Origin of the sequence: Streptomyces sp. NPDC059785 (genome assembly GCF_042732375.1) — a bacterium.
In the GTDB taxonomy this organism is placed as follows: Bacteria; Actinomycetota; Actinomycetes; order Streptomycetales; family Streptomycetaceae; genus Streptomyces.
Genome location: NZ_JBHWHV010000027.1, coordinates 1 through 111418, shown reverse-complemented (window position 1 = coordinate 111418; position 111418 = coordinate 1). Strand labels below are relative to the sequence as shown.

General features: G+C 71.7%; 108 protein-coding genes and 1 pseudogene (1 of these 109 cut by a window edge). 46 read left to right on the top strand and 63 right to left on the bottom strand.

Annotated elements, in window-relative coordinates; all coding sequences use genetic code 11:
• On the bottom strand, positions 1-1024 hold the 5' portion of the coding sequence (locus ACFV6E_RS21555; protein ID WP_385463658.1) for a peptide ABC transporter substrate-binding protein. 791 nt of this gene lie to the left of the window's left edge; 1024 of the gene's 1815 nt are visible here — the first part of the coding sequence; the start codon lies at positions 1022-1024; its stop codon lies off the left edge, out of view.
• 240 nt (positions 1025-1264) lie between these two features.
• On the opposite strand from ACFV6E_RS21555, the gene ACFV6E_RS21550 reads away from it, so the two are divergent.
• The 3 genes from ACFV6E_RS21550 (at position 1265) to ACFV6E_RS21540 (ending at position 5054) form a co-directional block, all read left to right on the top strand.
• The gene (locus ACFV6E_RS21550) at positions 1265-2497 is read left to right on the top strand and encodes an ROK family protein (protein ID WP_385175277.1); all 1233 of its coding nucleotides are present in this window, start codon (positions 1265-1267) and stop codon (positions 2495-2497) included.
• A gap of 194 nt (positions 2498-2691) precedes the next feature.
• Positions 2692-4215, top strand: a complete 1524-nt coding sequence (locus tag ACFV6E_RS21545; RefSeq protein ID WP_385463656.1) for a M81 family metallopeptidase — start codon at positions 2692-2694, stop codon at positions 4213-4215.
• On the top strand, positions 4212-5054 hold the full coding sequence (locus tag ACFV6E_RS21540) for a copper homeostasis protein CutC (RefSeq protein WP_385463653.1): 843 nt from the start codon (positions 4212-4214) through the stop codon (positions 5052-5054). Before ACFV6E_RS21545 ends, ACFV6E_RS21540 begins: the two co-directional genes overlap by 4 nt.
• 21 nt (positions 5055-5075) lie before the next feature.
• Here the strand turns inward: ACFV6E_RS21540 and ACFV6E_RS21535 are convergent, their stop codons facing one another.
• The gene (locus ACFV6E_RS21535; RefSeq protein WP_385164295.1) at positions 5076-5666 is read right to left on the bottom strand and encodes a TetR/AcrR family transcriptional regulator; all 591 of its coding nucleotides are present in this window, start codon (positions 5664-5666) and stop codon (positions 5076-5078) included.
• A 329-nt stretch (positions 5667-5995) separates the two neighbouring features.
• On the opposite strand from ACFV6E_RS21535, the gene ACFV6E_RS21530 reads away from it, so the two are divergent.
• From ACFV6E_RS21530 to ACFV6E_RS21515, 4 genes are all read left to right on the top strand, one after another.
• Positions 5996-6667 carry a phosphotransferase gene (locus ACFV6E_RS21530; RefSeq protein WP_385164467.1) on the top strand — a complete coding sequence of 224 codons (672 nt, stop codon included), beginning with the start codon at positions 5996-5998 and terminating at the stop codon, positions 6665-6667.
• A gap of 196 nt (positions 6668-6863) precedes the next feature.
• Positions 6864-9650, top strand: coding sequence for a GNAT family N-acetyltransferase (locus tag ACFV6E_RS21525; RefSeq protein ID WP_385463650.1), 2787 nt, complete (start codon positions 6864-6866; stop codon positions 9648-9650).
• Between the two features lie 13 nt (positions 9651-9663).
• Positions 9664-10395, top strand: coding sequence for a CBS domain-containing protein (locus tag ACFV6E_RS21520; protein WP_385463647.1), 732 nt, complete (start codon positions 9664-9666; stop codon positions 10393-10395).
• A 16-nt stretch (positions 10396-10411) separates the two neighbouring features.
• Complete coding sequence (locus ACFV6E_RS21515) at positions 10412-10936, top strand: flavodoxin domain-containing protein (RefSeq protein WP_385463644.1); 525 nt, start codon at positions 10412-10414, stop codon at positions 10934-10936.
• A 69-nt stretch (positions 10937-11005) separates the two neighbouring features.
• Here ACFV6E_RS21515 and ACFV6E_RS21510 read toward each other — a convergent pair whose 3' ends face one another.
• The 5 genes from ACFV6E_RS21510 to ACFV6E_RS21490 all read right to left on the bottom strand — a co-directional run bounded on the left by ACFV6E_RS21510 (position 11006) and on the right by ACFV6E_RS21490 (position 16016).
• The gene (locus ACFV6E_RS21510) at positions 11006-11836 is read right to left on the bottom strand and encodes a phosphotransferase (RefSeq protein WP_385164305.1); all 831 of its coding nucleotides are present in this window, start codon (positions 11834-11836) and stop codon (positions 11006-11008) included.
• Between the two features lie 67 nt (positions 11837-11903).
• Positions 11904-12173, bottom strand: coding sequence for a HypC/HybG/HupF family hydrogenase formation chaperone (locus ACFV6E_RS21505; RefSeq protein ID WP_385164308.1), 270 nt, complete (start codon positions 12171-12173; stop codon positions 11904-11906).
• A gap of 4 nt (positions 12174-12177) precedes the next feature.
• Positions 12178-14484, bottom strand: a complete 2307-nt coding sequence (gene hypF, locus ACFV6E_RS21500; protein WP_385463688.1) for a carbamoyltransferase HypF — start codon at positions 14482-14484, stop codon at positions 12178-12180.
• Positions 14481-14993 (bottom strand): hydrogenase maturation protease, encoded by a 513-nt coding sequence (locus tag ACFV6E_RS21495; RefSeq protein ID WP_385463641.1) that lies wholly within the window; start codon positions 14991-14993, stop codon positions 14481-14483. The genes hypF and ACFV6E_RS21495 overlap by 4 nt, the downstream gene beginning before the upstream one ends.
• Before the next feature lie 9 nt (positions 14994-15002).
• A complete protein-coding gene (locus ACFV6E_RS21490) occupies positions 15003-16016 on the bottom strand; it encodes an Acg family FMN-binding oxidoreductase (RefSeq protein ID WP_385164314.1) in 1014 nt (337 codons plus the stop codon).
• 315 nt (positions 16017-16331) lie between these two features.
• Between ACFV6E_RS21490 and ACFV6E_RS21485 the strand changes: the two genes are divergently transcribed.
• On the top strand, positions 16332-16598 hold the full coding sequence (locus ACFV6E_RS21485; protein WP_385164317.1) for an SHOCT domain-containing protein: 267 nt from the start codon (positions 16332-16334) through the stop codon (positions 16596-16598).
• A gap of 86 nt (positions 16599-16684) precedes the next feature.
• On the opposite strand, the gene ACFV6E_RS21480 is transcribed toward ACFV6E_RS21485, so the two are convergent.
• Entirely contained in the window at positions 16685-17182 is a 498-nt protein-coding gene (locus ACFV6E_RS21480) for a hypothetical protein (protein ID WP_385164320.1), read from the bottom strand.
• Between the two features lie 161 nt (positions 17183-17343).
• The gene (locus tag ACFV6E_RS21475; protein ID WP_385164323.1) at positions 17344-17928 is read right to left on the bottom strand and encodes a hypothetical protein; all 585 of its coding nucleotides are present in this window, start codon (positions 17926-17928) and stop codon (positions 17344-17346) included.
• A 297-nt stretch (positions 17929-18225) separates the two neighbouring features.
• Here ACFV6E_RS21475 and ACFV6E_RS21470 point away from each other — a divergent pair, with 297 nt between their 5' ends.
• Positions 18226-18726 carry an NAD(P)(+) transhydrogenase (Re/Si-specific) subunit beta gene (locus tag ACFV6E_RS21470; protein ID WP_385463638.1) on the top strand — a complete coding sequence of 167 codons (501 nt, stop codon included), beginning with the start codon at positions 18226-18228 and terminating at the stop codon, positions 18724-18726.
• A gap of 64 nt (positions 18727-18790) precedes the next feature.
• The gene (locus ACFV6E_RS21465; protein ID WP_385463635.1) at positions 18791-19084 is read left to right on the top strand and encodes a hypothetical protein; all 294 of its coding nucleotides are present in this window, start codon (positions 18791-18793) and stop codon (positions 19082-19084) included.
• Positions 19085-19890: 806 nt separating this feature from the next.
• Here the strand turns inward: ACFV6E_RS21465 and hypE are convergent.
• The 10 genes from hypE to ACFV6E_RS21415 all read right to left on the bottom strand — a co-directional run bounded on the left by hypE (position 19891) and on the right by ACFV6E_RS21415 (position 28789).
• On the bottom strand, positions 19891-20925 hold the full coding sequence (gene hypE, locus ACFV6E_RS21460) for a hydrogenase expression/formation protein HypE (RefSeq protein WP_385164333.1): 1035 nt from the start codon (positions 20923-20925) through the stop codon (positions 19891-19893).
• A complete protein-coding gene (hypD, locus tag ACFV6E_RS21455; RefSeq protein ID WP_385164336.1) occupies positions 20922-22034 on the bottom strand; it encodes a hydrogenase formation protein HypD in 1113 nt (370 codons plus the stop codon). The genes hypE and hypD overlap by 4 nt, the downstream gene beginning before the upstream one ends.
• Entirely contained in the window at positions 22031-22696 is a 666-nt protein-coding gene (locus ACFV6E_RS21450) for a CBS domain-containing protein (protein ID WP_385164339.1), read from the bottom strand. Before ACFV6E_RS21450 ends, hypD begins: the two co-directional genes overlap by 4 nt.
• A 61-nt stretch (positions 22697-22757) precedes the next feature.
• Complete coding sequence (locus ACFV6E_RS21445) at positions 22758-24089, bottom strand: Ni/Fe hydrogenase subunit alpha (RefSeq protein ID WP_385164341.1); 1332 nt, start codon at positions 24087-24089, stop codon at positions 22758-22760.
• The gene (locus tag ACFV6E_RS21440; RefSeq protein WP_385463633.1) at positions 24086-24841 is read right to left on the bottom strand and encodes an oxidoreductase; all 756 of its coding nucleotides are present in this window, start codon (positions 24839-24841) and stop codon (positions 24086-24088) included. Before ACFV6E_RS21440 ends, ACFV6E_RS21445 begins: the two co-directional genes overlap by 4 nt.
• 1 nt (position 24842) lies before the next feature.
• Positions 24843-25661 carry an FAD/NAD(P)-binding protein gene (locus ACFV6E_RS21435; protein WP_385463631.1) on the bottom strand — a complete coding sequence of 273 codons (819 nt, stop codon included), beginning with the start codon at positions 25659-25661 and terminating at the stop codon, positions 24843-24845.
• Positions 25658-26113, bottom strand: coding sequence for a cyclic nucleotide-binding domain-containing protein (locus tag ACFV6E_RS21430; protein WP_385164349.1), 456 nt, complete (start codon positions 26111-26113; stop codon positions 25658-25660). Before ACFV6E_RS21430 ends, ACFV6E_RS21435 begins: the two co-directional genes overlap by 4 nt.
• Positions 26110-27291, bottom strand: a complete 1182-nt coding sequence (locus ACFV6E_RS21425; protein ID WP_385463629.1) for a 4Fe-4S dicluster domain-containing protein — start codon at positions 27289-27291, stop codon at positions 26110-26112. The genes ACFV6E_RS21430 and ACFV6E_RS21425 overlap by 4 nt, the downstream gene beginning before the upstream one ends.
• Positions 27292-27566: 275 nt before the next feature.
• Positions 27567-28016 carry an OsmC family protein gene (locus tag ACFV6E_RS21420; protein ID WP_385463626.1) on the bottom strand — a complete coding sequence of 150 codons (450 nt, stop codon included), beginning with the start codon at positions 28014-28016 and terminating at the stop codon, positions 27567-27569.
• A complete protein-coding gene (locus tag ACFV6E_RS21415; protein ID WP_385463624.1) occupies positions 28013-28789 on the bottom strand; it encodes a hypothetical protein in 777 nt (258 codons plus the stop codon). Before ACFV6E_RS21415 ends, ACFV6E_RS21420 begins: the two co-directional genes overlap by 4 nt.
• A 344-nt stretch (positions 28790-29133) precedes the next feature.
• On the opposite strand from ACFV6E_RS21415, the gene ACFV6E_RS21410 reads away from it, so the two are divergent.
• Positions 29134-30033, top strand: a complete 900-nt coding sequence (locus tag ACFV6E_RS21410) for a universal stress protein (protein WP_385463622.1) — start codon at positions 29134-29136, stop codon at positions 30031-30033.
• 85 nt (positions 30034-30118) lie between these two features.
• Positions 30119-31015: a universal stress protein gene (locus ACFV6E_RS21405; protein WP_385463619.1), complete on the top strand. Its 897-nt coding sequence runs from the start codon at positions 30119-30121 to the stop codon at positions 31013-31015.
• Positions 31016-31129: 114 nt separating this feature from the next.
• Here the strand turns inward: ACFV6E_RS21405 and ACFV6E_RS21400 are convergent, their stop codons facing one another.
• Positions 31130-31831 (bottom strand): response regulator, encoded by a 702-nt coding sequence (locus tag ACFV6E_RS21400; RefSeq protein WP_385463616.1) that lies wholly within the window; start codon positions 31829-31831, stop codon positions 31130-31132.
• Between the two features lie 266 nt (positions 31832-32097).
• Here ACFV6E_RS21400 and ACFV6E_RS21395 point away from each other — a divergent pair, with 266 nt between their 5' ends.
• The 4 genes from ACFV6E_RS21395 to ACFV6E_RS21380 all read left to right on the top strand — a co-directional run bounded on the left by ACFV6E_RS21395 (position 32098) and on the right by ACFV6E_RS21380 (position 35709).
• Positions 32098-32727, top strand: coding sequence for a hypothetical protein (locus ACFV6E_RS21395; RefSeq protein WP_385463613.1), 630 nt, complete (start codon positions 32098-32100; stop codon positions 32725-32727).
• Positions 32728-32881: 154 nt separating this feature from the next.
• Positions 32882-33787: a universal stress protein gene (locus ACFV6E_RS21390; protein WP_385463610.1), complete on the top strand. Its 906-nt coding sequence runs from the start codon at positions 32882-32884 to the stop codon at positions 33785-33787.
• 21 nt (positions 33788-33808) lie between these two features.
• Positions 33809-34831: a zinc-dependent alcohol dehydrogenase gene (locus ACFV6E_RS21385; protein WP_385463607.1), complete on the top strand. Its 1023-nt coding sequence runs from the start codon at positions 33809-33811 to the stop codon at positions 34829-34831.
• A 5-nt stretch (positions 34832-34836) separates the two neighbouring features.
• Entirely contained in the window at positions 34837-35709 is an 873-nt protein-coding gene (locus tag ACFV6E_RS21380) for a universal stress protein (RefSeq protein ID WP_385164377.1), read from the top strand.
• A gap of 44 nt (positions 35710-35753) precedes the next feature.
• On the opposite strand, the gene ppk2 is transcribed toward ACFV6E_RS21380, so the two are convergent.
• Positions 35754-36557 (bottom strand): polyphosphate kinase 2, encoded by an 804-nt coding sequence (gene ppk2, locus ACFV6E_RS21375; RefSeq protein WP_385164379.1) that lies wholly within the window; start codon positions 36555-36557, stop codon positions 35754-35756.
• 53 nt (positions 36558-36610) lie between these two features.
• Here ppk2 and ACFV6E_RS21370 point away from each other — a divergent pair, with 53 nt between their 5' ends.
• Positions 36611-38992: a phosphoketolase gene (locus ACFV6E_RS21370; RefSeq protein ID WP_385463604.1), complete on the top strand. Its 2382-nt coding sequence runs from the start codon at positions 36611-36613 to the stop codon at positions 38990-38992.
• A 61-nt stretch (positions 38993-39053) separates the two neighbouring features.
• On the opposite strand, the gene ACFV6E_RS21365 is transcribed toward ACFV6E_RS21370, so the two are convergent.
• From ACFV6E_RS21365 to ppdK, 3 genes are all read right to left on the bottom strand, one after another.
• A complete protein-coding gene (locus tag ACFV6E_RS21365) occupies positions 39054-39752 on the bottom strand; it encodes a universal stress protein (protein ID WP_385463601.1) in 699 nt (232 codons plus the stop codon).
• Between the two features lie 215 nt (positions 39753-39967).
• Positions 39968-41017: a hypothetical protein gene (locus ACFV6E_RS21360; protein WP_385463599.1), complete on the bottom strand. Its 1050-nt coding sequence runs from the start codon at positions 41015-41017 to the stop codon at positions 39968-39970.
• Positions 41018-41116: 99 nt separating this feature from the next.
• Positions 41117-43855: a pyruvate, phosphate dikinase gene (ppdK, locus tag ACFV6E_RS21355; protein ID WP_385463596.1), complete on the bottom strand. Its 2739-nt coding sequence runs from the start codon at positions 43853-43855 to the stop codon at positions 41117-41119.
• A gap of 232 nt (positions 43856-44087) precedes the next feature.
• On the opposite strand from ppdK, the gene ACFV6E_RS21350 reads away from it, so the two are divergent.
• A complete protein-coding gene (locus ACFV6E_RS21350) occupies positions 44088-45023 on the top strand; it encodes a universal stress protein (RefSeq protein ID WP_385463593.1) in 936 nt (311 codons plus the stop codon).
• Between the two features lie 331 nt (positions 45024-45354).
• Here ACFV6E_RS21350 and ACFV6E_RS21345 read toward each other — a convergent pair whose 3' ends face one another.
• Positions 45355-45888, bottom strand: a complete 534-nt coding sequence (locus ACFV6E_RS21345; protein ID WP_385463590.1) for a DUF2231 domain-containing protein — start codon at positions 45886-45888, stop codon at positions 45355-45357.
• A 470-nt stretch (positions 45889-46358) separates the two neighbouring features.
• Positions 46359-46514 (bottom strand): annotated as a pseudogene (locus ACFV6E_RS21340) (DNA-binding response regulator); the annotation flags it as partial.
• A 382-nt stretch (positions 46515-46896) separates the two neighbouring features.
• Here ACFV6E_RS21340 and ACFV6E_RS21335 point away from each other — a divergent pair.
• From ACFV6E_RS21335 to ACFV6E_RS21320, 4 genes are all read left to right on the top strand, one after another.
• The gene (locus ACFV6E_RS21335) at positions 46897-47700 is read left to right on the top strand and encodes an N-acyl homoserine lactonase family protein (protein ID WP_385164399.1); all 804 of its coding nucleotides are present in this window, start codon (positions 46897-46899) and stop codon (positions 47698-47700) included.
• Positions 47679-48272 (top strand): YdeI family protein, encoded by a 594-nt coding sequence (locus ACFV6E_RS21330; protein WP_385463587.1) that lies wholly within the window; start codon positions 47679-47681, stop codon positions 48270-48272. Before ACFV6E_RS21335 ends, ACFV6E_RS21330 begins: the two co-directional genes overlap by 22 nt.
• A gap of 66 nt (positions 48273-48338) precedes the next feature.
• On the top strand, positions 48339-49274 hold the full coding sequence (locus ACFV6E_RS21325; RefSeq protein WP_385463584.1) for a hypothetical protein: 936 nt from the start codon (positions 48339-48341) through the stop codon (positions 49272-49274).
• Between the two features lie 300 nt (positions 49275-49574).
• Entirely contained in the window at positions 49575-50786 is a 1212-nt protein-coding gene (locus ACFV6E_RS21320) for an MFS transporter (RefSeq protein WP_385164408.1), read from the top strand.
• 21 nt (positions 50787-50807) lie between these two features.
• Here the strand turns inward: ACFV6E_RS21320 and ACFV6E_RS21315 are convergent, their stop codons facing one another.
• Positions 50808-51650, bottom strand: coding sequence for an SDR family NAD(P)-dependent oxidoreductase (locus ACFV6E_RS21315; RefSeq protein WP_385463581.1), 843 nt, complete (start codon positions 51648-51650; stop codon positions 50808-50810).
• Positions 51651-51769: 119 nt separating this feature from the next.
• Between ACFV6E_RS21315 and ACFV6E_RS21310 the strand changes: the two genes are divergently transcribed.
• The 4 genes from ACFV6E_RS21310 (at position 51770) to ACFV6E_RS21295 (ending at position 54966) form a co-directional block, all read left to right on the top strand.
• Positions 51770-52273, top strand: coding sequence for a winged helix-turn-helix transcriptional regulator (locus ACFV6E_RS21310; protein ID WP_385164413.1), 504 nt, complete (start codon positions 51770-51772; stop codon positions 52271-52273).
• A 194-nt stretch (positions 52274-52467) separates the two neighbouring features.
• Entirely contained in the window at positions 52468-54009 is a 1542-nt protein-coding gene (locus tag ACFV6E_RS21305; RefSeq protein ID WP_385463579.1) for a serine/threonine-protein kinase, read from the top strand.
• Between the two features lie 44 nt (positions 54010-54053).
• Entirely contained in the window at positions 54054-54227 is a 174-nt protein-coding gene (locus tag ACFV6E_RS21300) for a hypothetical protein (RefSeq protein WP_385463576.1), read from the top strand.
• Positions 54228-54438: 211 nt separating this feature from the next.
• Positions 54439-54966 carry a sigma-70 family RNA polymerase sigma factor gene (locus ACFV6E_RS21295; protein WP_385164422.1) on the top strand — a complete coding sequence of 176 codons (528 nt, stop codon included), beginning with the start codon at positions 54439-54441 and terminating at the stop codon, positions 54964-54966.
• A gap of 101 nt (positions 54967-55067) precedes the next feature.
• On the opposite strand, the gene ACFV6E_RS21290 is transcribed toward ACFV6E_RS21295, so the two are convergent.
• Genes ACFV6E_RS21290 through ACFV6E_RS21280 form a run of 3 tightly spaced genes read right to left on the bottom strand, consistent with a single transcriptional unit; the run spans position 55068 to position 59562 of the window.
• Positions 55068-57941: a BTAD domain-containing putative transcriptional regulator gene (locus tag ACFV6E_RS21290; protein WP_385463573.1), complete on the bottom strand. Its 2874-nt coding sequence runs from the start codon at positions 57939-57941 to the stop codon at positions 55068-55070.
• Positions 57938-58861 (bottom strand): NAD(P)-dependent oxidoreductase, encoded by a 924-nt coding sequence (locus ACFV6E_RS21285; protein ID WP_385164428.1) that lies wholly within the window; start codon positions 58859-58861, stop codon positions 57938-57940. Before ACFV6E_RS21285 ends, ACFV6E_RS21290 begins: the two co-directional genes overlap by 4 nt.
• Complete coding sequence (locus ACFV6E_RS21280; protein ID WP_385164430.1) at positions 58858-59562, bottom strand: SDR family oxidoreductase; 705 nt, start codon at positions 59560-59562, stop codon at positions 58858-58860. The genes ACFV6E_RS21285 and ACFV6E_RS21280 overlap by 4 nt, the downstream gene beginning before the upstream one ends.
• 117 nt (positions 59563-59679) lie before the next feature.
• Here ACFV6E_RS21280 and ACFV6E_RS21275 point away from each other — a divergent pair, with 117 nt between their 5' ends.
• The 4 genes from ACFV6E_RS21275 (at position 59680) to ACFV6E_RS21260 (ending at position 64057) form a co-directional block, all read left to right on the top strand.
• Positions 59680-60579, top strand: coding sequence for a LysR family transcriptional regulator (locus ACFV6E_RS21275; protein WP_385164432.1), 900 nt, complete (start codon positions 59680-59682; stop codon positions 60577-60579).
• Between the two features lie 161 nt (positions 60580-60740).
• Positions 60741-61499, top strand: coding sequence for an SDR family NAD(P)-dependent oxidoreductase (locus tag ACFV6E_RS21270; RefSeq protein WP_385463570.1), 759 nt, complete (start codon positions 60741-60743; stop codon positions 61497-61499).
• 116 nt (positions 61500-61615) lie between these two features.
• Entirely contained in the window at positions 61616-62518 is a 903-nt protein-coding gene (locus ACFV6E_RS21265) for an AraC family transcriptional regulator N-terminal domain-containing protein (RefSeq protein WP_385164438.1), read from the top strand.
• A gap of 90 nt (positions 62519-62608) precedes the next feature.
• On the top strand, positions 62609-64057 hold the full coding sequence (locus ACFV6E_RS21260) for an FAD-binding oxidoreductase (RefSeq protein ID WP_385164441.1): 1449 nt from the start codon (positions 62609-62611) through the stop codon (positions 64055-64057).
• Positions 64058-64213: 156 nt separating this feature from the next.
• Here ACFV6E_RS21260 and ACFV6E_RS21255 read toward each other — a convergent pair whose 3' ends face one another.
• Both ACFV6E_RS21255 and ACFV6E_RS21250 read right to left on the bottom strand, forming a co-directional pair.
• Positions 64214-65269, bottom strand: coding sequence for a trypsin-like serine peptidase (locus ACFV6E_RS21255; RefSeq protein WP_385463568.1), 1056 nt, complete (start codon positions 65267-65269; stop codon positions 64214-64216).
• Between the two features lie 164 nt (positions 65270-65433).
• Positions 65434-66327 carry a hypothetical protein gene (locus ACFV6E_RS21250; RefSeq protein ID WP_385164447.1) on the bottom strand — a complete coding sequence of 298 codons (894 nt, stop codon included), beginning with the start codon at positions 66325-66327 and terminating at the stop codon, positions 65434-65436.
• 330 nt (positions 66328-66657) lie between these two features.
• Here ACFV6E_RS21250 and ACFV6E_RS21245 point away from each other — a divergent pair, with 330 nt between their 5' ends.
• The gene (locus ACFV6E_RS21245) at positions 66658-67254 is read left to right on the top strand and encodes a TetR/AcrR family transcriptional regulator (RefSeq protein WP_385164450.1); all 597 of its coding nucleotides are present in this window, start codon (positions 66658-66660) and stop codon (positions 67252-67254) included.
• Positions 67255-67336: 82 nt separating this feature from the next.
• On the top strand, positions 67337-68389 hold the full coding sequence (locus ACFV6E_RS21240) for an SDR family oxidoreductase (protein WP_385463565.1): 1053 nt from the start codon (positions 67337-67339) through the stop codon (positions 68387-68389).
• 21 nt (positions 68390-68410) lie between these two features.
• Here ACFV6E_RS21240 and ACFV6E_RS21235 read toward each other — a convergent pair whose 3' ends face one another.
• Positions 68411-68953, bottom strand: a complete 543-nt coding sequence (locus ACFV6E_RS21235; RefSeq protein ID WP_385463562.1) for a GNAT family N-acetyltransferase — start codon at positions 68951-68953, stop codon at positions 68411-68413.
• 150 nt (positions 68954-69103) lie between these two features.
• Between ACFV6E_RS21235 and ACFV6E_RS21230 the strand changes: the two genes are divergently transcribed.
• The 3 genes from ACFV6E_RS21230 (at position 69104) to ACFV6E_RS21220 (ending at position 71616) form a co-directional block, all read left to right on the top strand.
• Positions 69104-69952, top strand: a complete 849-nt coding sequence (locus tag ACFV6E_RS21230; protein WP_385463559.1) for an intradiol ring-cleavage dioxygenase — start codon at positions 69104-69106, stop codon at positions 69950-69952.
• A gap of 214 nt (positions 69953-70166) precedes the next feature.
• Positions 70167-70772, top strand: a complete 606-nt coding sequence (locus tag ACFV6E_RS21225) for a sulfite oxidase-like oxidoreductase (RefSeq protein ID WP_385463556.1) — start codon at positions 70167-70169, stop codon at positions 70770-70772.
• Between the two features lie 67 nt (positions 70773-70839).
• Positions 70840-71616: a ferredoxin reductase gene (locus ACFV6E_RS21220; protein WP_385463685.1), complete on the top strand. Its 777-nt coding sequence runs from the start codon at positions 70840-70842 to the stop codon at positions 71614-71616.
• Between the two features lie 69 nt (positions 71617-71685).
• Here ACFV6E_RS21220 and ACFV6E_RS21215 read toward each other — a convergent pair whose 3' ends face one another.
• From ACFV6E_RS21215 to ACFV6E_RS21190, 6 genes are all read right to left on the bottom strand, one after another.
• Positions 71686-72987: an amidohydrolase gene (locus ACFV6E_RS21215; RefSeq protein ID WP_385463682.1), complete on the bottom strand. Its 1302-nt coding sequence runs from the start codon at positions 72985-72987 to the stop codon at positions 71686-71688.
• 2 nt (positions 72988-72989) lie between these two features.
• On the bottom strand, positions 72990-73742 hold the full coding sequence (locus tag ACFV6E_RS21210) for a nucleoside phosphorylase (protein WP_385463679.1): 753 nt from the start codon (positions 73740-73742) through the stop codon (positions 72990-72992).
• Complete coding sequence (locus ACFV6E_RS21205) at positions 73739-74437, bottom strand: ABC transporter permease (protein ID WP_385463553.1); 699 nt, start codon at positions 74435-74437, stop codon at positions 73739-73741. The genes ACFV6E_RS21210 and ACFV6E_RS21205 overlap by 4 nt, the downstream gene beginning before the upstream one ends.
• A gap of 260 nt (positions 74438-74697) precedes the next feature.
• A complete protein-coding gene (locus ACFV6E_RS21200) occupies positions 74698-75051 on the bottom strand; it encodes an antibiotic biosynthesis monooxygenase family protein (RefSeq protein ID WP_385463550.1) in 354 nt (117 codons plus the stop codon).
• A 236-nt stretch (positions 75052-75287) separates the two neighbouring features.
• A complete protein-coding gene (locus tag ACFV6E_RS21195) occupies positions 75288-77318 on the bottom strand; it encodes a hypothetical protein (RefSeq protein ID WP_385463547.1) in 2031 nt (676 codons plus the stop codon).
• Positions 77293-77772, bottom strand: a complete 480-nt coding sequence (locus ACFV6E_RS21190) for a LysR substrate-binding domain-containing protein (protein ID WP_385463544.1) — start codon at positions 77770-77772, stop codon at positions 77293-77295. The genes ACFV6E_RS21195 and ACFV6E_RS21190 overlap by 26 nt, the downstream gene beginning before the upstream one ends.
• Before the next feature lie 454 nt (positions 77773-78226).
• On the opposite strand from ACFV6E_RS21190, the gene ACFV6E_RS21185 reads away from it, so the two are divergent.
• Complete coding sequence (locus tag ACFV6E_RS21185; protein ID WP_385463541.1) at positions 78227-78622, top strand: hypothetical protein; 396 nt, start codon at positions 78227-78229, stop codon at positions 78620-78622.
• A 47-nt stretch (positions 78623-78669) separates the two neighbouring features.
• Here the strand turns inward: ACFV6E_RS21185 and ACFV6E_RS21180 are convergent, their stop codons facing one another.
• Together ACFV6E_RS21180 and ACFV6E_RS21175 are read right to left on the bottom strand one after the other, a co-directional pair.
• The gene (locus ACFV6E_RS21180) at positions 78670-79581 is read right to left on the bottom strand and encodes a hypothetical protein (protein WP_385463538.1); all 912 of its coding nucleotides are present in this window, start codon (positions 79579-79581) and stop codon (positions 78670-78672) included.
• Positions 79582-79612: 31 nt separating this feature from the next.
• Positions 79613-80155, bottom strand: coding sequence for a YbhB/YbcL family Raf kinase inhibitor-like protein (locus tag ACFV6E_RS21175; protein ID WP_385463676.1), 543 nt, complete (start codon positions 80153-80155; stop codon positions 79613-79615).
• Between the two features lie 222 nt (positions 80156-80377).
• Here ACFV6E_RS21175 and ACFV6E_RS21170 point away from each other — a divergent pair, with 222 nt between their 5' ends.
• Entirely contained in the window at positions 80378-81070 is a 693-nt protein-coding gene (locus ACFV6E_RS21170; RefSeq protein ID WP_385463535.1) for a GntR family transcriptional regulator, read from the top strand.
• A gap of 98 nt (positions 81071-81168) precedes the next feature.
• Here ACFV6E_RS21170 and ACFV6E_RS21165 read toward each other — a convergent pair whose 3' ends face one another.
• A complete protein-coding gene (locus tag ACFV6E_RS21165) occupies positions 81169-81801 on the bottom strand; it encodes a TetR/AcrR family transcriptional regulator (protein ID WP_385463532.1) in 633 nt (210 codons plus the stop codon).
• A gap of 69 nt (positions 81802-81870) precedes the next feature.
• Here ACFV6E_RS21165 and ACFV6E_RS21160 point away from each other — a divergent pair, with 69 nt between their 5' ends.
• The 3 genes from ACFV6E_RS21160 (at position 81871) to ACFV6E_RS21150 (ending at position 85114) form a co-directional block, all read left to right on the top strand.
• On the top strand, positions 81871-82740 hold the full coding sequence (locus ACFV6E_RS21160; protein WP_385463529.1) for a ketopantoate reductase family protein: 870 nt from the start codon (positions 81871-81873) through the stop codon (positions 82738-82740).
• A 27-nt stretch (positions 82741-82767) separates the two neighbouring features.
• Positions 82768-83571, top strand: a complete 804-nt coding sequence (locus tag ACFV6E_RS21155; RefSeq protein WP_385175263.1) for an aminoglycoside adenylyltransferase domain-containing protein — start codon at positions 82768-82770, stop codon at positions 83569-83571.
• Positions 83572-83833: 262 nt separating this feature from the next.
• Positions 83834-85114, top strand: a complete 1281-nt coding sequence (locus ACFV6E_RS21150) for a prolyl oligopeptidase family serine peptidase (RefSeq protein WP_385463526.1) — start codon at positions 83834-83836, stop codon at positions 85112-85114.
• A 49-nt stretch (positions 85115-85163) separates the two neighbouring features.
• Here the strand turns inward: ACFV6E_RS21150 and ACFV6E_RS21145 are convergent, their stop codons facing one another.
• From ACFV6E_RS21145 to hisD, 6 genes are read right to left on the bottom strand one after another with little or no spacing between them, the layout of a single operon-like run.
• Entirely contained in the window at positions 85164-86855 is a 1692-nt protein-coding gene (locus tag ACFV6E_RS21145; protein WP_385463523.1) for a glycoside hydrolase family 13 protein, read from the bottom strand.
• Positions 86852-87742 (bottom strand): nitrilase-related carbon-nitrogen hydrolase, encoded by an 891-nt coding sequence (locus ACFV6E_RS21140; RefSeq protein ID WP_385463520.1) that lies wholly within the window; start codon positions 87740-87742, stop codon positions 86852-86854. Before ACFV6E_RS21140 ends, ACFV6E_RS21145 begins: the two co-directional genes overlap by 4 nt.
• Positions 87739-88548: a carbohydrate ABC transporter permease gene (locus tag ACFV6E_RS21135; RefSeq protein ID WP_385463517.1), complete on the bottom strand. Its 810-nt coding sequence runs from the start codon at positions 88546-88548 to the stop codon at positions 87739-87741. Before ACFV6E_RS21135 ends, ACFV6E_RS21140 begins: the two co-directional genes overlap by 4 nt.
• On the bottom strand, positions 88545-89543 hold the full coding sequence (locus tag ACFV6E_RS21130; RefSeq protein ID WP_385463515.1) for a carbohydrate ABC transporter permease: 999 nt from the start codon (positions 89541-89543) through the stop codon (positions 88545-88547). Before ACFV6E_RS21130 ends, ACFV6E_RS21135 begins: the two co-directional genes overlap by 4 nt.
• A complete protein-coding gene (locus tag ACFV6E_RS21125) occupies positions 89540-90919 on the bottom strand; it encodes an ABC transporter substrate-binding protein (protein WP_385463512.1) in 1380 nt (459 codons plus the stop codon). The genes ACFV6E_RS21130 and ACFV6E_RS21125 overlap by 4 nt, the downstream gene beginning before the upstream one ends.
• 29 nt (positions 90920-90948) lie before the next feature.
• Positions 90949-92268: a histidinol dehydrogenase gene (hisD, locus tag ACFV6E_RS21120; RefSeq protein ID WP_385463509.1), complete on the bottom strand. Its 1320-nt coding sequence runs from the start codon at positions 92266-92268 to the stop codon at positions 90949-90951.
• A gap of 111 nt (positions 92269-92379) precedes the next feature.
• On the opposite strand from hisD, the gene ACFV6E_RS21115 reads away from it, so the two are divergent.
• On the top strand, positions 92380-93297 hold the full coding sequence (locus tag ACFV6E_RS21115; protein ID WP_385175241.1) for a LysR family transcriptional regulator: 918 nt from the start codon (positions 92380-92382) through the stop codon (positions 93295-93297).
• A gap of 102 nt (positions 93298-93399) precedes the next feature.
• Here the strand turns inward: ACFV6E_RS21115 and ACFV6E_RS21110 are convergent, their stop codons facing one another.
• Positions 93400-94851, bottom strand: a complete 1452-nt coding sequence (locus ACFV6E_RS21110; protein ID WP_385463506.1) for an amidase — start codon at positions 94849-94851, stop codon at positions 93400-93402.
• A gap of 118 nt (positions 94852-94969) precedes the next feature.
• On the opposite strand from ACFV6E_RS21110, the gene ACFV6E_RS21105 reads away from it, so the two are divergent.
• Entirely contained in the window at positions 94970-95593 is a 624-nt protein-coding gene (locus ACFV6E_RS21105; RefSeq protein ID WP_385463503.1) for a TetR/AcrR family transcriptional regulator, read from the top strand.
• A 30-nt stretch (positions 95594-95623) separates the two neighbouring features.
• On the opposite strand, the gene ACFV6E_RS21100 is transcribed toward ACFV6E_RS21105, so the two are convergent.
• Positions 95624-96325: a class I SAM-dependent methyltransferase gene (locus tag ACFV6E_RS21100; protein WP_385463674.1), complete on the bottom strand. Its 702-nt coding sequence runs from the start codon at positions 96323-96325 to the stop codon at positions 95624-95626.
• A gap of 86 nt (positions 96326-96411) precedes the next feature.
• Between ACFV6E_RS21100 and ACFV6E_RS21095 the strand changes: the two genes are divergently transcribed.
• Positions 96412-96636 carry a hypothetical protein gene (locus ACFV6E_RS21095; RefSeq protein WP_385463500.1) on the top strand — a complete coding sequence of 75 codons (225 nt, stop codon included), beginning with the start codon at positions 96412-96414 and terminating at the stop codon, positions 96634-96636.
• A 37-nt stretch (positions 96637-96673) separates the two neighbouring features.
• Here the strand turns inward: ACFV6E_RS21095 and ACFV6E_RS21090 are convergent, their stop codons facing one another.
• Complete coding sequence (locus ACFV6E_RS21090) at positions 96674-98671, bottom strand: WD40 repeat domain-containing protein (protein WP_385463497.1); 1998 nt, start codon at positions 98669-98671, stop codon at positions 96674-96676.
• A gap of 92 nt (positions 98672-98763) precedes the next feature.
• Complete coding sequence (locus ACFV6E_RS21085) at positions 98764-99147, bottom strand: MerR family transcriptional regulator (protein WP_385177301.1); 384 nt, start codon at positions 99145-99147, stop codon at positions 98764-98766.
• A gap of 62 nt (positions 99148-99209) precedes the next feature.
• On the opposite strand from ACFV6E_RS21085, the gene ACFV6E_RS21080 reads away from it, so the two are divergent.
• Together ACFV6E_RS21080 and ACFV6E_RS21075 are read left to right on the top strand one after the other, a co-directional pair.
• Positions 99210-99998: an SDR family NAD(P)-dependent oxidoreductase gene (locus tag ACFV6E_RS21080; RefSeq protein ID WP_385177299.1), complete on the top strand. Its 789-nt coding sequence runs from the start codon at positions 99210-99212 to the stop codon at positions 99996-99998.
• Between the two features lie 176 nt (positions 99999-100174).
• The gene (locus tag ACFV6E_RS21075; protein ID WP_385463494.1) at positions 100175-100534 is read left to right on the top strand and encodes a hypothetical protein; all 360 of its coding nucleotides are present in this window, start codon (positions 100175-100177) and stop codon (positions 100532-100534) included.
• Positions 100535-100587: 53 nt separating this feature from the next.
• Here the strand turns inward: ACFV6E_RS21075 and ACFV6E_RS21070 are convergent, their stop codons facing one another.
• The 9 genes from ACFV6E_RS21070 to ACFV6E_RS21030 all read right to left on the bottom strand — a co-directional run bounded on the left by ACFV6E_RS21070 (position 100588) and on the right by ACFV6E_RS21030 (position 108414).
• The gene (locus ACFV6E_RS21070; RefSeq protein WP_385177296.1) at positions 100588-100962 is read right to left on the bottom strand and encodes a hypothetical protein; all 375 of its coding nucleotides are present in this window, start codon (positions 100960-100962) and stop codon (positions 100588-100590) included.
• Positions 100963-101170: 208 nt separating this feature from the next.
• Positions 101171-102181 carry an ArsR/SmtB family transcription factor gene (locus ACFV6E_RS21065; RefSeq protein WP_385463491.1) on the bottom strand — a complete coding sequence of 337 codons (1011 nt, stop codon included), beginning with the start codon at positions 102179-102181 and terminating at the stop codon, positions 101171-101173.
• 389 nt (positions 102182-102570) lie between these two features.
• The gene (locus tag ACFV6E_RS21060) at positions 102571-103071 is read right to left on the bottom strand and encodes a GNAT family N-acetyltransferase (protein ID WP_385463488.1); all 501 of its coding nucleotides are present in this window, start codon (positions 103069-103071) and stop codon (positions 102571-102573) included.
• A gap of 128 nt (positions 103072-103199) precedes the next feature.
• Positions 103200-103898 carry a response regulator gene (locus tag ACFV6E_RS21055; protein ID WP_385177290.1) on the bottom strand — a complete coding sequence of 233 codons (699 nt, stop codon included), beginning with the start codon at positions 103896-103898 and terminating at the stop codon, positions 103200-103202.
• Positions 103895-105016, bottom strand: a complete 1122-nt coding sequence (locus ACFV6E_RS21050; protein WP_385463485.1) for a sensor histidine kinase — start codon at positions 105014-105016, stop codon at positions 103895-103897. The genes ACFV6E_RS21055 and ACFV6E_RS21050 overlap by 4 nt, the downstream gene beginning before the upstream one ends.
• 86 nt (positions 105017-105102) lie before the next feature.
• Positions 105103-105651 carry a hypothetical protein gene (locus ACFV6E_RS21045; protein ID WP_385463482.1) on the bottom strand — a complete coding sequence of 183 codons (549 nt, stop codon included), beginning with the start codon at positions 105649-105651 and terminating at the stop codon, positions 105103-105105.
• Positions 105652-105806: 155 nt separating this feature from the next.
• Positions 105807-106565 (bottom strand): ABC transporter permease, encoded by a 759-nt coding sequence (locus ACFV6E_RS21040; protein WP_385171331.1) that lies wholly within the window; start codon positions 106563-106565, stop codon positions 105807-105809.
• Complete coding sequence (locus ACFV6E_RS21035) at positions 106550-107374, bottom strand: class I SAM-dependent methyltransferase (protein ID WP_385463479.1); 825 nt, start codon at positions 107372-107374, stop codon at positions 106550-106552. The genes ACFV6E_RS21040 and ACFV6E_RS21035 overlap by 16 nt, the downstream gene beginning before the upstream one ends.
• Before the next feature lie 5 nt (positions 107375-107379).
• Positions 107380-108414: an ABC transporter substrate-binding protein gene (locus ACFV6E_RS21030; protein ID WP_385171337.1), complete on the bottom strand. Its 1035-nt coding sequence runs from the start codon at positions 108412-108414 to the stop codon at positions 107380-107382.
• 101 nt (positions 108415-108515) lie between these two features.
• Between ACFV6E_RS21030 and ACFV6E_RS21025 the strand changes: the two genes are divergently transcribed.
• Positions 108516-109256: an ABC transporter ATP-binding protein gene (locus ACFV6E_RS21025; protein WP_385171340.1), complete on the top strand. Its 741-nt coding sequence runs from the start codon at positions 108516-108518 to the stop codon at positions 109254-109256.
• A 271-nt stretch (positions 109257-109527) separates the two neighbouring features.
• On the opposite strand, the gene ACFV6E_RS21020 is transcribed toward ACFV6E_RS21025, so the two are convergent.
• Both ACFV6E_RS21020 and ACFV6E_RS21015 read right to left on the bottom strand, forming a co-directional pair.
• Positions 109528-110376, bottom strand: a complete 849-nt coding sequence (locus ACFV6E_RS21020; protein ID WP_385463476.1) for a helix-turn-helix domain-containing protein — start codon at positions 110374-110376, stop codon at positions 109528-109530.
• A gap of 9 nt (positions 110377-110385) precedes the next feature.
• The gene (locus ACFV6E_RS21015) at positions 110386-111234 is read right to left on the bottom strand and encodes an alpha/beta fold hydrolase (protein ID WP_385463473.1); all 849 of its coding nucleotides are present in this window, start codon (positions 111232-111234) and stop codon (positions 110386-110388) included.
• Positions 111235-111418: the final 184 nt, after the last annotated feature.

Sequence of the window (111418 nt, the reverse complement as noted above, 5' to 3'; positions counted from 1 at the left end):
CCATGGCGGGGTTGTTGAAGTTGTACGGCATGTAGGTGATGGCCCAGCCGGCCCACGGCTTCACCGAGTAGCCCTTGGCCTTGAAGGACGCCTCCTGGCTCAGGTCGGTGGCGTTGATGTAGCCGTAGTCGACGGTGCCGGCGCGCAGCGCGTTCGCCTCGGCGTCGGCCGTGGTGAACGGCAGCAGATTGACGTTCTTGATGTTGGCCTTGCCGCCGCCGTCGTACTTCGCGTTGGCGGTCAGCTCGACCTTGCCCGCGGTGGAGAACGACTTGATGGTGTACGGGCCGCTGATCGTCTCCCACAGCGGGTCGCTCGCGTAGCCCGAGATCTTCTTGGCCGCGCCGTTGAGGTACGTCCAGACCTTCTTGGCGCCGGCGGCGGTGCGGTCCAGGTCGGAGACGGTGCCGGAGGCGCTGGTCTTGTCCCAGGCGTGCTGCGGCATCGGGCGGATCATGCTCAGCTCGTTGGCGAGCATCCACTCCTGGTTGTACGCCTTGTCGAAGGTGATCGTGAAGTGCGTGTCGTCGACCGTCTTGAAGGAGGTCCAGTTGTCCGGCGCCTTGCCCGGGCTGTAGCTCGCCCAGTCCGCCTTGTCGGCCTTGACCAGGTTGAACCAGAACTCCACGTCGCGTGAGGTGATCGGCTTGCCGTCGCTCCAGTGACGGTCCCCGAGGGTGATCGTCACGCTCTTGCTGTCCGCGGCGAACTTCGCGTCGGTGGCCAGCGAGTTGTCCTTGTTCCAGCCGACCTCGCCGGTGGAGCCGTCGTACGCGATCAGCGGCTCCCAGACGGCCTGGGATATGGAGGAGTTGTTGGTGTTCAGGTGCGAGGCGGTGCCGACCGGGAGGATCCAGTTCGGCGTGAAGTTCGCCGGGAGGGCGTAGTTGATGGTGTCCGACGACGCCGAGCCGGAGGCCGGTGAACCGCCGCCGGTACAGCCGGTGAGCAGCGCGCCGGTGGTGACGGCGGCACCCGCGACGAGGGCCCAGCGACGGCCGGCCGCTCTGTGAGCAGGGAACATGACTCTCCTCAGAGTGAGAGGACCCGCATACGTCCGTGCGGACCGGGTCCGGCGCCGCGGGGTCGGCGCTGCGTACGGCGACAGTCAACGACGGACGCGCCAAACAAACAAACAAGAATTAGTAAAAAGTAAGTTTCTGCATCCTCGAAGCATCCCGCCAGCGTCCACGATCTGTTCCCAGCCCTCCTTGACGGGCGTACTCTCTCCAGCACACTCACCCTTGCGGAAGTTACTTCGTACATGTCTGAAATAAGTCCACGGAACCGCAGGACGACCAAGGGCACGACCACTCTCGCCACGCGGGTCCTCGAACTCGTCGCCTCGGGCCAGGCCTCGTCCCGCGCCGAACTCGCCGAACTCCTCGGCACGGCCGCCTCCACCATCTCCCTCACCGTGGCTCAGCTCGTCGAGCGCGGGCTCATCGCCGAGGAGGGCACCCAGTCCTCCACCGGCGGCCGCCCCCGCAGGGTCCTCAGGGCGGGCAGCAACGACGAGTACGCCGTCGCCGCCGACGTCGGGGGCCGCCACGCCCGGATCGGTGTGGTGCTCCCGGGCGGCGGTGTCCGTGACGTCGCCAACGTCCCCTTCGAGGTCGCCGACGGTCCCGAGGCCGCCCTGCCGCTGCTCGTCGAGCAGCTGGAGTCCCTCGCCGAGCGGCGCGGACGCGACCGGCTCCGGGGCGTCGGGCTCTCCCTGCCCGGACCGGTGGACGTCGACGCCGGCGCCGTCGTCCTGCCGTCCCGGATGCTCGGCTGGAACCGCTTTCCGGTCGCCGCCTGGCTGGAGGAGCGCTTCGGGGTCCCGGCCGCCGTCGACAACGACGCCAACTGCATGGCGGTCGGCGAGCAGAGCGTCAGACCCGCCGAGCACCGGCAGTCGATCATGGTGAAGATCGGCTCGGCGATCGGCGCCGGCGTCATCGCCGACGGCCGCCTCTACCGGGGTGCCACCGGAGCCGCCGGCGACATCACCCACATCCGCATCGACGGCGGCGCCGACATCCCCTGCTCCTGTGGCAACACCGGCTGCCTGGAGACGGTGGCGTCCGGCGCCGCGCTCGTCCGCATCCTGCGCGAACGCGGCCTCGACGTATCCAGTCCCGAGGACGTCGTACGGCTCGCCACCGACGCCGACCCGGAAGCCACCCGCGCAGTCCGCAGGGCCGGGGACCACCTCGGCCAGGTGCTCGCCGCCAACGTCAACTTCTTCAACCCGGACGCCGTCTACCTCGGCGGCATCCTCTCCACCCTCGAACCGTTCGTCGCCGCGGTGCGCAGCAAGCTCTACGAGAGCTGCCACCCGCTGGTGACCCAGCACCTCACCATCGAGCGGGCCGGTCTCGGCGCCGACGCCGGTCTGGTCGGCGCCGGACTCTTCGCCCTCCAGCACGCCCTGACCCGCGCCCTCGGCGACATCGGCCTGTCCGCCCCCGGGGCCGGCCGGCAGCACACCGCCGCGGGCGGAAGGACCTGACGCCGCTGCAAAAAGCCCGCTGTCCGCGGAAATTACTCCGCGGACGGCGATGAACCGCCCCGAGCCCGGGGGCCTTGTCCACCAGGGGCCACTCCTGAAAGGCCCCACACCCACCCAGACACCGGAGTCCGCGGCACGCCCCCTGTGGCGGGCCGCGGAACGACTCCCACGCACCGCACCCCGTCCGAGGAGCCATGACGCACACCCGTACCCCCGCCGCCCGCCCGGTCATCGCCGTCGCCGGGCTCGGCATCGAGTCCTCCACCTTCTCCCCGGCCCGCACCGAAGCCCCCGCCTTCCATCCCGCGCGCGGCGCCGAGATCTTCGACCGGTACCCCTTCCTCGCCCCCGGCGAGGAACTGCGTGAGGCCGCCGAATGGCACGGCGCCCTGGTCGGCAAGTCGCTGCCCGGCGGCACCGTCACCGCCGCCGCCTGGACCGCGCTCACCGGCGAACTCATCGAGCGCCTCGCCGCGCTGCCCCGCCTCGACGGCCTCTGGTACGACATCCACGGCGCCATGACCGTGGAGGGCATCGACGACGCCGAGGCCGTGCTGCTGGAGCGGATCCGCGCCACCGTCGGCCCCGACGTGATCGTCTCCACCTCGATGGACCTGCACGGCAACGTCTCCCGCGAACTCGCCCACCGCAGCGACCTGATCACCTGCTACCGGATGGCCCCGCACGAGGACCACTTGGAGACCAAGGAGCGTGCCGTCCGCAACCTGGTCGACCTGCTGGCGTCCGGCGCTCCCCGCCCGGTCAAGGCCTGGGTGCCGGTCCCGGTGCTGCTCGCCGGCGAGCAGACCTCCACCCGGACAGAACCCGCGAAGAGCGTGTACGCGGCGGTCGACGAGGTCGAGGCCACCGACGGTGTGACCGACGCCGCGATCTGGGTCGGCTACGCCTGGGCCGACGAACCCCGCAACCGCGCCGTAGTGGTCGTCACCGGCGACGACACGGCGGCGGTCTCGGCGGGTGCCGAACGCCTCGCCCGGGGCTTCTGGAACGCCCGCCACGACTTCGACTTCGTCGCTCCGACCGGCACCTACGACGAACTCCTCGACGAGGCCCTCGCCTCCGGCCGGCGGCCGTACTTCATCAGCGACACGGGCGACAACCCCACCGCGGGCGGCGCCGGTGACGTCACCTGGGGCCTGACCCGGCTCCTCGAGCGCCCCGAGTTCCAGAAGGAGGACGGGCCGACCGTCATCTACGCCTCCGTACCCGGCCCCGCCGCGATCGAGACAGCCGTCGCCGCCGGGGTCGGCGCCACCGTCACGGTCAGCGCCGGCGCCGAGGTCGACGACCGGCACGCCGGCCCCGTCACCCTCACCGGCGTGGTCCACGCGATCCGGCACGGCGACCGGGACGCCGGGACCGAGGTCGTCGTCCGGGCCGGCAGCGTGTACGCGATCCTCACCAGGCTGCGCAAGCCGTACCACCACGAGCACGACTTCACCGGCCTCGACCTCGACCCGCGCTCCGCCGACATCGTGATCGTCAAGATCGGCTACCTGGAGCCCGAGCTGTTCGACATGTCGGTCGGCTGGAAGATGGCACTCACGCCCGGAGGCGTCGACCAGGACCTGATACGCCTCGGTCACCGCCGCATCCGCCGCCCGATGTTCCCCTTCGACCGCGACATGGCCGACCCGGACCTGACGGCCCGTATCATCCCGGCCTCCGACCGGCCGCTCACCGGGGACGACGCATGACCGACCGCGCCACCCGGCCCCTTCGCGCGCCCCGGGCTCTCGTACCGGTGGCCGCAACGGCCGACGAGGCCGTTCCGGCCCCCGGGCGGCCCGCGCTGGAGATCGCCGTCACCTCACCGGCCGGTGCCCGGGTCGCCCTCGACCACGGAGCCGATCGGGTCGAACTCTGCACCGGCCTGGAACTGGGCGGTCTGACCCCGTCGGCCGCCCTGGTCGAGGCGGTCGCCGCCGTCGGCCTGCCGGTGCAGGTCCTGGTCCGCTGCCGGCCGGGCGACTTCGTCCACGACGCCGAGGAGATCGCCCTGATGGCCGCCGAGGTGCGGTCCGTGATCGCCTCCGGCGCCGCCGGTGTGGTCGTCGGCGCCCTCACCGCCGACGGCGCCCTCGACACCGCCGCCGTCGCCCGCCTCGCCGCGGCGGCCCACGACGCGGGCCGCCCCGTCGAGGTGACCCTGCACCGCGCGATCGACCTGTCCGCGGACCCGGTCGCCGCCGCCGCGCTGCTGCCCGCCCTGGGGCTCACCCGGGTGCTCACCTCCGGCGGCGCCCCGGCCGCCGGAGAGGGACTCGCCGCCCTCGCCGCCATGGTCGAGGCCGCGCCCGGCGTGCAGGTGATGGCGGGCGGCGGGGTGCGCCCCGCCGACATCCCGGCCCTGACCGCCGCCGGCGTCGCCGCCGTCCACCTCTCCGCGAAGCGCCGCGCCGAACCCCGGCGCGGGGGTACGTGGATCCCCCTCGGAGCCTCCGGCGCGTCCGCCGAGCAGGACACGTACTTCGTCACCGACCCGGTGGTGGTCGCCGAAGCCAGGAAGGCACTGGAGGCAGGGGCAACCGGCTGACCGGCCGTGCGCCCCCTTCGGTCAACTGTCCGCTGAGCGGGCCCGGAGAATTCCCTCGATCCCGTCGAGGAAGGTCTCGGAGACGAGCGCGGGGTCGGACAGGCAGCCGGAGGCCATGGCGCCGTCCCGCAGCATGACGAGATGCCGGCCGGCGGGTTCGGCGGGGGTGTCGCCGGTCTGGGCCAGCAGACCCGTGACGGTGTCCAGGAACCACTGCCGGTGGGCCAGGACGGCGCGGTGGACCGGGTGGTCCGCGTCCGGGTATTCCGCCGCCGCGTTGAGGAAGGCGCAGCCCCGGAAACCCGGGGACTGGATACCGGCGGTGATGGCCCGGCAGACGGCCCGGATCTTGTCGGCTGCCGACTGCTCACCCGCCTGAGCGGCCTCGGCCTGCGTCCGCAGCTCCCGGTCGGCCTGGTCGAGGTAGGCGAGGACGAGGTCTTCCTTGCCCTTGAAGTGGCGGTACAGCGTGGCACGGGTGACCTGCGCCTCCGCGATGATCCGGTCCACGCCGACGGAATGGATCCCCTCCGCGTAGAAGATCCTGGTCGCCGTGGAGAGCAGCCGCGCACGCGCTTCCGACGTGCCGCTTCCTCTTGTGCTCTGGTTCATGCGACCAGGTTAGCGAAGAGTGAGGGAGAACGATCGGTATCGGGGAATGGTTCGCCCCACACCAGGTCTGCGACCCGGGCGCGCATGCGCTTCTCCGTCACTCGGCCGGCTCGCAACGCAGCTCGGACCAGACCGTCTTGCCCCAGATGCGGATGTCCGCGCCCCAGCGGTCCGACAGGGCATCCACCAGGACGAGCCCACGGCCGTGGACCTGATCTCCGTCGGAGTCCCGCTTCGCCACCGGGGTCTGTCGGGACGGGACCGCAGATGGCGCGTGGGCGGTGCGTAAGTCGGTAGCCGGACAGTTCCCTGTGTCCGATGATCGGCGGATGCGTCCGTTGAAGCACGGCTACACGAATCACACCGTCGGCGGCGGCGCTGTCGTAGAGAAAACCTACGACGGCCCCGATGCTGGATGCAGGCTCCGCCGAGAGCACGCGCTGTTGCTCCGGCTGCGGGGCCGACTGCCTGTGCCACCCGTGCGGAAGGCGACTGAGCACACGCTGACTCTTGGCTTCATGGCCGGTGCGCACGGCCAGGAACTCCTGGCCGCCGGTCACCCAGAAGCCGTGCTGGCGAGTTGTGGGCAGTTGCTGCGCCGAATCCACGACATCGCGCCGAGCGTGCTGCCGGAAGACGGGTCCGGAGCGGACAAGGTGCTCGTGCACGGTGACTTCGGCCCCAACAACGTGCTGCTCGATCCCGGCAGCTTCGAGGTCACCGCCGTGGTCGACTGGGAGTTCGCCCACCTCGGGGATCCGGTCGAGGATCTGGCCTGGTGCGAGTGGATCGTGCGAACGCACCACTCCGATCACAGTCATGCACTCGGCCACTTCTTCCGCGCCTACGGCAGAGAGGTACCGGCCTGGCCTGTCCGCAGAGCCGCCATGCTCACCCGGTGCGAGGAACTGCGACGGTTCTGCGACCGATGGGACCCGAACGGCCTGGGCGTGAGGGTGTGGCAGAGGCGCGCCGCGGCTACAGCGGGTTGGCGTGAGTAGCCCGCGTTCCGGGGCTTGGGCTCGACCTCGGTTCCACGAGCCATCGTGAAAGCCGCATCGGCCTGAACGCGAGGACGGGTGTTCGCCGGCCGGACTTCAGGGCCGACCGGCCCACGCGGCGCCCCCGAACAGCCCATGGGGCGGCCCGGCGAACCGCTGGAAGCTCGAAGCGTCCCGAGCCCTGAGGAGAACCGTGATGACGGACGAAACAACGAGCCGAGCCATGGTCCACGCCCTGCTCGCGGACGGCACCACCGTGTGCATCCGCCCCGTGGTACGCGGTGATCACGCGCAAGTGCAGGGGCTCTTCGAGGAGATGTCCGCGGACAATCTGCGGCTGCGCTTCTTCTCGGTGAGCCGCCGCTCCGCCGTCCTCGCCGCGGACCGCGCCTGCGCGCCGCCGCGCCCCGGCTACCGGGCACTGCTGGCCGAGACGAAGGGGCAGTTGATCGGGCTGGCCGAGTACGACACCGGGGAGAGCCGGAATCAAGGCGAGGGCGAGGGCGAGGGCGAGGGCGAAGGCGGGGGCGGGGGCGGCGACACGGCCGAGATCTCCGTCGCCGTCGCCGACGGACTGCACCACCGGGGCATCGGCACCCTGCTCGTCGAGCACCTGGTCTCCGCCGCCCGCGCGGAGGGCGTCCGCACCTTCACGGCCGACGCGCTCAGCGAGAATCGCGAGATCCTCCAGCTCTTCGCCGATCTGGGGCTGCGCACGGCACGCCGCTTCGAGGGGCCCGAGGTGCGCTGCACCATCGCGCTCGACGAGGACGACGCCTACCTGACGGCGGTGGAGGCCCGTGGGCGCGCCGCCGACGTGACCAGTCTGGTGCCTCTGCTGCAACCGCACGCCGTGGCCGTCGTCGGCGCCGGACGCAAGGCGGGATCGGTGGGGCGTGCCATCCTGCGCCACCTGCACACCGGTGATTTCACCCGGCGGCTGTTCGCCGTGAACCCGTCGGCCACCTCGATCCTCGGTGTGCCGTCCTACCCTTCGGTCACCGCGCTGCCCCTGACGCCCGATCTGGTCGTCGTCGCGGCGCCGGCCGCGGCGGTCCCGGCGGTCGCGGAGGAGTGCGGCAAGACCGGCGTACGCGCCCTGCTCGTCGTCTCCGCCGGTCTCGACTCCGCTCAGGCGCAGGCGTTGATGACATCGTGCCGCGCGTACGGCATGCGGCTCGTCGGACCCAACTGTCTCGGCATCTCCAACACCGAGCCCGAGCTGTGCCTCGACGCCACCTTCGCCGCCGACCATCCGCGCCCCGGGACGGCGGGTGTCGCCGTGCAGTCCGGCGGTGTGGGCATCGCCCTGCTGAGCGGGCTGTCCCGGCTGGGCATCGGAGTGTCCTCCTTCGTCTCCCTGGGCGACAAGTACGACGTCAGCGGCAACGACATGCTCCAGTGGTGGGAGAGCGACGGCCGCACCGATCTCGCCCTGCTGCACCTGGAGTCGTTCGGCAATCCGCGGATCTTCTCCCGGACGGCCCGGCGGGTCACCCGGCGCATGCCCGTGCTCACCGTCGACGCCGGCCGTACCGTCGAGGGCCGCCGTGCCGCTGCCTCGCACACCGCGGCGGCCGCCACCCGGACCATGACCAGGCAGGCCCTGTTCACCCAGGCGGGGATCACGGCGACCCGCTCCGTGAGCGAACTGCTCGAAGCCGCCGCCCTGATGCATGCCCAGCCGCTGCCCGCCGGGCCCCGGGTCGCGATCGTCACCAACGCGGGCGGGGCGGGCGTCCTCGCGGCCGACGCCTGCGCGGAGGCCGGACTCGACCTGCCGCAGTTCACCGCGGAGACGACCGGTGAACTGCGTGCGCTGCTGCCGGAGGGCGCCACCGTCGGCAACCCCGTCGACGCCACGGCCGCCGTCACCGAGGAACAACTGCGCGACTGCGTACGGCGGATCACCCGCTGCCCCGGCATCGACGCCGTCCTGCTGACCCTCGTGCCCACGGCGGTGGCCGCGGCCACCGGCGACGACCTCGTCCGGGCCCTCACCCGTACACGCGGCACGCGACCCCCGAAGCCGGGCGGCACGGGGGAATCCGCCCTGGGAGCACGGCCGGTCGTCGCGGTGCGACTCGAACAGGACCTCCCGGTCACCCTGCTGTCCGCCGACGACGGCGGCAGCGTCCCGTCCTACGCCGAACCCCAGAGCGCGGCACGGGCGCTGGCCCACGCCGTGCACCGGGCGGCCTGGCTGGGCCGGCCCGCCGGCACGGTCCCGGAGCTGCGCGCGGTCGACACACGACGCGCCCACGAGGTCGCGGGGGCCTACCTCGTCGCGCACCCCGACGGCGGCTGGCTCGACCCCCGCACCTGTGCCGAACTCCTCGCCTGCTATGGCATCCCGCAGCTCGCGTGGGCCTGGGCCGAGACCGAGAACGACGCCGTGCTCGCCGCCGAGCGGCTGCGCGGCCCCGACGGCCGGGTGGTGATGAAGGCGCACTGGCCGGGCCTGCTGCACAAGAGCGAGCAGCACGCCGTGCACCTCGACCTCCAGGGGGACTCCCAGGTACGCGCCGCGTTCCGGGACCTGGAAACACGGTTCGCCGGTCTGCTCACAGGGGTGGTCCTGCAACCGCTCGCCGCCCGCGGCACCGAACTCTTCGCGGGCGTCGTCCAGGATCAGGTCTTCGGACCGCTGGTCCTGTTCGGCCTGGGAGGAACCGCGACCGAAGTACTGGCCGACCACGCCGCACGGCTCGCCCCGCTGACCGACCTCGACGTGCACGACCTGATCACGGCCCCGCGCTGCGCGCCGCTGCTGTTCGGAGCGGGCGGCGGCGGGCCGGTCGACCTCGAGGGCCTCGAACAGGTGCTGCTGCGCCTGTCCCGGATGGCGAGCGACCTGCCGCAGCTCGCCGAGGCCGACTTCAACCCCGTCCTGGCCACACCGGGCGAGATCCGTGTGCTCGACGCCCGCGTACGCCTGCTGCCACGCAGGCCGCAGGACCCCTACCTGCGCCGGCTCCGCTGAGGAGGAAATCACTATGAAGCACAACAAAGTCGGCTCCGTGATGAAGACGGACGTCGTCCGGGCCCAGTACGGCACACCGTTCAAGGAGGTGGCACGCCTCCTCGCCGGCCACCGCATCAGCGGACTGCCGGTCGTCGACGAGGACGACAAAGTCATCGGAGTGATCTCCGAGACCGACCTGATGGTCCGGCAGGCACAGATCCCCGACCCCTGCGAGCCGAAGCGTCGCTCCCGGCTGGCGGAACTGACCCGCGGTGCCAAGAAGCAGGCCGCGAAGGGGAAGGCGCGGACCGCGGGGCAGCTGATGACCGAACCGCCGGTCACCGTGCACGCCGACAACACCATCGTCGAGGCGGCCCGTGTCATGGCCCGGCGACGGGTGGAAAGGCTGCCCGTGCTCGACGAGGAGGACCGGCTCGTCGGTATCGTCACCCGGCGCGACCTGCTCCAGGTCTTCCTGCGGCCGGACTCGGAGATCCGTACCGAAGTGATCGACGAGGTGCTGGTACGGACACTGTGGCTGCCGCCCCGCACGATCGACGTGTCCGTGACCGAAGGCGTCGTCACGCTCGCCGGCCACATGGAACGCAAGAGCGAGACGGAGATCGCCGTCACCATGACGCGCCAGATCGACGGCGTGGTCGCGGTCGTCGACAAGCTCGATCACCGCCTCGACGACTCGCACCTCAAGCCCGACGACCAGACGCTGCACGGCGTCGCCGACGACTGGCTGCGCAAGCTCTGAGAGGGGACGGCCCGTCATGCCGAGCAACGTGCTGATCGCCTACGGGACCAAGAACGGATCGACCGCGCGGATCGCCGAGACCGTCGCCGAAGTCCTGCGCAGGGAAGGATGCGTCGCCGAGGCACTGCCGGCGCGGTCCGCGGCGGCACGCCCGGCGTCGTACGACGCCGTGATCGTCGGAGGCGGTCTGTACGCCGGACGCTGGCACAAGGACGCTCGCCGGTTCGTCCGCCGCAACCGTCGTGAACTGGCGGACCTGCCGCTGTGGTTCTTCAGCAGTGGTCCGCTCGACGCCTCGGCCTCCGAGCGGGAAATCTCGCCCGTGCGCGGTGTGCGACGGGCCATGATGCGGCTCGACACCAGGGAACACGTCACCTTCGGCGGCTGCCTCGAGGAAGGCGCAAAGGGGTACGTCGCTCGGATGATCCTCCGGTCCGGCAAGGGCGGTGACTTCCGTGACTTCGCCGTCATCGAGACATGGGCGGCGCACGTCGCGGCCGAGCTGGCGCGCGATCGGGGGCTGCCGGCGAAAGGGCGGTGACCAGCTCCGGCAGGGGCCGGCCGGTCCGGTGCGGCTGCGCTCGGATCGTTCTTCGCCCCCCCTGCCCCGTCAGCGCAGCAGGGCGGCTGTGAACGTCTCGCTGTGGTCCGCCAGCCACCGCTGTAGACGGTCCCAGCGCTGCCAACCGCCCCGCTGGGCCAGCGCCTGGACGTAGGCGGGGTCGCCGGCGGCCACCCGGGCGGAGACGAAGGCACGGCAGGACGCTGTGCACTGCTCGATGACGCCGGGCAGTTCACGACGTTCCTGTGGGGAGAGCCCGTAGCTGTCGGCCAGGATCCGCAGTCGTGCCGGGGCGTCCAGTCCCGTGGGATAGAAGGCCGCCGCTGATGCGGGGTCGAGCACGGGGACCCAGTAACGGGCGGTCATGGCGACGTCCCACAGCGGCCGGCCGGGGGCCGCCATGTCGAAGTCGATCAGAGCCGCGGCACGGCCGTCGCGGAAGACGACGTTCTCCGGGCACACGTCGTTGTGGCACAGCATCGTCCCGCCCGCCGGGTCGGCCAGCAGCCGCGGCCATTCCGCACTCGGATCGACCGGTACGGCCGCGCTCGCCTCGTGCAGGCGCCGCAGCAGGCGGCCCACCGACTCCAGCGCGCCGTCTGTCATCACCCAGCGTGGAAACGGCGGCAGGGCGACGTCGCCGGGGAGGTAGGTCAGCTGCTCCCGGCCGTCCGCGGTGAGCCGGACCGGCGTCGGAGCCGCCTCAAAACCGTGCTCCTCGAGCGAGCGGAGATGGGCGTGGAGGGCGCGCGCGGTGCGCGGGGCCGGGCGTTCCACCAGTGCGCCCCGGCGGGAGACCGCGCCCGCGTTCGCCATGCCGCCGAGCAGAGCCTCGTCCTCAGCCGTCTCGTCCGCCGCCGCCTCACCCTCAGTCGTCATGCCGGGCACGCTACCGTCGCGGTGGCCGCGTACAGGAGCGTTCCAGCATGTGCGTCCGACGTGCTGTTCACGGATTGCCGTGGGGAAGCGGTTCGCCCAGCTCGCCCTCGACGGCGTCCGTCATCGCCCGCAGTACGGCGAGTGTCCGGTGGGCCTCGGCCTCGTCGACCTCCGTGATGGCGAAGCCGACGTGCACGACGACGTACGTGCCGACGTCCGCCTCGGGGGTGCAGCTGAGACAGACCTCGCGCCGTACACCGCCGAAGTCGACCGTGGCCATGCGCAGTCCGGCGTCGTCGTGGACCTCCAGGACCCGCCCCGGTATGCCCAGGCACATGTGCTCACCTCTCCTCGGCCAGCCGCGCGGCGGCGACCGCCGCCTGGCCGTAACTGATGCCGCCGTCCCCGACCGGGACCTGTCCGCCGACCAGCACCCGGCAGCCGAGCGCGCGCAGCCGGGGGCGCACTTCGCGCAGCAGACGCCGGTTGACGAAGCAGCCGCCGCCCAGGCACACCGTGCGCGGCGCGCCGTCCTCGACGGCACGTCCGACGAGCTCGGCGGTGACGTCCGCGAGGGTCAGGTGGAAGGCCGCGGCAAGGCGGGGCGCGTCCTCCCCGTCCAGTTGCCGTGCGAGCAGGTCGGCCAGGGTCGACGCGCAGTCGTAGACCCACAGGCCGTGCACCCGTACCACCCGGTGGTCCAGCGGCGCGGCGTCCTCGTCACCGGCGGCTGCTTCGAGCAGTACGGCCGCTTCCCCTTCGTAGCCGGCCTCGTCGCACAGGCCGAGCAAGGAGGCGACGGCGTCGAAGAGCCGTCCGGCGCTGGACGCCCGGGGGCAGTTGACGTCCCGGGCGACCATGGTCCGTACGGCCGCGACCTCGGCCGGGTCGAGCCGGTCCGTGAAGGACCGGGTGAGCCACGGGTACGGGCGCGGACTGCCGAGCGGTTCGCCGCCCAGCAAGTGCCCCAGGGCCGTCCGCGAGGGATGGCGGACCGCGGCTTCGCCGCCGGGCAGCGGCGCCGTCCCGAACCGGCCCGCGCGGCGGTAGCCGCGGAGGTCGGCGACGAGGATCTCGCCGCCCCACAGCGTGCCGTCGTCGCCCAGCCCCAGCCCGTCGTAGGCGACGCCGAGGAACGTCCCCCGTACGCCGTGCTCGGCCGCGCAGGCGGCCACGTGCGCGTGGTGGTGCTGGACCGGAATCCGGCGCACCCGCTGCTCACGGGCCCACTGCGTGGACAGGTAACCGGGGTGCAGGTCGTGCGCGATCGCCACCGGCTCGATGCCGGTGAGCCGCCGAAGACGGCTGTACGACGTGCGGAACGCGTCGTACGTCGCCACCTCGGCCAGGTCGCCGGTGTGCGGCCCGAGGTGGGCACGTCCGTCGGCCGCGAGGGTGAAGGTGTGCTTGAGCTGGGCGCCCGCCCCCGCGACCGGCTCGCGTGCGGGAAGCGGCAGCGGCGTCGGAGCGAGGCCGCGGGCCCGGCGGACCGTGATCCGGGTCCGCCCCGAATACTGCGTCACCGAGTCGTCGTAGCGTGCCAGGATCGGCCGGTCGTGGGTGAGGAAGCCGTCGGCGACCGGGGCCAGTGTGCGCCGTGCCTCGGCGTCCTCGAAGGCGATGGGTTCGTCGTGGAGATTGCCGCTGGTGACCACGAGCGGCCGGTCGACCGCGTCCAGCAGCAGGTGGTGCAGGCCGGTGGTGGGCAGGAAGAGGCCGATGCGCCGCAGCCGCGGGTGAACCGTCTTCGCAATCGGGTCCGCACCGCGGCGGTCGTGCCGGTCGCGGCGGTCGTGCCGGTCGAGCAGGATGACGGGGCGTGCGGGGGACGTCAGCGCCTTGCGTTCCGTGCCGGTGATCCGTGCCAGGCGGGCCGCCGCCCCGAGGTCGCGCACCATGACGGCGAACGGCTTCGCCGGACGGCGCTTGCGGCGCCGCAGTTCCGCCACGGCCAGTGACTGGCCCGCGTCGCACACGAGTTGGTAGCCGCCGAGCCCCTTCAGCGCGATGATCCCGCCTTCGGTCACCGTCCCGGCCGCCGAGCGCAGCGCTTCCTCACCTCGCAGGTCCTCCCAGGCCAACTGCGGGCCGCAGGCGGGACAGGCGATGGGTTCGGCGTGGAAGCGACGGTCGGCCGGATCGGCGTACTCCGCCGCGCAGTCCCCGCAGAGCGGGAAACGGCGCATGGCGGTGCGTGTGCGGTCGTAGGGAAGGTCCTCGACGACGGTGGCGCGGGGGCCGCAGTCGGTGCAGGCGATGAACGGATAGCGGTGGCGGCGGTCGCCCGGGTCCTCGAGCTCGCTCAGGCAGGTGGCGCAGATCGCCGCGTCGGCGGGGATGTCACCCGACCTCACCGCCGCGCTCCCCGGCACGCTGCCGCGGACCCGGAAGCCACCGGTGTACACCGGCGCCCAGCTGTCCGGCGCGAGGCGGAGCTCCCGTACCCGGGCGAGAACCGGCGTATCGGTGCGCAGACGAGCCGTGAACGCCTCTACGAGACCCGGCTCTCCCGCGACCTCCCCCTCCACGTGCCCGTTCACATTGACCACCCAGCCGTGCAGCCCGAGAGCGGCGGCGGTGCGGTACACGAAGGGCCGGAAACCGACGCCCTGGACCGTCCCGTAGACGCGGAAGCGCCGCACGATCACGGTCGCCACCCCGCCGCCGTGCCGCGGTACCGCACGATCTCGTCCTCCACCGAGACGGCGAGCGGTTCCACGGCGGCCTCGACGACGGGGGAGAGGCCGGTGCCGAGCGAACCGTCCGCGCCCTCCACCGCGAGGACGACGAGCCGGGCGGGGAGCCGGCCCAGCACACGGGCGAGTTCGACGGCCTCGCCGAGACCCAGACCGTGCGTACTGGCACCGGAGGCCGACGGCTGCTCCAGCCGTTCCGCGTCGAGTTCGAGGCGGTGCACCCGCCCAGGTCGTCCGGGCCGCGCGTACGCGGCGTCCACGATCACGACGAGGTCGGCGCCCTCCCACAGCGCGATGAGCCGCCCGGGGTCGCCGTCGCAGGTGACGAGCACGGTGCCGGGCGGCAGGGGCCGTACCTCGGCCCGCTGCCGCAGCCGTTCGACCACGGCCCGGCCCACGCCGTCGTCGCGCCGGAACTCGTTGCCGACGCCGATGACGGCGATCCTCGTCCGTGTCCTCATGCCTGTCACCTACCTGCCACCGTGCGCCGGCCCCGAGCCCGGGAACGGCTCCTCGTCCAGCGCCTGCTCCGCCGTGCGCCGGGGAGAGGGCGGACCCTGCGGTCCGTAGCCGAAGCGCAGCACCATCTGGGCGTGAGTGCGCCAGTCTCCGGACTCCCGTGCGATTCGCGCGCGCAGGTCGGACCACTCCAGGGCCTGGTGCAGCAGTGACGCCCGAAGGCCATGAGCTGTGGCCACCAGCAGGACACGTTCGAGTGCTTGTCCGGCACGCAACCAGTCGGCCCGGCGGTCGTGCGCCGTGGACAGCACGGCGAGCGAGGGCCACCTCTCGAAGGGGCGGGCGGCCAGCACGGCCGGATGCCGGTGGGCGCCGAAGTCCCTGACCGGGATCCGCTCCCGGGAGTCCTGCGGACCCACAGCCGCGGGCGGGATGCCCAGGTGGCCGTCGCCGGGTTCGTGCACCCAGCGACGGCTCTCCGCGGCCCGGTCGGCGTCGGCCGAGTTCCGGCGCTCCGCCTCGCGGGCGAGCAGCAGGAGGCGGTCGTTGCCGGCCGGGCCGGGACGGCTCAGCAGAGCGCCCTCGACATGGGCGGCTTCGACGAGCTCGGTGCCGACGGCCGACGGCAGCGGCCGCTCGGAGTAGGGGAAGCGGCTGCTGTGCCGGAGCCACAGCGCGCCGTACAGGTGGGGGATGGCCGAAGGGGTGGTGGTGCCGCTCAGCCGTACGGTCGCCAGGAGGTCCGGTTCCCCGGGCCGGGGCAGCAGCCGGGTCACCGGCTCCCAGCCGAAGTGCGCGACCGCCACCCGCAGGTTGAGCAGCGCACATCCCGCGGAGAGGTGCAGGGCACGGCCGAGCGGATCCATGTGGCGGAGACCGCGATCCGCCGCGGCGCGGATCTCCAGCGTCATGGTGTCCGCGGCCAGGCGGAAACGCCACGGCTGGGTGTTGTGGACGGAAGGTGCGGCGACGGCCGCCGAGACAAGGTTTTGCAGGGTCGCGGCGTCCAGGGCGGCAGTACACATCGGAAGACTCCTCCCCGCTCCGTGCCGACGGATGAAAGGGGCTGTGCGGTGCGCACATCCCAGCGTGGCGCGTACGAGGCGCACGGGGGAGGGGCCGTCCGGTCCCTGTGTGCTCCGAACGGCCCGACGTGAACCGGGGCTTGGGGAACCCTGCGCCGCTGAGCGGGTGAGCAGGGCCCTTCGGCCCCTGTCGGTGGGGTGCGCGGCGGGGACAGTCTGGAAGGTGAAGACGGTTGCCGTCTTCCGCGCCCCGGCCCCGCACGCCCTGACGGGCGGCGGAGACGGCCGCACCCCCGCGGCGGAAAGGAGTCGACAATGTACTGGAACCGTCACGACATGGGCGGATGGGACTGGTTCACGGTGTCGGTCGGTTCGGTCCTGCTGTGGGCCGTGCTCGTCACCGTGGCGATCATGCTCTTCCGCATGCTGAGCCGCGCCCCCGAGCAGACGCACAGCCCGACCGCGGCGACACCCCGTCAGCTGCTTGCCGAGCGGTACGCCCGCGGCGAGATCGATGACGAGGAGTACAGGCGGCGCCTGGCCGTGCTGTCCTCGGAGGATCCGGTCCACACCAAGCGCTGACCGGGGCGGCCCCGTGGCGCCGTCCGGCCGCCGGACGGCGCCACTTCGCGTGCCGCGGGGGCGGACGCCCGGTCCGGGGACGGAGGCTATTCATCTATCCGGATGCCGGAGATGAGCCGCGTGGCCAGGTCGGACTGGACCATCAGATGCGTGTGCCGGACCGGCTTCCCGGCGTGCTGCCACGTGAGCGTCACCCGGGTGCGACAGTGCCCCGTACCGCTGTCGTTGTACACGGCCTCCCACGCGATCGGGACACCCTTCTCACGCAGCACACCGTCCTTGTGGTGAGTGGCCTCCCAGCGGGCCAGGGACGCACGCAACCCGGCGGTCAGGTAGTGGCTGCGCAGATGGCCGGAGAGCCGGCCGCGTCCGGTGTCGTAGAGGACGTCGATGTAGCTGCCGTAGAAGTCGGCGACGTGGTCGACGGTGGACTGGGGGCTGCCGCCCCGGGCGGAAGCGCTGACCGCGGCCGAGCGGGGCTCGGTGCTCTCCCCGCCGCCGCCGGCGGTGGCCGACGCCGGCACACCGAGGGCCAGTATCACGCCTCCTGGAACGACATGACGGAGCATGCGCGACGTTGTCATGCCGAACTCCCCCTTTCACTGTGGAAAAGCAGGACGACTACCACCTCGAGTACACCGCGCGGACGTTGCGGCGGTCTCGGGCCGTACGGCCTCGAAGCCAGGTCCGTTCGTCCCGCGAAGCGCTGACGGAACACGGGCCCGGAGTGCGGAGCGCTCGCGGATCAGCCCGTCCTGTGCCCCCACCGCGGACCGATCTCCGTCCAGTGCTTGCCCCACTGGTCGATGCGCCGCCGGTCGAGCCACCCGCGCGCGACGGCTCCGGCGCCGAGCGCCAGGCCGCTCAGGGCGGAGGCGGCCGCCGTTCCCAGCGCCGCGGACTCGAAGGCGGCCGCCATTCCGTCCGGCGGCTCGACCACGGGTTTGTCCTGCCGGTCGGTCCAGATCACGACCGTGGACCCGTTCTTCTGTCCCGCGTCCACCGGTGCGAGGCCGGTGCGGACGGAGCCGTCCGGCGACACCCACCGGACCTTCACCCTGACCTGACCACCGCTCACGCCTCCGGCGGCCGCCGCGGAACCAGGAACGTCCTCGAGCAGCACGGCCGGATGCGGACTCCTGACGGCCCGCTGGTGAGCCAGCGACTCGTCAGCGGCCAGGGCGGCCCACACGCCGGCCAACGTCCCGCCCACCACGATGAGCACCCACACGGCCAGCACGAGCCATGCCTCGAGAACGTCTTCCCGTCGGCGCAGCGGATTGTCCCGCCACCGCCAGAACCGCCTTCGCACACGCCTGCCAGTGCGCATCGGGACACACCTCCTCCTCGTCGGTGCCGCTGTCTCGAACGTGGCAGGGCGCAGCTCACCGCGCCATGGGCCGAGCAGCGGCCACGGCAGGGCCGACCGGCACCCGGTGGGGCACGCCCCGCCGGTTTCCCGCCGCACTGACGGGGTGTGGGCTCGCGCCGGCCGCGGCCTTCGGCCGTACTCGGTCGCCCGACCGGGGCCTTGTGGCCCTGCTGTGCGGCCGTCCGGCCCTGACCTCGCCTTGCCGACCGAGCCACGCTGGGCATGAGAAGCGGTCCCTGACCACCGACCACCGCAGTGGGGAGACCCGACGCCGACTGCATCGCCGCCGACGCGACGGTCGTGGCACCGCGCGAACGGTACGCCCGCACGGACGCGGAAGCGCTGCCCGCAGGCGTCGTCGGGCCGGTGCTCGCTCCGGGCTCCGGTGCCGTGCTGTACGGGTTCGTAGAAGTAGAGCTGCTGCTGGGCGTGACGATGGTGCTGCCGATCGGCGGCGCAGACATGCCGGTCGCCATCGCCCTGATCGTCGCGGGCATGCTCGTCAGTTCCTCCGGTGGCATCCTCACCAGGCTGATGGCCGACGCCATGGATCGCTCGGTCGCAGCCGTCCTCATCGGTGCCTTCGGCACGGGTGACAGTACATCGGCGGGGGCGACGAGGGATCCGCGCAGGTACGCACGGTCACCGCGGACGACGTCGCGGTGCAGCTCGCCTTCGCGAGCAAGGTCGTCCTCGTGCTCGGACACGGGCTTGCCGCGGCCCGGCACGAACCGGGGGATCCGGCAACGCTGCTGACCGCCCACGACGTCGGTTACGCCGCCCACCCGGTTCCGCGCTCCCGCGAACCGACGTCGCCCTCGTGATCGGCGCCAACCACGTCACCAACCCGATCGCACGCCGCCCTGGCCACGCGATCTTCGGGATGCCCGTTCTCGACGTCGACAGGGCTGAGAACCTCGCCGATGATGTCGGTGAACGTGGCGGAGCGTATGCTCGCGGCAGCTCGTCCGCTGCTCAGGGACGGGTGGTGTGCCGGGAAGCCTGGTCGGCGACGTATTCGCCGTGCCCGGAAGGCCGCCAGTGTCGCTCACACCTCGTTCCCCGCCGTCGTGCTCGGTTGCACCAGCGCTATCCCTTGCCTCGCGACTTTTGATCCTTGGCTCCGTAGCTCGGCGACGAAAGAGAATCCGGCGATGTCACCCCCGCACGACCCTCCTCCCGACTTGCAGCAGGCCTCGATCCAAGAGGTCCTCACATGCTTCGACGCCTACGCTCGGCTCCGCAGGTCCCGCGAGAGCGTTCTGGCCACCTTCCGTGTTGATCCGCGCGAGGAAGAACGCGCCTTCAACGCTCTTCAGCAAGCCGTCTCACGGCTTCGTGCGGTCGCCGAAGGCCGTCAGGAGAAGAGAAGAGCCGGCGGCTGATCTCCTCGCACTCAGTCCTCCGGCACGATGTCGATCGCCCCGCTCGGGCACCAGCTGCGCACAGCCCGCACCCTTTGCAGTGATCGAGGTCGATGGAGATGTCCTTTCCGGGGCCGAGCACGACCACGTTCAGGTCGCGCAACCGCTCCCAGACCCGGTGCAGCCGGCCCTCCGCCTCCGTACGGCTGCCGTCGCGCATACGCCGCCTCCTCACCACGTCGGCGACCGGTGTCCCGGCCGGCCGGGACCGGCGGGGGCGTGCCCGCCGGAGGGAGCACAGTGCTCACGGGCACGCGGCCGACATCCCGGTGCAGCCACCGCCTCTCCCAGAGCGGTCCCCTGAGCGCAGTGTTCCTGGCAGTGACCGCTGGGCTGCCTTACACATCTGCGCCTGATTCCAGCGTCCTTCGCCCAGACCGCCGGGTGAAGGACTCGACGGCCCCCGTCACGAGGCGAGCGGCCCTTGCGCGCACCGCGATCGGTGTCGCGGTCCCGGGGGCGTAACCACCGAGGCGCGTCGGCCGCGGACCGGTGATCAGCAGATGCGGGGAAGCAGTTCGCCCAGCGGCAGGTCCACCACGCGCCGCGCGCCGACCAGGGTGCGCAGTACGACCCGGCCCGCCGGTCCGTGATCCGGTACCTCGCCGATTCGTACCGCGTCCGCGCCCTCGGAGCACGAACGCATCGCGGTGAGCGCGGTGTCCGCCGTCCGCGGGGCGACGAAGGCGGTCAGGCAGCCTTCGTTGGCGATGGTGAGGGGGTCGAGGCCGAGCAGATCGCAGGCCGCGGCGACCGGCTCCGGTACGGGCAGGGCGTTCTCGTCGATCTCGACGGCGACGGCCGAGTCACGGGCGATCTCGTTCAGGGCGGCGGCCAGCCCGCCGCGGGTCGGATCGCGCAGCGCGTGCACGTCCTCGCCGAGCGGCGCCAGGGCCCGTACGAGGCGGTGCAGGGGCCGGGTGTCCGAGGCGATGCCGCCGGTGAAACCGAGACCTTCGCGGGTGGACAGCACGGCGGTGCCGTGCAGCCCCACAGGGCCGGAGAGCAGGACCGCGTCCCCCGGGCGGGCGCGTGCGGCGGACGGCCGCAGCGTGGGGTGGCGCCGCCCGACACCGGTCGTGTTGACGAAGAGCTTGTCCACCGCGCCGCGGCCCACGACCTTCGTGTCGCCGGTGATGACCGGGACCCCGGCGTCGCGTGCGGACCTGCCCAGCGACCGGAGTACCGAGCGTAGTTCGGTCAGTGGCAGTCCTTCCTCCACGATGAGGGCGACGGACAGGGCCAGCGGCCATGCGCCCCGCATGGCCAGGTCGTTGACCGTGCCGTGCACCGCCAGGGAGCCGATGTCGCCGCCGGGGAAGAACAGCGGGCTGACGACGAAGCTGTCCGTGCTGACCACCAGGTCCGGCTGTCCGGGGAGTGGCGCGGCGTCCTCCAGCGGACCACCGCGGCCGTCCAGGGCCGGCAGGACGAGCGTGTCCAGGAGTTCGGCGGTCAGCCGCCCGCCGGCGCCGTGACCGAGGAGCACGACGTCGTCTTCATGATGCGGTGCGGGGCACTCCGCCGTCATGGCACCGGCACCTGCCTCGTCCGCCCGGTGCGGCCGGCGGCGTGGAAGGCGGCACAGGCGCCCTCGGCCGAAACCATCGGTGCGCCCAGTGGATGCCGCGGTGTGCAGCGGGTGCCGTAGGCCGAGCAGTCGGTCGGCAGCAGGGCGCCGGTCAGCACGGAACCGGCGACGCACTCGGGATCCTCGGCCGGCCGCAGGCCGCCCACGTCGAAACGGCGGGACGCGTCGAACCGCGCGTAGGCGTCGTCGAGTTCCAGGCCGCTGCCGGGCAGCGTGCCGATGCCGCGCCAGGCCCGGTCGGTGACGCGGAACACCGCGCGGATCGCGTCCTGCGCCCGGGTGTTGCCCGAGCGGCGTACCGCCCGCACGTACTGGTTCTCGACCTCGTGGCGACCCTGCTCCAGTTGCGCGACGGCCATGAGGATGCCCTCCAGCAGATCCAGCGGCTCGAACCCGGTCACGACGACGGGCACGCGGCGGTCTGCCGCGATCGGCTCGTACTCCCGCCAGCCCATCACCGCGCAGACGTGTCCGGCCGCGAGGAAGGCCTGCACCTCGCAGCCGGGGTCGTCCAGCAGGGCCGTCATGGCGGGTGGCACGAGGACGTGGCTGACCAGGACGGAGAAGTTCGTCAGACCGAGCCGGGCGGCGTGCAGCACCGCCATGGCGTTCGCCGGAGCGGTGGTCTCGAATCCGACGGCGAGGAAGACGACCTCGCTCTCGGGCCGGTCCCGGGCGATACGGACCGCGTCCATCGGCGTGTAGACCACCCGCACGTCCGCGCCGCGCGCCCGCAGGGACAGCAGGTCCGTGTCCGTGCCGGGCACCCGCAGCATGTCCCCGAAGCTGGTGAACACCACCTCCGGGCGGGCGGCGATGGCCATCGCCCTGTCCAGCGTCTCCAGCGGGGTGACGCACACCGGGCAGCCCGGCCCGTGGATCATGCGGATGCCCGCGGGCAGCAACTCGTCGATGCCCTGCCGGACCAGGGTGTGCGTCTGCCCGCCGCAGACCTCCATGATCCGCCAGGGTCGCGTCGCCGTGCGCCGCAGCTCGCCGAGGAGCCGCCGGGCGAGCGCCGGGTCGCGGTACTCGTCGAGGTACTTCACCGCGGACCGCTGAGGTGCGGGCCGCTCACGAGGTCGGGCCGGACGTCGACGACGCCCTCCACGGCGCGCACGAGGCGGGCGGCGACCGGGACCAGGGAGGTGTCGCGGATGCGGCCGGTGAGCGTGACCACGCCGTCGCTGACCTCGACCACGATGGGTTCCACGGGGGCGGGGAAGACGTGGGCCACGACTTCCTCGCGTACCTCCTCGGCGATCTCCTCGTCCGGCCGCAGGAAGACCTTCAGCAGGTCGGCCCGGCTGACCAGGCCTTCGAGCAGGCCCGCGTCGCTGACGACGGGCAGCCGCTTGACCTTGCGCCGGGCCATGATCCTGGCCGCCTGGGCGAGGGCGGCTCCCGCGTGGACGGTGACGGCCGGGGCGCTCATCAGGTCCTCGGCGGTCAGAGCGCCCGCCTTGGCCAGGTCGGACAGGTGGTGGAGCTGCGTGAACCGGTCGGGATCGCTGTCGCGGAACTCCTCCTTGTGCAGCAGGTCGGCCTCGGAGACGACGCCGACGACCCGGCCCTCGCCCTCCAGGACGGGCAGGGCGCTGACCTTCCACTGCCCCATGAGCTGGACGATCTCCTTGAACGGGGCCTCGCGGCCCACGGCCACGACGGTGTGCGTCATGACGTCGCTCACGATGTGCGGACTGCTGTGCACGGCTCCTCCTCGGGGTGCGCGGTGTGATCGAAGGGCTGGAGTGTGATCGGGGGCCGGGGTGTCAGGCGCGGTCGACGGTGAGGTCCAGGAAGTGCGTGGAGCAAGAGATGCACGGGTCGTGGTTGCGGATGGCCCGCTCGCACAGGCGGGTCAGCTCCTCGTCACTCGCGTCGTGTTCGGTGATCGCGCGCTGGGCGGTGCGGGCCAGGTCCTCCTCGATGGCCCCCTGGTTCTGCGCGGTCGGCGGGACGATGTCGGCCTCGGTGACGCTGCCGTCCGCGTCCAGCGCGTAGCGGTGGTAAAGCAGTCCGCGGGGCGCTTCGGTGGCACCGTGGCCCGTCCCGGCGCGGGGCGGCACCTCGGCGTACGGGTGCGGAGGGGGCTCGTAGGCGTCGATGATCCGCAGTGCTTCGTCGATGGCGTACACGATCTCGACGGCCCGTACCAGGATCGAGCGGTAGGGGTTGCGGCACACCGCGCCGCTCGCCGGATCGCCGAGACCGGCCTCGCGCGCCGCCTGGAGAGCCGTGGGGGACAGATGCGGGCCGCTCAGCGCGAACCGGGCCAGCGGGCCGGTGAGATGGCGCCGCCCGTCGAGCCGGGAGTGCAGCGCCGTGGAGTGCGGCATCTGCTCCTCGCGGACGCGGCGCGGGAAGTCGCGCAGCTCGAAGGCGTCACGCCTGCCGTCGGAGCGCAGTACGGCCGGCGTCCCGTGTTCGACGGCGTACGTGTCCGGCGCCGCCAGGGCCAGGAAGTCGGCGTCGACGGCGGCCTCGGGGAAGTCGAAGCCCGCCGTCCAGCGCACCGTCTGCCAGGCGTCCTCGGCGGCGCGGCGCAGCCGTTCGGCCAGGGGGTGGAGTTCGTCGGCCTCGGGTGCCCGGTAGAAGCCGCCCACGCGGACGTTGACCGGATGCACGGCGCGCCCGCCGAGGAGTTCCAGGAGTGCGTTGCCGGCCTGCTTGAGCCTGAGCCCCCGCTCCACCACGTCGCGCCGGGTGCGGGCCAGTTCGATCGCGCTCGCGCAGCCCAGGAAGTCCGGTGCGTGCAGGAGGTAGAGGTGCAGGGCGTGGCTCTCGATCCACTCGCCGCAGTACAGCAGCCTGCGCAGCTCCCGGATCCGGTGGTCGACGGTGACACCGCAGGCGTCCTCGACGGCCGCGCAGGCGCTCATCTGGTACGCCACCGGGCAGATCCCGCACACCCGCGCGGTGATGTCGGGCGGTTCCGTGTGGGCGCGCCCGCGCAGGAACGCCTCGAAGAAGCGCGGCGGTTCGTAGATCCGCAGCCGGGCCTCCTCCACGACGCCGTCGCGGACGCGCAGGTGCAGCGCTCCCTCGCCCTCGACACGGGCGAGGGAGCCGACGCGCAGGACACGGGATCCCCGGTGGGTCACGGCCGCAACTCCTCGTCGAAGGGCAGGGCGTTGAACGTGTGCAGGAAGCGTTCGGTGTCGCGCTCGTCCATGCCGTCCCGGCGCAGCAGCGGAATGAGCGCGGGCAGGTCGGTCGAGCCCGAAGGGCCGAAGCAGCCGTAGCAGCCGCGCCCGTACGCCGGGCAGATGGCGCCGCATCCGGCATGCGTGACCGGGCCGAGGCAGGGGGTGCCGTGCGCCACGGTGACGCAGACGGTGCCGCCGCGTTTGCACGCGAAGCAGACGCTGTGGTCCGGCACATCGGGTTTCCGCCCGGCCAGGAACGCGGTGATCACCTCAAGGAGCTGGCCGCGGTCGATGGGACAGCCGCGCAGCTCGAAGTCGACGTCCACGTGCGCGGACACGGGCGTGGACGTGGCGAGGGAGTCGATGTAGTCGGGGCGGGCGTAGACGGTGCGGCGGAATTCGTCCACGTCGGCGAAGTTGCGCAGCGCCTGGACACCTCCGGCGGTGGCGCAGGCGCCGATGGTCACCAGGAAGCGTGAGCAGCCGCGTATCTCGCGGATGCGCCGGGCGTCGGCCGCCGTGGTGACGGACCCCTCGACGAGTGTCAGGTCGTACGGGCCCGGTCGCGTGTCGCTGGACGCCTCCAGGAAGTGGGCGACGTCGATCCGCCCGGCGAGGGCGAGGAGTTCGTCCTCGCAGTCCAGGAGCGTGAGCTGGCAGCCGTCGCAGGACGCCAGCTTGAACACGGCGAGGGTGGGGGTGGTCATGTCACAGCTCCCGTACGCTCATCAGGGGTTCCGCACGGTCCCAGCCGATGACCGGGCCGTCGCGGCACAGCAGGACACCGCCCAGCTGGCAGTGGCCGCAGTGCCCGGTGGCGCAGCGCATGTTGCGTTCCAGCGAGACCCGGATCCGGTGGGGCGGCACGCCGCGGTGGCACAGGTCACGGGCGGTCACCCGGATCATCACCTCCGGGCCGCAGACGTACGCCGCCGTGTCGCGGGCGTCGAACGGCGCGCCGTTCAGCAGGGTGGTGACGACTCCGACCGCCCCGCGCCAGCCGGCCGCCGGGCGGTCGACGGTCACCGCGCAGTGCACCGGGCCGGGCGCCGCCGCCCAGGTGCGGAGCTGACCGGTGTAGAGCAGATCATCCGGGGTGCGCGCGCCGATCAGTACGTTCAGCCGCCCGTAGCGGTGCGGTGCCGCCAGCACGTCGAGGATCAGCGGGCGCAGTGGCGCCAGACCGATGCCGCCCGCGACCACGACGACATCCCGCCCGCGCGCCCGCTGGAGATCCCAGCCGGTACCGAAGGGACCGCGCACGCCCACCTGGTCACCCGGGCCGAGGGCGCACAGCGCGGCCGAGACCGCGCCCACCGAACGGACGGTGTGGACCAGTTCGGGTCCGTCGGCGCGGGAGACCGAGACGGGTATCTCGCCGACGCCGAAGGCGTACAGCATCGCGAACTGCCCGGGGGCGAAGGGCACGAGCGCGGCCGGTCCCGCCGGTGCGAGCCCGAGCGTGACCGTGTCGGACGTCTCGCGGCGGGCCCGGGTCACCCGGTAGGGCAGGGGGACGCGGTTCATGTCCGGCTGCCGCTGCCGTAGGGGGCGTACAGGTCGAGCAGCCGGACGCGGGTCGCGTGCAGCCGGTGGGCGACCACACCGCCGACCCACGCCGCGACCGCGCGCCCGAACTCGGCATCGTCGGCGCACAACGACCGCACGGCCGTCGCGTCGAACTGGTGGGCCCGCACCGGGGTCATGGCCTCGGCGCCCAGCTGCCACAGGTACGGCGGGAAGTGCCAGGACCAGCCGATCAGTTCGCCGTGTCCCAGCGACTCGACGACGGCGGCGCGGCGGCCGGGCACATGCAGATCGAGGGCGACGGTGCCGGTCCGCACGATCCAGAAGCGGTCGGCCCGGCGCCCCTCCTCGAACAGCCGGCTGCCGATGTCGAAGCGGACCTCGCGGGCGAGCCGCATCAGTCGCTCCCGGTGCCGTTCCGACAGGGCCGACAGGGTGGTGACAGCGGTCATCGCTCCGATTCCTTTCGCTGGGGCCCTCCGGACCGCTCCTGTTCCCGCAGCCGGGCCGCGAGTTCGTCGTGGAGGGCCGAGGCTTCCTCCGTGATGTCGATGCCGACCGGGCACCACGTGACGCAGCGCCCGCAGCCCACGCAGCCCGAGGTGCCGAACTGCTCGTACCAGGTGGAGAGTTTGTGGGTGAGCCACTGCCAGTAGCGGCCGCGGGCCGAGGCGCGCACGGGGCCGCCGTGCAGATACGAGAAGTCCAGGTCGAAGCAGGAGTCCCAGCGCTGCCACCGCTCGGCGTGATCACCGGTGAGGTCGGTGACCTCCTCGGTGGTGGTGCAGAAGCAGGTGGGGCACACCATGGTGCAGTTGCCGCAGGTCAGACAGCGGGCGGCGACGTCGTCCCAGCGCTCGGCGTCAAGGCTGTCACCCATCAGGGCGCGCAGGTCCACCTCGGGCATCGCCCGGCCCATCCGCTCCCGTGCGGCGTCCACCGCCGAGCGGGCCACGGATCGCGTCCATGCGTCGGCCGGCCGGTGCGGGACACGGGCGAGGACCTCCTCGCCCGCCTCGCTGCCGGTACGGACGAGAAAGCGGTGGCCCAGGTCGTCGGCGACCTCGGTCAGCGCGAGATCGAAACCCGCGTCGGCGGCCGGGCCGCCGCCCATGGAGACACAGAAACAGGTCGCTCCCGGCTCGGTGCACTCCGCGGCTATCAGGAACGCTCCCACCCGCCGCTCCTGATAGCCGCTGTCCTGGTAATGGCCGCCGGCCAGCACCCGGTCCTGGACCGCGATCGCGCGCAGATCGCAGGGCCGCACACCGAGGAAGGCGTACGACGGCCGCTCGGCCGGCGCCGCGGTCACCGACAGGGCCCCGTCGGCCGTGCGGTCGGCGTCCCAGATCTTCTCGCGCTGCGGGTGCAGGAACGCCTTCCACGACTGCGGGCCCGAGGTGTGTGCGAAGGCCGCGCCGTCCGCCCGGGGCACCAGCCGGTAGCGGCCCGCCTCGACACGGCTGCCCCAGCCGAAGGGCAGCCGGTCGGCACCGTCGAGCTCGGCCAGGACCACCGCGCCGTCCCGCACGGTCGGGCCGACGACCGTGCGTCCGGCGGCGATCAGCGTCTTGACCAGGGCGTCCAGTCCGTCGCGATCGAGGACGGCGGTCGCGGGGCTGTCGGTCATCGTTGCCCTCCCAGATGCCGGTGGGGCCTGTGCTGGCGGGGCCTGCCGCACCCAGCGTCCGACCGGGAGGCTCGCGGCACCATGGGCCGTCCGGTCCCCTCAGGAGCCTCTTTCGGCCCGGGCCGGTTCGCCGGCGAGGCCGGCGCACCAGGCGTCGATGGTTCGCCGGTCGTGGTGGTCACCGAACGGCCGCCCATGAGACGGGACACGAGGCATTGAGGCGAAGGGCAGTTGCGTACGCGTGATCACTGGGGTCGGGGCGCAGGCGCGGGCGCTCACGCCTCCAGCACCGTCTCGATCTCGGGTGGCCGGCGGAGCGTGTTGTGCACGGTGCAGTGCGAGGCCACGGCGAGAAGGGCCCTGCGGCTCTGCTCGGACAGTCCGGGAGGCGGTGTGACGGTGAGGCGGACGGACCGGACGCGGGTCGGCCGGTCGGAGGCCATCTCGAACTCGGCACGCACACGCAGCCCGTCGCGCTCCCGATGGTGACGGGCGAGATAGCTGCCGGCGTAGAAGGCGACACAGGTGGCCAGGGAGGCGGCGAACAGTTCGACGGGCGTGGGAGCGGTGTCGGTGCCGCCCGCTCCCGTCGGCTGGTCCACCACGAGGCGGTGTCCGCGCACTTCGGCGGTGTACGCGTCCCCGTGCAGGTGGGCCACCTGGAGAACGTGGACGGCGGCACCCGACGGAGGAGAGCTGGTGCTGCGCGGTGCTGTGCCGGTCATGGCGCACCTCCTGGGACGACGTCTGCTGACGATTTCCAGTGGAGTGCGGGCGACACGGCGGGGACAGGGGCCGAACGGGGCGCAGACCGTGCCGTTCGGCCTTCTGGCGCGCCGGTGACCGGCCTGCCCGGCACCGTCAACGGCGGCGACGTGCGGTCGGCCCGGCGCACGCGGTCTCCTGGCGGCACCCCGTCGGGTAACGCGGGAGTCCAGGCGCCCGGGCCCGTACGGGTGAGGGAGTCGGCCGGCCGCGCGGCCTCGGCGGCTCGGACCAGCCCGGCGAGGCGCCGGCGTTCGTGACAGAACTCCACGGTGCGTAGCTCCGCGCCCTCGGCCTCGGTTTGTCCGCGCAGCGCATCGACCAACTGCCGGGGCAGCTCGGAGGGCAAGAACGGACCGCGGTGCGTGTGCCGGGAGTGGATGGCGCGGAGCATGAGTTCGTCGTCGGGGTCCGGCCGGGCGTACGGCCCCCAGGTGACCCGCGCGAGGTGGGTGGGGACCGACGGGGAGGGAAAGGCTCGCACGAGGGGTGTGAAGCCGAGATGGCGCATCGCGAGCCGCGCGTTGAACAGTGCGGCGCCGCAGCTGATGACCAGCTCCCGGCCGTCCGGATCGGTGAGCCGAGGACGGCGCGCGGGGTCCGCGTAGAGGTCGAGTGCCGTGTCGCGGCTGACGAACAGCCACGGTTGTGAATTGCCGGGCGACGGCGCGGCGATGGCCGCGCGGACCAGGTAGGCGGCCGGGCGGCCGAACGGTGCGCGGGTCGCGTCCATGGCAGATACCGCCGATCGCCGTCGCGGGCCGTGCGGCGTCGCCGCTTGCCCTGCACCTTCATGATCGATCCGTGTCGCCCGTGCGCGGGAGGGGCCGACCGTCCCCCGCGGCAGGCTATGAGGACTACTACGGGTGCGGAGCTCACGGCGGAACGGTCGTGGAGTGGTCGCCGTGGACGCACAGGGGCAAGACCGTCGGTGTACGCGCGAGCATGGTCTTGGCCACAACCCGTGCCCCCCAGGGCCTGATGGTCCCGGGTGAGGGCCTGACAGCCCCTCGCCCGGGAGGCGGTCCCGGGACGACGCTGGTAGCGGAGGAGAACCCGGTTACGGAGGTGTGCGTCATGCTTCCCTTCGTCGTGGTCGGTGTCGACGGCTCGGCCGAGAGTCTGGCGGCCGTCGGCTGGGCGGCTCGCGAGGCCGCCCGCCGTGAGCGGGTACTGCGGCTCCTGCACGTACGGAACTGGCATCCCCGTCAGACCGAGGGCGAGGGCGAGGGCGCGGCCGGGCGGCATCTGGCGTGGCGCGTCCTGCGGCAGGCCGAGCAGCATGTGCACGACGTGCGCCCCGACGTCCGTCTGGACATCGAGCAGGTGGCCGGTCCGGCCACCGCGGCCCTGCTGAAGCAGGCGGGACAGGCCGAGTTGCTGGCGCTGGGATCCCGGGGCCTGGGTGGGCTCACCAGTTATCTCGTGGGGTCGGTCGCCGCCGGTGTGGTGGCGAGGGCGACCCGCCCGGTCGTTCTCGTGCGGGCTGACCAGGAGAGGCACGACGGGCCGCCGCCGGTGGACGACGCGGGCACCCGAACACCTGCCGGACCGCGCGACGTGGTGCTCGGGATGGACATCGGCGAAGCGTGCGACGCGGTCGTCGAGTTCGCCTTCGAAGCGGCACGGGTACGCGACGCGCGCCTGAACATCGTCCATGCCTGGCGGGCTCCCCGGCTCTCTCCGGGCCCCGGAGAGATCGGTCTGCTCGACGCGGCGCAGTGCGCCGAGGAGTGGCGCGGCTTCCTCTCGGCGCTCCTCCGGCCGTGGCGGGAGAAGTACCCCGGAGTGCGGGTGCTGGAGACAGTGGTGGAGGACAGGCCCTCCCGGGCTGTCGTACGGGCCGCGGCCGGTGCCGCACTCCTGGTCGTCGGACACCGGCTGCCCGAACGGCCGGCGGGACCGCGCACCGGCCGTGTCACCCACGCCGCGATCCACCACGCCGGCTGCCCCGTCGCCGTAGTGCCCCACGCCTGACGGCTGCGGACCGCGTGCGGAAGAGGATTCTTCCGGCGGCGGACGACCCATCGCACGACACAAGAAGACCGAGGAGGTGACGGCCATGATTCCGAGGCCAGTCGTGGCCGGTCTGGACGGTTCGCGGGAAAGCCTCGCCGCGGTCCACTGGGCGGCCAGGGAAGCGCTGCGTCGGCAACTGCCCCTGCGGCTCGTCCACGCCTGGGAAGGACTGCCGCCCGACGCCGACGAGGACCGGCCCGAGCGGCGGGCGCCGCAGTACTACGCACGCCGGACACTGCGCAAAGCGGTCGATCAGCTCAGCGAACGGTATCCGCAGCTCTACCTCGCCGCCGAACAGGTACGCAGGCCACCCGGCGCGGCGCTGCTCGCCGAGGCCGGGAACGCCGAGCTGCTGGTGATCGGCAGTCAGGGACTGAGTGGTGTCGGGGGGTTCCTCACGGGATCGGTCGCTTCGGCCACCGCGGCGCACGTCGAGCGGCCGGTCGTTCTCGTACGGGCGGGGGAGACGGAGGAGGACGAACACCTGCCGGACGCGTCGGGCAAGCCGTCGACGGGTACGCCCTGCCGTGACGTGGCGGTGGCCGTGGACCCCGGGGGAGCGTGCGACGACGTCCTGGAGTTCGCCTTCAGGGCCGCCGAGCTGCGGCACGCACCGCTGCGCGTCGTGCGTGCCTGGCACGTACCGTTGAGCCAGGGCCTGGCGGACCCCGGGGAACGGGCACGGTTCAGGCTGGAGGCCGAGCACGAGCTCGCGACGTCCGTCGATCCCTGGCGGCGCAAGTTCCCCGGCGTGTACGTCACGGAGACCCTGCACGAGAGTCGTGCGACGCATGTGCTGGTACGTGCCGTGCAGGGAGCGGGCCTGCTGGTCATCGGCCGGCGCCGGAGGCACGGCCCGGTCGGCCCGCACACCGGCCCGGTCGCCCACGCGCTGATCCACCACGTCGGCCGTCCGGTCGTCCTGGTGCCGCACGAGTGACGGTGCGTGCCCGGCCACCGCCGGGACGGCGTCCCGCCGTTTCCGTGCTCACCGGCACGGCGGCGGGCGCCGCCTTCGGGAGCCGCCCGGCTCGGCAGCGAACCGGCCGTCGCTTCACCTGTCCCGGTGTCCGTCCGCCTCCGGCTGCTCCAGGTGCGAGGCGAGGACGGCGGCCTGGACCCGGCGCTGCACGCCCAGCTTGGCCAGCAGGCGTGAGATGTGGTTCTTGACGGTCTTCTCGGACAGGTAGAGCCTCTTGCCGATCTCACGGTTGGTCAGTCCGTCGCCGATCAGGGCCAGGATGTCCCGCTCGCGCGGGGACAGGCCCGCCAGCTCGTCCGGCACGGCCGGGACCTCGGCGGGATCCGCGCGCAGGGACTTCATCAGCCGGGCCGTGGTCGCGGGGTCCAGCATCGACTGGCCCGAGGCCACCGTGCGTACCGCCGTGACGAGGTCGGAGCCCTTGATCTGCTTGAGGACGTAGCCGGAGGCACCGGCCATGATCGCGTCGAGCAGGGCGTCCTCGTCGTCGAACGAGGTGAGCATCAGGCACGCGAGCTCCGGCATCCGACTGCGCAAGTCCCGGCACACCGAGATGCCGTCGCCGTCCGGCAGCCGCACGTCGAGGACGGCGACGTCGGGACGGAGCGCCGGGCCCCGGGCGAGCGCGTGGTCCACGGTGCCGGCGTCGCCGATCACCGTGATGTCCGGTTCGGCGTCGAGCAGATCGGCCAGGCCCCGGCGGACGACCTCGTGGTCGTCCAGCAGGAACACGCGGATCGGCTGCTGCTCGCTGTACATGCGTGACTCTGGCATCGTGCCCCCTCGTTCCCCGGCGAAAGACGGACCGCGAGTCGTCCCGACACCGATCATCACGTGTCCGGGCCGCTTGGGCCAGGGCCGAGCGGCCCCACTCCGCCCGTTGGTGGTGGAGAAGCGGCCCGCCGGGACCAACAGCTCGCGGAACAGGGGCCGTTGGGCCCCATGCCCGCAGACCTTCGGCATCCGGTACCGCGCTGCGCACGGGTCGAGAGTGAAGCCCGTAAGGCAACGACACCACTGTCCCGAAGGGAACCAAGACCATGGCCGTGCACGAGCACCCCGACCGCAGTTCCGGCTTCCACCTGCCCTCGTTCCGCAGGAACCGAACCGCCGCCGCGGCCGGGCCCGAGGTGGCGGTGGGCACCGGCACGCACACCGTACGGGCGTACGCGTTCGCCTCCCTGCGGCTGCTCACCGGGTTCGTCTTCCTCTGGGCGTTCCTCGACAAGACCTTCGGCTTCGGCTACGCCACACCGTCCGGCAAGGGCTGGATCGACGGCGGATCGCCGACCAAGGGCTTCCTCGGCTCCGTGGCCGTCGGGCCGATGGAGTCCACCTTCCACTCCTGGGCCGGTGACCCGTGGGCGGACTGGCTCTTCATGCTCGGCCTGCTCGGCATCGGCCTCGCCCTCGTCGCGGGCGTGGCGCTGCGGTTCGCCGCCGTCGCGGGCACCCTGATGATGGCGCTGATGTGGATCGCCGAGTGGCCTCCGGCCAAGCACCTCCCGGACGGTTCGCCGAGCATGTCGACGAACCCGTTCGTCGACTACCACGTCATCTACGCCGTCGCACTGATCGTCGTGGCGGCTGCCGCGGCCGGCGACACCCTGGGGCTCGGCAGGATCTGGGCCGGGCTTCCGCTCGTCCGTCGCAGCCGCTGGCTGCGGTGACGCGCGAGAGACGCGACGGGCCCTGCGAGGGTCCGTCGCGCCGGGCCGTGCGCGGAGGGTCGGCCGGACCCGACACGGGACCAGTGGCCCCTGCACAGGCACCCCCCACCGGCACGACGCTGGAACCGGAACCCCGCCCCTGGAGGTCGAGAACATGCCCCGCACCGTCACCGTCGGTCTCGACGGCTCCCCGGAGAGCCGGGCCGCCGCCGAGTGGGCAGCCCGCGAAGCGGAGTTGCGCGGTCTGGCACTGAAACTCGTGCACGTCCGGGAGCCGGTACCGGAACCCATGGCGCAGGCCCCGCTGCTGGGCGCGGAGACCCACCAGCACTGGACGCAGCGGATCCCCCGCGAAGCCGCCGAGGGCATCGGACTGCGCCACCCCAGTGTGGAGGTGATCGTCGAGCAGGCCGCGGGGCGCCCGAGCGACATCCTGGTAGAAGCGGCCAAGAGCGCTGAACTGCTCGCCCTGGGCTCGCGCGGCCTCGGCGGGATCGGCGGGTTCATGGTCGGCTCCGTCGGGCTGTCCGTGGTCGCGCACGCGCCAGGTCCCGTGGTGCTGATCCGTGCGCTGGAACAGGCCGCGGACGAGCACGAGAAGGACCCCGCAGGCATCCCGTCCGCCGCTACCGCGTTCCGGCCCGTGGTGCTCGGGCTCGACATCCGGCACCCGGACGAGAAGCTGATCGAGTTCGCCTTCGACGCCGCCGTACGCCGCGCCACGGCCCTGCGGGTCGTGCGCAGCTGGAACCCGCCGCCCTACTACGCCTACGGCCTCTCCGCCGACCTCGAACTGCACGCGTCCCTGAGCCGCGCCGAGAGCGCCGCGCTGACCGAGGCACTGCGTCCGTGGCGGCGGAAGCACCCGGACACGGACGTCGTCGAGGAGTGCCGTTACGGCAGCCCCGCCGTCCACGTCGTGGACGCCTCCCACGAGGCGTCGCTGGTGGTCGTCGGCCGCCGCATCCGCCGCAACCCGCTCGGCACCCACATCGGCCACACCACGCACGCCGTCCTGCACCATTGCACCGTGCCCGTGGCCGTCGTCCCCCACGACTGAACTCCCCGAGGAGGCAGGACCATGAAGGCAGCGGTCGTACGGGCCTTCGGCGAGCCCCTGGTCATCGAGGACCGCCCCGAACCGGAACCGGGCCCCGGTCAGGTCCGCGTCCGGGTGGAGGCCTGCGGGCTGTGCCACACCGACATCCACGCGGCGCGCGGCGAATGGCCCGTCAGGCCGCATCCGCCGTTCGTTCCCGGGCACGAGGCCGTCGGTCTGGTGGAGGCGGTCGGTGCGGGCGTCACCCACCTGTCCGTCGGCCGCCGGGTCGCCGTGCCGTGGCTCGGCTGGGCCTGCGGACGGTGCGAGCACTGCGTTTCCGGCCGGGAGACGCTGTGCGAGCAGCAGATCAACACCGGTTACAGCTGCGACGGCGGGTACGCGGAGAAGATGCTCGCCCGGGCCGGCTTCGCACAGCCGGTGCCCCAGGGCATCACCGCCCTGGAAGCCGCCCCGCTGACCTGCGCCGGCGTCACCACCTACAAGGCGCTGAAGGTCGCCGGCATCCGGCCCACCCAGCTCGTGGCGATCTCGGGCGTCGGCGGGCTCGGCCACCTGGCCGTGCAGTACGCGAAGATCGCCGGCGCCACGGTGGCCGCGATCGACGTCACCGACGACAAGCTGGACCTCGCCGCCGAGCTGGGCGCCGACCTCGTCATCGACGCCCGCAAGCACCAGGCCGGCGAAGTGCTCAGGCGGTACGGCGGCGCGCACGCCGCTCTCGCGCTCGCGGTGGACGAGGCGGCCTTCGAGGAACTCCGTTCCGGTCTGCGGCGCGGTGGGAAGCTGGTCATGGTGGCCCTGCCGCCCCACGGCACGGTCCGGGTGCCCGTCTTCGACACCGTCCTGAACGGTACGTCCGTGCTCGGGTCGGTCGTCGGTACCCGGCAGGACCTCGCCGAGGTCTTCCGGCTGCACGCCGCCGGACGCACCAGCGTGGTCTACGAGACCCGTCCCCTCGCCCGCGTCAACGAGTCCATCGACGAGGTGCTGCGCGGCGAGGTCAGGGCCCGGATCGTCTTCGATCTCGGCGCGGGACGGTGAGGACGATGGAGCGTCCCCTGGTCGTCGGCGTCGACGGCTCCGAGCCCAGCCTGCGGGCCGCCGACTGGGCCTGCGACGAGGCCGCCCTGCGCGGAGCACCCCTGCGGCTGGTGTACGCCTCCCTCTGGGAGCGGTACGAAGGCGCCACGGTCGCGCCGGATCCCGGCGAACCGTCCGAGCAGATCACGGCCGAGGGCGTCGTCCGGGCCGCTGCGGAGCGGGTGCGGCGGCGCCGTGCCGACATCGAGACGTCCACCGACGTGCTCCCCGAGGAACCCGACCACGCACTCCTGCGCGAGGGACGCGACGCCGCCGCGCTGGTGCTGGGCACAAGGGGCCGCGGCGGCATCGTCGAGATGCTGCTGGGGTCCGTCAGCCTGAGCGTCGCCGCCCGCGCGGACTGCCCGGTGATCGTGGTCCGCGGCAGCCATGACAACCAGGTGCGTGCCGGCGGCCGTGGCCGCGTCGTGCTGGGCGTCGGCGGGAGCGGCGCGGACTCGGCGGCACTGCGCTTCGCCGTCCGGGAAGCGGAACTGCGCGGCGCGTCCCTGGACGCCGTCCGGGCCTGGCGGTGTCCCGCGCACGAGACGACCGACCACCCGCTCCTCGCCGGGGAGCCCGCCCGGCTGCACGAAGAACGCGCCGTGGGCGTGCTGGAGGAGGCGCTGCGGGAAGTGCCCGGGGATCTGCGACTGCGCCGGCGCACGGTCGAGGGGCCTGCCCGCAGGGTGCTGCTGGCCGCCGCGCACGACGCCGGTCTGCTGGTCGTCGGGGCCCGGCGCAATCCGGGCCACTTCGGGCTCCAGCTGGGCCGGGTGACCCACGGCGTGCTGCACCACGCGGCCTGCCCCGTGGCGGTCGTACCCGAGCGGGCGTGAGCGCGGTGGCCGGGCCCTCAGAGGTCCGCCAGGTGACCGGCCCCTCAGAGGTCCGCCGAGTGGTCGGGGACATAGTTCTGCAGATCGCGCGGCGGGCGCGCGTAACCGGTCGGGGCGGGCCGCTCGGGCAGTTCGAGGACCGGGGGCGGTACTTCGTGGTACGGGACGGAGGCGAGCAGATGGGCGATCATGTTCAGCCGCGCCCGGCGCTTGTCGTCGCTCTCGACGACGTACCACGGTGCCTCGAGGATGTCCGTGTGGACCAGCATCTCGTCCTTGGCGCGGGAGTAGGCCTCCCAGCGGGAGATCGACTCCAGGTCCATCGGCGACAGCTTCCAGCGCCGTACCGGATCGGCCAGGCGGCGCCTGAACCGCTCCTGCTGCTCGATGTCGCTCACCGAGAACCAGTACTTGCGCAGCAGGATCCCGTCCTCCACCAGCATCCGCTCGAACGCCGGGCACTGGCGCAGGAAGAGCCGGTACTCCGCCTGCGTGCAGTAGCCCATCACGTGCTCGACGCCGGCCCGGTTGTACCAGGACCGGTCGAAGAGCACGATCTCCCCGGCGGCCGGCAGGTGCTCGACGTACCGCTGGAAGTACCACTGGGTGCGCTCGCGCTCGGTCGGCTTCGGCAGCGCCGCGATCCGCGCCACCCTGGGGTTGAGATGCTCGGCGACCCGCTTGATCGTGCCGCCCTTGCCCGCCGCGTCACGCCCCTCGAAGACGACGACCAGGCGGGCGCCCGCCGCCCGCACCCACTCCTGCAACCGCACCAACTCCGTCTGCAGACGCAGCAGTTCCCTCTCGTACGTCTTGCGCGGCAGGGTCGCCGCCTGCTTCCCGGCCATGCCGTCCCCACCGCCCCACGACATCCACGCCCACGACTTCCGGAGTCCCGCCCATGCCCGAGGCCGAGCACCAGGACGACACCGTACTTTCCGACGACGAACTGCGCACCCTGGACGCCCACTGGCGGGCAGCCAACTACCTGGCGGCCGGCCAGATCTACCTGCTGGCGAACCCGCTGCTGCGCGAGCCCCTGCGCCCCGAACACATCAAGCCGCGCCTGCTCGGTCACTGGGGCACCTCGCCCGGCCTCAACCTCGTGCACACCCACCTCAACCGGGTGATCAAGGCGCGCGGTCTGGACGCCCTGTGCGTGTGGGGCCCCGGACACGGCGGCCCGGCCGTGCTCGCCAACTCCTGGCTGGAGGGCAGCTACAGCGAGACGTACCCGGACGTCACCCGCGACGCGGCGGGCATGGCGCGGCTCTTCCGGCAGTTCTCCTTCCCGGGCGGCGTGCCCAGCCACGTGGCCCCAGAGACGCCGGGCTCGATCCACGAGGGCGGCGAGCTCGGCTACGCGCTCTCCCACGCCTACGGGGCGGCCTTCGACAATCCCGGCTTGCTGGTCGCCTGCGTGATCGGCGACGGCGAGGCGGAGACCGGGCCGCTGGCCGCCTCCTGGCACTCGAACAAGTTCCTCGACCCCGTGCACGACGGCGCGGTCCTGCCCATCCTGCACCTGAACGGCTACAAGATCGCCAACCCGACCGTGCTGTCCCGCCTGCCCGAGGCCGAACTCGACGAGCTGCTGCGCGGATACGGGCACGAGCCGATCCATGTGACCGGCGACGACCCGCTCCAGGTGCACCGGGCCATGGCGCACGCCCTCGACGACGCCCTGGACCGGATCGCCCTGATGCAGAGGACCGCCCGGGAGGAGGACGTCAGCGAACGCGTCCACTGGCCGGTGATCGTGCTGCGCACCCCGAAGGGCTGGACCGGCCCCGCGGAGGTCGACGACCTGCCGGTGGAGGGCACCTGGCGCGCCCATCAGGTCCCGCTGCCCGCCGTGCGGGAGAACCCCGGGCATCTGCGCCAGTTGGCGGCGTGGCTGCGCTCGTACCGGCCCGAGGAGCTGTTCACCCCCGACGGCCGGCCCGTCGCCGATGTCCTCGCCTGCGTCCCGGAGGGGGACAAGCGGCTCGGCGCCACGCCGCACGCCAACGGCGGCCTGCTCGTCCGCGATCTGCCGCTCGCTCCGCTCGACGACTTCGCCGTCCCCGTGGACAAGCCGGGCGTCACCCTGCACGAGCCCACCCGAGTCCTCGGTGACCTCCTGGCCCGGCTGATGAAGGACACCGGCGAGCGCCGCGACTTCCGCCTCGTCGGTCCCGACGAGACCGCCTCCAACCGCCTCCAGGCCGTCTTCGACATCAGCGGCAAGGCCTGGCAGGCCGAGCACCTGCCGGTCGACGAACACCTCGACCGGCACGGCCGGGTGCTGGAGATCCTGTCGGAGCACACCTGCCAGGGCTGGCTGGAGGGCTATCTGCTGACCGGCCGGCACGGGCTGTTCTCCTGCTACGAGGCGTTCGTGCACATCGTGGACTCGATGGTCAACCAGCACATCAAGTGGCTGAAGACGTCGCGGGAGCTGTCGTGGCGGGCGCCGGTCGCCTCCCTCAACTACCTGCTGACCTCGCACGTCTGGCGCCAGGACCACAACGGCTTCTCCCACCAGGACCCCGGCTTCGTCGACCACGTCCTCAACAAGAGCCCCGAGGTCGTCCGCGTCTATCTGCCGCCGGACGCCAACACCCTGCTGTCCGCCGCCGACCACGCCCTGCGCAGCCGCGACTACGTCAACGTGATCGTGGCCGGGAAGCAGCCCTGCTTCGACTGGCTGTCCATGGACGCCGCCCGCGCCCACTGCGCACGCGGCGCCGGGATCTGGGAGTGGGCGGGCACCGAGAACGGCGGCGAGCCGGACGTCGTCCTCGCCTGCGCCGGCGACGTACCCACCCAGGAGGTGCTGGCCGCCGCCCAGTTGCTCCGCCGCCACCTGCCCACGCTCGCCGTGCGCGTCGTCAACGTGGTCGACATGGCCCGGCTGCTGCCCCGCGAGGAACATCCGCACGGCATGACCGACTTCGAGTACGACGGCCTGTTCACCACCGGCAAACCGGTGATCTTCGCCTACCACGGCTACCCCTGGCTGATCCACCGCCTGGCCTACCGCCGGGCCGGCCACCGCAACCTGCACGTGCGCGGCTACAAGGAGTCCGGCACCACGACCACGCCGTTCGACATGGTCGTCCGCAACGACCTGGACCGCTACCGGCTGGTCATGGACGTCATCGACCGCGTCCCCGGCCTCGCCGTACGCGCCGCCGTACTGCGCCAGCACATGGCCGACGCCCGCACCCGCCACCACGCGTGGATCCGCGCCCACGGCACGGACCTGCCGGAGGTCGCTGGCTGGACCTGGGACGGCTGACGGCCGTCCACCCGGGAAGGAACGCGCCGCCATGACCGCCGGGCCGACGCCACCCCGGCGGTCACTTCCTCAGCCGCGCGGGCACCACGGCGACGGGACAGGCAGCCTCGGCCAGGAGGTCCCGTACGACCTCGTCCCGTCCCGGGTCCGGCCCGCGACCCACCACGATGAGCGAGGCGCGCCCGGCATGGTGCAGCAGGGCCTCGGCGGGAGTGAACAGCACGACGTCCTCGAGAACCGGCACGTCCGGGTACTTCTCCCGCCAGGGACGCAGCGCGTCGGCCAGAAGCTGCACCTCGTGGTCCTCCCAGGCCGCACGCTCCTCCTCCGGTACCCCGAAGGGCCACTCGGCGGCAGCGGCGGGCAGCGACCAGGCGTGCACGGCGCGCAGCGGCGCTCCGTGCACCCGGGCGGTGTCGAAGGCGAAGTCGATCGCGCCGTCCGACGGACGGCGGGCATCCACGGCGAGGACGACGTTGCCGGCACGGCGCGCGGGCGCCGGGACGTCGTCCGGGACGAGGACCACGGGACGGTCGCAGGTCCGGACAGCGGCCGGAAGGGCCCGACCGGCGGGACGACCGGCCGCGGCGGCCTCGCGAGGCACGGCGCACACGATCGTCCCGGCCGCTGACGTGTCCCGTGGCGGGTCCGGCAGCACGCGCAGCGGCAGGTCCCGCAGCCGAGCCTCCCGCTCGGCCCAGTCCGCGGCCGAACGGCCACGCGCCGAAGGGTCCGCGCAGACAAGGATCACTTGTTCCACCGGGGTCCGCCTTTCCGGCACAGAGGAGACGTGAGGGTAGGAGGAGACGCCTCCGCGCGGCTCAGTCTGTCGCGCGCCCGCCCGCCGGCGCAGGGGCCGAACGGCCCAAGAGCCGGAAGGCCCGGGGCGCCGCCGTCGTCATCGGCGCCCGTCGCCGCAGGCATGCCGACGGTCCGCTCCCGGACCCGGCCACCGCACCCGGCCGCACAGCTCGCTCAGGTCTCGTCACCGGCCCGGGGATCGGCTTCCCGCGCGCTGTCCTGAGCCCGCACGGCCGAGGAGGGCGGGGTGCCCAGTACCGGGGACCAGGCTCGTCCCGCGTACAGTGCCTGGGCCAGTATCAGCAGGGCGTCCAGGCGCTTTCCGAGGCCGAGCCGGAACAGGCTGCCGGGTATCAGCAGGAGGAGCAGCACGAGCGGCTGGGACATGGCCGCGACGGCACAGAGGAGTACGGTGAGCGGCAGGCTGACGGCGGTGCGGAACTCGCCCTCCGCGTTGTGCCGGTCGACGGTACTGTGCAGATCCGGTTCGGTCCCGATGAGCCGCGTGAGGACGAACGGGAGATCCTCCCGGAGGCGGCGCGAGATCTCGTAGGCCGTGGCGAACCGTGCCAACTGGTCGGCGTCACGCCGGATCTGCTCGGCGTCGCTTCCCGCGCCGAGCACTGAAGCGACGTGCCGGAACCTCGCCACGAGGTCCGAGTAGGCCGAACTTCTCAGTACGACGGAAAGCCCGATGTCGTCGGGCTGACGCAACAGCCACTGGTCGAACCCGTCGACCATTGCCTCGAGGTGCGACGCGGCTTCCGGCTCCCCGGTTCGCGAGATCGTTCTCCGGAACGCGCTGCCGTCGGCGCGCCGGATGTCGAGAAGTATGCGGTCGTCGGAGCGGTCGATGGTCGTGGCTTCGCCGTCAACGATGTCGCATCGCGAGGTGGCCAGTCTGGCGAGCAGCCCGAAGTGGTCCGTGCGGCGCTCGCCGAGCCAGCCGCGCATGCGCCGGTCCCGCCGCCGGGCGATGAGATCGACGGCATGACTCGTGCCGGCCACCGACAGCACCCCGACGAGGTAGGCCGCCAAGGTGACCGCGGCCGCCGACGACCACGACCCGAGCACGGCGAGGAACGCGATCACTTCACGACCCGCCGCCGAGTCCGGGAGGGAGGCGGGGGCGCCCGTCAGCACCCAGAAGCAGGCGAGCCACAGGTATCCGGTGACGAGGGGAGTCCGCAACTCCCTCAAGCCGGGCAGGAGATTGGCCAGCATCCGGTGATTAGAGCAGGCACGTACGGCTCGGGGGAGAGGCGCGGGCGGGGGTCGCCGCGGCGGACGCCGGCTCCCGCCCGCCCCTGACGCTCGGCCCGCTCACCGGCTGTCGCTCGCGTCGGTCCCCTCCAGCGTCGCCCGGCCGGCCTCGAGCCGCGCCACCGGAACGCGGAACGGCGAGCAGGAGACGTAGTCCAGTCCCGCGGTGTGGAAGAAGTGCACGGAGTCGGGGTCGCCGCCGTGCTCGCCGCACACGCCGATCTTGAGGCCGGGCCGGGTGGCGCGGCCCTCGGCGACGGCGATGTCCACCAGCCGTCCGACCCCGTCGCGGTCGAGCGTCTCGAACGGGGAGACGGGGAAGACGCCCTTGTCGAGGTAGGCGGAGAAGAACTCTGCCTCGACGTCGTCGCGGGAGAAGCCCCAGGTGGTCTGGGTCAGGTCGTTGGTGCCGAAGGAGAAGAACTCGGCCTCCTCGGCGATCCGGCCCGCCGTCAGCGCCGCCCTGGGCAGCTCGATCATCGTGCCGACGGGGCAGTCGACGCGTACCCCCGACGCCTGCGAGACCTCGGCCAGCACTCGGCGCACCTCCTCGCGCACGATCCGCAGTTCGCGGACGTCACCGACGAGCGGAACCATGATCTCCGCCTTCGGGTCGCCGCCGGCCGACAGACGCCGGGCGACGGCCTCCCCGATCGCCCTGACCTGCATGGCGACCAGACCGGGAACCACCAGCCCCAGGCGCACACCGCGCAGGCCCAGCATCGGGTTCTCCTCGTGCATGCGGGTCACCGCGGTCAGCAGCTCGACGTCGTGCGCCGCGGGGAGACCGCCTCGGGCCTGGGTGGTGGCGATCCGCACCGCCAGTTCGGTGTGGTCGGGCAGGAACTCGTGCAGCGGCGGATCCAGGAGACGGATGGTCACCGGCAGGCCGTCCATCGCCTCCAGGATGCCGGTGAAGTCCTCCCGCTGGAGCGGCAGGAGCGCGGCCAGCGCCCGGTCGCGCTGGGCGTCGGTGCCGGCCAGGACCATCTGCTCGACCAGCTTGCGCCGCTCGCCGAGGAACATGTGCTCCGTGCGGCACAGACCGACGCCCTGCGCGCCGAACCGGCGGGCCCGCACGGCGTCCTCGGGGGTGTCGGCGTTGGCCCGTACCTCCAGGCGGCGAACGGCGTCGGCCCGGTTCAGGGCGCGGGCCACCGCGTCGACCACGCCGGGTGTCTCCTTGCCGGCCGTCTCCGTTGCGGCCGCCGGTCCACCTGCCGCGTCGCCGGTCGCGCCCGCTTCGAGGAAGCGCATCACCGCCGAGGCCACCAGCGGTACGGAGCCCGGGTACACCGCTCCGGCGGAGCCGTCCACGGACAGGACCGTCCCCTCCTCGACCACGGTGCCGTGGGGTGCGATGAGGCGCCGCGCCTCAAGGTCCACGGACAGGTCCTCGGCACCGCACACGCAGACCTTGCCCATGCCCCGGGCGACGACGGCCGCGTGACTGGTCTTGCCGCCGCGGCTGGTGAGCACCGCCTGGGCGGCGATCATGCCGGGCAGGTCGTCGGGCGTGGTCTCCTGCCGGACGAGGACGACCTTCTCGCCGGCCGCGGTACGCCGTACGGCCTCGGCGGAGTCGAAGACCGCCGCGCCGACCGCCGCACCGGGCGAGGCCGGGAGACCGTGGGCGAGCGCGACGTCGGTCGCGGAGGTGTCGAAGCGCGGGAACATCAGCCGGGCCAGCCCCTCACCGCTCACCCGGGCGAGGCCCTCGTCGGGCGTGATGAGCCCCTCGTCGGCGAGTTCGGCGGCGATGGCGAAGGCGGCCTCGGCCGTTCGCTTGCCGACGCGGGTCTGGAGCATCCACAGCCGGCCGCGTTCGATGGTGAACTCGATGTCGCACAGGTCGCGGTAGTGCTGCTCCAGGGTCGCCATGTGCGCGCGCAACTCACGGTACGCACGGGGGTCGAGGCGTTCCAGCTCGGCCAGCGGCACGGTGTTGCGGATTCCGGCGACGACGTCCTCGCCCTGGGCGTCGGGCAGGTAGTCGCCGTACGGACCGGGCCGGCCGGTGGCCGGGTCGCGGGTGAAGGCGACCCCGCTGCCGGAGTCGGACCCGAGATTGCCGAACACCATGCGCTGCACGTTGACGGCGGTGCCGAGGTCGTCGGCGATGTGCTCGCGCCTCCGGTACAGGCGGGCGCGCTCACCGTTCCAGGACTCGAATACCGCCAGGACTGCACGGCGCAACTGCTCGGCCGGCGACTGCGGGAAGGACTCGCCCGTCTCCGTGCGGATGATGTCCTTGTACGTCTCCACCAGCCGGGCCAGGTCGTCGGCGCCCAGGTGCACGTCGTCGGGGGCGCCGCACGCCTCTTTGAGCAGAGCCAGGGCCCGCTCGAAGTGCGAGCTGCCGACGCCCATGACCGTACTGCCGAACATCTGGACGAGTCGGCGGTAGGAGTCCCAGGCGAAGCGTTCGCTGCCGGACACCTTGGCCAGGCCGAGGACGGACTCGTCGTTCAGACCGATGTCGAGGATCGTCTCCATCATGCCGGGCATGGAGAACCTGGCACCGGAGCGCACGGACAGCAGCAGCGGATCACCGGGCTGTCCCAGTCGCCTGCCCGCGGCGCTCTCGACGTCCGCCAGGTGCGCGGAGACCTCCCGCGCCATGCCCGCGGGTTCGCCGCCGGTGTCCAGGAAGGCACGGCACGCCTCGGTGGTGATGGTGAATCCCGGGGGCACGGGCAGTCCGAGCCGGGTCATCTCGGCCAGGTTCGATCCCTTGCCGCCGAGGAGGCCGGCCATGTCACGGCCGCCCTCGTGGAAGTCGTACACGTAACGAGCCATGACGTCGTACTCCTCGACTATGGGGCTTGGTACCCCCAGGTTCGGGACCCGCGCCCGCCCGGCGGGAGGTCCCGGCGGTCCCGTCCGGTGGGCCGGTCGGCCCCGGCGGGCCCCCGCTGCCGTGCGGCCCGAAGGGACCCGCGTCAGGGCTGCACGGCCCATGGGCCGCCGCATCCGTGCGGAGCAGGCTCGAAGGCGTCCAGCGACCGACCGGCCCGAAAGAGGACCCGCCATGTTCCGTGACATCGCCGTGGGGATCGACGGCTCACCCGCGAGTCTCGCGGCCGCGCACTGGGCGGCGCGGGAGGCCGAACGGCGGGGATCCGGGCTGAGAATCGTGCACGCCTGGCACCGCCACGCCCGCCCCGCGCCGTACGTTCCCCTGGACCGCACCGAGCACGAGTGGGCCGGACAGCTCCTCCAGGAGGCCGTGCGCAGCGTCCGCGGCGCCCATCCCGGGCTGCGGATCACCGAGCGCCTGGTGTGCGGCGCGACGGTGGCCGCACTGGTCGCCACCGCCGCCGACGCCGACCTGCTGGTCCTGGGCTCCGTCGGCCTGGGGGCGGTGGGCGGCTTCGTGACGGGGTCCGTGTCCCAGCGCGTCGTGACCCGGGCCGCGCGCCCGGTGGTGCTGGTGCGGGCCGGGCGGAGCGCCGCCGACGAGCACCTGCCGGCCGCGGACGGCGTCGCTCCGGAGGAGATCGCGGGTACGCCCTGCCGTGAGGTCGTCCTGGGACTGGACGTCAGTCACCCGTGCGACGAACTGATCGAGTTCGCCTTCGAGGCCGCCCGGCGGCGCGGCACCGGACTGCGGGTGGTGCACGCCTTCCGGACGCCCTGCGGGGCCGTGTCCGACCCGTCGCTGACCATCCCGCCCGCGCCGGTGCCCGCGGCACCGGCGCCGCCGGCGCTGGAGCGGGCGGAGGCCGAACGCACCGTCAGCGCCGTACTGCGCACCTGGCGGGAGAAGTACCCGGCCGTGCCGGTGACCGAGACGGTCACGGAAGGACGAGCCGCCGTCGTACTGGTGCACGCGGTGAAGGACGCGGGGCTTCTCGTGGTCGGCCGCCGCACGGACGGACGGCGGATCGGCGCGCACACGGGGCCCGTCGCACACGCGGTCATGCACCACGCCGGCTGCCCCGTCGCCGTGGTCCCGCACGACTGAGCGGCCCCGCGCGGAGCGCGGCCCGCCTCTCCAGGAGGCAGCCGGCCTGCCATCCGTTCGCCGCATCCCCGCGGCCGGGACCGAATGGTCCGGCCGACGGGGGCCGGACGGGACCCGCCGCGTGCCCTGTCCGGCACTGCCCGCGAGCACCCCCGGGGACCAGCATCGACAGTGGGCGAAGCACCCGACGAAAGGACCTGTGACGACCGCGACGCTGACAGCCGTTCCCCGGACCGCCGACGCCTGGCGGCGGCTCGCCTGAGAAAAAGGGACTGTGTCCGCGGCCGGACGTCCGGGGCCTGGCCGTGCCCGAGGGCGCGGCCTCCCCACGTCAGCGAGGTGCGGTCGAGAAGGCGTCGTGCCAGACGGCCCTCGCGCCGGAATCACCGATCCGGTAGATCTGCACGCAGCACCCGACGGCCACCACGAGCGCGACGACCACGGCCACGACGCGGATCAGTACGTACGGCACGGCTACGGGCGCCCCGCCGGATGTCGCGCCCCGCGCGCCTTCGGCGTCCGCGCCCGCCGGCAGGAGCCTGCGCCAGGACGCCACCCACAGCAGAACGGCCACGACCGCCACGGCCACCGCCCACGGCAGCAGACCATCACCGAGCGTGGCATGCCGCTCGACCAGCGGATCCGGCGGGACACGCTCTTCGAGCCACTCACCGGCATGGGTGGTCACCGGGACGAGCAGGGCGCTCACGACCGCCAGCACGGGCAGTGCGAGTCCCATCCTGCTCAGCCAGGACGGCCACGCGGCCCCAGCGACCAGGAGCAGGCAGGCCAGCGGCAGCAGGATCACCACCGCGTGCACCAGCAGCGCGTGCGCGGGCAGCCCGTTGATCTCGACAGGTCCCATGACGATCCCTTCTTTCGTACCGCAGCCTTCGCTGCGGATGGCGCACATCAGACCACCTCATGTCCGGCCGGATGCGGACAGAGGGCAAAAGGATGGACGGACATGACGAAGCGTTGACGCAAGCGACGCTCGCGCCCGTGCGACGTGCGGAGCGCCGGTGAAGCCGGTTCGGTAGCGGGCCGACTGAGGCTGTGCGTGGAGTGGCCGTCCGTGGCGTGGGCGACGTCGAAAGGCCCCCCGGATGCCGCGAGTATCCGACGGTGGACCTGGGCGATGCCGGAAGGAGCAGCAGGTCTCACCCGTCTCTCACCTCCGGGTCCGTCGTGCGGCTGCCGCCTTCGCAGGGGACGGGGGACGGGTGCGCCCCGCCGGGGCAGTCGCGGCGCGGGAGGAGCGCGGGCAGACGCGGAGCGGTGAGGAAGCCCTCCGCGCGAGCGCCGGCCAGGCCGATGCGCGGGATGCCGGCGGTTGTCCAGGACGGCGGCCGCGATGCCGTCAGCGGCCAGCCGTAGGGCGGTGGCGCCGTCGGCGGCGAGCACCGCCTCGAACTCCTCGTCCAGCAGACCGCGGCGCAGCACGTCACGCAGGGCGGGATCGTCCTCGACGACCAGGATCTTGTGGCGCATGGTCCTCCGTCGGAGCGTCTTTCCTGCCGGAGTCGGGAAGGACGACGGCACGGCCGGGGCAGTGCAAAGATGAGTAATCAGACGAACCGCCACCATGACTCATCTTCTTAAGACCACGGCAAGAAACGGGTGTGGTCGGGGCGATCTCCGCCGGCTCACCTCGCGACACCCCTCTCCTTACCGATCGCCAGGGCAGACGAAGGTGCGTGCCCACGGTGACTCACACGGCGAAGCGGGACGCGCCGTTCCCGACACGCCGGCAGGTGCTCGCGGCCGGCCGAGCGCGCGACCGCCGCACCGCCGACTGACGGATGACATCGGCGGCCGTTCTGCTCTCCGCAGACCGGCCGGGCGGAACGCCAGAACCTGTCAGGCTGGCCGCATGGCGAAGAACATGGCGGTGGGAAAGAACATGGCGGTGCGGCGGCTCGACCTGGGCTACTTCGTACGGCCCGCGTCGGAGACCGGCGGCCCGCAGCCACGCGTCGAACCCGTGCTCGCCTACTTGGTGCGCCACGACGACGGCCTGATCCTCTTCGACACCGGCATCGGCAAGGCCGACCCCGAGACCGAAGCCCATTACCGTCCCCGACGCCGGGACCTGCGGGATGCCCTGTCCGCGGCCGGAGTCGCCCTCGACGACATCACCCTCGTCGCCAATTGCCACCTCCACTTCGACCACTGCGGCGGGAACCCCCTCCTGGGCGGCAGACCCATCCTGGTCCAGGACGTCGAGCTGGCCACCGCGCGCGGCGGCGACTACACCTTCGACGAACTGATCGACTTCCCCGCCGTGTCCTACGAGGAACTCGACGGCGAGGCCGAGGTCCGGCCCGGTGTCTGGATCATTCCTACACCGGGGCACACACAAGGGCACCAGTCACTGGTCCTCCGCCAGGCCGACGGCACCGTGGTACTCGCAGGCCAGGCACACGACTTCGCCTCGGATTTCTCATCCGGCCAACTGGCCCGCCAAGCGGCACTTCACGGCGTGGAGCAGCCGCTGCCCACCTACCGGCACTGGCTGGAGCGCATCGCCGACTTCGACCCACGACGCGTTCTCTTCGCTCACGACTGCGCGGTCTGGGAACCGTCGCGAAGCAGTTCTTGGAGCGGAGGAACGACGGTCGCGGCACGGGTGCCGAGCCGGGGCCCGACACCCGGGTGTGGTTGGCTGCCGGGGTGACTCAGGACTTGGAGACCGTCGCGTTCGAATCCGCCGAGGCGTTCCGGGCATGGCTCGGCGAGAACCACGCCGTCTCGCCCGGCATCTGGCTCAAGCTGCGCAAGAAGAGCCCCGGCACGGTCGCGCTGGACTACGCGCAGGCGCTCGACGTAGCACTCTGCTACGGCTGGATCGACGGCCGGAAGGCGAAGCTCGACGACCGGTGGTGGCTCCAGCGGTTCACCCCGCGCACACCGCGCAGCAAGTGGTCAAAGGCCAACCGGGACAAGGTGGCAGCCCTGATCGAGCAGGGCCGGATGCAACCGGCGGGGCAGGCCGAGATCGACCGCGCCAGGGCGGACGGCCGCTGGGAGGCGGCCTACGACGGTGCGAAGACCGCCACGGTGCCGGACGACCTCACCGCGGCCCTGACCGCCGACCCGGCCGCGGCGCGGTTCTTCGAGACGCTGGACCGGCGGAACCGCTACGCGATTCTGCACCGCATCCAGGACGCCAAGAAGGCCGAGACCCGGGCGCGCCGGATCGAGAAGTACGTAGCGATGCTGGCGAAGGGCGAGAAACTCCACCCTTGATGCGTCGGACCGTGGCCTGCCCCCGGGCCGGTCTGCCGTCGCGTATCGCAGGTTACTGTTCCGGGCATGGGTTTCGATACGAGCTTCCACCCTGTTGACCTGCCGCTCGTCGAGAAGCGGCTGCTGCCGTTCCTGGCCGGCCACGGCGAGGACGACGGCATCGACGACCTGATCGCGCGGGCCGTCGAGATGCGCGCGGTCCGCTTCCGGGCCAAGGCATGGGCGCTGGGCGCGCAGGAGTACGCGCTCGATCACGACGGGGTTCCCTTCGAAGCGCGGCTGCACGTATGGGGACGGCCGTTCTTCATCGTCGGGGACGGCCTCGACCGGCTGGCCGAGGATGTGCGGCGCTACCTCGCGGCAACCCTCGACGACGTGGATGCCATCGCGGCCGAGATGGTCGGTCGGCTCGACCCGGCACTCGCCGGGCGGATCGAGCCCGACGAAGACGGACATCTGCCCGAAGACGACGTGCTCGCGGCGGGGTTCGCCATGCCGCTGCGCATGCTGCGCGGGGCGGCCGTCGCGCTGCGACGCGGTGAGCGTCACGTCCGCCGCTCCGACGGCAGGGAGTTCGACGCGGCCCGGCTGCTCATGCGGGAAGTCCCGTACTGCGTGGTGGAGTTCGCCGCCGCTCTGCTGCCGGGGTGGATGTCGAGGGGCTGCACGTGGCCGACCCGCCTGTGCGAGGAGGCCGGGCTCCGCGCGGAGGGATTCACCGCGCCCACGCCGCTGACCGGTCTTCTGCGCGAGGAGTTCCCGGCCCTGGACTGGCCCGACCCGCCGGCCACGATCACCGGCAACTACACGGTCGGCGGTCTGGTGCCCACCGACGCCGTGGCCGGCGCCCGCGCTCACCTGGCGGCCCACCGCCCCGAGTTGACGTGCGACGCGCTCGATGCGCAGAAGATCGACGAGGCGATGGGCGTGGCCGAACACCTCGGACTCGGCTTCTGCGAGGCCACCGAGATCTACAGCGGTATGGAGGGCAACCTCAACTGACCAGGCGCTGCGCCGTGATGCGCAACGGGAGGGGCAGGGCGACGCTCGACTGTTCAGGACAACTGCTCCCATGTCTGTTCAGGACAACCGCTGCCGTGTTCGTTTCTGCGCCCCGTTCCTCTAGGCTCTGGGCAGTCATCAATTTCCATATGACGTCTGCTCGGTGATGGAGTCGGCGTGGGGCGCGCGTCCCCGTTCCACGCCACCACTGGACGGCTCCAGGCGCAGCCACGGGTCGGCACATCCGGACGCCGACGGCCTCGTGCGGCGCGTCCCGCCGGGCGGTGAAAGGGATGCGTCGTGCCTTCGGCGTCGGCGAACTACCGTACTGTGCTGCGCACTTCGGGTGCCGTGGCCTTCTTCCTTCCCTCCGTGGCCGGGCGGGTGGGCCTCGCCATGACGGGGATCGGCATCGTCTGGCTGGTGCACGCACGCACCGGGTCGTACGCCGCCGCGGGTCTCGTCACCGGCGGATTCGCCGTCGCGGACGCCGTGGCCGGGCCTCAGATCGGTCGCCTCGTCGACCGGTTCGGGCAGACGCGGGTGCTTTACTGCGCGCTGGGCGCCCATGCCGGGGCCGTGGCACTGCTGCTCACCGGAGCCGTCGCGGACCTGCTCGCCGGTGTGCTCGTCGGGGCGACACTGCCCCAGCTCAGTGCCCTGTCCGCCGCTCGCTGGGCGGCGCTGCTGTCCGGCGGACGGGCTGCCGCGCTGCCCACCGCCTTCGCCCTGGAGGCCCTCGCCAACGGCGTGTCCTACCTGGCCGGGCCTGCCCTGGTGAGCGTCCTCGGGGCAGCGGGCCATCCCAGCGCCGGGGTGCTGCTCGCCGCCGGGCTCGTCGTCGGCGGCGGACTCGCCCTCGCCGTCCAGCACCGCACCGTGCCGCCCCTCACCGGCCATGCCGAACGCCGGCACGCCGGACGCGCCCTGCTGCGCTCCGCATTCCTGCGGCAGGTCGCGCTCGGCCTCGCGCTCGGGATGTTCTTCGGTGCGATGCAGGTGTCCGTTGCCGCGTACGCCGTCCAACGCGGTACGCCGGACGCGGCAGCGCTGCTCTATCTCGCCTCCAACTGCACCAACCTGGTCGGCGGCTGGGCCTACGGGGCGTGGCGCCATGGCGGCCGCCCCCGGCGCCGTCAGGCCGTGGCCGCCGCCTGCCTCGCCCTCGCGAGCCTCCCGCTGACCTTCCTCGACACGCCCCTCGCGGTCGGCGCCACCCTCGCCCTGACCGGACTCGCCGTGCCGGTCCTGCTGATCCTCGCCTCCGTCCTCACCGAGTCGTCGGTCCCGCGCGCCGTCCTCACCCAGGCGTTCACCTGGACCGGCTCCGCGAGCGCCGCGGGATCAGCGGGCGCCGCGGCGGTCGCGGGGCGGGTGGTGGACGGGGGCGGAGCTCACGGCGGTTTCGGTGTGGCGGCGGGGGCCGCGGTGGTGATGACGGTCCTGGCGCTCGGCGGTCTGCGGACAACGGCACCGGGCGTGCCGAAGGCGTCGGCGCCGAGCGGATCGTGACGGATGACGTTGCCGCCGCGGTTACGGTGCGGGAGGGAAGTCCGCGCTGCGTGACGCGGCTTCGTAGCGGTGCAGCTCTTCGGACATGCCTTCCAACTGGCGGTGGACGGCGTCGTAACCGGCCGCGCCCAGCACCAGCCGGTGGGGAGGCTCGTCCTGATCCATGGCGTCCATGACGGTCCGCACTCCGCGGCAGGGGTCGCCGGGCTGCCGGCCGTCCTGACCGACCATGGAGGCACGTACGGACTCGACGAACGGCAGATAGGCGTCGACCGTCTCGGACACGGGCTCGTCGGCGAAGCCGGAGTACGCGCGGGTGCGGAAGGCGCCGGGTTCGACGGCCAGGACGTTGATGCCGAAGGGGGCCACCTCGTGCCGCAGCGCCTCGGTGAGGCCCTCGACGGCGAACTTCGCGGCGCTGTAGTAGCCGAAGCCGGGCACGCCCCGCAGGCCGGCGACCGAGGACATGTTGACGATCCATCCGCTGCCGCGGGCGCGCATGCCGGGGAGGACGGCGCGCAGAAGTTCGGTGACGGAGAAGAAGTTGAGTTCGAAGGACCGGCGGACATCAGTGTCGGACGTGCCTTCGACGGAGCCGTACCAGCCCCGGCCCGCGTTGTTGACCAGGACGTCGATGCCCTCGAAGCGCTCCTCGGCGGCCTGGACGGCCTCTCGTATCTGCCGGGTGTCGGTGACGTCGAGCGGCAGGACGAGCGCTCGGTCGCCGTGGTCACGGGCCCAGTCGGCGAGCAGATGCGGGCGGCGCGCGGTGAGGACGACGTTGTCGCCGCGTTCAAGGGCGATGTCGGCGTAGGCCGGGCCGAAACCACCCGGGGTACCGCCGGTGATGAACCAGGTCTTCATGCTTCCTCGCGATCACGATCCAGGGGGTGGGCGGCCCGACGGAAACGGTGGCAGGCCTACGGTGACTGCTAAAATAGAAGTAAGTAACTTTCACTTTAGCAGTGACTCTGGAGGGTGCCATGCCGAGCCGGATCCGGCTGGAGGACCGGGAGTGTCCGCTGTCGACCACCGTGCGGCACGTCGGCGAATGGTGGACGCTGCTGATCCTCCATGACGCCTTCGACGGCTATACGCGCTTCGACCAGTTCCAGCAGAGCCTGGGCATCTCCACCAGCATGCTCACCTCGCGGCTGAAGACCCTGGTCGCCGACGGCCTGCTGGAACGGCGGCCCTACCGGACGAACCCCGTGCGCCACGAGTACGTCCTCACCGAGCGAGGGCACTCCCTGCGACCCGTTATCGTCTCCCTTGCCGCCTGGGGCAATCGGCAACTCGCCCCGCAGGAACGGTCGATGATCCTCGTCGACGCCGAGACCGGTGAGGAGGTCGAGCCGGTCGTGGTCGACGCCCGTACCGGGAAGAGCCTCGACGACAGCGCTGCCTACGTCTTCACCGCCGGACCGGCCGCGGGCGAGACGATGCGGGCGCGCTATGCCGGACCGGACCGGCAGCGACGACCCTGAGCCCGGGTCGGGCCCGGCGTGTGTCTGCTTCCCGCCGAGCCAAGTGAACCTTCCCTCCCGTCCGCTACGTGTAGGTGCTGGCGGCGGCTCCCGGACATCCGGCCCAGCGGTGTGTTCAGCGACCCGGTCCATGTGCCCGCGGCTGCCTGACCCGTGCCTGACCGAGTGACGCGAGGGAAGAGAGAACCGCCGGGATGCACAACAAGGAGGCTGCCCATGTGCCACGTGACCAGGAGCGGAAGGTAGTGGGCCGGTACCGGCTGCTGTCCCTCCTCGGCGAGGGCGGTATGGGGACGGTGTGGCGGGCGTGGGACGAGACGCTGCACCGTGAGGTCGCGGTCAAGGAGGTACGGGCACCGACAGGACCGGCGGCTGCGTCCGTGGAAACCGAGCGGCTGTACAAGCGGCTCGAGCGTGAGGCATGGGCCGCCGCCCGGATAGTCAGCCCCCACGTGGTGACGGTGCACGACGTCGCCCATGACGACGGCCGCCCGTGGATCGTGATGGAACTCGTACGCGGGCGCTCGCTGGAAGACCTGCTGCGTGACGAGGGACCGCTGCCCGCGCGGCGGGTGGCGCAGATCGGTGTGAAGGTCCTGTCCGCCTTGCGCGCGGCACACGCGGTGGGAGTACTGCACCGCGATGTGAAGCCCGCGAATGTGCTCCTCTCCCACGACGGCAGGGTGGTCCTCACCGACTTCGGCATTGCCACGGTCGAGGGCGATTCCTCTCTGACCATGGCCGGCCAGGTGGTGGGCTCTCCCGAGTATCTGCCGCCCGAGCGTGCGCTCGGGCGGACTCCGGGCCCGGCGTCCGACCTCTGGTCGCTCGGGGCTCTGCTGTACGCGTCCGTGGAAGGCGCCCCTCCCTTCCGGCGGGACACCGCGTTCGGCACCCTGCGCGCTGTCGTCGAAGAGCAGCTTCCGGCGCCGCGCCGCGCGGGTCCGCTCACTGCGGTGATCGTTGAACTCCTGCGCAAAGAGCCCGCCGAACGCCTGCCCGCTGAACTCGCGGAGGAGTACCTGCGGCTGATCGCCGCGGGAGGCATGCCCCCGCTCATCCATCCCGCCACCGTGGCGGTGCCCACGATCGGCACCTTCGTGGCACCGACGGCCGGGCCGGGCACATTCTCCGCGGCACCGACGGCCGGGCCGGGCACACTTCCCGCAGCCACGCCGACCGGGCCGGGCACGTTCTCCGCTCAGCCCGCGCCCCCTCGGCAGCACCGCACCAAGCGTGGCGTCGTCGTGGCCGCCGCCATGGCGTGCGCGCTGGTCGTCGCCGGACTGACGTACGCATGGGTCGGCCGGAGCCATGAGGGACCGAGAGCCGACCAGGCGGCGACTCCGAGTGACCCGGCATCCTCCGCGAGCACCGGGGAGGATGCCGCCGCCACGTCGCCGGCGGTGCGTGTCACGGTGGCAGGTGAGAACACCACCTACGTGGGCCACTGCCCTGCGTCCGCCGAAGAAGCCCCGACCTTCACGGCGACGTTCACGGTGGACCGGACACCGGCCCGGATCACCTACCGGTGGGTGACGGAGGACGGTTCGGTGGTCGACCGGCAGTGGCGTGCCCTCGCGTTTCCCCGCGGCGGCGATCAGACGAAACGAGAAGCCGTACGCCTGACCGGCTACGCGAAAGCAGGGATCCTCGCCAGCGAGATCGGCGTGCAGGTCAAGGGCTCCGAAGAAAGTTTCTCGAACAAGGTGCCCTTTTCGGTGACGTGCCACTAGACGTCGGACACCACCACTCAAGTCCCGAAAGCGAAGGTGCATCGATGTCTGCACGACGTAGTGACGGAAAACGCCCGAAGAGTGCCGTGATCGGGTATGTGGGAATGGTCCTTCTGCTGGCGGTGCTGGCACTCTCGCTGGCCACAGGCGTCGCGTCCGACCTCACTTTCCAGTCGGCTTTCATCCTCTCCTTCGGGGTGTGCGCAGGGCTCGTCTGAAAGGCTGAGAGGGACTGATATCTGGTAGGTGAAGGAGCGCCGGGCCCGAACAGAGCGCCCGCCGGTCGTGTAGTTCGCCGTCACTGTTTCGGCACTGGGTCCGGCTTACGCTCGGCGCTCCGAAACCGAGAAGCCGACGGTTCATGGCCAGTCAGTCCCCGCCCTTTCTGGACAGGCCGCCGGTACGAAACAGAAGCAGGACCCTCAGATTATGACGCTGCTTGCGGGCATCGAAGAAAGTGCACTCCCGTCCGGCTCGGAGAGTGTGAATGAGCTGGTGGAACAGCATCGGGCTGCAGTGCTCGCCTACGCACGGAAGTTCCTGACGGATCACCACCTCGCGGAGGACATCGTCCAGGAGACGTTCATCAGGGCATGGCGCCACGCCGACCGGCTGCGCCACCAAGAGGGGTCGGTCCGCGGCTGGCTGCTCAAAGTGACCAGGAACCTCATCGTCGACCGCATGCGCAGTGCCTATGCCCGGCACGAGACGGTGACCAGCTACAGCCCCGACACCACGCTGCCGGACCAGACCGAAGCGGTCCTGAACTCCCTGGACGTGGTCTCCAAGCTGCGCCGTCTGTCCAGGGAGCACCAGGAGGTGCTTGCGCTCGTCTACCTCTGCGGCCGCACGATGAACGAGGCCTCGGTCCTGCTCGACGTACCGTCAGGCACCGTGAAGTCACGCCATTATTACGCGATTCGGGGGCTGCGCAGGCAGTACTCCTCACGCGCCTGACCTGACCGGACCGATCCGTGAGAGGGCGAGGCGCCGGCACGGCGGCGCCTCGCCAGGACCGGCGGCCCGGGAGCCGCGCCTTTCTCATCCCATTGTTCTTCTCACCGCGGACCGCCGTCGACGTCCTTCAGACGTTCCCGGATCAGATCGCCCTCGGGGTGGCCGAGCGAGTCGAGGATTGCCAACGCCTCGGTCCACGACTGACGCGCCTTGTCAGGAGATGCGGGGGAGTGGACGTTGCCGATGTGCACGAGTGTGTCGGCGATCAAATACGCATCGTTCAGGGAGCGATAGTGCCCCAGGGCCCGATGAAGCGCCCGCAAAGCTTCCGGCTCCCGCCCCAGGCGGTGATGGGCGACGCCCAGACTGTCCCAGGAGGCCGCCTCTACATTGAGATTGCCGATTCTGTGAGCGATCTGGACAGCTTGGCGGCAGTGTTCCACCGCGCCTTCGTAATCCCGCATGAGGATTCGTGTCCAGCCGACCTCGTTGGTGACGGATGCGATGCCGATCTCGTGATGTGCCTTGCGGTACAGGGCCAGGGCGGCTTCATAGTGCGTCAGCGCCTCCCCATGCGCTTCCCCCGCGTTCTTGAGGAAAGCCATGTAACGGTGAGACAGCGCCTCCCCCAGAAGATCGCCCTCCTCGGAGAAGAATTCCAGAGCCTTCCCGAGATGGTTCGCCGCCTGGGCGCGCTGTCCCGTGCGGCCCAGGGCGAACCCGAGTGATCTGTGCATCTGCGCCTGTCCTCGCGTATCGCCCGCGCGCTGTGCCGCGAGAAGTGCCGCACTCTGGATCTCTGTCTGTTCCTGACGGCGTCCGCTGCGGTCGAGGATCAGCTCGAGCACCGCCGCCAGCCGCCAGGGCCGTACGCCCGCGCCGTTGTCCGCGTCGCGGACGGCGATGGCGTGCAGGGCGGGCATCTCGTGATGCAGCCAGTCGGCCGCGTATGCGTTGCCCGCGAACGTCATGACCTGGGTTCCGGGTGCCGCCGCGGGGAGCGTCGGGTGCTCCCGGTGTGTGTTGATGGCGCTGGAAGCGTTGTGCGCGGTGTGCAGGTAGTGGTCGTAGAGCCGCTGCCGGGCACCCTCGACGACCCCCTCCGCGTCCTCGGCACGGGACAGCTCCTGGCTGAACTTCTTGAGCAGTTCATGGGTGCTGTAGTGGCCGGACCTGTACTCGATCCAGAGGCTGGCACGGTGCAGCTCCGACATGACCTGCCGGGTCCTCCTCATCGGCAGGCCGGTGAGGCTGGCCGCGGCCTGGAGCGACACGGTGTGGGACGGGCTCAGCCACAGCCGGCGGAACGCGTCGGCCGCGTGTCCGGTGAGGGCACGGTAGGACCAGGAGAAGACGGAACGGGTGTCCGTGACGGGGTCGCTCGCGCCGCTCAGCGTGAAGGCCTGGAGGCTGTCACGACTTCGTTCGAGTTCGGAGGCGATGTCGGCCAGCGGGGCGGTCGGGCGGCTCCCGGCGCGTGCGCAGACGATGGCGAGGGTGAGTGGCAGCCGGCCGCAGTGCTCGACGATCGCGAGCGCCGCTTCACGGGAGCGTTCGACACGGGCTCTGCCGAGTCTTCTGGTGAGGAAGTCGAAGGCGTCGGCGACCGTCAGGACGTCGACGTTCAGCAGACTCGCCCCGGCCGAGGCGACGAGGCCGGTGAGCTGTTCGCGGCTGGTGACGACCGTGAAGCAGGCCGGATTGCCCGGCAGGAGCGGGCGGACCTGTTCCGCGTTGCGCGCGTTGTCGAGGACGATCAGGCATCGGCGCCGTGCCAGCACACTGCGGTACAGCGCCGTCTGGCTGTCGAGGCCGGACGGGATGCGCTCGCTCGGGATGCCGAGCGATTCGAGGAAGTAGCAGATCGCCATCGACGGGGTGAGCGGATCGCCCGCCGGGTCGTACCCGCGGAGGTTGATGTAGAGCTGCCCGTCAGGGAATCGGCGGGCGGTGCGATGGGCCCAGTGCAGGGCCAGAGTGGTCTTCCCCACGCCCGGAGTGCCGCCGATCGTGACGGCTGTGTGGGTGCCGGCCGTCAGCAGGGAGTCCAAGTGCTCGATCTCCTCGCGCCGACCGGTGAACACACGTAGATCCGCGGGCAGTTGTGCGGGCCGTACCAGGGCAGGGCTCCTGTCGCCGTGAGCCGGGGCCGCCGAGGTGGCCGGAGGCGTGTCGTCGGCAGGGGAGGCCGTGCCGCGCAGGACATGGGCCTGCGCGGCACGCAGTTCGGGACCGGGATCGACACCGAGTTCGTCCGCCAGCCGCGTGCGGATGCGCTGGAACTGCTCCAGGGCCTGGGCGGTGAACCCCTCCGCGGCCAGCACACGGATGAATCCGGCCTGGAGGGCTTCGTTGAGCGAGTCCTCCTGAGCGGCCTGCCTGAGCAGCGGAAGCGCCTGCTCGGTCCGCCCGGAGGCGAGGGCGGCCGCGGCGGCGGCCTGAGCGGCACGTAAGAACTCCGCGTCGACTCCGGCGAAGTCGGTGTGCGACCGGAGGCCCGGCGGCAGACTGGCCGCCGTCGGGCCGCGCCGCAGTGACAGTGCCTGGAGCAACAGGTCGGCCGCTTCCCCCGGCCGGTCGCTCTCCACCGCTTCCTGGCCCGCGTCGCGCAGCCTGCGGAACCGGAGGAGATCGACCGCGTCCTCCCCGACGTCCAGCCGGTATCCGCCGGCCGCCCGGACGAGCACATGAGCATCGCTCCGCTGCGTCAGCCCGGGTTCGAGGAGCCGCCGCAGAGCCCCCACATGCCGGTGCACCACGTTGACCGCCCGCTCAGGTGGATCGTCGCCCCATAAGCTGTCGACGAGATGATGCAGCGGCACGGGCTGGCCTGCCTGGACCAGCAGCAACGCCAGTACGCTCTGCTGCTTCGGAGGCCCCAGGTGCAGCTCCGCTCCCTGACGCCAGACCCTCAGGGGCCCGAGGATCGCAAGGCGCAGCGAGTTCTCCTCGGCGGACGCCGGACCTGACTTCATTCTCGCACCCCGATCCGCCGGCTCGCCTGCGCCGCCGCGGTGTGCCGCAGGAACTCGGCCAGCACGGAGCCGTCGCGTTCCCCCAGACCCGCGGCCAGCGCCTGGTCGATCAGCCCGCGGTTCGTCTCCAGCTGGGCCATGGGTGCCCCCACGGACGACGCCAGCGCGTTCACCAGGGTGAGGTCCTTGGCGACCAGGGCCAGTGTCATGTGGATGCCGGCTTCCTGCGGCCGTACGAAGTTGTCCTTGTTGTAGAGGACGAAGGGGGCCGCGGCGGCGCTCTGGGTGAAGGCGTCGTAGGCGGCCTCCCGGTCGATGCCGGCGCGCTCCGCCAGTACCAGTGACTCGGCGAGGGCCGTGCCCAGGGACAGCAGCAGTGAGTTGACCGCCAGCTTCATGACGCTGCCCCGTCCGGAGTCGCCGAAATGGAGAACGCGGGTGGCCAGGACGTCGATGACCGGACGCACCTGGTCGAGCGCCCTCTTGGGGCCACCGGCCAGCACGGTGAGTTCGCCCCGTGCGGCCAGCTCGACCGATCCGGAGACCGGTGTGTCGAGCAGAACCGCCCCCCGCTCCAGCACACGGGGCACCAGGGACGTCACCGTCCGGGGAGCGATGGTGCTGGTCTCCAGGACCGTCGTTCCCGGGCGCAGTCCGGCCAGGAGACCGTCCGGCCCGCCGTAGACCTCGCGCACCGCAGCGTCGTCGGACAGGGAGACGATGACGATGTCGGCCGACGCGGCCGCCTCTCGCGGGCAGTCGGCCACCTGGGCGCCCGTCTCGTCGGCGACACTGAACGCCCGTTCCCGGGTCCGGTTTGTCACCGTGACGCCGTGCCCTGCCCTGCGCAGGCGCACCACCATGGGACGGCTGAGGCGGCCGATGCCGACGACGGCCACGGTGGGCAGGGCGTCCGTCATGCCTGGCCGCCGGTGAGGCTGAGGTTGACGCCGTTCGCCGCCGGGTTCTCCAGCAGGAAGCGGGAGCCGTCGACGATGTCCTGCATGGTGGGCAGCACACCGGTCAGTGTCCGTTGGCGGGCCACTTCGAGGAACTGCGTCTTCCCGGACCAGAAGGGGCTGTCGCCGACGGCGCCGGGGTGGATGGCGTTGACCCGGATCGGCGCCAGTTCCCTGGCCAGGGTCGCCACCAGCCCCACCACACCGGCGTTCACCGCGGAGACCGTCGTGGAACCGGGGTAGGGCGCGTCCTTGGCCATGCCGCCGTAGAGCAGCACCGAGCCGGCGGGGGAGATGCGCGTCCGCAGCGCGTGGACGACCGTCGTGTAGCCGACGATCTTGGACACGGCCAACTCCGTCGCTCCATCGATGTCGTAGTTCTCGACGGTGTTGCTGTCGCGCCGCATTCCGGACAGGACGACCGAGTCCACGTGGTCGATGTCGCGCAGCGCTTCCGCGATCTCGTCGGGCCTGGAAAGATCGACCGCGATACCGCGCACGGAAGCGGCATCGGCGTCGGAGGCAAGTTCCGCGGCCACCTTCTCGGCGCGCGCACTGTCGCGGCCGGCGATCACCACGGACGCGCCACGCCGTGCGTACGCGGCAGCCAGCGCGCGGCCTATTCCGGCGGTTCCGCCGACGATCAGGACCTGGTTCACCATGACAACCCTCTCGGTGAGGAGCAGTAAGCGGGATCGCTGTTCAGGTTGCTGCCGAACCTCTATCGAGTCCAGCGAAAATTATTGACAGGTGTTATCGGAGATAGCGATCATTCATCAATGGAATTACGGCAATTACGCTATTTCGTCACCGTGGCCGAAGAACTGAGTTTCACCCGCGCCGCCGCACGTCTCTTCGCCGCGCAGTCGACCGTGTCGGCGGCCGTCCGCGCCCTGGAGGAAGAGCTACAGGTGTCGCTTTTCGAGCGGTCGACCAGGTCGGTGGCCCTGTCCGCGGCGGGAACGGTCTTCCTGCCGGAGGCCAAGGCTGTCGTCGAGGCTGCGGAGCGCGCCAGGGAGGTCGTCGGCGAAGCGTCGAAGAGCCTGCGGGGCAGTCTGCGGATCGGCACGATGACCCGCATCACGGCTCTCGACCTGCCACGCCTGGTCGGGGCGTTCCGGCAGCGTCATCCCCTGGTCGACATACAGATCCAGGTGTCGAGCAGCGGAGCCGGCGGCATCGCCGAGGACGTGCGCCGTGGCCGGCTGGACGTCGGCGTCGTTGCCCTGAACTCCACCGAAGCCCATGACCTGGACCTGCGGCAGTTCGCGACCGTCGCGTACGTGGTCATCCTGCCCGCCGACCACCCACTGGCGCGGCGGGAGCGCATCGTCCTGGAGGACCTCGCCGACGAAAACTTCGTCGAGGCGGCGAGCGGCTTCGGCACCCGCACCGCCATGGACCGGGCCTTCGGAGACCTCGGCCTCACCCGCCGCGTGTCGGTGGAGATCACCGACATCGCGACGGCTGCCTCGTACGTACGGGCCATCGGCGGCGCGGCCGTCGTACCCCGCTACGACGCCGGGGACATGACGGGCGTCGTGGTCAAGCCGCTGGCCGGACCCGCGCCCACGATCGCGCTGTCGTTCGCGGTCCGAGCAGGACGGCCCCCGAGTCCCGCCGTCTCCGCCCTGCTCGACCTCAGCTCCAACTACACACGCGACGACGGCACGTTCTGAACCGGCCGGGAACCGTGGCGTCACTGCCGGCGCATACCGTCGCGGCAGGATCAGGCAAGGACTCGGGAGAAACCTGCTGTCGCCCGAAGCGGGGGAGCGATTGCCTTGGAAGCACATATCCGACGGGGCTTTCGAGGCCCCGTTATGTGCGGGAGGCACACATGAAGACAGCCGTCATCACCGGCGCCAGCTCCGGCATCGGCCAGAGCACGGCCGTCCTGCTCGCCGAGCGCGGGGTGGGCGTCATCCTGACCTACAGCTCCAATGAACAGGGTGCCAAAGACACCGTCGCGCGGATCGAGCAGTCGGGCGGCACAGCCGTGGCACTTCCCCTGGACATCGGTGACACCGCCGGCTTCCCGGCCTTCCGCGAAGCCGTGGCGCGCGTCCTGACGGAGACCTTCCGGCGCGAGTCGTTCGACCACCTGGTCAACAACGCGGGCTTCGCCGGGACGGCGATGATCGAGGACACCGGCGAGCCGGAATTCGACCGGCTCACCGACGGCCTGTTCAAGGGGCCGTTCTTCCTCACCCAGAGCCTGCTGCCGCTGCTCGCCGACGGCGGCACCGTCGTCAACCTGACCAGCAACTCGGCGTCGCCGCACGTGACCGCGCCCGGATACTCCGTCTACGCGGCACTCAAAGGCGCCGTGGTCGTGCTGACCCGCTACATGGCCAAAGAGTTCAGCACCCGCGGGATCCGCGTGAACTCCGTCGCCCCGGGTGCGACCCGTACCCGCTTCGCCGATGACGCCTTCGGCAAGAACCCGGAGATCATCCCGGAACTCGCCCGGACCTTCGCGCTCGGCCGTGTCGGCGAGCCGGACGACATCGGCATGGTCATCGCCATGCTGACGTCCGAGGAGGGACGGTGGATCACCGGACAGAACATCGAGGTCTCGGGCGGCCAGAACCTCTGACCGCCGTACGCCCGCCGACCACGTGTCGGCGGCCGCACGCCCGCCGGCCGCCCGTCGGCTCACACGCTCTGGCCGTGCGCCGCCTCGCGGCAGTCGGAAGGTGCGAGACTGACCCCATGTCCCTGGAGGAGATGCGCCGGCTGATCGACCGGCATGCGCGTCCCGGCATGACCACGGCGATCGACGGTGTCCAGGCATGCCGGTTCGCGCACTCGGCCGCACCCACGGCAGGCATGTCGGGAACCGTGCTCGCGGTCATCGCCCAGGGCGGCAAGCGTCTCGCCCTGGGCGAGCGGCTGTACGAGTACCGGCCGGGCCAGTACTTGGTCACCTCCGTCGACCTCCCGGTCACCGGACAGGTGGTCGACACGGGCACGCCCACTCTCGGCTTCGGGATGACTCTGGAGCCCGCCGACATCGCGGCGCTGCTGCTGGACGCCGACCCCGACGACCTGCCCCCGCCGGTGCCGTCCGCCGTACCGGCCGGCATCGCTGTCACCCGAGCCCCCGCGGACTTGTCGGACGCGATCGTGCGGCTGCTGCGTCTGCTCGACAGACCGGCTGACCGTAAGATCCTCGCCCCGATGGTCAAACGCGAAATTCTCTGGCATCTGCTGCGCGGGGAGCAGGGTGCGGCGATCCGTCAACTCGGTCTGGCCGACAGCGGCTTGACCCACATAGGCCGCGCCGTGCGATGGATCCGGGACAACTACGCCACCGCGTTCCGAGTCGAGGACCTCGCGCGGATCGCCAGTATGAGCGTGTCCGCCTTCCACCGGAACTTCCAGGCGGTGACCGGCCTGAGTCCGATCCAGTTCCAGAAACGGATCCGTCTGCAAGAGGCACGCCTGCTGTTGGCCGGGCATCCGTCCGACATCACCGGTATCAGCTTCACCGTCGGATACGAGAGTCCTTCCCAGTTCAGTCGCGAGTACCGGCGGATGTTCGGCACACCACCGAGCCGGGACGCGGTCCGACTGCGCGCACTGCCCGTACAACCGGTCACCGCCCTGCCCTGACGGGCTGATGCGACGCCCCTCTTCGCGCACACCTTCGGGCTGTCGCGAGAACCGGTGACCCGGATCAGGCCTGGGCAACGTGTAGTGGCTATGTCATCAGAGAAACACGCTCCGCCTGCCGTATCGCTCCCGACCGCCACCGACCCGGATGTCGTTTCCCTGGCGGCCGAAGTCGGGGGACGGCTGTTCTGGCCCGGTGATCCCGCCTACGACGAGGCATGCCGAACGTACAACCTGCTCACTCCGCTGACGCCGGCCTTCGTGGTCAACGCGCACGCGGCGGCGGACGTCCAGGCCGTCGTACGTTTCGCGGCACGACGAGGACTGGGCGTGGCCGTCCGCGGCGGTGGCCACAGCGTCGTCCGCCCCACCGAGCACGCGGTACTGATCAACCTGGGCGAGATGAAAGGGGTCACCGTCTCGCCCGCCCTGCGCACCGCTCGGGTCGTGGGCGGGACGCTGTGGCAGGAAGTGGTGGATCAGGTGGCCAAGTACGACCTGGCGCCGCTGAACGGCTCAAGCGTCACCGTCGGCGCGATCGGCTTCTGCCTCGGCGGTGGTCACGGCCCAGTCCTCAGCAGGAAGTACGGGTACGCCAGCGACCACGTCATCAGCCTCGATGTCGTGCTGGCCAGCGGCGCTCTGAGGCGGGTCACGGCCGAGTCCGACCCGGAGCTGTTCTCCGCCCTGCGGGGGAGCAGAGGCAACCTCGGCGTGGTGACGGCCATCGAGATCCGGCTCTTCCCCGTCTCGCGCTTCTACGGCGGAGGGCTGTGGTTCCCGGGTGAGCGGATCGCTGACGTACTCCGCGTCTGGCAGTCGTGGGCGGCACAACTGCCGGACGACTTCTCCACCTCGCTGGCCGTTCAGCGCATGCCCGACCAGGAGGGCGTGCCCGAGCCGATGCGCGGCACATTCCTGGTCCACGTCCGCGCCGCTTACCTGGGTGACGAGGAGCAGGGGGAGGCGCTGCTGTTTCCTCTGCGCGTCCTCGGGCCCACGGTTCTCGACACGATCCGGGAGACGCCGTACCGGGAGGTGGGGAGCGTTCACATGGATCCGCTCTCGCCTCTTCCCTATGTCGATCGCAGCATGGGGCTGCGCGAGCTGACACCGGAGGCGATGGAGCGGTTCGTCGAACTGACGGGGCCCGACTCGGGTTCTCCGCTCACCGTCGTGGAGATCAGGGCGTTGGGCGGCGCGCTGGACAGGGCGCCGACGGCTCCGGACTCGGTGCCCAGCCGTGGCCTGCCGTACCAGCTCTTCGCCCTCGGGCTGGCGACACCGGACCGGACCGGCTCCATGCGCGAGGCCGCCGACGCCGTCGTCGAAGGGATGCGCCGGTGGAAGCAGAACAGCGGCATGGTCAACTTCCTGACCCCCGAGGAGGCGACCACCCCTGAGGGCGTCCAGGACGCTTACGGGGCGGAGCGGTACGCCCGGCTCCTGAGCATCAAGCAGGCGTACGACCCGGCGAACCTCTTCAGGGTCAACCACAACATCCAGCCCACCGACGCGCCGGACACCGTAACGATGTGAATCGATGACCTGAGCGGCCGGCCTGGGCTCCGGGCGGGTATCCCTCGGCGGGGCGGGCGACCTGACGTCGTCCGCCCCGCACCAGGTGGCGCATCCGAAGGAGACGCGATGGGCACCGGCGGTGTGGACACCGGTGCACAGCAGTGGGCCGCCGCCTCACTGCGGCGAGGCCGCGGAGGCCTCAGGGGAGGCGGAGGCCGTGCTCTCGCTGATGGCCGTATAGAGAGCACGTGCGGACGAGTTCAGTCGGGGGCCTGCCAGCCACACCGGGTCGGCAGGCCCGATCGAAGTGTTGCTGATCAGGGCCAGCTCTCCGTCGGGCCGCTGGGCGAACCAGCCGCCACCCGACGCTCCTGCGTTCATCGTGCAGCCGATGCGGTACATGGTGGGCGAGTCGGGCCCGAGGGACAGGCGCCCGGGACGGTCCTGGCACGTCCAGAGGGTCTCTCCGTCGAACGGGGCCTCAGCCGGATATCCCCACGCCTTGACCGCCGGAATGTACGTGGCGGACGGTGCGTCGAACCACAAAGGCACCGCCTGCCCGACCACTTGCTCGAGGGAGCCGCTGCCACTGGGCGGCCTGACATGCAGGACCGCGTAGTCGAAGGACGCGCCGCCGCCTCTTGCGTCGCGGCCCTGGCGCATCCACTCGGGCGAGGTCCTGGCCGCGTCCGCCCACCACACTCCGAGCGGAGCGACCTCTTCCGTGGTAGCGGCCTGCCTTTCCTCGCCGGTCAGCCCGTCGCTGTTGTACGCCGGTACGAACACGATGTTGCTGAACCAGTCACCGCCGGCCCCGCCGTGGACGCAGTGTCCGGCCGTCCAGACGAGGTCGGAGGCGCCCGGCTGCGCCGGATCGTCCACGACGGTGGCGGAGCAGACGCCCGGCCCGTCGTCCGAGTCGAAGAACAACTTGCCCACGACGGGCGCCGTCCGCAGATACGGAGACGGCTGGCCGCTCGCCTCGACAGCCTCCGGCTCCGGGTCCGTCTTCCCCGCGTCCACCGCCATGCCATCGCTGACGAGCATGTCCTCAGCGGCCGCTTCACCCATCCGTTCCGACGACCACAGGCCGGCCACGACCGGATTGGAGAACAGCGCGTCCTTGCCGCCGTCGGCACCGCACCCGCTCGACGCGAGGGCGAGCAGGACGAGAACGGCCGCGACAGCGCCGGTACGGACGCGCCGCCCGGCTCCCTTGCCCTCACTCATGTGTCACCAACTCCTGCCGCGGCACACCGGCGCGCCGGACGAGTACGAGATACGAGTCATGTGTGCGTCGTGGTGAAGCGGGAGGACGGCGCGGGCCGCCGGCGGCGACATCCACCGCACGCCGGGGCTCGCGCCTCCTCGCTGCAATCACCAACCGGACAGGCTCAGTTGAAGAAGCGCACCGACTCGACGCTCTTCAACCCGGTGCTGCCGAGCAGGTCCGCGACGTCTCCCTCGACGAACTTCGAGGTGCCCGTGCAGTCCGGTCCGTCCCAGACCTTGACGAAGCCCCCGCCGGTCTGGAGCGAGCCGTCGAACCGTACGTTCTGGCAGCCCGGACCGGAGACGCCCTGCGACGCGTCGAGGAAGTTCGTCTCCTCGAAGAGGGTCACGTTGTCGGCGGGGTCGGAGGTGGGCGACGCCTGCTGCGAGGGGTCGTCCGTCGTCCCTCCCGCAGCGGCGCCGCCCCCCTGCGCCTTTCCTCCGTCGGGCGTCACGCCGAACCAGACGTTGTCGACGCCCTGCCCCTTGGTGTCACCGGGGTTGACGTCCTTGCTGAACAGGTAGACGGGCCAGCCCCCGACGGTGACCTGGAAGCCGCCGTCCCGCTCGATGAAGCCGATCCGCGACTTGTCGATCCCGTCGATGAAGACCTTGCCGTTGCGCGCCACCAGGTACGGAGGCCAGGTGGTGGCACACGCGCCGGTGCAGTTGGAACGCGAAGGGCTGCTGGTGTCCTTGTCGAACCTGTACAGGGTGAAGCCCTTGCCGTTGACGATCACGGGGTCGAGGTCGCCCGCGGTGCCGGCGCTCAGCTGCACCCACTTGCGGATCACCGGCTTCTGAGCCGTGGCAGCGACGGACGGCGCGGCAGCGGCGGCGAAGTCACCGGCGCTCATGTCGGCCTTGTTCTTCTCAGCGGTGCCCTGCTGGAAGTTGAGCTCGCTGGTGGCTTCCGCCGCGGCGCTCGCGGCTTCGTCGTCACCGTTGCAGGCCGACAGGAGAAGTGTCCCCGCCATGACGGCGGTGGCCAGCGAGATGAAGCGCGAACGAAGCATGATGACTCCCCGAATTGGTTAAAGGGTTCGATGCCGGCGTAGGTACGCAGCCTTGAGGCGCGGCTGAACAGCCGCGCAGCGGCGCCCCCGCTCACCCCTCACACGACAAGGCCGCCTCGCAGGGTTCAATCCGTCCCTCGGCGACCGCACACGTGAGGACGCCAACTCGTCCCTGCGGCCCTCCAGTTGTCGACAGCTTGCATCCTCCTTATCGAAAACGTACTGTCGAAAACGAGTTTTCGTAAACAACCTCGAAGCGAACCTCGGAGCGCCAAGCGCCAAGCGCCAAGCGGCGCTCGCGGAACAGCGGCGGGCAGACGAAAGGCACTGATGAGCAAACAGGCAGCGACCACCAACCGGCGCAAGCGGCTGACGGAGGAGCGTGAGCGCGAGATCCTCGACGCCACGTTCGACCTGGTCGCCGAGGTCGGCTACGAGCAGGCGACCGTGGACGAGGTGGCCAGGCGCACCAAGGCGAGCACGGCCACGCTGTACCGGCAGTGGGAGAACAAGCCCAAGCTGGTCATCACGGCGATGCGGGCGCGCAAGTACCCGCCCCTGCCACCCATCGACGCGGGCAGTCTGCGCGATGACTTGGTGACGCTGGCCCGCCTGCTGCCGGAGCCGCACCCGCAGGGCGCCCCGACCCTGGGGATCTGGCAGGCGGTCGGGGCCGACCCGGCGCTGGCCCGGGCACTGCGGGAGGTCCTGTTCGCGCCCTACCTCGACGCGCTGCGCACCATCCTGGCCCGCCACGTCGAGCGCGGCACGATCCGTCCCGGCAATCCGGCCCTGGCGCACGCCGAGATGTTCCTGCTGGGCAGCGTCTTCGTCGAGAAACTCTTCAGCGGCAGGGAGGCCGACGCCGATCAGCTCATCGCGGTCATGGACGCCCTGCTGCTGCCCGCGCTGACCAGCGGCAGCTGACCCTTCATCTCTTCCGGTCATCTCTTCCGGCCGGCTTCCTCGGACCGGCCGGACCGTCATGGAAAGACAAAGGAGCTTCCCCATGAGCAACGCATCGAGCGATACCGTCCTGGTCACCGGTGGTTCCGGCTTCCTGGGCGGGCGGGTGATCGCCCAGGCCCTCGGTGAGGGCTACGAGGTCCGCACCACGGTACGGTCCCTCAGCCGTGAGGCCCAGGTCCGAGAGGACCTCGAAGCCATGGGCGTGGCGGCGGGCGGACGGCTCACGTTCGTGGAGGCCGACCTCACCGCGGACGCAGGGTGGGCCGAGGCGGCAGCGGGCTGCCGCTACGTCCTGCACACCGCCTCACCCTTCCCGGGCGCCGAGCCCGACCGCGAGGACGACCTGATCGTCCCGGCCCGGGAAGGCACGCTGCGCGTACTGCGCGCGGCCCGCGACGCCGGCGCCGAACGCGCCGTGGTCACCTCCTCGTTCGCCGCGGTCGGCTACGGCAGGCCCGCCACCGAACGGCCCTTCACCGAGGCCGACTGGACCGACCCGGACAGCGACGTTCCCGCCTACATCAAGTCCAAGGTGCTGGCCGAGCGGGCCGCCTGGGACTTCGTGGAGCGCGAGGGCAACGGTCTCCAGCTCGCCACCGTCGCCCCGGTCGGCATCTTCGGCCCGGTGGTCGGTGCCGACCACTCCTCCTCGATCAGCATGATCACCGGCCTGTTCAGCGGCCTCATGCCGGGCACACCCCGCCTGTACTTCGCCGTCGTCGATGTCCGCGACGCCGCCGAACTGCACCTGAGGGCCATGACCGCCGAGCAGGCCGCGGGCGAACGCTTCATCGCCGCCGCCGGTGACGCGGTCTCCCTGCACGCAATCGCCCTCGCCGTCCGCGACCGGCTCGGCGACGCCGCCCGAGCGGTCCCGGTCACCGAACTCCCGGACGAGGTGGTACGCAAGGCGGCGGAGGCCACACCGGCGCTGAAGAGCATGCTGCCCAACCTGGGCACGATCCGTCACGTCAGCAACGACAAGGCCCGTACCGTGCTCGGCTGGAACCCGCGCAGCAGCGCAGACGCCGTCGCGGCCACCGCCGCGAGCCTCCTGGAGCTCGGCCTCCTGCCCGCCACGGACCCCGCGTAGGCGCGAGCTCCGTGACGGGAGTCAGGCCCAAAGGCGCTTGCGGTACCAGCGTTCCGCGTACGCGGAGTGGTTGTGCGGCGCGGTCCGTTCGTATCCGCTGCGCTCGTAGAGCGACCAGGCCTCCGCCAGGTCGTCGCGGGTGTCGAGCAGCATGGTGGCGGCACCGAGCGCCCGCGCCGCGTCCTCGGCCGCAGCGAGGAGGACCGGGCCGCCACCGGTGCCGCGCGCTTCCTCGCGTACGAAGACCCGTTTGAGCTCAGCGGCCGGTTCACCCGGCTCTTCCGGTGCCGCGCCGTCGTCGTGGAGGAGACGCACCCCGGCCGTGCCCGCGGGCTCGCCCCCGTGCCGGCCGAGCAGGAGGACGCCGGAGGGCGGCGTGAGCACGGCGTGGTCGTTCGACGCGACGACCTCGCGCTCCAGCTCGTCGGCCGGGGTGTCCCGCCCCTCGTGCACCTGGAACCAGCGGTCGCTCACCTCCGTGTAGTACGCGCGCCACAGGGCGAGTGCCGCGGGGGAGTCGGAAGGTTCAGGGGAGACGGTCCAGGTACTGGTCATGGCGGCCATTCTGGGACGACGGCAGGTGTACGCCGCAAGCGATTTCCGATCCCAGTCGTGAACTCGGTTGATATGAGCGGTCGTTGGTGGATCCGTCCTCAGGGCATCCACAGCTGCCCCTCAATGGTTTCCTCGGTTCGGCCCCTACCTTCGCTCGACATGACTGAGAACACGGAACATCACGAGCAGAGCGCGACCCCCGACGAGCAGCCGCCGGCCCGGCACCGCCGGGACAAGGGCGTCCAACGGCGGCGGGTACTCATCGGCGGCTCCACCGCGGCCGTGGTCGGCGGTCTCACCATCGCCGGATTGGCCTCCGCAGCGCCCGAGACGAGCAGCGCCGAGAGCGCGTCGGGAACGGCCGACGCCTCCGGCACGACCACGACCAGCGCCGTCTGCACCCTGAACGCCGAGGTCACCGAGGGCCCGTACTCCCTCGAAGGCGCGCTGGTCCGGGAGGACGTCAGGGAGGACAAGGAGGGCGTGGAGGTGCGGTACACCTTCACCGTGGTCGACCAGAGCGCCGACTGCGCGCCGCTGGCCGACGCCCTCGTGGAGATCTGGCACTGCGACGCCCTCGGCGAGTACTCCGGATTCGTCGGCCGTAACGGACACGAGGAGGAGGACAACGGCACGTTCCTGCGCGGCGGGCAGCTGACCGACGCCGACGGGCAGGTGAGCATCACGTCCATCTGGCCGGGGCACTACGTCTCCCGCGCCGTGCACGTCCACATGCGGGTGCACACGGACGTCACGCTCACCGACGACTCGTACACCGGCGGCGAGATCGTCCACACCGGGCAGCTCTTCTTCGACCCGGACATCAACGAGGAGATACAGGCGACCGCGCCGTACTCCGACAACACCACCCGGGAGACGGCCCTCGACGACGACACCATCTACGACGGCGGCGGCGCCTCCTCCGGGCTGCTGACCCTCACCGCGCTCGGCTCGGCCGTGTCCGACGGCTACACCGCGACGCTCACCGTGGGCGTCACCACGGACTGACCCGCCGCCGACCACCGAGGGCTCTGCGGGACCGTACGCCGGACGACGGCGACCCGGACGTACGGTCCCGCCGGAGCCGGACCTCCCGCGGGCCCGGTCGCGGAGCTGACCAGGCGGTTCGGGACCGAGGGCTTCGCATGGATGCAACATGTGTGCGGTTAGATGGGGTGGAGACAGAAGAGCAGTCGGCGCTACGGAGACAGGCACCACCCGCATGAACATCACCCGAGGCTTTACCGGGCGCACACGTGTGTCCGACCCCGGGCTGCCGCCCGGCCAGTACGACGCCGGGGACGACTGGCCCGTGCTGTCCGCCGAGGTCACGCCCGAGCTGACCTACGCCGACTGGAGCTTGCGCGTCGGCGGCCTGGCCGAGGAGGAGCGCACCTGGACCTGGGAGCAGGCGCACGCGCTCCCGGCCTCGGTCTACGAGGGCGACATCCACTGCGTGACGAGCTGGTCGAAGTTCGGCGTGCGGTTCAAGGGCGTGTCCGTGGACACCTTCCTGGACACGGTGCGCCCCCTGCCGTCCGCCACACACGTCGTCGCCTACTCGTACACCGGCTACACCACGAACCTTCCGCTCGCGGACCTGACCGGCGGGCGTGCCTGGATCGCCTGGGAGTACGACGGGCAGCCGCTCCCGCCCGAGCACGGGGGCCCCGCACGGCTGCTGGTGCCGCACCTGTACTTCTGGAAGAGCGCCAAGTGGATCTCGGGCCTGGAACTCCTCGACCACGACGAGCCGGGCTTCTGGGAGCGCAACGGCTACCACGCGCGCGGCAACCCCTGGGAGGAACAGAGGTACTCCGGTGACTGAGACGATCGTGAGCGAGACGGCCGTGAGCGGGACGACCACGACCCAGGCGCCCGTCGCCGGGACCGCCGTGACCGAGGCGGCGGCCGCGAGCGAGACGGGCTTCGTGCCCGCCACACGCTTCGCCGTCCCAGGGCGGATCGCCGTGAGCAACCGGGCCGCGGCGGTGTGGCAGACCGCCACGCTCACCGAGATCCGCCGCGAGACCCCGCACGCCGCCACCTTCCGGTTCGCCGTGCCCGCCTGGGCGGGACATCTGCCGGGCCAGCACCTGATGCTGCGGCTGACCGCCGGGGACGGCTACGTCGCCCAGCGCCACTACTCGATCGCGTCCGCGCCCGACGACGCCGGGCACATCGAGCTGACCCTGGACCATGTCGAGGGCGGCGAGGTGTCGGGCTGGTTCCACACGGTGGCCAGGCCCGGTGACCGGGTGGAGGTGCGCGGCCCGCTGAGCGGGTTCTTCGCCTGGCCCGGCGACCGGCCCGCGCTGCTGCTCGGCGCCGGCTCCGGGGTCGTACCGCTGATGTCGATGGTGCGGCACCACCGGGCCCGGGGACTGACGGTTCCGCTGCGGCTCCTGGTCTCCGCGCGCAGTCCCGAGGAGCTGATCTACGCGCCGGAGTACGGTGCGGAGACGACGCCGGTGTTCACCCGGAGCGCGCCCGAGGGCGTGCCGGTGGGCCGGATGACGGCCGCGCACCTGGCGCCGCTCGTGGCCGAGCGGCCGGAGGGCGGCTGGGAGGCGTACGTGTGCGGCTCCAACGCCTTCGCCGAGCATGCTTCACGGCTGCTGGTGGCGGCCGGCCAGCCGGTGGACCGCATCCGCATCGAACGCTTCGGCTGACGGACGGTACGGCTGGGCACTCCGCGGACGGGCGCATGCCCGCGGAGTGCCCAGCCGGCGTCCCGCGCACTACGCCGTCCGCGCCCCCACGTCCTCCCGCGCCGCCGCCTCGTCCACCGTGGTCAGCACCCGTTCGCGCATCAGGACACGTCCGTCGACCACCGTGTCCCGTACGTCCGAGGGGTGCGCGGCGTAGGCGAGCGTCGACCAGGGGTCGTGCCGTGGCTGGAGGTGCGGTGCGCTCAGGTCGAGCACGATCAGGTCGGCCCGCTTGCCGGCCTCCAGCGAGCCCAGGTGCTCGCCGAGCCCGAGGGCCCGTGCGCCCTCGGCGGTCGCCATGCGGACGGCCTGTTCGGCGCCCACCGCCGTCGGGTCGCCGCCCGCCTTGTGCACCAGGGCCGCCTGCCGCACCGCGCCCAGCACGTCCAGTGTGTTGGAGCTGACGGCTCCGTCCGTGCCGAGGCCCACGGTCACGCCCGCGCTCAGCAGCCGCGGCACCGGTGCGATGCCGCAGCCCAGTTTCAGGTTCGACACCGGACAGTGCGCCACCGCCGTGCCGGTACGGGCCAGCGCCGCGATCTCCGCTCCGGTGAGGTCCACGGCGTGGGCGAGCAGCACATCGGGGCCGAGCAGTCCGAGCGAGTCGAGCAGTTCGACGGGCCGCTTGCCGTACCGGACCTCGACGGTGGCGACCTCGCCCGCGTTCTCGGCCGCGTGGATGTGCACAAGGGCCCCGAACTCTCCGCCCAGCGCGAAGATCCCGGTGAGCTGTTCCGTGGCGAGGGTGTAGGCGGAGTGCGCGAAGAGCACCGGACGCCGGCCCGGTGTGGCCGGGCCTCGTGCCTCCAGGTCGCGCCGCGCCCAGGCGAGCCGGTCCTCGTACGCGATGCCGTCGGCCGGGTCGGGCACGTCCATGAAGGTCGGACCGGTGTGCAGGCGCCAGCCCGTCTCACGGGCCACCGTCTCGGCCGCCTCGTGGAACCAGTACATGTCGAGCGCCGAGGTCACCCCGGAGCGGACGCTCTCGGCGACGGCCAGCCGGACCGCCGCCGCCACGTTCCCGGGCGTCAGCAGCTCGGACTCCCACTTCAGCACCCGCTCCAGGAAGCCCTGGAGGGTGACGTCGTCGGCCCGGCCGCGCAGCAGTGTCATCGCGAGGTGGGTGTGCGTGTTGATCAGACCCGGCAGTACGAGGCAGCCGGTCGCGTCGATCTCCTCGTCGGCGGTGTAGCGCGCGGCGAGGTCAGGGGCCGGGCCGACGGCGACGATCTCGCCCCGGCGGACGGCGACCGCCCCGTCGCGGACGACGGTGCCGGCGTCGTCCACCGTCAGCACGTCACCGCCGTGCACCAGCAGGTCGACGTTGTCGATGCTCACGCCCGTTCTCCTTCGGCGAGCAGGCGCAGCGCCTCCAGCGAGACGAGGGCGCCCCGCTCGACACCGGCCGCGACGACGTCCCGGTGCGGGTTGTAGCCGCCGGTGGTGTCCTCGTCGACCAGTTCGTCGGCGTTGGCTCCGTCGATCACCAGCACACCGCCCGCGACCAGGCCGCGCAGCGACGCGGTCACCAGCAGCGCCGACAGCTCCATCTCGATCGCGGCGAGCCCGGCGCCGTCGTAGGAGAAGAGCGGGAGCAGGCCCGGCTGGAACGCGGCCCGCGTCCAGACCAGCCCCCGGTGATGCCGGGCACCGGCCTCGCGGGCCGCGCGCTGGAGTGCGAGCACGGCCTCGGGCGAGGAGACGGCGGGGTATTCGGGCGGCAGGAGCTGGTGCGTCACGCCGTCGTCGCGCACGGCCGCCTCCGCGATGACGAGGTCGCCGTCCGAGATCTCCGGCCGCATCGCGCCCGCCGTGCCGAACCGCAGGACGGTGCGCACGCCGGCCTCGGCCAGTTCCTGGAACAGCAGGACCGCTCCCGGAGCGCCGACCCCGTGCGAGGCCACCGTCACCGCAAGGCCCTTCCAACTGCCCCGGAAGACCCGGTACTCGCGGTGGTAGGACATCTCCTCGGCGCCGTCGAGCAGCGCAGCGACCGTCGCCACGCGCTCCGGGTCGCCGACGACCAGCGCGTGCGGCGGGAGCCCGGCGCGGGGAATGCGGGTGACGGGCAGCAGGTCCTGCGTTATGAGACGGCTCCAGAGGGACGGGTGCGGCGACGGCGGCGGGCCGTCGTGAGGAAGAGGGCGCCGAGCGTGACGACGTACGGCGCGGCGTCGGTCGCCTGCTGCGGCAGGCCGAGGCCCTGGAGGCGGAAGCCGGCCGCCTCGGCGAGGCCGAAGAGCAGGGCAGCGAGCAGCACGCCGACGGGCAGGGCCCGGCCGAGCATGACGGCGACGACGGCGATCCAGCCGCGGCCCGCCGTCATGTTCTCGGAGAAGAGGGTGACGTTGCCGAGCGCGAGCTGCGCCCCGGCGAGACCGCACAGCACCCCGGACAGGAGGATCGCCGCGTACTTGTACCTCGCCGGGCTCACGCCGAGCGTCGCCGCCGCGTCCGGAGCCTCGCCGACCCCGCGCACCCTGAGGCCCCACACATGGCGCGAGAGCATCAGCGCGGCGACGGCGACCGCGATCCAGGACAGGTAGGCGAGCGGGCTGAGGCCGCCGATCAGGGGCAGCCCGGCGAGGGCGGGGTCGTCGAAGGTGCCCTGCACGCCGAAGACCGTGCGCAGCAGGAAGCTGGTCAGGCCCACGGCCAGCAGGTTCATGGCGACGCCGAGGACCACCGCGTCGCCGCGCAGCGTGACCGTCCCGACGGCCAGGATCAGCGAGTACGCGGCCGCCGCGAGGGCCGCGGCGAGGACCGCATGCGGAGCATGCACATCGCTGTCGCGCCTGCTGTCGTCATCACGTGCCTCACTGTCCCGGATCGGGTGCCGGTTCCGTGATGATACGCCCGCGGTGCCGCTGACCGGTGACGATGATGTCGTCGTCTCAGATACCGAGAGGACTGCCCACGGCGACGGGCCGCCGTCGACTCGTCACCGGCACATGAACGGTGCGGCACATCACTACAGGGCAGACACAGGCTGCCCGTGCCTGCCCTGTGGCACGTGCAGCCCGTTACGGGCCGCTGCGGAACCTACGCTCGCGTGAAGCCGTTGCTCCGCTCCACTTTCGCAACATGCAGCGTGTAGCTCTCGTACCACTCCGCCCGGCCGCGCTTCTGCGCCGCGCGGTGCTCGGCGTTGCTCCGCCACTCGGTGAGGGCGTCGGCGTCGCGGAAGTACCCGACGGTGATGCCCAACCCGCCAGGCGTCTGCGCGTGGTCCATCCCCAGGTACCCGGGGACGTCCTTCACCAGCTCTTCCATACGTGCGGTGGTCTCGCTGTAGCCGCTCTGCTCCCGAGTGCGCACCGTGGTGAAGACAGCCACGTAGTAGGGCGGTTCAAAGGCATCCACAGGCGCGACAGGCGCTTCCGAGTGATCGCTCATGGCGCCACCGTAAGGGGGAGGGGCCGGACGGTGCAGCGGCTTTCCTGAACGGGATGCACAAGGGAGGCCGTATGATGGGCGGCCGGACCGGAGCACGTCAGGTGCAGCGATTCATCATCGCACCGGTTCACCTGGGAGAGATCGGGGTTCGAGCCCCCGGCCCGTCCACGCGGACGTGCTCGTTCAATCGGCAGGACACTCCCTTCCTCTTCTCCGCTCAGCACCGGATCGCCAGGTCAGGCCCGATCCCACCCGTCTGAGGCCGGGCTTGTCAGCCGGGTCACATTAAGTTTCGCGCGCGTGCCGCCGCGCAGTGCGGCGACGACAGACTGCTGCCGATCGGCGAGGTGCCTGATGACCTCGAACGCCGTCATCCCAGGCTGTTCCGGCGTGGGCGTGGCCGCGTGCTGGTACCAGTTGCCCAGGAATTCCAATGCCAGGTCGACCAGGGAACGCCCGGTGTGCACGTCCAGCAGATCGGTGGCGGAGTCGAACCGGCCGTCGTGCAGCGCGGTGTTGCGCAGCGCGTACAGCCAGTCGAGGCACGCTTCGAAGCGCCCGGCGGTCTCCTCGATCCACCGGGCGAGCAGGCGGGGGTCGGCCATCCGCGTGCGCCAGGTTCCCAGCCGGTCCGCTGTCTCTCCGCCGAGCCGGTCGGTGAGGGCGGTGAAGCCGTCCGCGGCGTCGCGCAGAACGGGGTCCGCTTGGGCGGGCGGCGCGAACACGTCGAGCCAGCGGTCCACATCACGTAGGAATCCGTCCTCCCCGACGCCGGTCCAGGCGTCCACTGCCACGCGGAACCCCCGCGTCTCCAGAGCCCGTTCCAGCTCGGCATGACGGTCGAGGGCGGTGGCGCGGGCGGTCGCCGCCTTCTCCGCCAGGGCCGCTGCGTGCGCGCTCCCCGCGGCCCTGGCCGCGGCGGCGTTCAACCGGTCGGTCTCCTCCTGGGCCCCGCGTTGGGCGGCGCGCGCGACCGCGACTTCGGCCGCCACCGCCCTGCGCGTCCGCTGGTGCAGGTCGACGGCCTGCTGGCGGAGGGCCTGAAGCGCCAGCGCCCGGGCCAGCGCGCGAATCCTCTGGTCCCTGGCCTTGACGTCCAGCGCCTCCAACGCGGCCCAGCACAGTCCGGCGGCAGTCGTGGGGGCCTCAGTGATCCGGGCGATGTGCGCGGTACGCAGACTCTCCCGCAGAGCGAGCGGCCACCCGGTGGTCAGGGGGCGAACCGGACCCGACCCCAGGGCGGGCACCACGAGCCGCAGTACCCGGCGCGAACCAGGAGCGTGTGCGAGGGTCTCGGAACGGAGCCGGATCTCCGCGAGGCGCTGGCCCGCCACGTAGCGGTCGAGGGACTCCGAGGCGATGCGCCGGCCCAGCGACGCGGCGCCGCCCAGGTCGCGAGCGCGCACGGTGAAGGTCAGCAGAAGGTGACCATCCGCCTGATCTCTCGACCAGCCCCGGCGCACGGAGGACGCGGCCGCGGCAAGGTCGGCGAGCGCTTGCAGGTCGGCCGTGGCGTGGCCCCAGCCGATGATGGGTTCTCCCGGTGAGATGGCCACCGCTGCCGCTGCCGGATCCATCAGCCCGTCCACCGAGTCCAGCCGGGAGGTGCCCTCGACGACCACGGCCACCCGGAAGTCCTGTTCCGGCGGCAGCAGCACACGCAGCAGTCGGCCGGCGTCGAGGGGGCGTCGACTGCTCAGCTCGGAGCGAATGTCGTCGCTCAGTCGGGCATGCCACCGGCCCTCCATCACGCACAGGGCAGCCACCTCCAGCGCGAGCCGTTCCCTGGCGTCCTGTGTCGACGCCCCGCTCCAGGCAGCCACGAAACCGCGCTCGACGACGGCATGCACGTCGGCCACATGCACAGCCAGAAGTGCGGCCGACTTCTCGCAGTCCTCCGGATCACGTATCCCGGCTTCGGCGCCTGTTTCGATGGCTCTCAGCTCGCCCACGGCACCATCGAGCGCGCCCGTCGGCACGTATTGCTTCAACGCATCGAGTGCCGCCAGCGCGGTGGTGACCAGATCGAGCGTCGGCCTCTCGAACGGCTGCGGCTTCATCCGCCCCTTCCGCGCACGCGACTCCAGAGCGGAGTGCGCACGTGCGATCGCGGCTGTCGCCGTCTGGGCACCGCTCACGTGCCGGGTGAGGACCGACTCCGGGTCACACGCTGTCAGTACGCCCTCCAGCAGACTCCTTTGAGGGTCGTCGAGCCCGGCCATCCTGCACAGTCGGATCCAATCAGCTTCGGCGCGCACCAGTGACATGCCCCGACCCTAACCGCACGGCTGTCTCACCAGAGGGCTCGAACTGTGCTGCTCGGCGGAGGCGTTCGGCGAGGGCCGCGGCGGCCGGGGCGGCGCGGTCCTTGACGCCCCAGGCCAGCAGGTGGTGGCGGCGGGCCCAGGTGTCCTGGAGTTCGCACACGTCGAGCGGCTGGTGGGGAGGGACGGCGTGCCGGGGTACGACGGCGAGCCCAGCACCGGCGGCGGCCAGGGTGATGAGGACGCCGAGGTCGGCGACGGTGGTGCGGTAGCGCACCACCGGAGCGTGCGGCTCGAGATGCTTCTCGATCCAGCGGCGCAGCGAGGAATCGGCGTCGAGGCCGACGAGGGGGTGTTCGGCGACCTCGCTGTAGGCCGGCGCCGTCCGTCCGGCGAGGATCCTGCTCTCCCCCGAACCCGAACCCGAAGGTCCGGCAGCCGCCGGTGAGGTGAGCACGGACCGAGGACGAGGGGTGGGTGGACACCCCGCCTGACGCGGCGAGCGGGAGGAGCTGCGCGCCCACATGGCCGGGGAACTGCTGGAAGCGGCCCTCGATCTCGACGACTGGGTACTGCGCCATACGCCGGTGACGGCGAACGCCCTGTCGCGGATCGCCCTCGTGCCCGGGGCCATGGCCAGTGCCTGGGTGTACCGGGACGAGCTGACCACAGGAATTGCACCCCGAAGGGGGGAACGGGTGCAGATCGGTGAGCTGGCCAAGGCGACCGGGGCGACGCGTCGCCGCCCAGACCGCGGTCCGGGACCGCCTCCAGGCCGCACTGCACCAGGCAACCAGCGACCGGATCCGCCCAGTGGCGTGACCGCTCGCCGCACCCCCGACCAGCGCGAATGTACAGGCGCCGCAGAATCATCGAACGCCGCTGCGGGAGCAAGGTGAGATCCTGCACGTATGAACCATCTGGGCGACGCGCACCTTCGCACCTGGGCGCTGCGCCTGATGGCCCTCCTCGCAGCCGACACCCGCGACCAGCTCGCGTGGCTCGGTGAGCGTGAGCTGGAGACGGCGGACGTCGTCGAAGAGGCGGAACTCCTCTGCCGCGTTTCCGAAGGGCTTGTGGAGCGTGGAGTCTTCGAGCCCGGTGATCTGCGCCAACTTCGGCTTATCGGCCGTCGTTTCGGCGAGATCGATGCCGCTTGCCGCGTCGGTCTCTGGGCTGACGCCCTCACATCGGATCCTGCGTGGGACGACATCCGTCCTCTCGCCCGCGAGTTTCTCGCCAGGACGCTGGGTGACTGGCGTCAGCCATTGCCACGTCCCGTACGCCGGTACACGGACGACCGTTGAGCGCATCCAGGCCGGGCGGAAGTTGATCCCGCTCGCCCAGGAACCGCTTACGCGACGTCCTGCCGCTCCCGAACGGCCTGGAACGTCCCCGCCGCGGTGAACGCGTCGGTGATCGGTGCGATGAGCGAGGCGAAGCGGCGTGCGCCCGCGTTGCCGATCGGTGCCCAGAGCGCGGCGCAGTGCTCGTCCGTCTCCGTCTCGATGCGTTCGCGTGCCGCGCTGCCGGCGTCGGTGATCACGCCGTCGGAGTCGAGCCAGCCGCGGGCGACGAGGCGTGCCGTCGCCGCGGTCCACTCCTCGTCGTCCCACTGACGTGTCGCCCGCGCCAGGGACGTCGGGAGACGGCCCGTCGCGGTGTGCAGAACGAGGCAGTCGCACGGCCCGAGGCCGTTGCCGGCGAGCACGACGGCATGGGCGTCGCCGCGCCATTCGCGTGCCACCGTGATCTGCTGCCACAGCGCGACGAGGGGATCGGACGGGAGCGTGACCGAGGCGTTCGCGGCGGCCAGCACCTTGCCGGCGTAGTCGGCACCGGCGACTACCGGGTCGATCAGCGAGCGCGCCTCGGCGAGTCGGCCGTCCGTGAGGTGCACGCCGACGCGCCGCATCGCCCGCCCTGCGGCCGTGAACCGGGCGGCCTGCCACCGCTCGGGCGGCGCCGCGTTCCACACGCCCGCCATCGCCCGTACCGCCCGCGGGCTGAAGTTGTAGAAGGCCGCGAGCGTGACCTGCCACGGGACCGCGCCCATCGCGGCCGACCGGGAGGCCAGATACGTCGGTCCGCGGTCGGTGACGCCGAGTTCGGCCGCTTCCTGGGCGCTTTCGGGGACGAGGTAGATGAACAGGTGGGCGGCGCTGATGGCGTGGCTGACGTCGCGGACGGCGTCGAGGTCCATCGGGTCGTCGTCGCCGGGGCGAGTGGGGTGGGCCAGCTCTTCGTCGAGCTCATCGAGGTGCATCGCGGTTGTTCCTCCAGGAAGTGGGGCGTTGTCAGGCGGCGGTCTCGGCGGTCTCGGCGGTGACGGTCAGCACCGCACGGCCGAGGGTGTGCTGGGACATGGTGAAGCCGAGGACGGCCGGGGTCGCGTCGGCCGGGACGCCGATGGTGGCGACGTCGAGGGCGTGCACGACGACGAAGTAGCGGTGCGGGCCGTGCCCGGCCGGCGGGGCGGCGCCGATGTAGCGGGCCGCGCGGGCGTCGTTGGGCAATTGGCAGGCACCTTCGGGCAGGCCCGACCCGGTGTCGTCGCCGGCGCCCTCGGGCAGTTCGGTGACGGTGGCGGGGATGTCGGCGACCGCCCAGTGCCAGAACCCGGACCCGGTGGGGGCGTCGGGGTCGTAGACGGTGACGGCGTAGCTCTCGGTGCCGTCCGGGGCGCCGCTCCATGACAGTTGCGGGGAGACGTCCTTCCCGCCTGGCAGGCCGGAGGAGCGCTGGGCGGGCGGCCAGGCCGCTCCGTCGGTGACGGTCGTGCTGGTGACGGTGAAGGACACTGCCTCGGGGAGGCGGGCGAAGGGGTCATTGGCGTGCAAGGTGATGCTCCTCATCGGTTCATGTGTGCCGTGGGTTGGTGTTACTCGGTTCGTGCGTGCCGTGGGTGGCGCGACTCGGGCCATGTGTGCTGGAGGTGGCGCGGCCGGTCATCGGGCCGCAGGGGTCAGGGAACGGTGCCGACGGCAGCGGCTACCGTCTCGCCGGCAAATCGACAGTAACACGAATAATCGATTATCCAGCAGATCGTCTATGCTGACGTCATGGCTGGCACACCTCGCAACCCCGCGTCCTCCGGGAAACAGATGCTTTCCGAGCAGGTCTACGCCCATCTACAGGGCGCGATCATGCGCGGGGAGCACGCCCCCGGTGACGCCCTCAAACCGCAGGACCTGGCCAAGGAGCAGGGCGTGAGCCTCGCCGTCGTGCGCGAGGCGCTCGTGCGGCTGGTCGGGGAGGGGCTCGCCGACCGGCTGCCCAACCGTGGGTTCGCGGTCCCACTTCTCACCGACGAACGCTGGCAGGAGATTGCCGAGGCCCGCCGGACCATCGAACCGGCCGTACTGCGCATGTCCGTCGAGCGCGGCGACGTCGACTGGGAGGCCCGCGTGCGGGCCGCTCACCACCGTCTGGTCCGCACCCCGCCGTACGCTGCGGAGGAGGGTGAGCACTACACCAGGGCCTGGGCCGAGGCTCACCGGGTCTTCCACCGCACGCTGCTGGAGGGGTGCGGCAACCGCGCGCTGCTGGAGACCTTCGACCGGCTGTGGATCGCGAGTGAGCTGGCCCGCCGCTGGTCGGCACACCGCACCCCCGACCGGGACGGTGCCGAGGAGCACCGCAGGCTGGAAGAGGCGGCGCTGGCCCGCGACGCCGACACCGCGGCCGCGGTCCTGGTTCAGCACCTCACCATGACCGCGGCCGCGCTGACAGGCGACGCAAGTCAGGCCACGTAGCCTGCACCACTACGTCAGGCCACCTAGCCTGCACCACTACGTCAGGCCACCTAGGTGCACCAATGCGTCAGTTCACCCAGGTGCACCTATGTGAACTGCTAGCGCGCGGGTTCCGTCGCCGGCGCGCTCATCGCTGCCGTCAGGAACGTGATCGCCCAGCGCCTGGCCTCCTCGCCGGCCGCTGCCGGGCAGCCGGGGGTGGGCTGGTTGTGGACCTCGACGCGATCCACGGCCGTCACGGCGAGGATTCCCCGCAACCGGAACTCCAGCTCTTGTGGGGCCAGGCCGGGCAGTGCGCGGGCGAAGGCCGCCAGATAGCGCTCACGGACGGCGGCTTCGTCCGGGCCGGTCCAGCTGCGGGCCTCCTCGGCCGGATCGCTGAGGATGGTCACGATCAGCCGGGATGTGCGGGCTCCGCTGTCATCGCCGGTGGGCATCTCGTCGAACAGGGGGCCCGCGAAGGCTTCCACGAGGTCGGCGACGCTCGGATCCGCGGTCCTTGCCAGAAGTTCGTCGAGCCGGGCGCGCTGGGCGGTGGTGATGGGCTCGATCACGCGGCGGGCGACCGCGGCCATGAGTTCCGCCTTCGACCCGAAGTGGTAGGCCACGGCGGCCAGGTTCGCTCCGGCGAGGTTGGTGATCGCGCGAACCGAGGTCCCGCGGTAGCCGTGCTCGGCGAAGAGGCGTTCGGCGGCGTCGAGGATCTTGGTCCGGGTATCGGGAAGCACCATGTGCCGTACTATACAAACGACCGATTGAAACGAACGTTTGACTCACTTGACTGACACGGATGTGGTCGCATGAAACTGCTCGTCTACGGCGCCGGGGTGTGCGGCAGCCTGCTCGCCGCTCACCTGCACGAGGCCGGGCTCGACGTCTCGCTCCTCGCCAGAGGCCGGCGCCTGGCCGCCCTGCGCCGGCACGGCGTGCAACTCGCCGAGGAGGACAGCCCTGCCGTCCGACAGGTCTTCGTCCCGGTGGTCGAGCACCCGGCGGGTGATTACGACCTGACCGCCGTCACCGTCCGCACCCATCAGGTGGACGCGGTGCTGGAGTCACTGGCCGGCCTCGACGGCGACGTGCTGTTCCTTCACAACTGGGCGGCCGGCGCGCAGCCGCTGGAAGCGGCGATCGGCCACGGGCGCGTGCTGCTCGGCTTTCCCCCGGCTCTGGCCGGCGGCACCATGGACGGCGACGTGGTCCGCTACCGCGCGAGCAGTTACATGACCAGCCGAGTCCCGATGCCGATCGGCGAACCCGACGGGCGCGCCACCCAGCGGTTGGAACGGATCGTCCGCGCCTTCCGTACTGCCGGAATCAAGGCCAAGGCCGAGCCACGGATGGACGCCTGGCTCAGGACTCACGCCGCGTTCGAGGTACCGCTCGGGCAGGCAGTGCACACGGCGGGCAGCCCGGCGGCACTGGCCGAGGATGCGGACGCCGTCCGCGGCATGCTCCATTTCATGCGGCAGAATCTGGCCGCCATGCCGACGCCGCCGGTCCCGCGCGCGTTCGGCGCACTGCGGACTCTGCCGGAAGGGCTGCTCGTGGCCCTGCTGCGGGGCTTCCTGCGCGGCCGGACCGCCGCACGCAGCGCCCTCAGCGACACCTCCTCTTCGGCGGCGGCCGAACTGGAGCGGCTGAACGAACAGTTGCGCACCCGACACTGAGCCCGTGGACGGAGGCACACTGGCCGGATGAGCGCTGAGAACACCGAGCCGTTCCGTGCCGTCCCCGCCGAGGTGCGGCCGTATCTGACAGAGCTTGTGCGCCGTACCCGCGCGGTGTGCGGCCCCGGGCTGACCGGCGTGATCGCGGTCGGTTCCCTCGCGCTCGGCGACTACCGGCACGGGCGCAGCGACGTCGACGTCACGGTCGTCGTAGCGGGTCCGCCTCCGGCCGCGGCCCTGCGGGAACTGGCCGACGCCCTCGACCACCGGCGGCTGCCGTGCCCCGCCGCGGGACTGGAACTGGTCGTATACGCGGCGGACTTCGCTCGGATCCCGTCAGGGGAGGCCGGCTATCTGCTGGACCTCAACACCGGCGCGTCGCTGCCGTACCGGGCCGCCTTCGACACGGTCGGGGCACCGTCGTTCTGGTACGTCATCGACCGCTCCGTGGCCCATCAGGACGGGATCGCGCTGTACGGCCCACCCGCACCGGAGGTGATCGCGGCACCCCGGCCGACGGAACTGTACGCCGCGATCCGGGCCTCGGTGCGCGAGCACGGCGACGGCGAGGGGCACCTCGCCGACAACCGGGTCCTCAACGGCTGCCGCTCCGTGGTCCACTGCCGCACCGGGCGCTGGTTCGCCAAGCGCGACGCGGCCGCGCGGGTCGCCGCCGCGGAGGAGGACTTCCGTCCGCTGATCGAGGCCGCTGTCCGCAGCTTCGAACGCCCCCGTGCCGCCGCGCTGCCACTGCCCGGGCCGCAGGTCCGGGCGTTCCTCACCTGGGTACGCGCCCGCGTCGAGGAAAGCGCCGCGGCGGCCGGTGCCTGAATGCCGTCCGCCGAGGAGCTGGCCGACGGCTCGTACTCGTTCACAGAAAAGCCGTAGCCGTACCTGTCCGCCGTACGGTGACGCCGGTAACGTGCCAGTGGCGCTCGACTCTGTCCTGACCATGACACTGTCCACCCTGATTCCGCACGTGGTGGGCCGCGCTCGACTTCTCGGCGGCCGCACCGCCGGGGCCGGCGCACCGGCCGCGATCAAGCCTCCGCACACGCCGCTATGAAGCCTCCGCACCGCACAAGGAGTCCGCATGGCAACACCGATCAGCCGTCGCACCGTTCTCGCCGCCGGCTCGGGCGCCGCCGCCGGCCTGTCCCTGCCCGGCGTCGCCCGTGCGCATACCGACGACCGTGCGACCACCAGCGTCGGATTCACCTTGAACGCCCAGGTGCTCGACGGTGGTGAACAGGTCACCTCGATCAGGCTCAAGACCGCCCGGCTCGGCCCGATCGACCCGGCCAGCCTGACCACCGGCACCTTCGGCGTGCACGCCAAGGCCACCAGCCCGATCCCCATCGCCGCCGACGACGTCATCCTCGGCGAGTACGACCTCGACCGCACCGTGACCGCCGTCCGGCTCGACCACCGCGGCGACATCGTCCTCGAACTGAGCTACGCCGAGGGCCAGACCGGAGGCAGCACGCTCGGCTACGTCCTGGGCGCGGGCCGCAACGTGATGCTCGACCTCGCCTACACCATCACTCAGCGCGCCCCGATCACCTTGCGCAATCACCGGCCGGTCGTCATCGAGAACTTCGTGCAGGGCCCTCGCCTGTCGGACCCTGAGGTGGACGCGTTCAGCTCCCACATCTCCGGCTCGGGAATGAAGTACCGGCTGTATTCACCCACCGGCTCCCACTCCTCACGACGGGGCGGTCATCCACTGATCGTCTGGCTCCACGGCGGCGGCGAAGGCGCTTCCCTGCCCGACGGCTACTACGACAACGAGACCACGCTGCGGGCCAACCGCGGCGCACTGGGCTTCGCCACCCCCGAGGCGCAGCGCATCTTCGACGGCGCCTACGTCCTCGCCCCGCAGAGCACCTCCGCCTGGATGCTGGACGGCCCCCGCTTCGCTCCGCTCATCCACGAGATCATCGGCGACGTCACGCGCGGGAACCGCGTCGACCGCGACCGGATCTACGTCGCCGGTTGCAGCAACGGCGGCTACATGAGCATGAAGATGACCACCGTGTACCCCACACTGTTCGCCGCCTCCGTGCCGATCTGCGGCGTCGTCACGTCCTTCCCGCCCGGGGGCGCGCCGCTGATCCCCGACAGCGAGCTGGCGCGGATCACCACCCCCAGCTGGCTCGTCGCCTCCCGTGACGACACCACCGTGGAACCGCAGGCGAACACCGTCCATGCCCACGAACTGATCCCCGGCTCGCTGATGACGCTCTACGACCACGTCGTGTGGAACGGCCACCAGTTCGCCGGCCACTGGTCGTGGATCTACGTCGCCCGCAACGACCCCAGCGACAACGGCACCCACGTCTGGCAGTGGATGGCCGCCCAGGACCGGCGCTGATGACCGTGCGCTCGGGCAGCCGCCCCGCAGGGTGCCGTTGCGCCATGACTCACGCCTGCCGGGACTCGGTGGTGAACCAGACCGTGGTGTCCGGGGGGACGCGGTCCGTCACCGGTGCGGAGGACGCCAGGAGGCGGGTGCCGGCCGGGAGCGCCACCGGCTCGGTGCCGAAGTTGGCCATCACCTCGACAGGACCGTTGGCGAAGCGCAGCACCTGGTCGGGGGAGGCCGTCCAGCGGAGGTCACCCGCACCCAGCCGGTGGCGGCGGCGCAGTTCGAGCAGGCCGCGGTAGAGCCGCAGTGTGGAGCCTGGCCGGTCGCGCTGCGCGGACACGGCGTAGGAGCCGTAGTCGGCGGGCTGGGGCAGCCAGGTGTCCGGGTTGTCGCCGAAGCCGAAGGCGGGGCCCTCCGCCGTCCACGGCAGCGGCACCCGGCAGCCGTCCCGTCCGCGGATGCGGTGCCCGGAGCGCTCCCACACCGGGTCCTGGCGTGCCGCGTCCGGGAGCGCGGTCGCCTCGGGCAGCCCCAGTTCCTCGCCCTGGTAGAGATAGGCGGAGCCGGGCAGGGCGAGCATGAGGGCGGTCGCCGCTCGGGCCCGGCGCAGCCCGAGGGGCCGGTCGGGCTGCGGGTCGTCGGCGCCCACACCGTGTTCCAGCTCGACGGGTCCCTCGTAGCCGAAGCGGCTGGCGTGGCGCATCACGTCGTGGTTGGACAGCACCCAGGTGGTGGGCGCGCCGACCGCGTCGTTGGCCGCCAGCGACGCGTCGATGACGTCGCGCAGTGCGTCCGCCTGCCACGGCGTCTCCAGAAACCGGAAGTTGAACGCCTGGTGCATCTCGTCGGCGCGGATGATCCGGGCGGCGCGCTCGGGCGGCAGCCATGCCTCGGCGCACAGGATGCGCCGGCCGTCGTAGGTGTCGAGGAGCCGGCGCCAGGTCCGGAAGATCTCGTGGATGCCCTCCTGGTCCCACATGGGCGGCATGACACCGTCGACGGGCTCGATCACACCGTGGGTGGGGCGGGGCCAGTCCGGCAGCCCTGGCGCCTTGACGAGGGCGTCGCACACGTCGACGCGGAAGCCGTCGGTGCCGCGGTCGAGCCAGAAACGCAGGGTCTCCTGGAAGTCCTCCCGTACGGCTGCGTTGTCCCAGTTCCAGTCGGGCTGGCCGGGGTCGAACAGGTGCAGATACCACTGTCCCGGGCTGCCGTCGGCCTCGGTGATCCTGGTCCAGGCCGGCCCCTCGAACATCGACGTCCAGTCGTTGGGCGGCAGGGAGCCGTCCGGACCGCGGCCGTCCCGGAAGTGGAACAGGGCCCGTTCGTCGCTGCCGGGCGCGGCGGTGAGCGCGGCGCGGAAGGCCGGGTGCTGGTCCGAACAGTGGTTGGGTACGAGGTCGACGATGACGCGGATGCCCAGTTCGTGGGCGCGGGCCAGCAGCGCATCGAAGTCGGCGAGGGTGCCGTAGCGCGGATCGACCGCGCGGTAGTCGGCCACGTCGTAGCCGCCGTCGCGCTGGGGCGAGGGGTAGAACGGCGAGAGCCACAGGGCGTCGACCCCGAGGTCCGCCAGGTGGTCGAGGTGCGCGGTGATGCCGGGGAGGTCGCCGGTGCCGTCGCCGTCCGCGTCGGCGAAGGAACGGGGGTAGACCTGGTAGATGACGGCGGTCCGCCACCAGGTGTCGTCGGCGGGCAGGCCGGTTATCGCGGGCGCGAGCGCGGGCGTCGGGTCGGCTGTCGTCATAGCACCGGGCTTTCCTGGACGTAGATGTCGCTTCGGCGGTCGCCGAGCAGGTCATTGTGCGGGGAGAGGGCCTTCTCCCGGGACAGGTGGAGGAAGAGGTCGGACACGATCCGCTGCTCCGGGCAGGTGACGGCCGCCGTCAGCCAGCCGTACTGGTTGATGACGGCCGTGCCCCGCGTCCACTCCTGCCCGCGCTCGGTGCCGCCGCGGTCCGCGCAGACGATGTAGAGGCCGTTGGCGCGCGCGGCGGCCTGGGCCTGGGTGATCTCCGCGGGGCGTTCGCCGGCCGGGACGTCGGTCAGCGGCCAGTTGGTCGGCACCACGATCAGGTCGGCGCCCGCCAGGGCCAGTCGCCGGGGCATCTCCGGGAACTCGAGGTCGTAGCAGATGAGTACGCCGATGCGGCCGTGCGCGGTGGTGACGACCGGGGGCGCCTGGTCGCCGGGGGTGAAGAAGAGCGTCTCGCGGTCCCACAGGTGCGTCTTGCGGTAGACGGTCCGCACTCCGCTCGCGTCGACGACGGCGGCGCTGTTGTACAGCATGTCGCCCCCGGTCCGGCCCGTGCCTCCGCCCCCGTCCCCGCTCTCGCCCTCGCAGAAGCCGAGTACGACGACGGTGTCTGTGCCGGACAGCATGGCCGTGAGGTCGTCGAAGAAAGGGTCGGTGGCGGTGATGGCGGTGTGCCGCGCCTCCTCCGAAGACGCGAACACGTAGCCCGAGGTGGTCAGTTCGGGCAGGACGACGACGTCGGCCCGGTCGGCCAGGGCACGCCGTACGGCGTCCCGGGCCAGCTCCTTGTTGTGCGCCAGGTCGCCGACGCGCGGCGCCAGTTGTTCGCACACGACGCGGGTGACGCCGGTCTGTCCGGCCGCGCTGGACGCGGTCACTTCACGGCTCCTTCGGTCAGGCCGCTGATCAGGCGTCGCTGGAGCAGCGCGTATGCCAGCAGGACGGGGAGGGCGACCAGGACGGCGGCCGCCGCGGTGACGGCCGGGTCGCTGGAGCGCGCGGCCCCGGAGAAGAAGGACAGCGCCAGCGGCACGGTCTGCACGGTGGCGTTGTCCGGTACGAGGATGAGGGCCAGCAGGAACTCGTTCCAGGTGAACAGGAAGAGCACCGTGCTCAGGGTGGCGATGGCGGGACCGGCGACGGGCAGCACGACCAGGCGCAGGGTCTGCAATCGGTTCGTGCCGTCGATCCGCGCCGCCTCCAGGAGTGCGGTGGGGACCGACGCGAAGAACGACCGCATCCACAGCACGCCCAGCGGCACCGACAGCGCGATCTGCGGCAGGATCAACGCCCAGTAGGTGTCGACGAGCTGCCATCCCGCGAGCAGTTCGTACAGCGGCAGCACCGTCACCTCGTAGGGCAGCACCAGGCCGAGGAGCAGCAGGCCCAGGATGAGTCTGCCGCCGGGCACCCGCATGGTGGCGAGCGCGAAACCCGCCAGGCACGCCAGGACCACGGTGACCACGACGACGGTGACGGACACCAGCGCGCTCGACAGCAGGGCGGGACCGAAGCGGCCCTGGGTCCACGCCGTCGAGTAACTGGCGAAGGACAGCCCGCCGGAGGAGCCGGCCACGCCGTGCAGCGAGGACACGACGACCGACACGAGCGGGAAGACGGCGACGACGGAGGCGAGGACGAGCAGCACATGCGTGGCGACGCTCTCGCCGCGGGCGATCCTCATGACTGCACCTTCCTGCCCGGCCGGACCGGCCGGCGCCGTCCGCCGTCGCGCTCCCGCAGCGACAGCTGCACGGCCAGCACGACGACGAGGATCACTACGGTGAGCACGATGGCAAGGGCGGAGGCCCGTCCGAGCATGCGGTTCTGGAACGCGTCCTGGTAGACGTACAGGCTCGGCACGGTCGTGGTGGTGCCGGGGCCGCCCCGGGTGGTGTTCCAGATGAGATCGAAGTTGCGCAGCGCGAAGGTGACCGTGAGGATCAGCGCGATCGAGATCTGCGGGCGCAGCGCGGGCAGGGTGATGGAGAAGAACTCCCGCACGGGCCCGGCGCCGTCCAGGCGGGCCGCCTCGTAGGTCGAACGGTCGATGGCGACGATGCCGCTGAGGAAGAGCACCATGCACAGGCCGTACTCGACCCAGGTGCCGATCACGCCGATCGAGGGCAAAGCGGTGTCGAAGTCGCCCAGCCAGCTGGTGGCGAACCGGCCCAGGCCCACGGCCCGCAGCACGGCGTTGACCGGGCCGTCCTCGGCGAGCAGGTTCCGCCAGGCGACGGCGACGACGACGCTGGAGAGGATCTGCGGCAGGAACAGCACGGCCCGGAACACCGTCAGCCCGTACACCCTGATCCGGGACATGGCACCGGCCAGCAGCAGTCCGGCGCACACCGGCAGGGCGGCGTAGAAGACCAGCAGGAGCAGCGAGTGCATGAGTGCGGCGCGCAGCTGGTGGTCGGTGAAGACGGCCGTGTAGTTGCCCCAGCCGACCCAGGTGCCGACGGTCAGGCCGTCGTAGGCGTAGAACGAGTACCAGACCGACACGCCGATGGGGTACAGCACGAAGACGCCGAAGAACGCCAGGGCCGGTGCCACGTACAGCAGCGACGACCAGGACAGGGAGGAGAGGTAGGCGACGAGGGGGTGGCGGCGCGGTCGCCGGGTCCGGTCGGGACCGGTGGTGGGGGTGCGGTGCCGCCCGGGGGCGAGGGTGCTCATTGCGTCTGCCTCGCCTTCTGCCAGGCTGCCTGGACCGCCTTCGTGAAGTCGGCGCTGCTCGCACGGCCGGCCATGACCTCCTGGAGCTTGCCGCCCATCACGCTGAGCATGTCGGTGGCGGTCCAGTCGTAGTAGCCGACCTGGGTACCGGCGGCGATCGTGCGTTTCAGCGCGTCCAGAGTCTGGCTCTGTAGGCTGTTCGCCCCCTTCACGCCGTCGGTGACGACGGGCAGCCGGCCGGTGTCGAGGATCTCCTGACCGGTCTCGGGGGTGTGCAGGGCCGCGAGGAAGGCGACCGCGGCAGGTGTGACCTTCGAGGAGGCGGAGATGTGCCACGGGGAGGCGGTGGCTCCGGCGCCGCCGGTGGTGAGCGCGCCGAAGCCGAACTTCTCCGGGTCCAGCGTGGCGCCGTTCCAGGAGCCGCCGACGAAGAACGCGCCCGAGCCCTTGGCGAACCGGGTGACCGCGTCCTCGTTGCTGAGACCGTCGTAGCCGGAGCCGAAGTAGCCCTTCTCCGCCCAGTCGGCCATCGTGTCGGCCGCCTTGGCGTTGCCCTCGGTGGCGAAGGTCGTGTCCGCCTTGCCGCCGATCCAGTCGCGGATGCCGTCCGGCTGCTGCTCGGTGGCGGCGAGGTCGGAGAAGATGTGGGTGGCGGCGTACTGGTCGCTGTTGCCCAGCATGATGGGCTGCTTCCCGGCCTTCTTGACGACCGGCAGCTCCTTCTCCAGGTCGCTGAGGGACCGGGGCGGCTCAAGGCCCAGGGACTTGAGCACCGCCTTGTTGTAGTAGATGCCCTGGACCTCGCTGATCGGGGACATCCCGTAGAGGTTGCCGCTGCCGAACGCGGTGCCGTCGCCGTTCCAGCGGGCCGGGGCCAGCGTGCTCGCACCGGTGCCCGAGATCCAGTCGTAGGCGGCGGCCACGTCGTCGAGCGGGCGCACCAGCTTGGCCTTCACCAGGGCTCCGTCGACCGCGTAGCCGATGTTGCCCTCGAAAAGGTCGGGCGGGTTGCTGCCGGACGCGGCGTTGACGACGGTGGCGACCAGGTCGTCGAAGCTCTTGTAGGTGATGTCCACCTTGACGTTCGGGTACTTCTTCTCGAACGCCGGGATCACCGACTTCATCAGCGGCTTCTCCGCCTGGTCCGCCCACATCCGCAGGGTGACGTCGCCGAGGGCGGCGACGTCGGCGGTGGTCACCGGCGCGGTGACGGCGATCTGGCTCTGGGCACCGGCGGACTTGCCCGCCCCGGGCGGACTGCACCCGGCGCAGGCGAGGACGGCGGCCAGCGCTACGGCTGCGGCGGCGCCCGGAGCGAACCGGGGCAGCCCTGCTCGTTCAGGACGTACACGATGTATGCGACGTACGGTTCTCATCAGCTGCACCGGTCCTTGGTGGGGTGGGGTCAGCCGGCGTAGGTACGCAGGCGGATGGTGGCCGTGGCTTCGTGCGCCGTCATGCCCTCGCTGGCGGAGATGGTCTCGACGGCCTCGGCGAGCAGCGGCGTGGCCTCGCGGCTGATGCGCTGGTAGGTGAGCGGCTTCAGGTAACGGGAGACGGAGAGTCCGGCGCTGTGCTTGGCGCCGCCCGCGGTCGGGAGGGTGTGGTTGGTGCCGGCCATGCCCTTGTCCGAGTAGGCGACAGTGCTCCAGTGGCCGAGGAAGAGGGAGCCGTAGTTGGTCAGCCTGTCGTGGTACCAGTCGTCCTCGGCCGTCTGCACCTCCAGGTGCTCCGGGGCGAGTTCGTCCATGACGGCCACCGCGTCCTCGCGGCTGCCCACCAGGATCACCGAGCCGAAGTCCCGCCAGGCGGGGCCACAGATGTCCTTCGTGGACATCGTCGAAAGCTGACGCTCCACCTCGGCGATGACGTCCCGGCCGAGCTCTTCGGAGGTGGTGACCAGCGCGGCCGGTGACGTGGGGCCGTGCTCGGCCTGGCCAAGGAGGTCCGCCGCGACGGCCTCGGCGTCGGCCGTCCCGTCGGCGATGACGGCGACCTCGGAGGGCCCGGCGAGCAGGTCGATCGCGACGGTGCCGAACAACTGGCGCTTGGCCTCCGCCACGTAGGCGTTCCCGGCGCCGACGATCATGTCGACGGGCGGCCGGCCGAGGAGGCCGAAGGCCATGGCCGCCAGGGCCTGCACGCCGCCGATGACGTAGAGGTGGTCGATCCCGGACAGGTGGGCGGCATAGGTGACCGCGTCGTTCGCGCGGCCGTCCGGCTGCGGAGGCGTGCACCCGAGCACCGTCGGGACGCCCGCGGCCTTGGCCACGCCCACCGTCATGAAGGCACTGGCCGTCAACGGGAAACGGCCCGCCGGCAGATAGGCCCCGACCGCGCCGACCGGCACGTAGCGCTGCCCGACCACCAGGCCGGGCGCTATCTCCTCCTCGAAGTCCGTCAGGTGCGCGCGCTGTAGTCCGGCGAAGCGCTGTGTGCGCTCGGCGCCCAGCTCGATCGCCTCGCGCAGCGCCTTCGGCAGCCGGTCGCCGCTGCGCGCCACCTCCGCGGCGTCCAGTTCGACCGCACCGTCGGACTGGCCGTCGAGCGTGCTCGCGTAGCGGCGGATCGCGTCCATGCCGTGGCGCTCGATGTCCGACAGCATCCGGCTGACCGTTTCGATGACCTCGGGGTCGCGCTGGGCCGGCGGAGCGTCGACGCCGGGAGCCTTCAGCAGGGTGAAGCGGTCGGCGTAGGCGGTGGTGAAGCGGGAGCTCAATTTCATGCGATGAGCCTGATACATGCTGTGACCTGGGACAACCCCGATTTATCCTCGGCTCGCCATAGGGCGGTCCTATAGATCGCGAACTGTGGATCGTGTGCCAGGATGCAGCACATGCCGCCCTCATCCGCCCCGGCGATAACCCTCAACCAACTGCGGGCCTTCCTCGCCGCCGCGCGGCTGGGCACCTTCTCCGCCGCCGCGGCGGAACTGCGCACGACCCAGCCCTCGGTCTCCGAGCTGATCAAGCGCATGGAGGACCACTACCGCGTACCGCTCTTCACCCGGGGCGCGCGGCGGCTGGTCCTCACGACGGCGGGCCAGGAACTCGTGCGCTACGCCGAGCTGGCGACCGAAGCGGCCGACGGCGCCGACCGCGCGCTGCGCTCACTGACCTCGCTCGACGGCGGTGTGGCCACCTTCGGCCTGCTGCGCAACGCGGACTACTACTTCCTGTCCGAGCTCCTCGACACCTTCCACGCCCGCCACCCCCTGGTACGGCTGCGCATCGTCGGCCTGAACTCCGTGGAGGTCGCCGAAGCCGTCAGCTCGGGCGACCTCGAAGCCGGCCTTGTGGTCCTGCCCATCGACGCCGAAGGCCTCGACGTCACTCCGCTGATGCGCGACGAGGTCGTCTACGCCTCCGCGGACCCGGATCACACCACGCGCCCGGTCACGTTGGCCGACCTCGCGGCCGCGAAGCTGATCCTCTACGACGCCCACTACGGCTGGCGGGACCCGACCCGGCGCCAGCTCGCCGAACGCGCCCAGGTGGCGGGCGTCACCCTCTCCGCGGTCATCGAGGTCGAGCACGTCGAGGCCGCGCTGCACATCGTGGCGCGAGGAGCGGGCGACACGATCGTCTCCCGCGCCGTCGCCCGCAGCCGCACCTTCCCCGAGAACCTGCACACCGTCGGCTTCGCCGAGCCGCTGTACGACACCATCGCCGTGGTCCGCCGGCAAGGGGCCGTCCTGTCACCCGCGACCCGCGAGATCACCCGGCTGGCCCGCCGCATGCTGCTCACGCACTGAGACCGCTCAGTCAGCGGTGAAGCGGCAGGGCGGCAGGGCGGCAGGGCCGAGATTGCTCACCGCGGTGACCGGGGACAGCGGCTTTCATGCAGGGGTCTGTCTTCAGCGGCCTGGGTGGTTCCCGGCCCATACCGTGGGAGTCCGGCCCGACCACGGACTTGCCTGTTCGAGTTGGCCGGCGACGCGGAAGAGCCGGCTTTCGAGGCCGTATCCGGCGGCGAACTGCATACCTATCGGAAGCCCCGTCCCGGCGTCGGCCGTCACGGGTACGGACATGGCGGGCGTGCCCGCCACGTTGAACGGCATGGTGAACGGCGACAGGTCATGGATGCGCTCGATCCAGCCGAGGCCGTCCAGTGTCTCCGCACCCTCGGTATGAGTGCCCAGCGGCAAGGGAGGCTCCGGCAGGGTCGGCGTGAGGAGGATGTCGTACGCGTCGAAGTACCGCGCCAGGCTTCGGGCCACCCGGTTCCGCATCGCGAGAGCGGTGAGGAATTGCGGGCCGCCGACCCGCTGCCCGTAGTGGTAGCCGGCGAGGGTCGCCGGCTCGAGGGTCGAGGAGTCGACGGGGCGGCCGAAGGCGGCGGCCAGCCCGTCGACCATGGTGGCGAGGTTCACCGTCATGAGCCGGGCGTTGGCCAGGACGAATTCCTCCCAGTCGGCGCCGAGGTCGACCTCGGCCTCCTCCACCTGGTGACCGAGGGATTCGAGCAACCGCACGGTGCGGGAGAGGGCGTCGGTCACCGGTGCCGTGGTGCGGCGCCCGCCCCACGCCTGGGCGAGGACAGCGATGCGCAACGAGCCCGGATGACGGGTGACTTCCTCCGCGTACGGCCGTGACGGCTCCTGGGCGAAGTAGGGGTCGCCCGCTTCCGGGCCGCGTATCTGGTCGAGCAGTACCGCACTGTCGCGTACGGTGCGGCTGACGCTGCCGTGCACGGCCAGGCCGCTGAAGACCTCGTCGACGCCGGGCCCCATGGACACCCGGCCGCGGGTGGGTTTGATCCCGAACATGCCGTTGTACGCGGCGGGGACACGGAGCGATCCGGCGGCGTCGGTGCCATGGGCGACCGGGACCACTCCCGCGGCGACCGCGGCGGCCGCGCCTCCACTGGATCCGCCCGCGCTCCGATCCGGGTCCCACGGGTTGCGCGTCGCGCCGTACAACGCTGATTCCGTCGAGATGCCGTAGGCCATCTCCGGCGTCGCGGTGCGCCCGAACGTCACGAGGCCGGCGCGACGGAAGCGCAGCATCAGTGAGGAGTCGGAGCCGGCGACGTTACCGGCCGCCAGACGGCTTCCCAGCTCCATCGGCCTGCCGGCCATGGCCACCGCGATGTCCTTGATCAGGAAAGGGACGCCGGCCAGGGGTGCGCTGCCGGGGGCTGGTGCGTCGTCGGACGGCCAGGTCTCCACGACGGCGTTGATCAGCGGATCGACCGCCTGTACGGCCTCGCGCGCGGCTGCCTCCAGTTCGGCGGGGAGCACCTCGCCCTTGGCCACCAGATCCGCCAGCCCGACCGCGTCGAAGCTCACGTATTCAGAAACTTTCACTGTCACTCCATGACAAGAACGATACCGCTGAGTGTCGAACGATACCCGACGGTATCAAAAGGGTATGGCTGGTACCGTAGGGGGTCGCGAACCCCACGATCGGAGTGACGGAGCAGTCATGGCATCGACCCTCAGCAGGCCGGGCAGAGTGGCGAAGCTGCCGCCTCGTGAGCGCATTCTCGACGCGGCCGAAGAGCTCTTCCAGGCAGAAGGGATCCGGCAGGTGGGGGTCCAGACGATCGCCGACAAGGCCGAGACCACCAAAATGGCGATCTACCGGCACTTCGAGACCAAGGACGCGCTGGTCGCGGAGTGGCTGCGGATCGTCGCCGCCGATTATCAGGCGGCCTTCGACCGCGTGGAGACCGAATACCCCGACCGGCCCGAGGAGCAGATCCTCGGCCTGGCCCGCTTCATCGCGGAGGGGCTGCCGGCGATCTCGTACAGGGGCTGCCCGTTCATCAACTCCCTCGCCGAACTGCCCGACCGCCTTCATCCGGCACGGCAGGTGATCGAGGACCACAAGGCCCACCAGACCCGCAGGCTGATCGGCATGTGCACCAAGGCCCGGATGCCCGACCCCGAACAGGCCGCGGCCGAGATCACCTTCGTACTCGAAGGGGCGCAGGTCAGCACACAGAACGGAAGCATCGATCGGACGGGAGACCGCCTGATGAAGATCGTCGAGGGAATCGTGGACCGGCACCGCCCCCACCCCGGCGCACACAGGGCGGCTGACTGACCGCCCGTGCCGCCCGCCCGACCGCGGAGCTTACGGTTTGTGGGTCACCCAGAGCAGTTCCGCCGGCCAGCGGTGTGCCCAGTCGGGCGGGTCGGTCTCGTTGTAGCCGTTGGGCGTTCCGAGTTCGGGCCGCGGCTCGATGAGGTCGTCGATGACGAGACCCGCGCCGCGCAGGACCCTGACCCAGTCGCCGTAGGTGAGCTGATAGCTGGTCGCACCGTCGCCCTCGGCGATGGTGTCCAGCCCGAAGTAGTTCTTCTGCACCGTCGTGGTCACGCGGTCGGCGGCTTCGTCGTAGCACGCTTCGAACCATGGGCCGACGACGTTGAACACCAGGCGCCCGCCTCGGCGCAGGACGCGTGCGGCCTGCGGGACGGCCAGGTGCGGGGGCGCCCAGCTGAGCCCACCGAAGTCGCAGAACATCAGGTCGAAGCTGTCGGCGGCGAAGGGGAGCCGTTCGGCGGCGCCCTGGACCAGCGGGTAGCGGGCCGCTCCCATCGCGCGGGCCACCGCTGCGAGTTGGGCTTCGGACAGGTCGAGCCCGACCACGGTGGCGCCTTCGGCGGCTAGCGCCCTGGACCACTGGCCGGCCCCGCAGCCGAGTTCGAGGACGCGCTTGCCGGTGACGTCGCCCAGGGCGTGCAGGTGCGCGTCGGGGATGGAGTACATGCCCCACAGCCGGGGTGCGGCGCCGATCTGCGGGTCGTGCTCGTGCTGGTAGGCGCTGCTGATCCGGTGTCAGAGCCGCCGGTTGGCGGGGATGCTGTCCACGTGCCGACTCCTTCCAGTTCCCGTACGTCCTGTCCTGCCTGGCCTTGATGGACCGCGACGGCCGCCGCGAGCTGGAGGTGGCCCCGGGCGCCTTCGCCTCGTTCCGCCGCCACCTCGAAGACGCCCTGCGCACCACCGTGTGGGGGAGGGGCTGCACGAGCTGGTACAAGACCGGGACCGGCAGGATCACCGTCAACTGGCCGCACCGAGCCGCCCGTTACCGCACGCTGACGCGTACACCGGACCCTGCCCACTTCCGCGAGCAGGGATGACGGTCACCCGCGCCGCACGTGCGGTGTACCGGTTGTCTCACTCCTCTTCCGGTCGCGGCGCGCAGTGCTTCTCCAGCTCCGCCGCCGCCCACCGGATCGACGGCAGCGGATCGTCGTGCAGATGGCGCAGGGCCGGCAGGACCGCTCGCACCGCGGCGCGGTTCTCCGTGTTGTCGCCGTCGGCGATGTCCGCGATGAGCAGCAGCAGGGTCGGGCGGGCCCGGTTGTCGGGGTCGCTCATCAGCTCCGCGAGGAACGGCACCGCGGGTGCCGCCGCGGTCAGCGACGAGTCCTTGGAGACCAGCAGCCGGTACAGGTCGTGGACCGCGTCCATGGCGGTCTTCTTGTCGTCGGACGCCACCTTGCCGATCAGGCCGGGCACCGCGTGCGCGGGTCCGCGTGCGGACCAGTACGAACCCCAGTCGACGTCGTGCAGACGCTGCTGGAGCTCGCGGTGCGGCCAGAGCCTGTCCGCAGCGAGGCGCAGCGCCACCGGGCCGGACGCTCCGGTGACGTAGAGCGTGCCGTCGCTCGCCAGGGCCAGGTCCGTGATGCCGGTGCCCAGCCGCAGCCGGGCCACCGCGCCGCTGTCCAGGTCCCAGACGCGGACCAGGCCGTCCGCCCAGGCGCAGGCCAGCGCGGGGCCGGTGGCCAGGCCGGCGGCCGTGAGCGCGGTGACCGCGGTGCGCCGCCGCTCGAAGGGCAGCGGCCGCGGCACGCGGTCCGTCTGCCAGTAACGCAGCACACCAAGGGCGTCGCCGCTGACCACGGCCCGGCGGGCGGCGTCGAGACGGACGCAGGCGAGGGCGGTCACCGGAGCACGGTGCAGCGGCTCGCTGACGGCCGCGGAGGGCCCGTCGGCGGTCGCCTCGGCGGTGGACTCCCACAGGTGGACGCGGCCCTCGGCGTCGCCCGCGACGGCCAGGGCGGCTTCCTCGTCGAGGGCGATGGCGGTGCGGTCCGGCACCAGGGCGCGAAGGACGGCGGGGACGGTGACGGCGGGGGCGCCGCCGGGGACACCGCCTGCGAGGCTGCCGGGGAGGCCGCCTGCGAGGCTGCCGGGGAAGTCGCTGGTGGAGCTCACCCGCCAGCGCCCTCGGTCGTCGGTGTCGCCGTCGGTGAGCGCGAACGGGCCGAGCTCTTCCAACGGTTCGGGTACCTCGCCGGGCGGCACGATGTCCTTGTCGGCGCAGACGATCCCCAGCGTCTCGACGACGTGGAGCAGCGCCTCGCGGGTCCGGCCGTGGATCACCAGGGCGAAGTCGGCGCCGGGGCCGCGGCCGTGGGTGATGAGCGCGTCCGGCCCGCCGTACATCAGCGCATCACAGCCCAGCTCCTGCCACGGCAGCAGTCCCAGCTCCCCGTACGAGGCCGTCAGCCGTTCCAGGACCTCCGGGGCGTCCTTCAGATCCGCGCGGCGCACCTTGAGGGTCCAGCCGTAGTGGCCGGGCAGCCGTTCCAGGGCCAGTTGCAGGAAGAACTCCGACAGCGACCGGCTCTGCAACTGCCAGCCGCTGCCGGTGCTGACCAGCACCCTGGGGTCGGGATGGGCGGCTTCGGCGGCGAGGTAGCCCCACTGGTTGCAGTACTGGTACTCGGACATGAAGACGCAGATCCGCCGGTCGGGGGCGTCCGGCGGCAGGAACGGGTTGTCCCTGGGCAGCCCGTCCGCCCGCGCGGGATCCGAACTGGCGGCACCCTCAGCGTCGTTGTCGTCGTCATCGGCTTCCCGCTCGCCGTACTCGTCGACCCAGATGCTCGGCGGCCACTGGGTGTGCGTCCAGTAGAGCCGCGGACGGAACGAGAAGGAGTTGACCGGGGTGTCCCACCACTCGGCCAGCGCCTCGGGGACGGGCAGGCTCTCGTCGATGCCGTAGGCGGAGTTCTCCCCGCCCCAGCGTGAAGCGACCGGCTCGCCTCCCGGATCCTCGTACCCCCACTCCCGCTGCACCGCGTCGAGCAACTCCCAACGGGACCGGCCCTGTTGATCCTGGAGCCGCCGAGCGAACTGACCGTAGTCGATGATCTCTGCCACGCTGGCATCGTACGGGTGTTCGCGCGGGGTCTCAGGGGTGGTGGCGGTGAGTGGGGGTGTCCGGCGCACCGCCCGGCAGCGTGCCGGTCGGCTCAAGCGGAGCAGCGAGGGCGGCCGTCGAGGCCGGAGGGGGCCGCCGTACCCGCGAGGTACCGGTCGAGCATCTCGCGGCGCTGGGCGAACTGCTGCTCCTGGCGGGCGAGTTCGTCGCGGACCTGCCGGACGCGGGCCAGGAGTTGTGTGCACTCGCCCGCGGGCGGTGTCGGTGTGGTGCACGGAAGGATGTCCCGGATGACTTCGGACGGCAGGCCCGCGCGGTAGAGGTCCTGGATGAAGGCGACCTGGCGTACGGCTTCCGCACCGTACTCCCGGTACCCGTTGGCGCGGCGGTCGCTGGAGAGCAGCCCCTGGTCCTCGTAGTACCGCAGCGAACGGGCGCTGGCCCCGGTCGCCCTGCTGAGTTCTCCGATGCGCACGCGTTTCCTCCACCGAGCCGGACTTGACATTGACGTCAATGTCAGAGTTTAGCGTTCCGGGCATGAAGAGGAACCAAGAGACGAGGCGGCGAACCGCGGTCGTGACCGGCGCCGCGACCGGCATCGGAGCCGCGATCACCGAGCGGCTGGCCGGACAGGGCATGCACCTGGTCCTGGTCGCACGGGACGGCGCACGCCTGGAGGCGGCGGCCGAGCGGCTGCACGCCGAGCACGGGGTCCAGGTGTCGACGCTGGCGCTGGACCTGTCGCAGCAGGGTGCTCCGTCCCGGCTGGCGGAGTGGCTGGCAGGTGCGGGAATCGAGGTCGACGTGCTGGTCAACAATGCCGGCGTCAGCCTGATGGGGCCGGTCGCCGACAGCGATCCGGCTCGGGTGCGGGGCCTGGTCGATCTCAACGCGGGCGCGGTGGCGGAGCTGACGGCGCTCCTGCTGCCCGCCATGGTCGCGCGGGAGAGGGGCGCGATCGTCAACATCGCGAGCACCGGTGCGTACGCGCCCGCTCCGTATGTGGCCGCCTACGCGGCCTCGAAGGCGTTCGTGCTGTCCTTCACCCAGGCGGTGTGGGCCGAGACGAGGGCGACGGGGGTACGGGTCGTGGCGGTCAGCCCCGGTCCGACCGACACCGCGATGAACACACGGCGCGTGCCGGGCAAGCGCGGGCCCGCTTCCGTCGCGGACACCGTGATGTCCGCCTTGCGCGGCCGGGGCCCGGCGGTCGTCGACGGCCGTCTCAACACCCTCCAGACCGTCGTCTTCGGTCGCCTGCTGCCCGCGTCGGCGGCTGCCCGGATCGCGGAGCGATCTCTGCGCAAGGCGGCGCTCGGGAGCTGAGGTTCCGCGCCTGTCCCGACCTTCCAGGGGGGCGGGCCGGGATTCCGGGTGGGATCCCGGCCCGCCCTGTCACCATGGCAGGTAGCGAAACCGTGTCGGAGCGGTGAGCGAAGGGGTGTGCCATGTTCAGGCGACGGCGGAAACACCAGAAGACGGGGCAGGATCCTCTAGCTTCCATGCCGGAACTGGACCGGATCGAAACGCGTGTGATGGCGGTCGGGGCGCTCGCTCTGCAAGGAGCGGTCCATGTGCTGTGCCGCGGTGACGAGAGCGCGGCCAGGCATGCCGAGCACATGCAGAAAGTGCTGGCTCATCTGGGGCGACGAGTCGGCCGCTTGTCCGCCGGCGATACCGATGACGTCAGGCGCGCGGCCTACCGGGCCGACGTGGTCGTCGGTACTGTCGACGACTTCATCGCCGACCTCGGGCGTGAGAGCGAGCTGGGGATCACCCGGCACACGGCCATGGTCGAGGGCGGCCCGGACGGCACGCCGAGCGCGCTCCTGCGTACCTATCGCAAAGTGGTCCCCGCCTGACGAACAGGTGTCGCCGGCCGCGCGGTGTCATGGCCCGGTTGGTGCGAGCCGGCTCAGCATTCGCCTCGCCAGGTGACGGATGTGATGGTGATGGGCGCCCAGTTGGTGGCGTACTCGCCGGGGCCGGGGGCGTAGTGGATGCACGTCGAGTAGTTCCACTCGACCCAGGTGTAGCCGAGTTGTACGTGATCGGCGCCCGGGTAGCGGTAGCCGTTGTTGAACGTGGACTTGACGTTGTGGACGGCGCCCGACCAGTTGCCCTTCGTCGCCAGGAGCAGTGTTCCGCCCTGGTCGAACTCGGAGTAGGCGCAGAAGGCGCCCTTCGGGCAGGTCGGGTGGTTGACCTCGGCCGAGGCCGGTGTGGTCACTGCGACGGATCCGGCGAGTGCGGCGAGTGCGGCGAGCAGGCCGGCGGTACGGCGACGCATGATGTCTCCTCGGTAGGGCTCGGGTGGAGCATGTGCGGCGTACCTCGTACGAGCGCGGGTGCTGCCGCGCTGCGGAGGTACGGGGCTGATGCGTGACGGATCACTGGAGCGATCAGCGCACCGATCAGTGGAGCGATCAGCGGGCGATCACCGGAGCCGTCAGTCTTCCGGGCCGCCGGTTGCGGCCGCCACACGTTGAAGCGGTGTCTTAAACGGACGCTTCCGCACCGCCGAGCAGGACGAGACCGGTCGTGGTGATGGTGTGGACGACGTACTTGTGGTGCCGCACGCTCAGCAGCAGGCCGGCCCGGCGCAGGATGGCCGTGTGCTGGCTGACGGCGGCCGCGGAGATGCCCAGCCGTTCGGCGAGTTCGCCGGTGGTGCGCCCGGTGACTGCGTCCGCCAGGATGGCGGCCCGCATCCGGCCGAGCAGCGCGGTCAGCTCGGTGCCGCGCTGCGGGGCGGTGTCCGGCCTGGGCCAGCCGGGGGAGTGCTGGATCGGGTAGACGAGGACGGGGATGCGGTCGGCGGCGAGGTCGACCAGCATCAGCGGTCTGTGCCGGCAGAAGAAGGACGGCTGGAGCACCAGTCCGCGTCCGTCCAGCCGCAGCACGCGGTCGGTGGGATAGTCGGCCACCAGCACGGGCGGACGCCAGTGCAGGACAGGCTGGAAGCTCATGAGCAGCCCGTCCGTGCCGCCGGCCAGCGCTGTCCGGGCGCGTGCGGCGCGGTCGGCGTCCACCTGCGCCCGGATCTGCGGCCAGAACGGCAGGACCGCCCGCTGGTAGAAGCTGTGCAGGGCGGTGCCCAGTCGATGCAGAGCAGGTGTGTCTCCCGCGGCCAGGGCGCGGGCGATGTCCGGCAGTGGACGGCGTCGCAGCGGGGAGGCGGCGAGGCGGGCCAGGTCGGTGCGCAGGGCTGAGCGGGGCGTCCCGAGCACGGCGTCGAGTGCGCTCGGCAGGGTCCGTGCGTTGTGCGGTGCGGACGCGGTGGGGGTGAGGAAGTCGGGGAAGTAGCCGCGGGAGGGTAACAGCCCGGCCAGTAACCGGTCCGTCGGGCCGAGCCGCGGACGGACGAGACCGCGCCACGTACCAAAAGCCGAGCGGTCGTCGTCGGCTGTCAGGGCGTGGAAGCCGTTGGCGATCTCCCATAGAGGATCGGGCGCGGCGGCGATACGCACGCGTGCGATGTCGTCGGGGGTGAGGTGCACCTGCAACATTGGCTGTCTCCGTGAGTGGTCGACGGTCCATCGGGTCGTGCGTGTGAGGCGGTGCGGCTGCCGGGTCTCCGGAGGCAGCGGGGTTGCTCGCCACGATGTCTCCGGGCCCCCGGGCCGGTGACTTCGCCGCAGTCGCCGTTTCGGCACCGGCAAGGGCACCATCGGCTGGACGAAGCCACGCCGACGCCCCGGCCTCCTGGACCATTGGCGACAGGCCGAGGTTGCTTTCCTTCTGATACTTCGGCGCGCCCGTTGCTGACCGGGGCACAGTGAGCGCGGCATCAATCGCCTCGAAAGGCACCGCGCCGTGGCGACTCGCTATGACAAGCTCACGGTCCGCTACGAGGCGACCGCCCTCGCACGGGTCGTCAGCGAGTGGCTGCAACTACTCACACGGATCGTTCCATGCAGACCAGCTGATCCCGCTCGTCCCACGACTCGGTGACGGTGAAACCGAGCCGCTCGTACAGAGCGATGGCGTCGGCCCGCCACTTCCACACCGACAACCGCACCGCGCTGACGCCGCTTTCCTCAGCATGTACGAGCGCGGTGCTGATCAGGCTGAACGCGATGCCCTGCCCCCGAAATGCCGGCTCCGTCCAGAGTCTCTTGATCTCGGACCGTCCGTCGACGGAGGCGGTCACCACCAGGCAGCCCACCGCGGTGTCCCCGCTCAGCGCAAGCAGCACGACATCGTCAGCGAACACGGACTGTGGATCCGCGATCTCTGTCCGGTAGCGGTCCGGCAACCCCTCCACACCGGCGACGGCCTCACCCTTCTCGGCCTGTGTCTGCACATGGTAGGCCGCCAGCAGATCTGCCAGTCCTCCCTGGACGGGAGGGACCTGACCTGGCCAGCGGACGACGGCGATCTCGCGTTGATGGATCATGGCGCGAGCATCGCATGACGGATGCCAGGGCCAGAACCGTCAGTCGCACGGGCAGGCAGACGCTGCACGGACGACCCGACCGCCCGATCCGGCGCCCGGGGTCCGGGGTCCGGGGCCCGGGCCCCGTGTCACGCCAGTCCGGCCGCGATGGCGCGGCGGACGGCGTCGGCGCGGTCCTGGATTCCGGCCTTGGCGAACAGGTTGTTGATGTGGGTCTTGACCGTGGCCTCGCTGATGAAGAGCTTCTCGGCGATGGCACGGTTGGGCAGGCCCTGGCCGATGAGGGTGAGCACCTCGCGTTCGCGACGGGTGAGGTCCGCGGGGAGCGGCTGCGCGCCGGCCGGCGGGCGTGTGCGGACGGTGGCCAGGAGGCGGTTCTGCACCTCGTGGTCGAGTACGGACTGTCCCGCGGCGGCGGCCCGGATCGCGCGGACGATGTCCTGGCGCCCCGCGTTCTTCGTCAGATAGCCGCGGGCGCCGGCGCTCAGCGCGGCCAGGATCGAGTCGTCGTCGGCGAAGGTGGTCAGCACGACCACGGCCGTCCCCGGGTGCTCCTCGCTCAGCCGGCGGGTGGCCTCCGTACCGTCCATCACCGGCATGCGCAGGTCCATCAGGACGACGTCGACCGGTGCGGCGGCCACGGCGGCGAGCACCTCCGTGCCATCCGCGGCGGCGAACACGACGTCGATGTCCTCGGTCATGTCGAGCACCGCGGCCAGGGGCTCGCGGACGGCGGCCTGGTCATCGGCGACGATCACCTTCAGCGGGCGCACGGCCGGCGGGTCCTGCGGGTTCTGCGGCTCCTGGGCTGGTTCGTTCGTTGTCATCCTGGGATCCTTGCCTCCACCTGCCAGCCGCCCCGGTCCGGTCCCTCGGTGAGCGGACCCGCGGTGAGGGTGCCGCCCAGCAGGGCGACGCGTTCGCGCATTCCTATCAGTCCCATGCCGCTGCCGACACCCGCGGTCGCCTCACCGGTCGCGGGCCCGTTGCGGACGGCGAGGGTGGTCGAGGCGGCGCCGAACGTCAGCTCCACCGCGATCTCGGCCCCGGGAGCGTGCCGGGCGGCGTTGGTCAGCGCCTCCTGTGCGATGCGCAGCACGTTCTGGGTGACCTGTGCCGGCAGCTCACGGACGCTCCCGGTGACGGTGAGCACCTCGCGGTGGCCGGACGACTCGATCATGGCGGTCAGGCTCTCGAGCAGCGGAAGGGAGTCCTCGCGCAGCGCGTGCACGGTCCACTGGGCCTGCTTCAGACTCTCCTTGACCAGGCTCTGCGCCTTGTTGTGCGCCGCGCGGACCTTCTCCAGGTCACCGGTGTCGATCAGGGCGTCCGCCAGTTCCAGGTGCATGTTGATCCCCGCCAGCGAGTGCGCCAGCACATCGTGGACGTCGCGGGCGATGCGGCCGCGTTCGGTGAGTACGGCCGTCCGTGCCTCGGCCCGCGCGGCCCGCTCGGCGGACTCGGCGGCCTGGAGTCTCGCCTCCACCGCCTGTTGCTTGCTGCGGCCCATGATTCCGGCCACCACCGGGATGCCGGTGCTGAGGCCGAAGGTCCAGGTCAGTACCTGGTGATCGGGGCCGATGTAGAAGTAGAAGACAGCGCCGCACAGCAGGCTGGACAGGGCTGCCGCCGCCAGGGCCGGCTTGAGGGGGAGGCGGTAGCCGGCGTGGCCGACGAGGAAGTAGGCGAAGAGGTAGCCGGAGCCGCTGTTGCTCACCTCGAGCAGGGCGGCCGACGCGACGACACCGGCGGTCAGCCAGGCCAGCGCGGCGCGCCGCGGGAAGTCGGGCGGCAGATGCCTGGCCGTCAGGGCGACGGAGTTGACCACCAGCAGGGCGGCCACGGCCAGGCCCTGGCCGCTGGTGCCCACCGGCCGGACGGTGATGACCGCGATGGCGATGATCAGCAGGGTGACGGCCCACTGGGCGGCGTCGTGCCGCAGCACGACCCGAGGGCCGGGCTCCTGTGCGGAAGCCGGCCCGGGGGCTGGGGGTTTGTCGGTAGTGGACACGGCGCGACGATAACCCGTGCTCAGACCGTCCGGTCCGCGGTGACCGCCGCGCGCCGTCCGTCCACGGCCGGCTGGGACTGCTCCCGGGCGACTGCGCGGGCGCGGAGGAAGATGGTGCCCAGCCGCGTGACCACCTCGGTGAGCGCCATCAGTACGAACGCGGCCACCCATGCGTCCTCCGTGGTGATCTGGTGGGCCAGGCTGAAGCGGGCCACGTTGTCGGCGCCGCCGTGGTCGACCCAGAGCTGGAAGCCCATCCGTGCGCCCATGCCCAGCACCCACAGGGTCGCGGAGACCGCGCCGGCCTTGATGAAGAGGTGCGTGTCCACCTTGCGTATGCGGGTGTAGATGCCGCCCGCGATGCCGAGGGCCGCGCCGATGGCGACGAGCGTGCCGATCAGCACCAGGTCGTTGCCGGCCGTGGGCACGGTGTTGAGGTAGCTGTGCGCCACGAACGCCACGATTGCCAGAGGGATCACGTACGACTTGGTGTCGAGGCGGCCCTCTCGCAGCTGTCGGAAGACGACGAGGAGGAGGGCGATGTCGGTGATCCAGTCGGTCGTTGTCATGCCTCAAGCCTGCTGGTACGGGCCCGATCGCGCCTGGACCCATGGGTGGAACTATGGGTGGAGTCCGGTCGGCCATGGGTGGAGACCGGTCGGTTGGGGACCGGTCGGCTGGAGACCGGTCAGCCATAGGTGGAGTCCGGTCGGCTGGAGTCCGGTCAGCCGGTGATCTCCCGGGCCCACGGGAGCAGCAGTCGTTCCAGCAGGACGACGAGGTAGAAGAGCAGCACGCTCATGATGCTGAGCAGGGCCATCGCCGCGAAGGCGAGAGGGGTGTCGGCGCTGCCGCCCGAGGCGACGATCACGTAACCGAGCCCCTGGTCGCCGCCCGCGAACTCGCCGACGACGGCGCCGACCACGGCCAGCGTGACGGCGAGCCGGAGGCCGGTGAAGACCTGGGGGAGGGCCCAGGGGATGCGCAGCTTGCGGTAGGTCTGCCAGCGGGAGGCGGCGAGGGAGCGGGCCAGCTCGGTCAGTTCCAGGGGGACGGAGGTCAGTCCGGCCATCGTCGCCACCACGACGGGGAACCAGGCCAGCAGGGCGACCATCACCACCTTGGGGGCGGTGCCGAAGCCGAGCCAGACCACGAGCAGGGGCGCCACGGCGATCTTGGGCACCGCGTTGACGGCCACCAGGAGCGGCATGACGGAGCGTTCCACGGCGCGGGACGCGGTGAGCAGCACGGCGGTGACGAGGCCCGCCCCCACGGCGAGGCCGAAGCCGACGGCCGTCTCCGTGAACGTCCGCCAGGTCTGCCGGAGCAGATAGCCGGGCAGCCGGTCGAAGGCGCGGACGACGTCGGCGGGTGACGGCAGCAGGAACGGCCGGATGTCGAAGACGACGGTGGCCAGCCACCATCCGGCCAGCGCGCACCCGGCCGCGAGGGCCGGGCCGCCGGCGGTCAGCAGGCGTCGCATGGCGTGGGTGCGCGGCCGATGGTCGAGTACGTCAGGTGACCGCGCACCAGCAGCCGGGGGTCGTGGACCAGCCGGCCCAGCTCGTCCAGCTCGGCCCGTGTCATGCCCGCCGCCAGGAAGCCCGCCCGCGCCTGAGCGAGGTTCGCGCCGATCAGCAGGGCCCCCGCCGTCCCGCCAGGCCAGGACCGGGCGTGGATCACCGTGTCGATGCCGGTCAGGCCCGCTTCCAGCATGGCGGCGGGTACGCGGCCGGCCCAGGCGGGATCGTTGCCGTGGGCCGCCAGGACACGTTCGACGAGCAGGACGTGGTAGCGGTCGACGAGTGCGGCGGCGTGCATGGTGGGCGCTGCGAGGACGAGTTTGCGGAACGTCGTCTCGAAGTCCTCGACCACCAGCGCGCCGCCGGGCGCGAGGGCCGCGGCGAGCCGGCGCAGCACGGCCTCCCGCGAGGGCAGGTGCATCAGCACGAGCCGGGCGTGGATCACGTCCCACGGCCCGTCGGGTACCGGTTCCCTCTCCAGATCGTGCCGCAGTACTTCGTACGGTGCGGGCGCCGGCAGGTGCTGGGTGTCGACGTCGGTGGCCAGCACCCGTCCGGCCGGTCCGGCCGCCTCGGCCAGCCAGGCGGCGACGCTGCCGCCCCCGGCCCCGGTCTCCAGACAGCGCCGGCCGGTGAGGTCACCCAGGGCCGACAGCCGGGAGATGGTGAACTCGTCGAGCAGCGCGGCGAGTTGGACGTGCCGGTCCGCGGCCTCGGGGGCGTCGTTGCCGAAGGCGTACGAGGAGTCGGCGGGCCCGGGAGTTTCCACGGCCGTCAGTTCGTGCGCATGGCGTCGAAGTCGACGTAGTCCTGCGGTGTCGTGCCGGCCCGGATGAGCCCTTGTTGCCGCAGCGTCGCGATGGCCCGCCGCATCCGGTCCTCGGTGATCAGCCCGACGGACGAGGTGCCCCGGGCCGTCACGGACGGCGTCATGAGCTCGATCTCGGCGGTCGCTGCGGCGGCGTCCGTCTCCGGCTGCTTGCTGTGCAGCAGCTTCCCGGCCTCCTCGGGGTGCCGGACGGTGTACTTCAGTGCCTTCAGCATGGCGGTGCGGAAGCGTCTTACCAGGTCCGGCTGCTTGGTGGCGAGACCGGCCGTGGTGACCGTCGCGTTGCCGTAGAGGTCGGGCAGGTAGGTGCTGTAGGGGAACACCGTCACGCGTTTCGACCGGGCCTGTTCGGTGGCCTTCTCCACGGTCGGCCGGCCGATCAGGAACGTGCTGAGCGCATCGGTCTTGCCGCTCGCGAGGGCGGACCCCAGCTGGGCGGGCTGGACCGCGATCCAGTGGATGCCCGCGGTGTCGACGCCGGCGAGCTTGGCGTAGCCGGGGAAGAGGAGCTGGTTCACGGAGTTGGCGGCGGCCGCTATGCGCTTGCCCGTGAGGTCCTTCGGGCTGTCGATGCCCGAGCCCCGCATCGCCATGATGGAGACGAGGGTCTGCTGGTGGATGGCGAGCACGGCACGGAAGTCGCGGTAGGCCGTGGAACCCTCGGCCCCGGCGGAGATCATCGCTCCCGTCAGGTCCAGGCTGGCGAACTGCGCCTTCCCGGAGGCGAGCGCTTTGAGATTCTCGCCGACGGCCTTTCCGAGTTCGATCCGCACGTCGATTCCCGACTGGCGGAAATAGCCCTTCTGCTCGGCCACCCAGGCGAACGCGTCCCGTCCCGCCGCTCCGAAGGCGGTGACATAGGTGACGTGGTCCTTCGCCGGGCTCGCGCTCTGCGACGGTGAGGTGGAGTCACAGCCGACGGCGGCCACCAGCGCGGCCACCGTGCAGAACACCGTCGTCCATCGGGCACCGGACATCATGGTTCGGACTGTACGCGTACATGTCACACTGCAGCAGGGCGGTTTTCGGCACTTCGCCAACGGTGGCCGGTGGGAGTCGACACGTGATCCACATTCGGGGCGTGCACCAGGAATTCCCGCATCGCAGGGGCAGCGTCGAGGCGCTGCGCGACGTCGATCTGGACGCCGCCGACGGGGAGTTCGTGGCCGTCGTAGGGCGCTCCGGGTGCGGGAAGTCGACGCTGCTGCGCCTGATCGCCGGGCTGCTGCCGCCGACGCGCGGCACGGTAAGGGTGGGCGGACGCGACGTCACCGGGCCGCGCCCCGACTGCGCCGTCCTCTTCCAGCGTCCGGCGCTGCTGCCCTGGCGGTCGGTGCTCGACAACGTACTGCTGCCCGCCGAGATCTCCGGCGCGGGACGCGGCAGCTCGCGCGCACGGGCGCTCGACCTGCTCGCGACGATGGGCCTGGACGGCTTCCAGCAGCGGCTGCCGCACGAACTCTCCGGCGGCATGCAGCAACGGGTCGCGCTCTGCCGGTCGCTGATGCAGCGCCCCCGGGTGCTGCTGATGGACGAGCCGTTCTCCGCGCTCGACGCGCTGACCCGGGACGAACTCTGCGCCGAGTTGCAGCGGACGCACCGCGAGCACCCGGCCACCGTCGTCCTCGTCACCCACTCCGTGGACGAGGCCGTGCTGCTCGCCGACCGCGTGGTCGTCCTCACCCCCCGCCCCGGCCGGATCCGCACGGTGCTCGACGTCCCCCTCCCGCGCCCGCGCAGCCGAGCCGAGACCGACCAGGCGGCGCTGCTGGCCCGCCACGCGGCGCGACTGCACGCGCTCCTGGCGGACGGCGAGTCGTGACCGCCCAGCGGCCCGGCGCGCCTACCGTTACCCGGCCGTTCGTCCAGGCGGACCGCGTCCACCGACAGGTCACCGACGACCGGGCGCCTCGGCGGGTGATGTTCCGCAGGCGCTGCCCCACCGGTACCGCTCGCCCCGACGGTGGCCGGCTCCGGGACCGGCTGCCTGGCGGGAGCCGACGGAACGGCTGTCCGGCGTCGGCTACGCCCTCCCACACCGTCAGGACGCCGAATGACCGCCGGTCACGAAGGAGCGTACGCCTCGGCGTCGCTCACCGCGGCCGGGTCGCAAGCGGCCAGGCGACGCCGTCGACCGCCAGCCAGGGCGCGACGGCCACGCCCGCGGGAGTCAGTCCGGCGAACGCCCTGACCTCACGGTGCAGATGCGACTGGTCGGCGTACCCGCTGCGGACGGCGGTACCGGCCGCGTCGTGTCCCGCCGCGAGCAGGTGGGCGGCGTGGTCGAACCGGACCAGCCGGGCGGCGTGCTTGGGGGTGATGCCGAGCTGCGAGCGGAAGCGGGCCCACAACCGCTTGCGGCTCCAGCCGACCTCGTCCGCCAGGCCGTCGACCCGTACCCGCCCCCGGCCGGTGAGCGTGTGCCGCCAGGCATGGGCGACCTCCGGGTCGACCCGGGCCCGGCCCTCCAGCCGCCGACCGAGGACATCACGCGCGACGGCGAACCGCTCGTCCCATGACCCGGCGGCGCGCAACCTGTCCCGGACCCGTCCGGCGTCCCGGCCCCAGACGTCGTCGAGGGCGGCCACCGTCCCGGTCAGCTCGGACGAAGCGCCGAGCACCGCCGCCGCCAGGGCCGGCTCCAGCCGGATCTGGAGGCACTCCACCTTCCCCCACCCGGCCGCCCGCAGCCCGTCGGGAAGGAGCCCGACGACGGCGCTCCCGCACTCGCGCCGGCCACGGGCGTCATACACGACGGCCCCCTCGTCGCTCAGGTCGACGAAGACGGTGAGGAACGGGTACGCGATCATGGCGATGTCGCCGAACGGTGCGGGGGGCCGCTGCCGGAACCCGGCCATGTGCACCCCCGGCAGCCGATCCGCCGGCCGCGGCACCGCGATTTCCACGGCCGCCCAGTCGAACGGTCCCCCTGTCGGCAGCATGCCGTCAGCCTAGGCCTCGGGAACGGCCGGCGGGATGCCCGCGACCGTGCCGGTGAAAGCCAGCAGCAGGTCGCCGGTCACGTCCGGGGCCTCGATGAGCGGGACATGCCCGACGCCGGGCAGCATCTCGATACGTGTGTTCGGCACCGTGTCGTACTGCCGCGCGGACGACGGCTCCCAGCGGCGGTCGCCCTCACCGAAAACGACCAGCACGGGCACCGGTCTTGGCAGGGCGGCCAGCCGCTCGGGCACGCTCCGTTCGGCGAGATAGGCACTGTTGGCGCGCAGCACCTTGCGGAACGCGCGGTAGGTGGTGCCCCGCACGTCGGCGACCAGTTGGTCGGGCACGTCGACCGGACGGGCCGCGGTCGCCCGGATGCCGCCGCGTATCCACGCGTCGGAGCGCAGCGACCACAGCAGCGGCCCGAACGGCGGACCGAGCAGCACCCGCAGCAGGAGCGGCTGGCGCAGCAGCGCGTCGAGGCTCGGTCCGGTGCTGACCAGGGCGAGCGCTGCCACCAGGTCGGGGCGCTGTTCGGCGAGGGCCGTGGCGACGTAGCCCCCGCTGGAGTGCCCGGCCACGGCGACCCCGGTGAGTTCCAGACTGTCGAGGAGCGCCGCCACCTCGGCCGCCTGCTCGGGCACGGCGTAGGACGACGCGGGTGGTGAGTGGCCGCATCCCGGAAGATCGACCCGGATGACGTGCCGACGGGCGGCGAGCGCCGGGACCATCAGATCCCAGGAGGCACCCGCGGCACCTGAACCGTGGATGAGCAACAGCGGCGGCGCGTGCCGCGGCCCGTCGTGCGTCACCTGCATCCCGTGCGTGTACGTGTACTGGACGTCGTACTTCTTCATGCGAACCACGGTGCACCGACGGTCGGACGCCCGTCTTGGACAAATGTTCCCGTGACCTGTCGTGGAGGAGTACGCCGGAAAGACCGCCCGCCCATTACCTTCCAAGTAGAGCCCGAACGGGGCTCGTGGCCTCCGGGGCCGGTATGGCTCTTTGCCCCTGTCGTGGATGATCCGGGGGGTGCTG

Bases quoted from the DNA above. Each gene is read 5' to 3' on its own strand.
- ACFV6E_RS21550 (WP_385175277.1), top strand. From the start codon at position 1,265: ATGTCTGAAATAAGTCCACGGAACCGCAGGACGACCAAGGGCACGACC.
- ACFV6E_RS21545 (WP_385463656.1), top strand. From the start codon at position 2,692: ATGACGCACACCCGTACCCCCGCCGCCCGCCCGGTCATCGCCGTCGCC.
- ACFV6E_RS21540 (WP_385463653.1), top strand. From the start codon at position 4,212: ATGACCGACCGCGCCACCCGGCCCCTTCGCGCGCCCCGGGCTCTCGTA.
- ACFV6E_RS21535 (WP_385164295.1), bottom strand. From the start codon at position 5,666: ATGAACCAGAGCACAAGAGGAAGCGGCACGTCGGAAGCGCGTGCGCGG.
- ACFV6E_RS21530 (WP_385164467.1), top strand. From the start codon at position 5,996: ATGCGTCCGTTGAAGCACGGCTACACGAATCACACCGTCGGCGGCGGC.
- ACFV6E_RS21525 (WP_385463650.1), top strand. From the start codon at position 6,864: ATGACGGACGAAACAACGAGCCGAGCCATGGTCCACGCCCTGCTCGCG.
- ACFV6E_RS21520 (WP_385463647.1), top strand. From the start codon at position 9,664: ATGAAGCACAACAAAGTCGGCTCCGTGATGAAGACGGACGTCGTCCGG.
- ACFV6E_RS21515 (WP_385463644.1), top strand. From the start codon at position 10,412: ATGCCGAGCAACGTGCTGATCGCCTACGGGACCAAGAACGGATCGACC.
- ACFV6E_RS21510 (WP_385164305.1), bottom strand. From the start codon at position 11,836: ATGACGACTGAGGGTGAGGCGGCGGCGGACGAGACGGCTGAGGACGAG.
- ACFV6E_RS21505 (WP_385164308.1), bottom strand. From the start codon at position 12,173: ATGTGCCTGGGCATACCGGGGCGGGTCCTGGAGGTCCACGACGACGCC.
- ACFV6E_RS21495 (WP_385463641.1), bottom strand. From the start codon at position 14,993: ATGAGGACACGGACGAGGATCGCCGTCATCGGCGTCGGCAACGAGTTC.
- ACFV6E_RS21490 (WP_385164314.1), bottom strand. From the start codon at position 16,016: ATGTGTACTGCCGCCCTGGACGCCGCGACCCTGCAAAACCTTGTCTCG.
- ACFV6E_RS21485 (WP_385164317.1), top strand. From the start codon at position 16,332: ATGTACTGGAACCGTCACGACATGGGCGGATGGGACTGGTTCACGGTG.
- ACFV6E_RS21480 (WP_385164320.1), bottom strand. From the start codon at position 17,182: ATGACAACGTCGCGCATGCTCCGTCATGTCGTTCCAGGAGGCGTGATA.
- ACFV6E_RS21475 (WP_385164323.1), bottom strand. From the start codon at position 17,928: ATGCGCACTGGCAGGCGTGTGCGAAGGCGGTTCTGGCGGTGGCGGGAC.
- hypE (WP_385164333.1), bottom strand. From the start codon at position 20,925: ATGACGGCGGAGTGCCCCGCACCGCATCATGAAGACGACGTCGTGCTC.
- ACFV6E_RS21440 (WP_385463633.1), bottom strand. From the start codon at position 24,841: ATGACCACCCCCACCCTCGCCGTGTTCAAGCTGGCGTCCTGCGACGGC.
- ACFV6E_RS21435 (WP_385463631.1), bottom strand. From the start codon at position 25,661: ATGAACCGCGTCCCCCTGCCCTACCGGGTGACCCGGGCCCGCCGCGAG.
- ACFV6E_RS21430 (WP_385164349.1), bottom strand. From the start codon at position 26,113: ATGACCGCTGTCACCACCCTGTCGGCCCTGTCGGAACGGCACCGGGAG.
- ACFV6E_RS21425 (WP_385463629.1), bottom strand. From the start codon at position 27,291: ATGACCGACAGCCCCGCGACCGCCGTCCTCGATCGCGACGGACTGGAC.
- ACFV6E_RS21420 (WP_385463626.1), bottom strand. From the start codon at position 28,016: ATGACCGGCACAGCACCGCGCAGCACCAGCTCTCCTCCGTCGGGTGCC.
- ACFV6E_RS21415 (WP_385463624.1), bottom strand. From the start codon at position 28,789: ATGGACGCGACCCGCGCACCGTTCGGCCGCCCGGCCGCCTACCTGGTC.
- ACFV6E_RS21410 (WP_385463622.1), top strand. From the start codon at position 29,134: ATGCTTCCCTTCGTCGTGGTCGGTGTCGACGGCTCGGCCGAGAGTCTG.
- ACFV6E_RS21405 (WP_385463619.1), top strand. From the start codon at position 30,119: ATGATTCCGAGGCCAGTCGTGGCCGGTCTGGACGGTTCGCGGGAAAGC.
- ACFV6E_RS21400 (WP_385463616.1), bottom strand. From the start codon at position 31,831: ATGCCAGAGTCACGCATGTACAGCGAGCAGCAGCCGATCCGCGTGTTC.
- ACFV6E_RS21395 (WP_385463613.1), top strand. From the start codon at position 32,098: ATGGCCGTGCACGAGCACCCCGACCGCAGTTCCGGCTTCCACCTGCCC.
- ACFV6E_RS21390 (WP_385463610.1), top strand. From the start codon at position 32,882: ATGCCCCGCACCGTCACCGTCGGTCTCGACGGCTCCCCGGAGAGCCGG.
- ACFV6E_RS21385 (WP_385463607.1), top strand. From the start codon at position 33,809: ATGAAGGCAGCGGTCGTACGGGCCTTCGGCGAGCCCCTGGTCATCGAG.
- ACFV6E_RS21380 (WP_385164377.1), top strand. From the start codon at position 34,837: ATGGAGCGTCCCCTGGTCGTCGGCGTCGACGGCTCCGAGCCCAGCCTG.
- ppk2 (WP_385164379.1), bottom strand. From the start codon at position 36,557: ATGGCCGGGAAGCAGGCGGCGACCCTGCCGCGCAAGACGTACGAGAGG.
- ACFV6E_RS21370 (WP_385463604.1), top strand. From the start codon at position 36,611: ATGCCCGAGGCCGAGCACCAGGACGACACCGTACTTTCCGACGACGAA.
- ACFV6E_RS21360 (WP_385463599.1), bottom strand. From the start codon at position 41,017: ATGCTGGCCAATCTCCTGCCCGGCTTGAGGGAGTTGCGGACTCCCCTC.
- ppdK (WP_385463596.1), bottom strand. From the start codon at position 43,855: ATGGCTCGTTACGTGTACGACTTCCACGAGGGCGGCCGTGACATGGCC.
- ACFV6E_RS21350 (WP_385463593.1), top strand. From the start codon at position 44,088: ATGTTCCGTGACATCGCCGTGGGGATCGACGGCTCACCCGCGAGTCTC.
- ACFV6E_RS21345 (WP_385463590.1), bottom strand. From the start codon at position 45,888: ATGGGACCTGTCGAGATCAACGGGCTGCCCGCGCACGCGCTGCTGGTG.
- ACFV6E_RS21335 (WP_385164399.1), top strand. From the start codon at position 46,897: ATGGCGAAGAACATGGCGGTGGGAAAGAACATGGCGGTGCGGCGGCTC.
- ACFV6E_RS21325 (WP_385463584.1), top strand. From the start codon at position 48,339: ATGGGTTTCGATACGAGCTTCCACCCTGTTGACCTGCCGCTCGTCGAG.
- ACFV6E_RS21315 (WP_385463581.1), bottom strand. From the start codon at position 51,650: ATGAAGACCTGGTTCATCACCGGCGGTACCCCGGGTGGTTTCGGCCCG.
- ACFV6E_RS21310 (WP_385164413.1), top strand. From the start codon at position 51,770: ATGCCGAGCCGGATCCGGCTGGAGGACCGGGAGTGTCCGCTGTCGACC.
- ACFV6E_RS21305 (WP_385463579.1), top strand. From the start codon at position 52,468: ATGCACAACAAGGAGGCTGCCCATGTGCCACGTGACCAGGAGCGGAAG.
- ACFV6E_RS21300 (WP_385463576.1), top strand. From the start codon at position 54,054: ATGTCTGCACGACGTAGTGACGGAAAACGCCCGAAGAGTGCCGTGATC.
- ACFV6E_RS21295 (WP_385164422.1), top strand. From the start codon at position 54,439: ATGACGCTGCTTGCGGGCATCGAAGAAAGTGCACTCCCGTCCGGCTCG.
- ACFV6E_RS21290 (WP_385463573.1), bottom strand. From the start codon at position 57,941: ATGAAGTCAGGTCCGGCGTCCGCCGAGGAGAACTCGCTGCGCCTTGCG.
- ACFV6E_RS21285 (WP_385164428.1), bottom strand. From the start codon at position 58,861: ATGACGGACGCCCTGCCCACCGTGGCCGTCGTCGGCATCGGCCGCCTC.
- ACFV6E_RS21280 (WP_385164430.1), bottom strand. From the start codon at position 59,562: ATGGTGAACCAGGTCCTGATCGTCGGCGGAACCGCCGGAATAGGCCGC.
- ACFV6E_RS21275 (WP_385164432.1), top strand. From the start codon at position 59,680: ATGGAATTACGGCAATTACGCTATTTCGTCACCGTGGCCGAAGAACTG.
- ACFV6E_RS21270 (WP_385463570.1), top strand. From the start codon at position 60,741: ATGAAGACAGCCGTCATCACCGGCGCCAGCTCCGGCATCGGCCAGAGC.
- ACFV6E_RS21265 (WP_385164438.1), top strand. From the start codon at position 61,616: ATGTCCCTGGAGGAGATGCGCCGGCTGATCGACCGGCATGCGCGTCCC.
- ACFV6E_RS21260 (WP_385164441.1), top strand. From the start codon at position 62,609: ATGTCATCAGAGAAACACGCTCCGCCTGCCGTATCGCTCCCGACCGCC.
- ACFV6E_RS21255 (WP_385463568.1), bottom strand. From the start codon at position 65,269: ATGAGTGAGGGCAAGGGAGCCGGGCGGCGCGTCCGTACCGGCGCTGTC.
- ACFV6E_RS21250 (WP_385164447.1), bottom strand. From the start codon at position 66,327: ATGCTTCGTTCGCGCTTCATCTCGCTGGCCACCGCCGTCATGGCGGGG.
- ACFV6E_RS21245 (WP_385164450.1), top strand. From the start codon at position 66,658: ATGAGCAAACAGGCAGCGACCACCAACCGGCGCAAGCGGCTGACGGAG.
- ACFV6E_RS21240 (WP_385463565.1), top strand. From the start codon at position 67,337: ATGAGCAACGCATCGAGCGATACCGTCCTGGTCACCGGTGGTTCCGGC.
- ACFV6E_RS21235 (WP_385463562.1), bottom strand. From the start codon at position 68,953: ATGGCCGCCATGACCAGTACCTGGACCGTCTCCCCTGAACCTTCCGAC.
- ACFV6E_RS21230 (WP_385463559.1), top strand. From the start codon at position 69,104: ATGACTGAGAACACGGAACATCACGAGCAGAGCGCGACCCCCGACGAG.
- ACFV6E_RS21225 (WP_385463556.1), top strand. From the start codon at position 70,167: ATGAACATCACCCGAGGCTTTACCGGGCGCACACGTGTGTCCGACCCC.
- ACFV6E_RS21200 (WP_385463550.1), bottom strand. From the start codon at position 75,051: ATGAGCGATCACTCGGAAGCGCCTGTCGCGCCTGTGGATGCCTTTGAA.
- ACFV6E_RS21195 (WP_385463547.1), bottom strand. From the start codon at position 77,318: ATGTCACTGGTGCGCGCCGAAGCTGATTGGATCCGACTGTGCAGGATG.
- ACFV6E_RS21185 (WP_385463541.1), top strand. From the start codon at position 78,227: ATGAACCATCTGGGCGACGCGCACCTTCGCACCTGGGCGCTGCGCCTG.
- ACFV6E_RS21180 (WP_385463538.1), bottom strand. From the start codon at position 79,581: ATGCACCTCGATGAGCTCGACGAAGAGCTGGCCCACCCCACTCGCCCC.
- ACFV6E_RS21170 (WP_385463535.1), top strand. From the start codon at position 80,378: ATGGCTGGCACACCTCGCAACCCCGCGTCCTCCGGGAAACAGATGCTT.
- ACFV6E_RS21165 (WP_385463532.1), bottom strand. From the start codon at position 81,801: ATGGTGCTTCCCGATACCCGGACCAAGATCCTCGACGCCGCCGAACGC.
- ACFV6E_RS21160 (WP_385463529.1), top strand. From the start codon at position 81,871: ATGAAACTGCTCGTCTACGGCGCCGGGGTGTGCGGCAGCCTGCTCGCC.
- ACFV6E_RS21155 (WP_385175263.1), top strand. From the start codon at position 82,768: ATGAGCGCTGAGAACACCGAGCCGTTCCGTGCCGTCCCCGCCGAGGTG.
- ACFV6E_RS21150 (WP_385463526.1), top strand. From the start codon at position 83,834: ATGGCAACACCGATCAGCCGTCGCACCGTTCTCGCCGCCGGCTCGGGC.
- ACFV6E_RS21145 (WP_385463523.1), bottom strand. From the start codon at position 86,855: ATGACGACAGCCGACCCGACGCCCGCGCTCGCGCCCGCGATAACCGGC.
- ACFV6E_RS21135 (WP_385463517.1), bottom strand. From the start codon at position 88,548: ATGAGGATCGCCCGCGGCGAGAGCGTCGCCACGCATGTGCTGCTCGTC.
- ACFV6E_RS21130 (WP_385463515.1), bottom strand. From the start codon at position 89,543: ATGAGCACCCTCGCCCCCGGGCGGCACCGCACCCCCACCACCGGTCCC.
- ACFV6E_RS21125 (WP_385463512.1), bottom strand. From the start codon at position 90,919: ATGAGAACCGTACGTCGCATACATCGTGTACGTCCTGAACGAGCAGGG.
- hisD (WP_385463509.1), bottom strand. From the start codon at position 92,268: ATGAAATTGAGCTCCCGCTTCACCACCGCCTACGCCGACCGCTTCACC.
- ACFV6E_RS21115 (WP_385175241.1), top strand. From the start codon at position 92,380: ATGCCGCCCTCATCCGCCCCGGCGATAACCCTCAACCAACTGCGGGCC.
- ACFV6E_RS21105 (WP_385463503.1), top strand. From the start codon at position 94,970: ATGGCATCGACCCTCAGCAGGCCGGGCAGAGTGGCGAAGCTGCCGCCT.
- ACFV6E_RS21095 (WP_385463500.1), top strand. From the start codon at position 96,412: ATGGACCGCGACGGCCGCCGCGAGCTGGAGGTGGCCCCGGGCGCCTTC.
- ACFV6E_RS21080 (WP_385177299.1), top strand. From the start codon at position 99,210: ATGAAGAGGAACCAAGAGACGAGGCGGCGAACCGCGGTCGTGACCGGC.
- ACFV6E_RS21075 (WP_385463494.1), top strand. From the start codon at position 100,175: ATGCCGGAACTGGACCGGATCGAAACGCGTGTGATGGCGGTCGGGGCG.
- ACFV6E_RS21070 (WP_385177296.1), bottom strand. From the start codon at position 100,962: ATGCGTCGCCGTACCGCCGGCCTGCTCGCCGCACTCGCCGCACTCGCC.
- ACFV6E_RS21065 (WP_385463491.1), bottom strand. From the start codon at position 102,181: ATGTTGCAGGTGCACCTCACCCCCGACGACATCGCACGCGTGCGTATC.
- ACFV6E_RS21060 (WP_385463488.1), bottom strand. From the start codon at position 103,071: ATGATCCATCAACGCGAGATCGCCGTCGTCCGCTGGCCAGGTCAGGTC.
- ACFV6E_RS21055 (WP_385177290.1), bottom strand. From the start codon at position 103,898: ATGACAACGAACGAACCAGCCCAGGAGCCGCAGAACCCGCAGGACCCG.
- ACFV6E_RS21045 (WP_385463482.1), bottom strand. From the start codon at position 105,651: ATGACAACGACCGACTGGATCACCGACATCGCCCTCCTCCTCGTCGTC.
- ACFV6E_RS21040 (WP_385171331.1), bottom strand. From the start codon at position 106,565: ATGCGACGCCTGCTGACCGCCGGCGGCCCGGCCCTCGCGGCCGGGTGC.
- ACFV6E_RS21030 (WP_385171337.1), bottom strand. From the start codon at position 108,414: ATGATGTCCGGTGCCCGATGGACGACGGTGTTCTGCACGGTGGCCGCG.
- ACFV6E_RS21020 (WP_385463476.1), bottom strand. From the start codon at position 110,376: ATGCTGCCGACAGGGGGACCGTTCGACTGGGCGGCCGTGGAAATCGCG.
- ACFV6E_RS21015 (WP_385463473.1), bottom strand. From the start codon at position 111,234: ATGAAGAAGTACGACGTCCAGTACACGTACACGCACGGGATGCAGGTG.